General features: G+C 61.8%; 108 protein-coding genes, 2 tRNA genes and 2 rRNA genes (2 of these 112 running past the window's edge). 53 read left to right on the forward strand and 59 right to left on the reverse strand.

What is annotated here, in order from left to right; genetic code table 11:
* The 3 genes from O5O48_RS08285 to O5O48_RS08295 form a co-directional block, all read left to right on the forward strand.
* Nucleotides 1-598: ribosomal RNA gene (locus O5O48_RS08285) — 23S ribosomal RNA — on the forward strand; it begins 2291 nt to the left of the window's first position.
* A 138-nt stretch (nt 599-736) separates the two neighbouring features.
* Nucleotides 737-852 (forward strand): 5S ribosomal RNA (gene rrf / locus O5O48_RS08290).
* A 241-nt stretch (nt 853-1093) separates the two neighbouring features.
* Nucleotides 1094-1711: a class I SAM-dependent methyltransferase gene (locus O5O48_RS08295; RefSeq protein ID WP_228246608.1), complete on the forward strand. Its 618-nt coding sequence runs from the start codon at nt 1094-1096 to the stop codon at nt 1709-1711.
* 70 nt (nt 1712-1781) lie between these two features.
* On the opposite strand, the gene O5O48_RS08300 is transcribed toward O5O48_RS08295, so the two are convergent.
* Nucleotides 1782-3443, reverse strand: coding sequence for a long-chain-fatty-acid--CoA ligase (locus O5O48_RS08300; protein WP_228246609.1), 1662 nt, complete (start codon nt 3441-3443; stop codon nt 1782-1784).
* Between the two features lie 231 nt (nt 3444-3674).
* Here O5O48_RS08300 and O5O48_RS08305 point away from each other — a divergent pair, with 231 nt between their 5' ends.
* From O5O48_RS08305 to O5O48_RS08325, 5 genes are read left to right on the forward strand one after another with little or no spacing between them, the layout of a single operon-like run.
* The gene (locus tag O5O48_RS08305) at nt 3675-5216 is read left to right on the forward strand and encodes a 2-isopropylmalate synthase (protein WP_228246610.1); all 1542 of its coding nucleotides are present in this window, start codon (nt 3675-3677) and stop codon (nt 5214-5216) included.
* A complete protein-coding gene (locus O5O48_RS08310; protein ID WP_269688600.1) occupies nt 5216-5977 on the forward strand; it encodes a hypothetical protein in 762 nt (253 codons plus the stop codon). Before O5O48_RS08305 ends, O5O48_RS08310 begins: the two co-directional genes overlap by 1 nt.
* Nucleotides 5974-6426: a ribosomal protein S18-alanine N-acetyltransferase gene (gene rimI / locus O5O48_RS08315; RefSeq protein WP_088273139.1), complete on the forward strand. Its 453-nt coding sequence runs from the start codon at nt 5974-5976 to the stop codon at nt 6424-6426. Before O5O48_RS08310 ends, rimI begins: the two co-directional genes overlap by 4 nt.
* A gap of 4 nt (nt 6427-6430) precedes the next feature.
* Nucleotides 6431-7330 (forward strand): DMT family transporter, encoded by a 900-nt coding sequence (locus tag O5O48_RS08320; protein WP_233048346.1) that lies wholly within the window; start codon nt 6431-6433, stop codon nt 7328-7330.
* Nucleotides 7330-8322 (forward strand): isocitrate/isopropylmalate family dehydrogenase, encoded by a 993-nt coding sequence (locus O5O48_RS08325; RefSeq protein ID WP_233048345.1) that lies wholly within the window; start codon nt 7330-7332, stop codon nt 8320-8322. Before O5O48_RS08320 ends, O5O48_RS08325 begins: the two co-directional genes overlap by 1 nt.
* A 66-nt stretch (nt 8323-8388) precedes the next feature.
* Here O5O48_RS08325 and O5O48_RS08330 read toward each other — a convergent pair.
* From O5O48_RS08330 to O5O48_RS08375, 10 genes are all read right to left on the reverse strand, one after another.
* Nucleotides 8389-8465 (reverse strand) — tRNA-Met (locus O5O48_RS08330).
* Between the two features lie 123 nt (nt 8466-8588).
* A complete protein-coding gene (locus O5O48_RS08335) occupies nt 8589-11522 on the reverse strand; it encodes a DUF748 domain-containing protein (RefSeq protein WP_269688601.1) in 2934 nt (977 codons plus the stop codon).
* A 184-nt stretch (nt 11523-11706) separates the two neighbouring features.
* Complete coding sequence (gene ychF, locus O5O48_RS08340) at nt 11707-12807, reverse strand: redox-regulated ATPase YchF (RefSeq protein WP_228246615.1); 1101 nt, start codon at nt 12805-12807, stop codon at nt 11707-11709.
* Nucleotides 12808-12844: 37 nt separating this feature from the next.
* Nucleotides 12845-13420 carry an aminoacyl-tRNA hydrolase gene (gene pth / locus O5O48_RS08345; RefSeq protein ID WP_088273889.1) on the reverse strand — a complete coding sequence of 192 codons (576 nt, stop codon included), beginning with the start codon at nt 13418-13420 and terminating at the stop codon, nt 12845-12847.
* 44 nt (nt 13421-13464) lie between these two features.
* The gene (locus tag O5O48_RS08350; RefSeq protein ID WP_088273143.1) at nt 13465-14085 is read right to left on the reverse strand and encodes a 50S ribosomal protein L25/general stress protein Ctc; all 621 of its coding nucleotides are present in this window, start codon (nt 14083-14085) and stop codon (nt 13465-13467) included.
* Nucleotides 14086-14178: 93 nt separating this feature from the next.
* A complete protein-coding gene (locus tag O5O48_RS08355; RefSeq protein ID WP_088273144.1) occupies nt 14179-15120 on the reverse strand; it encodes a ribose-phosphate pyrophosphokinase in 942 nt (313 codons plus the stop codon).
* Between the two features lie 120 nt (nt 15121-15240).
* Nucleotides 15241-15315 (reverse strand) — tRNA-Gln (locus tag O5O48_RS08360).
* Between the two features lie 29 nt (nt 15316-15344).
* On the reverse strand, nt 15345-16196 hold the full coding sequence (gene ispE / locus O5O48_RS08365) for a 4-(cytidine 5'-diphospho)-2-C-methyl-D-erythritol kinase (protein WP_269688602.1): 852 nt from the start codon (nt 16194-16196) through the stop codon (nt 15345-15347).
* On the reverse strand, nt 16193-16810 hold the full coding sequence (lolB, locus tag O5O48_RS08370) for a lipoprotein insertase outer membrane protein LolB (protein WP_233048342.1): 618 nt from the start codon (nt 16808-16810) through the stop codon (nt 16193-16195). The genes ispE and lolB overlap by 4 nt, the downstream gene beginning before the upstream one ends.
* 3 nt (nt 16811-16813) lie before the next feature.
* The gene (locus O5O48_RS08375; protein ID WP_233048341.1) at nt 16814-18541 is read right to left on the reverse strand and encodes a tetratricopeptide repeat protein; all 1728 of its coding nucleotides are present in this window, start codon (nt 18539-18541) and stop codon (nt 16814-16816) included.
* A gap of 237 nt (nt 18542-18778) precedes the next feature.
* On the opposite strand from O5O48_RS08375, the gene hemA reads away from it, so the two are divergent.
* The 6 genes from hemA (at nt 18779) to O5O48_RS08405 (ending at nt 24110) form a co-directional block, all read left to right on the forward strand.
* Nucleotides 18779-20074, forward strand: a complete 1296-nt coding sequence (gene hemA / locus O5O48_RS08380) for a glutamyl-tRNA reductase (protein ID WP_233048340.1) — start codon at nt 18779-18781, stop codon at nt 20072-20074.
* A complete protein-coding gene (prfA, locus tag O5O48_RS08385) occupies nt 20071-21156 on the forward strand; it encodes a peptide chain release factor 1 (RefSeq protein ID WP_228246620.1) in 1086 nt (361 codons plus the stop codon). The genes hemA and prfA overlap by 4 nt, the downstream gene beginning before the upstream one ends.
* Nucleotides 21153-21986 carry a peptide chain release factor N(5)-glutamine methyltransferase gene (gene prmC / locus O5O48_RS08390; protein ID WP_269688603.1) on the forward strand — a complete coding sequence of 278 codons (834 nt, stop codon included), beginning with the start codon at nt 21153-21155 and terminating at the stop codon, nt 21984-21986. The genes prfA and prmC overlap by 4 nt, the downstream gene beginning before the upstream one ends.
* A complete protein-coding gene (locus O5O48_RS08395; RefSeq protein ID WP_233048338.1) occupies nt 21979-22728 on the forward strand; it encodes a molybdopterin-synthase adenylyltransferase MoeB in 750 nt (249 codons plus the stop codon). The genes prmC and O5O48_RS08395 overlap by 8 nt, the downstream gene beginning before the upstream one ends.
* The gene (gene murI, locus O5O48_RS08400; RefSeq protein WP_233048337.1) at nt 22725-23510 is read left to right on the forward strand and encodes a glutamate racemase; all 786 of its coding nucleotides are present in this window, start codon (nt 22725-22727) and stop codon (nt 23508-23510) included. The genes O5O48_RS08395 and murI overlap by 4 nt, the downstream gene beginning before the upstream one ends.
* A gap of 75 nt (nt 23511-23585) precedes the next feature.
* Nucleotides 23586-24110, forward strand: a complete 525-nt coding sequence (locus O5O48_RS08405; RefSeq protein ID WP_228246624.1) for an acyloxyacyl hydrolase — start codon at nt 23586-23588, stop codon at nt 24108-24110.
* A gap of 9 nt (nt 24111-24119) precedes the next feature.
* Here O5O48_RS08405 and O5O48_RS08410 read toward each other — a convergent pair whose 3' ends face one another.
* The 9 genes from O5O48_RS08410 to O5O48_RS08450 form a co-directional block, all read right to left on the reverse strand.
* Nucleotides 24120-24659, reverse strand: a complete 540-nt coding sequence (locus O5O48_RS08410) for a DUF2878 domain-containing protein (protein ID WP_269688604.1) — start codon at nt 24657-24659, stop codon at nt 24120-24122.
* 1 nt (nt 24660) lies between these two features.
* Nucleotides 24661-25941: an SAM-dependent methyltransferase gene (locus O5O48_RS08415; RefSeq protein ID WP_269688605.1), complete on the reverse strand. Its 1281-nt coding sequence runs from the start codon at nt 25939-25941 to the stop codon at nt 24661-24663.
* Nucleotides 25922-26740, reverse strand: coding sequence for a DUF1365 domain-containing protein (locus O5O48_RS08420; RefSeq protein ID WP_269688606.1), 819 nt, complete (start codon nt 26738-26740; stop codon nt 25922-25924). The genes O5O48_RS08415 and O5O48_RS08420 overlap by 20 nt, the downstream gene beginning before the upstream one ends.
* Nucleotides 26740-27987, reverse strand: a complete 1248-nt coding sequence (locus O5O48_RS08425; RefSeq protein ID WP_228246628.1) for an NAD(P)/FAD-dependent oxidoreductase — start codon at nt 27985-27987, stop codon at nt 26740-26742. The genes O5O48_RS08420 and O5O48_RS08425 overlap by 1 nt, the downstream gene beginning before the upstream one ends.
* Complete coding sequence (locus O5O48_RS08430; protein WP_228246629.1) at nt 27987-28763, reverse strand: SDR family NAD(P)-dependent oxidoreductase; 777 nt, start codon at nt 28761-28763, stop codon at nt 27987-27989. The genes O5O48_RS08425 and O5O48_RS08430 overlap by 1 nt, the downstream gene beginning before the upstream one ends.
* Nucleotides 28760-29191 (reverse strand): nuclear transport factor 2 family protein, encoded by a 432-nt coding sequence (locus O5O48_RS08435; protein ID WP_269688607.1) that lies wholly within the window; start codon nt 29189-29191, stop codon nt 28760-28762. Before O5O48_RS08435 ends, O5O48_RS08430 begins: the two co-directional genes overlap by 4 nt.
* The gene (gene phrB / locus O5O48_RS08440) at nt 29188-30609 is read right to left on the reverse strand and encodes a deoxyribodipyrimidine photo-lyase (RefSeq protein ID WP_269688683.1); all 1422 of its coding nucleotides are present in this window, start codon (nt 30607-30609) and stop codon (nt 29188-29190) included. Before phrB ends, O5O48_RS08435 begins: the two co-directional genes overlap by 4 nt.
* A 63-nt stretch (nt 30610-30672) precedes the next feature.
* Complete coding sequence (locus tag O5O48_RS08445; RefSeq protein WP_269688608.1) at nt 30673-31638, reverse strand: YbgA family protein; 966 nt, start codon at nt 31636-31638, stop codon at nt 30673-30675.
* A 119-nt stretch (nt 31639-31757) separates the two neighbouring features.
* Nucleotides 31758-32744, reverse strand: coding sequence for an NAD(P)/FAD-dependent oxidoreductase (locus tag O5O48_RS08450; protein ID WP_228246632.1), 987 nt, complete (start codon nt 32742-32744; stop codon nt 31758-31760).
* Between the two features lie 196 nt (nt 32745-32940).
* Here O5O48_RS08450 and O5O48_RS08455 point away from each other — a divergent pair, with 196 nt between their 5' ends.
* Both O5O48_RS08455 and hemH read left to right on the forward strand, forming a co-directional pair.
* Nucleotides 32941-33834, forward strand: a complete 894-nt coding sequence (locus O5O48_RS08455; RefSeq protein ID WP_088273161.1) for a TIGR01777 family oxidoreductase — start codon at nt 32941-32943, stop codon at nt 33832-33834.
* 42 nt (nt 33835-33876) lie between these two features.
* Nucleotides 33877-34899, forward strand: coding sequence for a ferrochelatase (gene hemH / locus O5O48_RS08460; protein WP_228246634.1), 1023 nt, complete (start codon nt 33877-33879; stop codon nt 34897-34899).
* Nucleotides 34900-34941: 42 nt separating this feature from the next.
* Here hemH and O5O48_RS08465 read toward each other — a convergent pair whose 3' ends face one another.
* A complete protein-coding gene (locus O5O48_RS08465) occupies nt 34942-35574 on the reverse strand; it encodes a LysE family translocator (RefSeq protein WP_269688609.1) in 633 nt (210 codons plus the stop codon).
* Between the two features lie 63 nt (nt 35575-35637).
* Here O5O48_RS08465 and O5O48_RS08470 point away from each other — a divergent pair, with 63 nt between their 5' ends.
* The 6 genes from O5O48_RS08470 to O5O48_RS08495 all read left to right on the forward strand — a co-directional run bounded on the left by O5O48_RS08470 (nt 35638) and on the right by O5O48_RS08495 (nt 41689).
* Nucleotides 35638-36603, forward strand: a complete 966-nt coding sequence (locus O5O48_RS08470; protein ID WP_269688610.1) for a 2-hydroxyacid dehydrogenase — start codon at nt 35638-35640, stop codon at nt 36601-36603.
* Between the two features lie 163 nt (nt 36604-36766).
* Nucleotides 36767-37228 (forward strand): type IV pilus modification protein PilV, encoded by a 462-nt coding sequence (gene pilV, locus O5O48_RS08475; protein ID WP_269688611.1) that lies wholly within the window; start codon nt 36767-36769, stop codon nt 37226-37228.
* The gene (locus O5O48_RS08480; RefSeq protein ID WP_269688612.1) at nt 37225-37998 is read left to right on the forward strand and encodes a PilW family protein; all 774 of its coding nucleotides are present in this window, start codon (nt 37225-37227) and stop codon (nt 37996-37998) included. The genes pilV and O5O48_RS08480 overlap by 4 nt, the downstream gene beginning before the upstream one ends.
* On the forward strand, nt 37991-38443 hold the full coding sequence (locus tag O5O48_RS08485; RefSeq protein ID WP_269688613.1) for a pilus assembly PilX family protein: 453 nt from the start codon (nt 37991-37993) through the stop codon (nt 38441-38443). Before O5O48_RS08480 ends, O5O48_RS08485 begins: the two co-directional genes overlap by 8 nt.
* Entirely contained in the window at nt 38424-41294 is a 2871-nt protein-coding gene (locus O5O48_RS08490) for a pilus assembly protein (protein ID WP_269688614.1), read from the forward strand. The genes O5O48_RS08485 and O5O48_RS08490 overlap by 20 nt, the downstream gene beginning before the upstream one ends.
* A complete protein-coding gene (locus O5O48_RS08495; protein WP_269688615.1) occupies nt 41291-41689 on the forward strand; it encodes a type IV pilin protein in 399 nt (132 codons plus the stop codon). The genes O5O48_RS08490 and O5O48_RS08495 overlap by 4 nt, the downstream gene beginning before the upstream one ends.
* Before the next feature lie 6 nt (nt 41690-41695).
* Here the strand turns inward: O5O48_RS08495 and O5O48_RS08500 are convergent, their stop codons facing one another.
* Nucleotides 41696-42943: a uracil-xanthine permease family protein gene (locus tag O5O48_RS08500; RefSeq protein WP_228246642.1), complete on the reverse strand. Its 1248-nt coding sequence runs from the start codon at nt 42941-42943 to the stop codon at nt 41696-41698.
* Nucleotides 42943-43584 carry a uracil phosphoribosyltransferase gene (gene upp / locus O5O48_RS08505; RefSeq protein ID WP_088273170.1) on the reverse strand — a complete coding sequence of 214 codons (642 nt, stop codon included), beginning with the start codon at nt 43582-43584 and terminating at the stop codon, nt 42943-42945. The genes O5O48_RS08500 and upp overlap by 1 nt, the downstream gene beginning before the upstream one ends.
* A gap of 164 nt (nt 43585-43748) precedes the next feature.
* On the opposite strand from upp, the gene O5O48_RS08510 reads away from it, so the two are divergent.
* From O5O48_RS08510 to O5O48_RS08520, 3 genes are all read left to right on the forward strand, one after another.
* On the forward strand, nt 43749-44306 hold the full coding sequence (locus O5O48_RS08510) for a hypoxanthine-guanine phosphoribosyltransferase (RefSeq protein WP_088273171.1): 558 nt from the start codon (nt 43749-43751) through the stop codon (nt 44304-44306).
* A gap of 3 nt (nt 44307-44309) precedes the next feature.
* Nucleotides 44310-44798 carry a hypothetical protein gene (locus tag O5O48_RS08515; RefSeq protein WP_228246643.1) on the forward strand — a complete coding sequence of 163 codons (489 nt, stop codon included), beginning with the start codon at nt 44310-44312 and terminating at the stop codon, nt 44796-44798.
* A 67-nt stretch (nt 44799-44865) separates the two neighbouring features.
* Complete coding sequence (locus O5O48_RS08520; RefSeq protein WP_088273173.1) at nt 44866-45159, forward strand: PA4642 family protein; 294 nt, start codon at nt 44866-44868, stop codon at nt 45157-45159.
* Here the strand turns inward: O5O48_RS08520 and O5O48_RS08525 are convergent.
* Entirely contained in the window at nt 45156-45371 is a 216-nt protein-coding gene (locus tag O5O48_RS08525) for a hypothetical protein (RefSeq protein ID WP_269688616.1), read from the reverse strand. The genes O5O48_RS08520 and O5O48_RS08525 overlap by 4 nt on opposite strands.
* A 175-nt stretch (nt 45372-45546) precedes the next feature.
* On the opposite strand from O5O48_RS08525, the gene O5O48_RS08530 reads away from it, so the two are divergent.
* Nucleotides 45547-46131, forward strand: coding sequence for a YajG family lipoprotein (locus O5O48_RS08530; RefSeq protein WP_088273175.1), 585 nt, complete (start codon nt 45547-45549; stop codon nt 46129-46131).
* A gap of 60 nt (nt 46132-46191) precedes the next feature.
* On the opposite strand, the gene O5O48_RS08535 is transcribed toward O5O48_RS08530, so the two are convergent.
* The 5 genes from O5O48_RS08535 to gatC all read right to left on the reverse strand — a co-directional run bounded on the left by O5O48_RS08535 (nt 46192) and on the right by gatC (nt 52078).
* Complete coding sequence (locus tag O5O48_RS08535; RefSeq protein WP_269688617.1) at nt 46192-48240, reverse strand: BCCT family transporter; 2049 nt, start codon at nt 48238-48240, stop codon at nt 46192-46194.
* Nucleotides 48241-48396: 156 nt separating this feature from the next.
* The gene (locus O5O48_RS08540) at nt 48397-48789 is read right to left on the reverse strand and encodes a septal ring lytic transglycosylase RlpA family protein (RefSeq protein ID WP_269688618.1); all 393 of its coding nucleotides are present in this window, start codon (nt 48787-48789) and stop codon (nt 48397-48399) included.
* 56 nt (nt 48790-48845) lie between these two features.
* On the reverse strand, nt 48846-50294 hold the full coding sequence (gene gatB, locus O5O48_RS08545; RefSeq protein WP_228246647.1) for an Asp-tRNA(Asn)/Glu-tRNA(Gln) amidotransferase subunit GatB: 1449 nt from the start codon (nt 50292-50294) through the stop codon (nt 48846-48848).
* 14 nt (nt 50295-50308) lie between these two features.
* Complete coding sequence (gene gatA / locus O5O48_RS08550) at nt 50309-51760, reverse strand: Asp-tRNA(Asn)/Glu-tRNA(Gln) amidotransferase subunit GatA (RefSeq protein WP_269688619.1); 1452 nt, start codon at nt 51758-51760, stop codon at nt 50309-50311.
* 30 nt (nt 51761-51790) lie between these two features.
* The gene (gene gatC / locus O5O48_RS08555) at nt 51791-52078 is read right to left on the reverse strand and encodes an Asp-tRNA(Asn)/Glu-tRNA(Gln) amidotransferase subunit GatC (protein WP_088273180.1); all 288 of its coding nucleotides are present in this window, start codon (nt 52076-52078) and stop codon (nt 51791-51793) included.
* A gap of 306 nt (nt 52079-52384) precedes the next feature.
* On the opposite strand from gatC, the gene O5O48_RS08560 reads away from it, so the two are divergent.
* The 8 genes from O5O48_RS08560 (at nt 52385) to tldD (ending at nt 63211) form a co-directional block, all read left to right on the forward strand.
* Complete coding sequence (locus O5O48_RS08560; RefSeq protein ID WP_088273181.1) at nt 52385-53425, forward strand: rod shape-determining protein; 1041 nt, start codon at nt 52385-52387, stop codon at nt 53423-53425.
* A gap of 140 nt (nt 53426-53565) precedes the next feature.
* A complete protein-coding gene (mreC, locus tag O5O48_RS08565; RefSeq protein WP_269688620.1) occupies nt 53566-54456 on the forward strand; it encodes a rod shape-determining protein MreC in 891 nt (296 codons plus the stop codon).
* Nucleotides 54446-54919 (forward strand): rod shape-determining protein MreD, encoded by a 474-nt coding sequence (gene mreD / locus O5O48_RS08570; protein ID WP_228246649.1) that lies wholly within the window; start codon nt 54446-54448, stop codon nt 54917-54919. The genes mreC and mreD overlap by 11 nt, the downstream gene beginning before the upstream one ends.
* On the forward strand, nt 54909-55490 hold the full coding sequence (locus tag O5O48_RS08575; RefSeq protein WP_228246650.1) for a Maf family protein: 582 nt from the start codon (nt 54909-54911) through the stop codon (nt 55488-55490). Before mreD ends, O5O48_RS08575 begins: the two co-directional genes overlap by 11 nt.
* Nucleotides 55491-55552: 62 nt before the next feature.
* Complete coding sequence (gene rng / locus O5O48_RS08580; RefSeq protein ID WP_088273185.1) at nt 55553-57010, forward strand: ribonuclease G; 1458 nt, start codon at nt 55553-55555, stop codon at nt 57008-57010.
* A gap of 15 nt (nt 57011-57025) precedes the next feature.
* Nucleotides 57026-60919, forward strand: a complete 3894-nt coding sequence (locus O5O48_RS08585; protein ID WP_269688621.1) for a YhdP family protein — start codon at nt 57026-57028, stop codon at nt 60917-60919.
* Nucleotides 60919-61776 carry a carbon-nitrogen hydrolase family protein gene (locus tag O5O48_RS08590; protein ID WP_228246653.1) on the forward strand — a complete coding sequence of 286 codons (858 nt, stop codon included), beginning with the start codon at nt 60919-60921 and terminating at the stop codon, nt 61774-61776. The genes O5O48_RS08585 and O5O48_RS08590 overlap by 1 nt, the downstream gene beginning before the upstream one ends.
* On the forward strand, nt 61769-63211 hold the full coding sequence (gene tldD / locus O5O48_RS08595; protein ID WP_228246654.1) for a metalloprotease TldD: 1443 nt from the start codon (nt 61769-61771) through the stop codon (nt 63209-63211). Before O5O48_RS08590 ends, tldD begins: the two co-directional genes overlap by 8 nt.
* A 216-nt stretch (nt 63212-63427) precedes the next feature.
* On the opposite strand, the gene O5O48_RS08600 is transcribed toward tldD, so the two are convergent.
* The gene (locus O5O48_RS08600; RefSeq protein WP_228246655.1) at nt 63428-63910 is read right to left on the reverse strand and encodes an asparaginase domain-containing protein; all 483 of its coding nucleotides are present in this window, start codon (nt 63908-63910) and stop codon (nt 63428-63430) included.
* A 31-nt stretch (nt 63911-63941) separates the two neighbouring features.
* Between O5O48_RS08600 and O5O48_RS08605 the strand changes: the two genes are divergently transcribed.
* Nucleotides 63942-64253 carry a GIY-YIG nuclease family protein gene (locus O5O48_RS08605; protein WP_269688622.1) on the forward strand — a complete coding sequence of 104 codons (312 nt, stop codon included), beginning with the start codon at nt 63942-63944 and terminating at the stop codon, nt 64251-64253.
* A gap of 54 nt (nt 64254-64307) precedes the next feature.
* Nucleotides 64308-65243, forward strand: a complete 936-nt coding sequence (locus O5O48_RS08610) for a glutathione S-transferase family protein (RefSeq protein WP_228246657.1) — start codon at nt 64308-64310, stop codon at nt 65241-65243.
* Between the two features lie 33 nt (nt 65244-65276).
* On the opposite strand, the gene O5O48_RS08615 is transcribed toward O5O48_RS08610, so the two are convergent.
* On the reverse strand, nt 65277-66017 hold the full coding sequence (locus tag O5O48_RS08615) for a hypothetical protein (RefSeq protein ID WP_228246658.1): 741 nt from the start codon (nt 66015-66017) through the stop codon (nt 65277-65279).
* Nucleotides 66018-66218: 201 nt separating this feature from the next.
* Between O5O48_RS08615 and O5O48_RS08620 the strand changes: the two genes are divergently transcribed.
* Complete coding sequence (locus tag O5O48_RS08620; protein ID WP_269688623.1) at nt 66219-67178, forward strand: ABC transporter ATP-binding protein; 960 nt, start codon at nt 66219-66221, stop codon at nt 67176-67178.
* Nucleotides 67175-67936 (forward strand): ABC transporter permease, encoded by a 762-nt coding sequence (locus tag O5O48_RS08625; protein ID WP_269688624.1) that lies wholly within the window; start codon nt 67175-67177, stop codon nt 67934-67936. Before O5O48_RS08620 ends, O5O48_RS08625 begins: the two co-directional genes overlap by 4 nt.
* A gap of 17 nt (nt 67937-67953) precedes the next feature.
* Here the strand turns inward: O5O48_RS08625 and yejK are convergent, their stop codons facing one another.
* The 5 genes from yejK to O5O48_RS08650 all read right to left on the reverse strand — a co-directional run bounded on the left by yejK (nt 67954) and on the right by O5O48_RS08650 (nt 74646).
* Nucleotides 67954-68961 (reverse strand): nucleoid-associated protein YejK, encoded by a 1008-nt coding sequence (yejK, locus tag O5O48_RS08630; RefSeq protein ID WP_088273195.1) that lies wholly within the window; start codon nt 68959-68961, stop codon nt 67954-67956.
* A gap of 62 nt (nt 68962-69023) precedes the next feature.
* A complete protein-coding gene (locus tag O5O48_RS08635) occupies nt 69024-71942 on the reverse strand; it encodes a valine--tRNA ligase (RefSeq protein ID WP_269688625.1) in 2919 nt (972 codons plus the stop codon).
* Nucleotides 71943-72130: 188 nt separating this feature from the next.
* Entirely contained in the window at nt 72131-72622 is a 492-nt protein-coding gene (locus O5O48_RS08640) for a hypothetical protein (protein ID WP_088273197.1), read from the reverse strand.
* 3 nt (nt 72623-72625) lie between these two features.
* Entirely contained in the window at nt 72626-73057 is a 432-nt protein-coding gene (locus tag O5O48_RS08645; RefSeq protein ID WP_088273198.1) for a DNA polymerase III subunit chi, read from the reverse strand.
* A 95-nt stretch (nt 73058-73152) separates the two neighbouring features.
* Nucleotides 73153-74646, reverse strand: coding sequence for a leucyl aminopeptidase (locus O5O48_RS08650; protein WP_228246662.1), 1494 nt, complete (start codon nt 74644-74646; stop codon nt 73153-73155).
* 151 nt (nt 74647-74797) lie between these two features.
* On the opposite strand from O5O48_RS08650, the gene lptF reads away from it, so the two are divergent.
* Complete coding sequence (gene lptF, locus O5O48_RS08655; RefSeq protein ID WP_228246663.1) at nt 74798-75901, forward strand: LPS export ABC transporter permease LptF; 1104 nt, start codon at nt 74798-74800, stop codon at nt 75899-75901.
* Nucleotides 75888-76949: an LPS export ABC transporter permease LptG gene (lptG, locus tag O5O48_RS08660; RefSeq protein WP_269688626.1), complete on the forward strand. Its 1062-nt coding sequence runs from the start codon at nt 75888-75890 to the stop codon at nt 76947-76949. The genes lptF and lptG overlap by 14 nt, the downstream gene beginning before the upstream one ends.
* A 97-nt stretch (nt 76950-77046) precedes the next feature.
* Here the strand turns inward: lptG and O5O48_RS08665 are convergent, their stop codons facing one another.
* From O5O48_RS08665 to folM, 6 genes are all read right to left on the reverse strand, one after another.
* Complete coding sequence (locus O5O48_RS08665; protein WP_269688627.1) at nt 77047-77541, reverse strand: RDD family protein; 495 nt, start codon at nt 77539-77541, stop codon at nt 77047-77049.
* Between the two features lie 3 nt (nt 77542-77544).
* Nucleotides 77545-77886: a HopJ type III effector protein gene (locus tag O5O48_RS08670; protein ID WP_228246666.1), complete on the reverse strand. Its 342-nt coding sequence runs from the start codon at nt 77884-77886 to the stop codon at nt 77545-77547.
* Nucleotides 77883-78185 (reverse strand): DUF1244 domain-containing protein, encoded by a 303-nt coding sequence (locus O5O48_RS08675; protein WP_104739040.1) that lies wholly within the window; start codon nt 78183-78185, stop codon nt 77883-77885. Before O5O48_RS08675 ends, O5O48_RS08670 begins: the two co-directional genes overlap by 4 nt.
* A gap of 103 nt (nt 78186-78288) precedes the next feature.
* Entirely contained in the window at nt 78289-78663 is a 375-nt protein-coding gene (folX, locus tag O5O48_RS08680; protein ID WP_088273205.1) for a dihydroneopterin triphosphate 2'-epimerase, read from the reverse strand.
* Nucleotides 78664-78665: 2 nt separating this feature from the next.
* The gene (gene folE / locus O5O48_RS08685) at nt 78666-79229 is read right to left on the reverse strand and encodes a GTP cyclohydrolase I FolE (protein WP_088273206.1); all 564 of its coding nucleotides are present in this window, start codon (nt 79227-79229) and stop codon (nt 78666-78668) included.
* Between the two features lie 17 nt (nt 79230-79246).
* The gene (gene folM, locus O5O48_RS08690) at nt 79247-79960 is read right to left on the reverse strand and encodes a dihydromonapterin reductase (RefSeq protein ID WP_269688628.1); all 714 of its coding nucleotides are present in this window, start codon (nt 79958-79960) and stop codon (nt 79247-79249) included.
* 198 nt (nt 79961-80158) lie between these two features.
* Here folM and O5O48_RS08695 point away from each other — a divergent pair, with 198 nt between their 5' ends.
* Nucleotides 80159-81076, forward strand: coding sequence for a MerR family transcriptional regulator (locus O5O48_RS08695; RefSeq protein ID WP_269688629.1), 918 nt, complete (start codon nt 80159-80161; stop codon nt 81074-81076).
* Between the two features lie 5 nt (nt 81077-81081).
* On the opposite strand, the gene O5O48_RS08700 is transcribed toward O5O48_RS08695, so the two are convergent.
* Nucleotides 81082-81513: a PAS domain-containing protein gene (locus O5O48_RS08700; protein WP_228246669.1), complete on the reverse strand. Its 432-nt coding sequence runs from the start codon at nt 81511-81513 to the stop codon at nt 81082-81084.
* Nucleotides 81514-81655: 142 nt separating this feature from the next.
* On the opposite strand from O5O48_RS08700, the gene O5O48_RS08705 reads away from it, so the two are divergent.
* A complete protein-coding gene (locus tag O5O48_RS08705) occupies nt 81656-82108 on the forward strand; it encodes a flavodoxin domain-containing protein (protein WP_269688630.1) in 453 nt (150 codons plus the stop codon).
* A 3-nt stretch (nt 82109-82111) separates the two neighbouring features.
* Here the strand turns inward: O5O48_RS08705 and O5O48_RS08710 are convergent, their stop codons facing one another.
* On the reverse strand, nt 82112-82828 hold the full coding sequence (locus O5O48_RS08710) for a Crp/Fnr family transcriptional regulator (RefSeq protein ID WP_088273211.1): 717 nt from the start codon (nt 82826-82828) through the stop codon (nt 82112-82114).
* 165 nt (nt 82829-82993) lie between these two features.
* Here O5O48_RS08710 and O5O48_RS08715 point away from each other — a divergent pair, with 165 nt between their 5' ends.
* Together O5O48_RS08715 and O5O48_RS08720 are read left to right on the forward strand one after the other, a co-directional pair.
* Nucleotides 82994-83767, forward strand: a complete 774-nt coding sequence (locus tag O5O48_RS08715; RefSeq protein ID WP_228246671.1) for a class II aldolase/adducin family protein — start codon at nt 82994-82996, stop codon at nt 83765-83767.
* 3 nt (nt 83768-83770) lie between these two features.
* Nucleotides 83771-84673: an alpha/beta fold hydrolase gene (locus O5O48_RS08720; RefSeq protein WP_269688631.1), complete on the forward strand. Its 903-nt coding sequence runs from the start codon at nt 83771-83773 to the stop codon at nt 84671-84673.
* Nucleotides 84674-84689: 16 nt separating this feature from the next.
* On the opposite strand, the gene yaaA is transcribed toward O5O48_RS08720, so the two are convergent.
* The 9 genes from yaaA to O5O48_RS08765 form a co-directional block, all read right to left on the reverse strand.
* Complete coding sequence (yaaA, locus tag O5O48_RS08725) at nt 84690-85466, reverse strand: peroxide stress protein YaaA (protein ID WP_269688632.1); 777 nt, start codon at nt 85464-85466, stop codon at nt 84690-84692.
* A 268-nt stretch (nt 85467-85734) separates the two neighbouring features.
* Entirely contained in the window at nt 85735-87117 is a 1383-nt protein-coding gene (locus O5O48_RS08730; protein ID WP_269688633.1) for a PhoH family protein, read from the reverse strand.
* A 394-nt stretch (nt 87118-87511) separates the two neighbouring features.
* On the reverse strand, nt 87512-89044 hold the full coding sequence (gene rhlB, locus O5O48_RS08735) for an ATP-dependent RNA helicase RhlB (RefSeq protein ID WP_269688634.1): 1533 nt from the start codon (nt 89042-89044) through the stop codon (nt 87512-87514).
* 120 nt (nt 89045-89164) lie between these two features.
* Nucleotides 89165-89821: an alpha/beta hydrolase gene (locus O5O48_RS08740; RefSeq protein ID WP_228246675.1), complete on the reverse strand. Its 657-nt coding sequence runs from the start codon at nt 89819-89821 to the stop codon at nt 89165-89167.
* Nucleotides 89822-89932: 111 nt separating this feature from the next.
* Entirely contained in the window at nt 89933-90499 is a 567-nt protein-coding gene (gene efpL, locus O5O48_RS08745) for an elongation factor P-like protein EfpL (protein WP_269688635.1), read from the reverse strand.
* 82 nt (nt 90500-90581) lie between these two features.
* Nucleotides 90582-93995, reverse strand: coding sequence for a mechanosensitive channel MscK (gene mscK / locus O5O48_RS08750; protein WP_269688636.1), 3414 nt, complete (start codon nt 93993-93995; stop codon nt 90582-90584).
* 164 nt (nt 93996-94159) lie between these two features.
* A complete protein-coding gene (locus O5O48_RS08755) occupies nt 94160-95962 on the reverse strand; it encodes an acyl-CoA dehydrogenase (RefSeq protein ID WP_269688637.1) in 1803 nt (600 codons plus the stop codon).
* 87 nt (nt 95963-96049) lie between these two features.
* Nucleotides 96050-97027, reverse strand: coding sequence for a serine/threonine protein kinase (locus O5O48_RS08760; RefSeq protein WP_088273221.1), 978 nt, complete (start codon nt 97025-97027; stop codon nt 96050-96052).
* A gap of 84 nt (nt 97028-97111) precedes the next feature.
* A complete protein-coding gene (locus O5O48_RS08765; protein ID WP_228246679.1) occupies nt 97112-97714 on the reverse strand; it encodes a ComF family protein in 603 nt (200 codons plus the stop codon).
* Between the two features lie 205 nt (nt 97715-97919).
* Between O5O48_RS08765 and bioB the strand changes: the two genes are divergently transcribed.
* The 8 genes from bioB (at nt 97920) to O5O48_RS08805 (ending at nt 105567) form a co-directional block, all read left to right on the forward strand.
* A complete protein-coding gene (gene bioB / locus O5O48_RS08770; RefSeq protein ID WP_269688638.1) occupies nt 97920-98963 on the forward strand; it encodes a biotin synthase BioB in 1044 nt (347 codons plus the stop codon).
* Between the two features lie 87 nt (nt 98964-99050).
* Nucleotides 99051-100217 (forward strand): 8-amino-7-oxononanoate synthase, encoded by a 1167-nt coding sequence (gene bioF, locus O5O48_RS08775; protein WP_269688639.1) that lies wholly within the window; start codon nt 99051-99053, stop codon nt 100215-100217.
* Nucleotides 100210-100923, forward strand: coding sequence for an alpha/beta fold hydrolase (locus O5O48_RS08780; protein WP_269688640.1), 714 nt, complete (start codon nt 100210-100212; stop codon nt 100921-100923). Before bioF ends, O5O48_RS08780 begins: the two co-directional genes overlap by 8 nt.
* Nucleotides 100920-101714, forward strand: a complete 795-nt coding sequence (bioC, locus tag O5O48_RS08785) for a malonyl-ACP O-methyltransferase BioC (RefSeq protein WP_269688641.1) — start codon at nt 100920-100922, stop codon at nt 101712-101714. Before O5O48_RS08780 ends, bioC begins: the two co-directional genes overlap by 4 nt.
* Before the next feature lie 10 nt (nt 101715-101724).
* Entirely contained in the window at nt 101725-102405 is a 681-nt protein-coding gene (bioD, locus tag O5O48_RS08790) for a dethiobiotin synthase (RefSeq protein ID WP_228246684.1), read from the forward strand.
* Between the two features lie 74 nt (nt 102406-102479).
* On the forward strand, nt 102480-102788 hold the full coding sequence (locus O5O48_RS08795) for a pyrroloquinoline quinone biosynthesis protein PqqE (RefSeq protein WP_088273228.1): 309 nt from the start codon (nt 102480-102482) through the stop codon (nt 102786-102788).
* Nucleotides 102789-102821: 33 nt separating this feature from the next.
* Nucleotides 102822-103565: a putative metalloprotease CJM1_0395 family protein gene (locus O5O48_RS08800; protein ID WP_269688642.1), complete on the forward strand. Its 744-nt coding sequence runs from the start codon at nt 102822-102824 to the stop codon at nt 103563-103565.
* Nucleotides 103566-103761: 196 nt separating this feature from the next.
* The gene (locus tag O5O48_RS08805; RefSeq protein ID WP_269688643.1) at nt 103762-105567 is read left to right on the forward strand and encodes a phenylacyl-CoA dehydrogenase; all 1806 of its coding nucleotides are present in this window, start codon (nt 103762-103764) and stop codon (nt 105565-105567) included.
* Between the two features lie 70 nt (nt 105568-105637).
* On the opposite strand, the gene egtB is transcribed toward O5O48_RS08805, so the two are convergent.
* The 3 genes from egtB to yjgA all read right to left on the reverse strand — a co-directional run bounded on the left by egtB (nt 105638) and on the right by yjgA (nt 108466).
* Entirely contained in the window at nt 105638-106849 is a 1212-nt protein-coding gene (egtB, locus tag O5O48_RS08810) for an ergothioneine biosynthesis protein EgtB (protein WP_269688644.1), read from the reverse strand.
* The gene (egtD, locus tag O5O48_RS08815; RefSeq protein ID WP_269688645.1) at nt 106846-107826 is read right to left on the reverse strand and encodes an L-histidine N(alpha)-methyltransferase; all 981 of its coding nucleotides are present in this window, start codon (nt 107824-107826) and stop codon (nt 106846-106848) included. The genes egtB and egtD overlap by 4 nt, the downstream gene beginning before the upstream one ends.
* Before the next feature lie 109 nt (nt 107827-107935).
* Complete coding sequence (gene yjgA, locus O5O48_RS08820) at nt 107936-108466, reverse strand: ribosome biogenesis factor YjgA (RefSeq protein WP_228246690.1); 531 nt, start codon at nt 108464-108466, stop codon at nt 107936-107938.
* A gap of 136 nt (nt 108467-108602) precedes the next feature.
* Between yjgA and pmbA the strand changes: the two genes are divergently transcribed.
* Nucleotides 108603-109958, forward strand: coding sequence for a metalloprotease PmbA (pmbA, locus tag O5O48_RS08825; protein WP_228246691.1), 1356 nt, complete (start codon nt 108603-108605; stop codon nt 109956-109958).
* A 250-nt stretch (nt 109959-110208) separates the two neighbouring features.
* On the opposite strand, the gene O5O48_RS08830 is transcribed toward pmbA, so the two are convergent.
* The 3 genes in view from O5O48_RS08830 to ptsN are tightly spaced (at most 1 nt apart) and all read right to left on the reverse strand, a layout consistent with a single transcriptional unit that may run on beyond the window.
* Nucleotides 110209-110481 (reverse strand): HPr family phosphocarrier protein, encoded by a 273-nt coding sequence (locus O5O48_RS08830; RefSeq protein ID WP_269688646.1) that lies wholly within the window; start codon nt 110479-110481, stop codon nt 110209-110211.
* The gene (gene rapZ / locus O5O48_RS08835) at nt 110481-111335 is read right to left on the reverse strand and encodes an RNase adapter RapZ (RefSeq protein ID WP_088273236.1); all 855 of its coding nucleotides are present in this window, start codon (nt 111333-111335) and stop codon (nt 110481-110483) included. Before rapZ ends, O5O48_RS08830 begins: the two co-directional genes overlap by 1 nt.
* Nucleotide 111336: 1 nt before the next feature.
* A protein-coding gene (gene ptsN, locus O5O48_RS08840) for a PTS IIA-like nitrogen regulatory protein PtsN (RefSeq protein WP_088273237.1) crosses the window boundary here: on the reverse strand, nt 111337-111477 show its 3' portion. 318 nt of this gene lie beyond the right edge of the window; 141 of the gene's 459 nt are visible here — the last part of the coding sequence; the start codon falls outside the window, past its right edge; it ends in the stop codon at nt 111337-111339.

Below are 111477 nucleotides of genomic sequence, written 5' to 3' on the forward strand. Positions count from 1 at the left end.
GGAAATCGTGCGTAGAGTATAAAGGCAAAAGCGCGCTTGACTGCGAGACCAACACGTCGAGCAGGTACGAAAGTAGGTCTTAGTGATCCGGTGGTTCTGTATGGAAGGGCCATCGCTCAACGGATAAAAGGTACTCCGGGGATAACAGGCTGATACCGCCCAAGAGTTCATATCGACGGCGGTGTTTGGCACCTCGATGTCGGCTCATCACATCCTGGGGCTGAAGCCGGTCCCAAGGGTATGGCTGTTCGCCATTTAAAGTGGTACGCGAGCTGGGTTTAGAACGTCGTGAGACAGTTCGGTCCCTATCTGCCGTGGACGTTTGAGATTTGAGAGGGGCTGACCTTAGTACGAGAGGACCGGGTTGGACGAACCCCTGGTGTTCCGGTTGTGTCGCCAGACGCATTGCCGGGTAGCTACGTTCGGAAAAGATAACCGCTGAAAGCATCTAAGCGGGAAACTTGCCTCAAGATGAGATCTCACCGGGAGCTTGACTCCCCTAAAGGGCCGTCGAAGACTACGACGTTGATAGGTTGGGTGTGTAAGCGCTGTGAGGCGTTGAGCTAACCAATACTAATTGCCCGTGTGGCTTGACCATATAACACCCAAGCAATCTGGTGTTATCGAGCCAAACAGAAACAAACAACTTCGCGAACTTGCGAGATTGCAAATACCTTAGCTTCTGTCACACATCCAAGCTTTTTAAGCTGCACGCCTAGCGGGCAGCAACAAATTGCTTGACGACTATAGAGCATTGGAACCACCTGATCCCATCCCGAACTCAGAAGTGAAACGATGCATCGCCGATGGTAGTGTGGGGCTTCCCCATGTGAGAGTAGGTCATCGTCAAGCGCCTATACCGAACACCCCGATCAGTCATGGTCGGGGTGTTCTTCTTTGCGCGCACGGAAAATTAACCCCTACGCTGCGGCGCGTTTCATACTTGCACTACCGGCGTCGTGCTCTGCTGAAAACTGGCGAGATGTTGATGGCGCCTCAAATACCAGCTTTTCCTCTCGCTGTCGTGACACCGTTCATCCTCTGATTTCGTCTGCCTGGTGCTAAACTGCAGCAGTGACACTTGGGAGGGGATATGGGCTTATACGATCGTTATGTTCTACCAAGATTGATCGATACCGCCTGCGGCATGGGAGATGTTATGGCACGGCGCGCGCGACTGGTGCCCCGAGCGCACGGCGAGGTGCTGGAGATCGGCATCGGTACCGGGCTAAATCTGCGCTACTACGACCCGGCCAGGGTTACGCGACTTATTGGTGTGGACCCGGCCGCACAGATGCAGGCGTTGGCGCAGCGACGCAGCGCTGACGTGGATTTCCCTGTCGACATGGTCGCTGTCGATGTACGGGGAATACACGCCGATGACCGTTGCTTCGACACTATCGTCATGACCTTCACGCTCTGCAGTATTGCCGATCCCTTGCCCGCGTTGCGGGAAATGCACCGCGTACTACGTGATGGTGGAAAACTGTTGTTTTGTGAACACGGTTTGGCTCCTGAGCCCGGTGTTCAGCGGTGGCAGCATCGTCTTACACCATGGTGGAAACCCTGGGCAGGCGGTTGTCATCTTGATAGGAATATCCCGGCATTGATACGTGACGCCGGGTTTTCAATCGAGGAAATGGGTGCCGGTTACATCAAGGGACCGCGGCCGATGACGTTCATATATGAAGGGGTCGCAAATAAGGATTGATAGACAGTTCAGTGACAACAAAAAAGCGCCCATGGGCGCTTTTTTGTTGTGGCATTTTCAAGGGCAATGCTCAGGCGCGTCCCCATTCCAGGTCCTGCAGGTGACGCCACATCAGCTTGCCTGTTGGTGACTTGGGGATGCTGTCGGCAAAAGAGACCATTTGTGGGCATTTGTACGCTGCCATATTCTCATGGCACCAACTGATGATGTCCTGCTCGCTGGTGTTTTCCTTGCCAGCCGCGAGTACCACGATGGCCTTGACTGTCTCCCCGCGGCGCTCGTGCGGCGCAGAGATGACACAGACTTCCTGGATTGCCGGATGGGCGTACATCAAGGATTCGACTTCCGCAGGCCATACCTTGAAGCCGGATGCGTTAATCATGCGTTTGACGCGGTCAACTAGGAAGAAGTAACCCTCTTCGTCGTAGTAACCCAGATCACCGGAGCGGAAGAAGCGATGACCGTCGAGTTCAATAAACGCCTCTTCGGTAGCGTCGGGGCGGTTCCAGTAGCCTTGGAATATCTGCTCTCCGCGCATGATGATCTCCCCGGTGACACCAGGCTCCACTTCCTTTAGCGTTTCCACGTCAATGACGCGTGAGTCGACACCGATGAAGGGAATGCCCAGGCACTGTGGCTTGCACGCCAACGGCGGGTTGACGTGCGTAGCAGCGATTGTTTCGGACAGGCCGTAACCTTCCATGTAGGTAAGGCCGGTTTTCTCTTTGAGTTTGGCCGCCACGGCTGCCGGCATGGCTGCACCACCACCACCAATGCCGGTGAGCGAGCTAATGTCGTACTTGTCGATATCAGGGTCAGACAGCATGTCGACGACCATGGTCGAGATGTTGCGCCAGGTATTGATCTTCAGTCGCTCGATCAGGGTGGCAGCGACCTTGCGGTCCCAGCGCGTCATGACAACCAGTGTGCCGCCGGCATACAGCGTCGAATTCATGCATGATTGCATGCCGGTCACATGGAACATCGGTACCGATACCAGGTGAATGCAGCTGTGCTGGGTGTTGACCCAGGCCGCACCATAAACGGTGGTGGCCATGACACTGTGATGGGTGTGCACGCAGCCCTTGGGGTTGCCGGTTGTGCCGGAACTGTAGGGAATGACGCACAGGTCCTGTGGCCCTGCTGTCAGTGGGCCGGGCTGCAGGCTTGCATTGAGCGCATCCTGCCATCGGGTTACACCTTCTTCGCCTGTAGCGGCCGCCGCCGGTTCTGCAACAGCTTCGGGCAGCGGCAGGTCAGTTGGCTTCCTGACGTACTCGCTGTAGGCGCTGACAATCACCTCGCGCAGACTGCTGTTGCCAATATGTGGCGCAACGAACTCGCTGAGTTCCTGGCCACACAGTGCGACCGGCGCCTGCGTGTCTTCGATCAGATAGGCCAGTTCGGCAGTACGGTTCATCGGATTGACGGGTACGACCACCGCGTTTGCCCGCAGGATGGCGAAAAACCCAATGATGTACTGTGGGCTGTTCTGCATATAGAGCAGCACCCGATCGCCAGCCTGCACGCCGGCCTTTTGCAGGTAACCGGCCAGGCGTTCGGTCTCGTCCTGAAGTTCGCGGTAGCTGATGTCGGTGCCGTAGTAATGAATGGCAGGGTGTTGCGGATAGCGCAGTGCCGAGACGGTGATGTTGTGATACAGGTTGGTTGCGGGTAGCTCCAGCTTGCGGGGTACCTGCTCCGGCCATACTGCAAAATGACGATCAAACATGCATCCAGTCTCCTGTTATTGTCGGTGCGTTATCCCGGGGAGCGCACCGACTGTTGTATTTGGGCATGTTCGCAGCATAGGTGGCGGCGGGTCCAAGGGGAATCAAACTGCACTCTCGTGTTAGCAGGCAATAAACAGCGCTTAGTCGGCGTCCCGCCGATGGGTGTGGATCGGGTATAGTTAGCGACTAAGGGTAACGCGATGACGTGACCACGGGAGAGGGCTGCAGGTATGACACAGAATCAGGTAATCATCTTCGATACCACACTGCGTGACGGGGAGCAGAGCCCCGGCGCGTCCATGACCAAGGACGAGAAGCTGCGCATTGCTCGTGCGCTGGAGAAGCTGCGCGTCGATGTCATCGAGGCCGGTTTTGCAATCGCGAGTCCCGGTGACTTTGAGGCGGTCAAACTGATCGCCGATACCATTCAGGACAGTGTCGTGTGCAGTCTGTCCCGAGCCATGGATGCCGATATCGACCGTGCGGCCGAGGCGCTGGCCGGCGCCAATGCAGGTCGTATCCATACCTTTATCGCTACCAGTCCGATTCACATGCAGCACAAGCTGCGTCTGCCGCCGGATCAGGTGGTTGAGCAGGCGGTGCGTGCGGTCAAGCGTGCGCGCAATCTCTGCCCGGATGTCGAGTTTTCCTGCGAGGATGCGGGTCGCTCGGAGATCGACTTCCTCTGCCGCATCATCGAGGCCGCCATCGACGCCGGCGCGCGCACCATCAATATCCCCGATACGGTTGGCTACGCCATCCCGCATCAGTTTGCCGACACTATCCGTCAGATCATTACCCGGGTGCCGAACGCCGACAAGGCGATCTTCTCTGTTCATTGTCACAATGATCTTGGCCTTGCGGTGGCCAACTCGCTGGCGGCGGTAACCGCGGGCGCGCGCCAGGTCGAATGCACCATCAACGGTCTTGGCGAGCGGGCCGGCAACGCTGCGCTGGAAGAGATCGTCATGGCGATCAAGACCCGTAAGGACCTGCTTAACGTTGAGACCCGCATCCAAACCGAGAACATCCTTGCGGCGTCGCGTCTGGTTTCGGGTATTACCGGCTTTCCGGTGCAGCCGAACAAGGCAATCGTAGGTGCCAACGCCTTTGCCCATGAGTCCGGCATCCATCAGGACGGGGTACTCAAGCATCGGGAAACCTACGAAATCATGAGTGCCCAGTCGGTTGGCTGGCATACCAACAAATTGTCACTTGGCAAATTGTCAGGCCGTAACGCGTTCCGTTCACGGCTTGAGGAGCTGGGTATTGAACTCAGTGGCGAGGCGCTGAACGCGGCTTTCGCCCGGTTCAAGCAACTGGCCGATCGCAAGCACGAAATCTTCGACGAAGATCTGCAGGCCCTGGTAACCGATACCCTGACCGAAGTGGAAGAGCACATTCGCCTGGTCCACCTGGAGGTTACCTCATGCATGGGCGAGATTCCGGTTGCGACGGTGCAGCTGACCGTGGATGGCGTAGAGAAGACCTCAAGTGCAGAAGGCTCCGGGCCGGTGGATGCGACGTTCAAGGCGATTGAGCAGATTGTCGGGTCGCAAGCCAGCCTGCAGCTGTATTCGGTTAATGCGATTACCCAGGGTACCGACTCTCAGGGCGAGGTAACGGTGCGGCTTGAAAAGGCCGGGCGAATCGTCAACGGTAACGGTGCTGACACTGATATCGTGGTCGCGTCGGCCAAGGCGTATATCAATGCGCTGAATCTCATGCGCGAAGGCGCTTACCGGGCTCATCCGCAAGCGGCAGACGTTTGATGTACGAAGCGACTCGCCTCGCTTACCTGGAGGCTCTGGGCGTTACCAACTGGATGCCGCGCAAACCGCTTGCGGCGGTGCCCGCGCGTGCGCCTGCACTGCTGCTGCCGGAGCCAGAGGTGTCCGCGGCGGAGGCTGAGGCTGCGCCTGCCGGGCGAAGCATCGCAGCGCCGCGCGTTGAGGTGCCAAGGCCAGTCAAACCGACAGTCGCGCCAGCTCCTGTTCCTGCTCCGCCGGCGCCGGTCCCCGAGCCGGTGAAAAAAGGCCCCGCGGCGGAGCCGGTCGCAGCGTTCTACCTGCAGCTCTGGCAATCCGGTCCGTGCATGTTGCTGATTGAAACACCCGAGCCAGGGCTGGAAAGCGCGATGCCCGGCTTTATCCTGATGCAGGACATTTTGCGTGCGGTGCAACTCCCGGACCGTCCGACACTGGTCGCTGATTTTCGCTGGCCGCTCAACCGTAACCCGCAGCTGGACCGCAGTGCTGCTGCGGCTAATCGCGGGTTGCTGGCCTTCTTGCAGGCTCGGCTGGAGTCACAGCAGATCGTTTCGGTCGGCTGCTTTGGTGTTATGAATACCCTGCTTGTTGAAACCGATCTGACCCAGGCTGATGCGTTGCTCGGCTGCGAAGAATCTGTCGACGGCTTGCCGCCCGTGTGGTTTGCGCCCAGCCTCGACAGCCTGCTCAAGCGCCCGCAGGAAAAAGCGGCGTTGTGGACGTTGTTACGCCGTGTGCGATCGCGCTGGCAGGAGAAGTCATGAGTACGTTGTCCTTTCGCCGCATGCAGGAGTCGGATCTGGATGCGGTGCTGGCGGTCGAGTTTGCCGCATTCAGTCATCCCTGGACACGCGGCATTTTTTTGGATTGCATCCGTTCGGGGCATGAGTGCTGGCTCGCCTTCAGCGGACAGCAGCAGGTCGGGCACGGCGTACTCTCGGCTGCTGCCGGCGAGTCGCATTTGCTCAACATTACCATCAAGCCCGAGAGTCAGGGCAACGGCTATGGTCTGGCGTTGCTTGATCACTTGATGCAGCAGGCCAAGGCGCGTGATGCCGAGGTTACGTTCCTCGAAGTGCGCGAATCCAACCAGAGTGCAGCGCGACTATACGAGCGTTACGGCTTTAACGAAATTGGTCGGCGCAAGAACTACTACCCGGCAGTGGGTGGGCGCGAAGACGCGCTGGTCATGGCCTGCTCGCTGATCGACTGAGCCCATGTCCAACGCACGTCGTAACGGCGCCATTGTCGGCCTGGTGATCTGCACGCTGGCTTGGGCGGGCAATGCATTGGTTGCAAGGGCCACTGCCGGTATGTTGCCGCCGATCGGCTTGTCCTTCTGGCGCTGGTTGACCGCGCTGCTGTTGTTGCTGCCATTCACCTTGCCGAGCCTGTATCGGCACCGCGATCTGCTCTCAGTGCATTGGAAACAGATCGCGATACTTGCGGCGCTGAGTATCTCCTCCTACAACACTCTCCTGTACCTGGCCGCGCAAAGCACCACCGCGATCAACATTACGCTGGTCAACACCGGCTTGCCGGTCGCTGCCTTTATCTGGTCTGTCGTATTACTGCGGCAGTGGCCGACACGGCTGACGCTGCTTGGCACATTACTGTCATTTCTCGGCTTGTTGCTGATTCTCAGCGCTGGCAAGCCATGGCAATTGCTGCAGATTGGCTTTAATCGGGGCGACCTGATAATGGTGCTGGCGGTGCTTGCCTGGGGCCTGTACTCGGTTCTGCTGCGGCGCTGGCCGGTTCCGGTGCCAGGGTTTACCTTGCTGGCGGCCATGCTGCTGTGCGGTGTACCACTGCTGTTGCCGTTCTATCTATGGGAGTTGAACGCGCACGGTAGCATGCCCTGGTCGCCTCAGGCATTCGGCGCGATTGGCTACACCGCCGTAATGGCGTCGCTGGTTGCCTACTCCGCCTGGAACCATGGCGTGCGCGTACTGGGGCCGGCAACAGCCTCACTGTTTAGTTATCTGATGCCGATATTCGCCTCGCTGCTCGGTATCTTGCTGCTGGGCGAGCAATTGCACGCCTATCACCTGGCTGGCGGTGCGCTGACGTTTGTCGGCCTGTTGCTTGCGACCTGGCAGGGACGGAAAGCCTGATGCAGCTGTGTGTTATTCCCGGTGACGGGATTGGTCACGAGGTCATACCGGTTGCCGTTTCTGCGCTCAGGCGACTGGTGCCCGGTCTGCAGACGCACGCGGCTGATGCTGGATGGGAGTGCTTTCAGCGTAGCGGCTCGTCTGTTCCGGAAGCCACGCTGGAGAGTCTGCGAGCGACCGGTGCCGGGCTGTTTGGCGCTGTCTCATCACCGGCGCGCAAGGTTGCCGGGTATCGCAGCGCCATTCTCACCCTGCGCCAACAGCTCGGCCTGAACTGCAACCTGCGCCCGGTGCGGAGCTGGCCAGTCATCTCGCCCCGCAGCGGTGTCGACATGCTTATTCTGCGGGAGAACAGCGAAGGGCTGTACGTTGGTCGCGAGCACATGGAGAGCGAAGGCATTGCGATTGCCGAGCGACAGATCAGCCGGGCGGCCTGCGAACAGTTCGCTGCGCGAATCGTCGAGGTGGCCGAACAGCGAAGCGCCCACAGGGTGACACTGGCCCACAAGGCCAATGTGCTGCCGCTAACCTGTGGGCTGTTTCGCGACACCTGTCGTCAGGTGCTCGCCGTGCACGGCTGGGAGGCTCAGGTAGACGAGCGACTGGTAGACGTTGCGGCACTGCAGCTGGTCGAGTCGCCGGAAAGCTTTGATGTGCTGGCCACCACCAATCTGTTTGGCGACATCCTGTCCGATCTGGCCTGTCACTGGTCAGGTGGGCTTGGCATGGCGCCGTCGCTCAACTGGGGACAGGGCATTGCCCTTGCCGAACCGGTACACGGCAGCGCACCGGATATCGTCGGAACCGGCCGGGCCAACCCTATTGCGGCCCTGCTGAGCGCGGCCTTACTGTTGAGATATCACTGGCAGCAACCAGAACTGGCCGCGCGACTGGATGCGGCGGTTGAGGGCTTTCTGGTCGAGGCGGGTGCAGTTGATTTTGCTGATCGCACCACAGAGATTATTGCCGACGGCGTGATTAGCAGGCTGTAGGACGACGACTGGCTATACGTGGGAACATAAAAAAAGGCCTAGCCGAAGCTAAGCCTTTGAAAAGGTTGGTGGCTACACCGGGACTTGAACCTGGGACACCAGCATTATGAATGCTGTGCTCTAACCAACTGAGCTATGTAGCCATCCGAGGCGCGCATTATTCATTTCTGCGCAAATGTTGTCAACCCTCTTTCCAAAACTTTTTTATCTGCCTTTTCAATTATTTAACCGACGCCAGTGCGCAGAGCGGATTGTGCTGTTCCGACTCAGTTGCTGTCGAGCTGCATGGGGACGCTGACGTTTTCTTCGCCGCTGTCTTCGGTAATGCTGACGTCGATCTGGAATACCCGTTCTGCCTGCATTCCCGCGCGCTCGGTCAGGTAGCCCTTGATATTGCTGGCTCGGAGCTGGGCCAGTCGACGCAGCATCAGTTGACTGGCTCGCCAGTGCGCGAGCACGGCCTGGCGCAGTCGGGTGGTGCGCTCTTCGGGTTCAAGTTCGGCCCAGTCGGTCGGCGGCTGTTGTTTCAGTTGGGTGCGGTAAATGGCTTCCAGCAGAATTGGCTTGTCCTCGTCTTCGACAACAAGCTCACTGGGGTCGGCGGGCAGTTTCTTGCCGCTGTTCTGCAGAATCTGGTACTGCAGCCGCTGATACTCGGTCTCCAGTCGCTCGGCTGCCAGAGGAGGGCCGTCCTGCTCGATGGCGCTGCGTCCCTGGACTTCGAGAATCAGGGCAGGGCGTTCCTGCAGGGCCTGAGCGAGGGTATCCAGAGCGCTTTGCGCGGTGCCATCGAGCTCGGCGCTGCCGGCCGCGAAGCTGATCTGGCTGATGTCCGCCTGGTCTCCGGATACCAGTCCGGCGATGAATTTGAACGGCGCCTGTGTTGCCCGCAATAGCAGGTTGCGCAGGGTTTGCCAGACCAGCGGCATAACGCTGAATTCGGGGTTGTTGAGATCGCCCGATACCGGGATCGACAGGTCAATGTTGCCGTTGGTGTCCTTCAGCAGGGCCACAGCCAGACGCACGGGCAGGTCGACTGCGTCCGGGCTGTCGACTTTCTCTCCCAGTTGCAGGCCCTCCAGGAGCAGTTTGTTCTGGGCATTCAGCTGTCCTTGCTGGATGCGGTATTCCAGGTCCAGGTTCATGCGCCCCTTGCGGATGCGGTAGCCGGCGAACTTGCCGGAGTAGGGGGTCAGGGTCGTCAGCTCGACGTTGCGGAAGCGGGTAGCGATATCGAGGCTGTTGAGCGGATCAAAGGGTGTGAGCCCGCCCTTGATGGTGACGGGCGCATAGCGGTCTACGCGGCCGCTGATATCGACATTGGCAACCAGCGGACGCTGATTGTCGATGGTGCTGATCCGGCCGTTCAGCTGGCCCATTGCGGTGGCAAAGTTGGGGGTAAGGCTGAAGTCGGCAAAGTTGGCGGAGCCGTCATGGATATCTATACCGCCAATGCGCAGCGCCATTGGCGGCTTGTCGCTGGCCGGCGTGCTGGGTTCCGGCTGGCCGGGTTGCTTGACGATCAGATCGCTGAAGTTGGTGGTCAGGTTCTCGTTGACGATGAAACGCACGTAGGGGCGGTGCAGGCTGATGCGTTCGATGCTCAGGCTGTCGCTCCGGTAGTTGATGCCGGTGACCTGCAGCTGTTGCCATTTCAGCAGATCCCGCTCGCGGTCAGAGTCCACCACATGCAGTTGGCTGACGCTGGCCTCGCCGGTGATGGCCAGGTCAAGGGGAGCGGTGCCCCGCAGCTGGAGCTTCAGGTCGCCATCCATCAGGCCGCTGCGCAACTGTATATCCACCAGCGGTTCCACGTAGGCGCGGGCGAGCTGGAGGTTGATATCTCGGCTGGCAATGTCGAGTCTGGCTGACAGCGGACGCAGATTTACCTCGCCGGCGGCACTCAGGTTGCCGTCACCGTTCACGCCAGTCTGCAATTGGAGCCTGAAAGGTGTTGAGGCTGCGCTGTCAAAGTCGCTGATGCTGATGTTGAGCGGCGCGAGCTCCAGATTGACGTCGGTATCGGGCAGGCGGTCCTGCAGGTGCAGCTGGTAGCCGCTGAGGTCTGCCTGGGCAACCTGTAACTGCCATGCCGGTTGTGGTGCCTGTTGCGGCCTGGTTGCTTCGGTCTCAGCGTCTTCAGTGCTGGCGGAGGCGGCTGGCGCTGCGTCCTGGTCAGTTGACGGCGCGTCTTCGGTTGCCGGCTTGGGAAGCAGTGCAAGCAGATCAATCTGACCATTTTCCAGACGGGCAGCCCAGGCCTCCAGCCCCTGACTCTGGATGCTGCCAAGGCGGGCCTGGCGGGACGCGAGGTCGAGCGAGCCGTCGTTGATGCTCAATGACGGGACGCGCAGCAGGGGCTTGTCGTTGTGGTCGATGATCAGGCTGTCGAGATCAAGGCGTGCGTTGTTCAGGCGAACATCGGTGCGCTCGGACAGGTCGATGTGATAGTCGGTGCTGGCGCTGATTGCGCCGCTTTGCAGCAATAGCGGCAAGCGCTCATGCACGTAAGGCCAGACGGTCTGCAGTTCTGCAGCGTGCAAGCTGATGCGGCCGCTGGCGCGCAGAGGTGACAGGCTGAGCCGGCCATCCCAATCAAGGGTCGCGCCATAGGGGCCGGAGGCCGTCAGCCTGAGGTTGCCCTGGTTGTCGGGCAGCGTGCTGAGGTTGTGCAGCTCGAGCGAGATGGCGTCATAGGCAAACTCCACGGCCTCGGAGGGGCGCAGATCCTGGAAGTTTGCGCTGTTACTGATCAGTGCAATGCGGTCGACCAGGACCGGGAACGGTTGGGCGTTCGGGTCCTGTTCCCGGGGCTCCGATGCTGGCAGATCAAATAGCTGCAGAAGGTTCAGCCCACCCTCGGCATCAAGGCGGGCATCGACGTATGCGCGCTCCAGTTCAACGTCGGAAAGATGCAGGGCGCCATGCCAGAGGCTGTCGAGCTGCAGGTTGGCGTAGGCACGGCGGAAAGCGATCTGCGGCGCACCAGGCGCACCGATATGCAAATTCCAGAGGGTTGCTTCGAAGCTGAATGGGTTGAACTCGACGCGCTCCAGTTTGGCTGGCACCGTAGCGAACCGATTCAGCTGCTGGTTGGCGACGTGCAGGATGATCGTGGGCAGCAGCAGGGCGCCAATCAGGGTGTAGGCAAACAGGGCCGTCAGCAGTGAAACAAACAGCGTTTTCTTGCGTAAGCGCATGGGATTCTCGCAACAACATGGAGCACTGGGAGTATGGCACGGGAATCGTATGGGTGGGGCGTGAACGGGCTGCGGCTGACTGCATTGGTCTCGGTGTCAGTCCTTTGCACCGAACGAGGGGAGGTTGATCAAACAAAAAAGCCCCGGACGCGGTTGCGTGCGGGGCCTTCGACTGCCGGAGAGGTCAGACGTTGAAACGGAAGTGCATTACGTCGCCATCCTTGACGATGTATTCCTTGCCTTCCAGGCGCCATTTGCCGGCTTCCTTGGCACCGCTTTCGCCGTTGTACTGAATGAAGTCGTTATAGGCGACGACTTCGGCACGGATAAAGCCCTTCTCGAAGTCGGTGTGGATGACGGCGGCGGCCTGCGGTGCGGTGGCGCCGATCTTGACGGTCCAGGCGCGTACTTCCTTCACCCCGGCGGTGAAGTAGGTCTGCAGACCTAGCAGCTCGTAGCCGGCACGGATTACGCGGTTCAGGCCCGGTTCTTCCATGCCCATGGTTTCGAGGAACATCTGCTTTTCCTCGTCGTCATCCAGCTCGGCGATTTCCGCTTCGATCTTGTTGCAGACCGGAACCACGACCGCGCCTTCTTCCGCGGCTATCTCGCGCACCACGTCAAGATGCGGGTTGTTCTCGAAGCCTTCTTCGGAGACGTTGGCGATATACATCACCGGCTTGTTGGTCAGCAGGTGGAAACCCTTGGCCAGCTGGCGCTCTTCCGGGCTGAGGTTTTTCAGCAGCGAGCGGGCGGGCTTGCCTTCTTCAAAGTGCGGAATCAGCTGTTCCAGCAGCGCCTTCTGTGCGACTGCTTCCTTGTCGCCACCCTTGGCGTTGCGGGCAACGCGCTGCAACTGTTTCTCGCAGCTTTCCAGGTCGGCGAAGATCAGTTCCAGATCAATGGTTTCGATGTCGCGGCGCGGGTTGACGCTGTTGGAAACGTGGATGACGTTGTCGTCTTCAAAGCAGCGCACCACGTGGGCGATGGCGTCGGTCTCACGGATGTTGGCCAGGAACTTGTTGCCCAGGCCTTCACCTTTGGAGGCGCCTTCTACCAGGCCGGCGATATCGACGAACTCCATGCTGGTCGGGATGACGCGCTCGGGCTTGACGATGGCGGCCAGGGCGTCCAGGCGGGCATCGGGCATGGGGACCACGCCACTGTTCGGCTCGATGGTGCAGAAGGGGAAGTTCTCGGCACCGATACCGGCTTTGGTCAGTGCATTGAACAGGGTGGATTTGCCGACGTTGGGCAGTCCGACGATGCCGCAGTTAAAACCCATGGTGTTGTCCTCTGCCGTTGGTTCGGCGTAATGAGATTCAGGCCTTGAAGCTGTGCAGGCGTTGCATGACGGCGGTCCAGTTGCCTTCGACCATGCCCGGCAGTTCGCCGATGGCCTCGTCGATGCAGGCATCCAGCGCATCCTGCTCGGCGCGGGGCGCGCGGCCCAGTACAAAGCCGGTCACCTGTGAACTGTGGCCGGGGTGGCCGATACCCAGTCTCAGGCGGTGAAAGCCGTTGTTGTTGCCCAGTTTGGCGATGATGTCGCGCAGACCGTTGTGTCCGCCGTGTCCGCCACCTTTCTTGCACTTGACCACGCCCGGGGGTAAATCCAGCTCGTCGTGGGCAATGAGAATTTCTTCGGGTGCAATGCGATAGAAGCTCGCCAGCGCGGCGACGGCCTGACCGCTGCGGTTCATAAAGGTAGTGGGTATCAACAGGCGAACGTCCTGACCGTTCACGCTGATGCGTGCCGTCAGGCCAAAAAACTTGCTCTCCGGACGCAGGCTGGTGTTGTGCCGTGCGGCCAGACGCTCAATAAAAAGGGCGCCAGCGTTGTGGCGGGTCAGTTCGTATTCCGGGCCAGGATTTCCCAGTCCAGCGATCAACTTGATTCCCTGCGTCACAACGGGCGCCCTCTTCAGAGTCGTGCGGGAGATTACTCCGCGGACTCCTCGCCTTCAGCCGGCGCGTCAGCAGCAACGCGAGCAGCGTGGACGTTGGCAACCGGCAGGTTGTGATCAGCGCCCTGAGCCAGAGCAGTGATAGCAACGCCTTTCGGCAGCTTCAGGTCAGACAGGTGGACGATCTGATCCAGTTCAACGGCAGCCATGTCGACTTCGATGAACTCAGGCAGATCTTTCGGCAGGCAGTGAACTTCCACTTCAGTCATGGTGTGGGAGATAACGCCGCCTTTCTTGACGCCTGCACAGCTGTCTTCGTTAACGAAGTGCAGCGGAACGTTGACGGTCACTTCGTGGCCGGCAACAACGCGCAGGAAGTCAGCGTGCATGATTACCGGCTTGGCCGGGTGACGCTGCAGTGCTTTCAGCAGCACGTCTTCTTTCTTGCCGTCGATGGACAGGCTGATGACGTGGGAGTAGAAAGCTTCGTTTTCCAGGGCTTTTTTCAGTTCGCGTGCTTCCAGAGCAACGTTCTGAGGAGCCTTGTCACCACCGTAAACGATGGCGGGAACCAGATCAGCGTTACGACGCAGGCGGCGGCTCGCACCTTTCCCCAGGTCAGTACGCGCTTTCGCATTAAGAGTGAAGTCGACCATTGTAGTCTCCTTGCTAACTCACCCGGGCATTTGCGACCAACGCATCGGGTGATGGGTGATGCCCTTGCGGGCTGTTAAATCAGCGCTCGTACCTTAACGGAACATCGCGCTGATGGATTCTTCGTTGCTGATACGGCGCATGGCCTCGGCCACAATCGGGGCCATGTCCAGCTGGCGAATGCGCTCGCAGGCAGCAGCGGCCGGGGTCAGCGGGATGGTGTTGGTCACCACCAGCTCGTCCAGCACGGAATTGGTAATGTTCTCGATTGCCTTGCCGGACAGGATCGGGTGCGTGCAATAGGCAAATACCTGCGCGGCGCCGTGATCCTTCAGTGCCTTGGCGGCATGGCAGAGAGTCCCGGCGGTGTCGACCATGTCGTCGACCAGTACGCAGGTGCGGCCTTCTACATCGCCGATGATATGCATCACTTCGGACTGGTTGGCCTTGGGGCGACGCTTGTCGATGATGGCAAGATCGACACCGAGGCTCTTGGCCACGGCGCGTGCGCGCACGACGCCACCGATGTCCGGGGAGACGATCATCAGGTTCTCGAAGCGCTGATCCTGGATATCGTCAATCAGCACCGGCGAACCGTAAATGTTGTCGACGGGGATGTCGAAGAAGCCCTGGATCTGGTCTGCGTGCAGGTCAACGGTCAGCAGGCGGTCAACGCCTACGGTGTCGAGCATGTCCGCGACCACCTTGGCGCTGATGGCAACGCGTGCCGAGCGCGGGCGGCGATCCTGGCGGGCATAACCGAAGTAGGGGACCACTGCGGTGATTCGCGAGGCTGAGGAACGACGCAGGGCATCAGCCATGACGATCAGTTCCATCAGATTGTCGTTGGTCGGGGCGCAGGTGGGCTGCAGGATGAAGACGTCCTTGCCGCGTACGTTTTCGTTCAGCTCGACGTTGACTTCACCGTCGCTGAATCGGCCGACGGTAGCGTCGCCCAACGGGATGTGCAGTTGACGCACGACGCGCCGTGCCAGATCGGGGTTGGCGTTCCCCGTGAAAACCATCATCTTGGACACGCAGCAATACCTTTTGTGGGTAGTGGCTAGGTGGAGAATTCAGGTCTGCGGGAATGCCGAAACGGCCTCAACCAGCCAGACTTGAACAATTCTGTAGTTGATTGCTGCCGGAGAGAAAAATGGCAGGGGCGGCTGGATTCGAACCAACGCATGGCAGGATCAAAACCTGCTGCCTTACCGCTTGGCGACGCCCCTGTATCTGTCCGGATGCACGGCTGCATCCGTCATGCTTGCTCTTGCAGTTCGCGGTGTAACGGAGAAACGTTACAACCTCTTGCTACAAAACTTCGCAGTGTGGCTGGCAACCGGGCGCGAACTTTATCAGCTTCGCGTTCGTTTGGGAAGGCCCCAAACAAGCAACTGCCAGTCCCGGTCATCTTAGCCTCACAATATTTGTTTAGCAAGATCAACGTGTTACGAATTTCAGGGTAACGCGTTGTAACGACCGGCAGACAGTCATTCCGACCACCGCCTGCGACGAAGGCCGCTAATGTAATGGGCGATGAGTTTCGCGTCAACCTCTCATCTGAAAAAATTTCAGCGGTGCTGACAGGGCAGTCCGGCGCCACTACCAGGAACCAGGGCTCTTCCAGTTCTACCGGGGTCAATTGCTCGCCCACTCCTTCGGCCCAGGCGGCATGCCCTCGGACAAAGACGGGGACGTCAGCGCCCAAACGGATGCCCAGCTCGGCCAGTTGGTCGATGCTCAAGCCGGTTTGCCACAGGTGGTTGAGGCCAAGCAGGGTGGTAGCCGCGTCTGAACTGCCGCCACCGATACCGCCACCCATGGGCAGAATCTTGTCCAGTTTGATGTCGGCACCCAGTGGTGTACCGCTAGCCTCTTTCAGCAGGCGCGCGGCTCGGACGATCAGGTTGTCCTCCGCATCCACGCCCGGCAGGTCACTTAGCAGGACAATTTTGCCGTCGTTGCGGCTGCTGAAATGCAGGGTGTCTCCGTAGTCGAGAAACTGAAACAGGGTTTGCAGTGTGTGGTAGCCGTCGTCGCGCTGGCCGGTAACATGCAGGAACAGATTCAGTTTGGCCGGTGCGGGCAGGCTGAGTGTCGCGGTGTTCATTCGGTGATGCCGGGTTTCCAGTCGGTGATGACCAGCGTCAGCAGCAGATCGTGACCTGATATCTGCAGACGTTGGGGAAGTTCCAGTCCGTCAACTTGCTGGTAACGGCTGTATTCGACTGTCCAGCCGCTCTGGCTGAGACGGCCCAGCCGGCTTTGGCTATCCAGCTGCAGGCGGCTGGCTGAATCCGGTGCGGGCAGGCCGCGCACCCACCAGAGCAACTGGTCGACCGGCAAGTGCCAGCCTATCTGTTCGGCGACCAGGTCTTCAGCCGAGCTGGCGGAGACGGTCGGCCGGCCGGCTACCTCCAGCGTGGTGCTGTTGCGGTCGCCCTGAATGCGGGTAGCTCCGCGCCCCAGAGGGCCTGACAGGCGGATATCGTAGTAGGCTCGGCGCTGCAGCCAGAACAGCGTGCCGCTGCCCGACTCTTGCGGGCTGCGGATGCCGATCTTGCCTTGCAGGATCCAGCGGTCCAACGGCTCCAGTTGTGCTCGGTGGGTTTTCCAGGCGTTCTGGTCGCCGCCAAACTCGATGGTTTCGCGTTGATGCAGGCTGCCGCAGGCGGCCAGGGTTAACAGCAGGCAGAACAAAAGAGGCAGGCGCAGCATGGACATGTCTTATTCGGCTTCCAGGCGTTTGCGGGTTTCAGGAATGAGTGGGCTTTGCGGGTCCAGCTTGAGGGCATCTCGCCAGATCCTGCGTGCTTGGCGTTCTTTGCCTTGGCGCCAGAGCACTTCGCCCAGGTGGGCCGCTACTTCCTGGTCAGGGAAGGCGTCGTAGGCTTCACGCAGCAGCGTCTCGGCCAGCTCCAGATTGCCCAGGCGGTAGTGAACCCAGCCCAGACTATCCTTGATTGCAGGGTCGTCCGGTGCCAGTTCGGCGGCGCGGGTGATCAGCGACAGGGCACGATCCAGCTCGATATTGTGGTCGGCGAGCGTGTAGCCCAGGGCGTTGAGCGCCATCGCGTTGTTCGGTTCCTGTTCGATGATGCTGCCAAGGTCCTCTTGCAGGCCGCGCAGGTTGCCCAGCTGCTCGTGCAGCATGGCGCGACTGTAGAGCAGGCCGCTGTCCTGCGGGTAGGCCTGCAGGGCTGCGTTAACCTGTGCCATTGCCAGTTCGGGATGGTCCGGCATCAAGGCTTCTATTTCTATCTGGAACAGTGTCAGACCGTGTTGCGGATGCTGGTCCCTGTCCTGCTGAAATTGCGCCTGCAGTGCCTTCATGCGGTTTTGCTCAAGCAGCAGGCGGGCGATTTGCACGCGGGATGTCAGCAGTTCATTGCCACTGTCGATGCTTTGCCAGGTGAGCAGTGCATCATCCGTGCGGCCGGCCGCCAGATAGGCATTACCCAGGTGATAGCGCGCAGTATTGTTGCCGGGTGCAAGCTGAAGCGTGTGCTGCAGGTGAATGACGGCGTCTTGCGCCTGCTCTAGTTCCAGTTCGATCAGGCCGAGTGATAACTGCAGGTCGGCGTCGTCCGGGTTGTCGGCAGCAAGCTTCATATACTGCACGCGGGCATCCCTGAAATTACCCTTGCTGACGAGCAGTCGAGCCAGCATCAGACGCAATCGAACCTCGTCGGGAAAGCGCTCAAGGCTGTCGTACAGCAACGCCTCTGCCCGATCCGGGTCCTGCTCGGCGAGTAGTCGGCTGTGCAGCAGGATGATTGGTGGTACCTCATTACCTCGCGGTTGTTCCTCCAGCAGTTGCAGGGCGTCTTCGGGGCGGTCTGCCTGCTGCAGAAGCAGGGCACGGGCAAATACCAGTTGCGCGTTGTCCGGGTGGCGTTCCTGCATTTGGCGGAGGCTGGTCAGCAGGGCGTTGCGGGTCTGGGGGTCGGTTTGGGCGGCCGCCAGCGCGAGAAAATCAAAATGGGTTTCGCCATGCAGGTCCAGCGCGCGCTGCATCATGTCCATGGCCTGCTCATGTCGGCCGGCACGGGCCAGGTGAATGGCGGCCGAGCGCAGGGCTTCCGGATCCTGCGGAGCGATCTCGACCCAGAGTTGGGTCAGTTCGTTGGCGGCCTGCTCATTGCCCAGAAACTCTGCAACGCGGACGGCACGCTCGGTCACCCCGGGATCACGGGTGCTGCGTGCCTGTTTCAGATAGTTGTCGAGTGCGATATCGAAGCGGTTGCGCTGGCCCGCGATTTCGGCGGTCAGCAGATCAAACAGAGTGTCCTGGCGGAACTGGCCGTAGACCGTTGGCTCCGGCTGGCTTGCCGTCTCCGGCTTCTGGGGCGTGCTGTCGGCAGGCGCGCCGGCCTGATCCAGTGTGCTGCAGCCACCGAGCAGCAGGCCTGCGAACAGCAGTGCTGGCAAGGACGGAATGAGTGTAGCCTTCATATCGGATCTCGTGCGAAACGGTGGGCCGATCCGGGCGGAGGACGGCGTCCGGCGCGGCATTGGGGAATCATGACACAGGCGTGGGGACAAACCCAGTGGGCGCCATGAAAGGTGCCTGTGCGGCATCCTGCCACTGAGCGTCGAGTAACCGTTCGCCATGCCGTGATTGATTGGCTTGACTTAACATAGGACAATCGCACGTTTGGCAGCAGCTCCGTTCTCGCAATACGAGGCATCATGGGTTTTATCGCACTGGGCATCAATCATCGGACCGCAGGGGTTGAAGTACGCGAGCGCGTGTCCTTCTCACCCGAGCAATTGCCCGATGCACTGCAGCGTCTGCGTGCCGAGGCCGGTGCTGACGAGGTTGCCATTCTTTCTACCTGCAATCGCACCGAGCTTTACTGTGCTCAGGAGGAGCTCGACGCGGATCGTCTGGTCGAGTGGGTCGCCCGCTTTCATGGTATGACCGTAGAAGAGCTGCGCCGTTCCAGCTACCTGCATCAGGATGCCGGTGCGGTTAACCATATGATGCGGGTAGCCGCCGGGCTTGACTCGATGGTACTGGGCGAGCCGCAGATTCTCGGCCAGATGAAGGATGCCTGGCAGGCCGCGCGTACTGCCGGCACGCTTGGCCCGTATCTGGATCGCTTGTTCCAGAGCACCTTCAACATGGCCAAACAGGTGCGAACGGACACCGCAATTGGCGAGAATCCGGTGTCGGTGGCCTTTGCCGCAGTCAGTCTTGCCCGTCAGATCTTTGCCGACCTGCGCCGCAGTACCGCGCTGCTGATCGGTGCTGGCGAGACCATCGCGCTGGTTGCCCGTCACCTGTTTGAACAGGGCGTTGGCCGGATTATCGTTGCGAACCGAACGCTGCAGCGGGCTGAACTGCTGAGTGAGCCGCTGGGTGGCCAGGCCATCGTGCTGACCCAGATTCCGGATATTCTCGCCGAATGTGACGTGGTGATCAGCTCAACCGCCAGCCCGCTGCCGATCCTCGGTAAAGGCGCGGTCGAGCGTGCGCTCAAGCAGCGTCGGCACAAACCCATGTTCATGGTCGATATTGCCGTGCCGCGCGACATCGAACCGGAAGTTGGCAGTTTGGCCGACGTGTACCTCTATACCGTCGACGACCTGCATGAAGTGATCGAAGAGAACATGCGCTCGCGTCAGGGCGCAGCCGAGGCGGCCGAACGGCTGATCGAGCTGGGCACTGGCGAGTTCATGCAGCGTCTGCGGGCGCTGGCGGCGGTGGATGTGGTGCGCAGCTACCGGCAGAAGGCCGAGCAGGCGCGCGATCAGGAACTGCAGAAAGCGCTGGCCAAGTTGCAGCGCGGTGCCGATCCCGAGCAGGTGATGACCGAAATGGCTCGTCTGCTGACCAACAAGCTGCTGCACGAACCCAGTGTGCAGCTCAAGCAGATGACAGCGCAGGGGCGGATCGAAGCGCTGGCGCTGGCGCAGGAACTCTTTGCCCTGGGTGACAGCGCCCCGGGCAACCGCAATACCACGGTACAAGGCGACTCATGAAAGCATCCCTGTTGAATCGGCTGGACTCCCTTGGCGAACGCTTCGAGGAGCTGTCTGCGCTGCTCAGCGACGCCGAGGTCATCAGCGATCAGACCCGCTTCCGGGCTTACTCCAAGGAGTACGCCGAACTTGAGGGTACGGTCAAATGCTACGAGCAGTGGCGTCGGGTGCAGGGTGACATCGAAGAGGCGCGTGGCCTGCTCAAGGACAGCGACCCGGACCTGCGGGCCATGGCCGAAGAGGACCTGGAGAGCAGCAGCGCGCAACTGGCCGAGCTGGAAGAAGAGCTCAATCGCCTGCTGCTGCCGAAGGACCCTAACGACGATCGCAACGTATTCCTCGAAATTCGCGCCGGAACCGGTGGCGACGAGGCGGCGATCTTCTCCGGTGACCTGTTTCGCATGTACAGCCGATACGCCGAGCGTCAGGGCTGGCGGGTAGAGGTGCTGTCGGAGAACCCCGGTGAGCATGGTGGCTACAAGGAAGTGATCGCCCGTGTCGAAGGCCAGTCGGTCTACGCCAAACTCAAGTTCGAGTCCGGCGCGCATCGCGTGCAACGTGTACCGGAAACCGAATCCCAGGGCCGGATTCATACCTCTGCCTGTACCGTTGCCATCCTGCCGGAGATGGACGAGCAAGCCGCAATCGAGATCAACCCCGCGGATCTGCGGGTCGATACCTACCGCGCCTCCGGTGCTGGCGGTCAGCACGTCAACAAGACCGATTCGGCCATCCGCCTGACCCACCTGCCGACCGGCATCGTGGTCGAGTGTCAGGATGAGCGTTCACAGCACAAGAACCGCGCCCGCGCCATGAGCCTGCTGCAGGCCAAACTGGTCAACCAGCAGCGCGAAGCGCAGGAAAAGGAGCTGTCCGACACCCGCCGTTCGCTGGTCGGCTCCGGGGACCGCTCCGAGCGCATTCGCACCTATAATTTTCCGCAGGGCCGGGTGACCGATCACCGTATCAACCTGACGCTCTACAGTCTGGATGAGATCATCGCCGGTAACCTCGACAACGTCATCGAGCCGCTGCTGCGCGAATATCAGGCCGACCAACTGGCGGCGCTGGAGACGGCATGACGCCGACCCTGGCCGAGGTGCTGGCCAGCGCCGAACTGCCAGACTCGGACACCGCTCGGCTGGATGCCGAGCTGCTGCTCTGTCATGCCATCGGCAAGCCCCGTACCTATCTGCGCACCTGGCCTGAACGCCGACCCGATGCCGAGCAACTGCGCCGCTTCGAACAGCTGCTGAGCCAGCGGCGCAGCGGTGTGCCGATTGCCTATCTGCTCGGTGAACAGGGCTTCTGGAGTCTGCAGCTGGAGGTCAGCGAAAGCACCCTGATTCCGCGCCCGGATACCGAGCGGCTGGTTGAGGTTGCGCTGGAACTGGGGCCGCAGGGGGCTGCCGAGGTTCTGGATCTCGGCACCGGCACCGGTGCGATCGCGCTGGCGCTGGCGGCCGAGCGCCCTGACTGGCAACTGACCGGGGTGGACCGGGTCGCCGAGGCCGTCGCGCTGGCCCGGCGCAACGCCGAGCGTCTGCGGATCGGTAATGCCTGTTTTGAACAGAGTGACTGGTTCACTGCACTGGCGGGCCGGCGCTTTGATCTGATTGTCTCCAACCCGCCGTACATTGCTGCCGATGACCCTCATCTGCAGCAGGGCGATGTGCGTTTTGAGCCGGGTAGTGCGCTGGTCAGCGGTGCCGACGGGCTGGATGATATTCGCACGTTGGTGCAGCTCGCGCCGGCGCATCTGCAGGCCACTGGCTGGTTGCTGTTTGAGCACGGCTGGCAGCAGGCCGACGCGGTCGCGCAACTGCTGCGCGAGCAGGGTTTTGCGCAGGTACAGAGCTGGCGCGACCTGGGTGGACAGCTGAGGGTAACCGGAGGGCAATGGCGTGGATGACCAGCAACTGCTGCGTTACAGCCGGCAGATACTGCTGCCACAGATCGATATCGACGGTCAGCAACGGCTGCTGGACAGTCGGGTTCTGATCGTTGGGGTCGGCGGCTTGGGCTCGCCGGTCGCGTTGTACCTTGCCGCCGCGGGCGTTGGCCAAGTGGTGCTGGCCGACCCGGATCAGGTTGATTTGACCAATCTGCAGCGGCAGATCATTCATCACGCCGTCGATATCGGCCGTGACAAGGTCGCCTCTGCGGCCGAGCGCGTCGCCGCGATCAACCCTCAGGTCAGGTGCCGCACGCTGCCCGTCGCGCTGGCGGATGATGCGTTGCTGGCTGCGGTGGCTGAGGTCGACCTGGTGCTGGATTGTTCCGACAATTTCGCCACCCGTCACGCGGTCAATGCTGCCTGTGTCAGGCTCGGCAAGCCGCTGGTGTCGGGCGCGGCGATTCGGCTGGAAGGCCAGCTCAGTGTATTTGATCCGCGCCGTGACGACAGCCCCTGCTATCAGTGCCTCTACGGTGATGGCGACGAGCAGGCGCTCAGTTGCAGCGAAGCCGGTGTAGTCGGTCCGCTGGTTGGCCTGGTCGGTAGCCTGCAGGCGCTGGAGGCGCTCAAGCTGCTGGCCGGGTTTGGCGAGCCGCTGGTTGGACGCCTGTTGCTGATTGATGCCCTCGACAGTCGCTTCCGAGAGCTGCGTGTGCGCCGGGACCCGGGTTGCAGTTGCTGCGGAGCGGCGGCATGAGTGCGCCCATTGGTGTGTTCGACTCCGGTGTGGGAGGGCTGTCGGTATTGCGCGAAATTCGCCGTCTGATGCCCCGCGAGAATCTGCTGTATGTCGCCGACAGTGGCTACGTGCCCTATGGTGAAAAGCCGCCGGAGATGATTCGTGAGCGGAGCCTGCGGATTGCCGAGTTTCTGATCGAACAGGGTGCCCGTGCTCTGGTGCTGGCTTGCAATACGGCCACCGCCGCTGCGGTCAACGAATTGCGCAGCACCTTCGACATGCCGATTATCGGCATGGAGCCTGCGGTCAAACCGGCAGCAGCGGCTACCCGCAACGGCAAGGTCGGCGTGCTGGCGACCACCGGTACATTGCAGAGCGCCAAGTTCGCCGCCTTGCTGGACCGCTTTGCCCGCGATGTACAGGTGTTGACTCAGCCCTGCCCGGGGCTTGTCGAGTGCGTCGAGCGGGGCGAGCTCAAGGGGCCGGAGGTGCGCGCGCTGCTGACGCGCTATGTCGATCCCCTGCTGCGGGCCGGGTGCGACACTCTGATCCTCGGTTGTACCCATTATCCCTTTCTCAAGCCGCTGTTGCGGGAGTGTCTGCCGGCGGGCGTGCAACTGGTCGACACCGGTGAGGCGGTAGCGCGTCAGCTGCAGGCCAGACTCAACGAAAGCGGCCGCCAGGCCTCTGATGGTACAGGCGATGTAGGCTTCTGGAGCAGTGGTGATCCACAGCTGATGGCAGCAGTGCTGCCGGTGTTGTGGGGCAGCGCCGGTGCCGTGTCCAGGCTGCCGGTTTGAGGCGTGGTGGCGAACTATCAGCTATAAATCTGTCTATCAGACGGTACGTGTTGAAGACATAAGGAAGAAAACGCCATGAGACGTTCAGGTTTGATCATCGGTACCGTATTTACGGCCATGACCCTCAGCCCTTCAGTGTTTGCGCTGGATGGCATCACCGTAGAAGGCGGTGACAGCAGTGAGTCGACCAATGTGTGGCGCGTGGGAGTGCAGTTCGATTTCGGGCGCACCCTGTGGCAGAGCGATGGTGGCGGCGCGGTGCTGACCGGTTTCTGGGATGCCGGCTACACCCACTGGAGTGGTCTGGACGCCGAAACCATCAGTCTGGCTCCGGTATTCACGCTGAATTTCCCCGGTAACGGCGCGGTGACGCCGTTTATTGAAGGCGGGATCGGGCCTGCGGTCTTTACGGAGACCAATCTGGCTGATCGCCGAGATCTGGGTTCCAAGTTCCAGTTCGAAGACCGTATCGGCGCCGGCCTGCGCTTTGCCTCCGGTGCCGAGCTGGGCGTGCGCTGGTATCACTACTCCAACGCGGGTATCAAACAGCCCAATTCGGGCATCAATAAATCTGCGGTGTATTTCCGCTACCCGCTGTAGGTCTGCGGCTCAGGCGCCGGAGCGGCGTCTGGCCAACTGCTGCACGCGATATTGTTCCCGGTACAGATGGGCAAAGCCGTGCAGCAGTGGCATGACCAGCGCCCAGATGGCGGCCAGCAGCAGTGCGCTGTTGCGCTCGCCCAATGGCAGGCCGACGCCCGCCAGCTCGGCACCGGCCACGTAGCTCAGCGGACCGCCGATTGCGCCCAGCAGGGCAGCTCGCCAGATCGGGCGGGCGGTCCAGCCCAGGCTGTGATTGAGCGTTGTGGCCAGCATCGCCCAGAGCATGACCAGCCAGAGCGGCGCCAGCAGCTCCTGGCCGACAAAGGTGAATACCCCCAGCTGCAGCAGGAAGGAGTCGAGCGCAGCCCCTGCCAGCATCACTGATACCACCAGCTTGCCTTCGGCTGCCCAGCTGCTGACCCAGAAAAAGTGGATCAGCAAGGCGACCGCCGGCACTGCCAGCCAGTAGCTGTTGCCGCCCAGTACGCAGGCAAGCCAGCTGAGCTGGAACAGCACGGCGTTGGCGATCAGGCGGCGGTCAGGCATGTCAGGCTCCTATGACGCAGGTGCTCTCGGCGGGGCGGGCGTCGGGCTTGGCGAGCAGAATCTGCGCTGTGCCGATACCGCGCTCGCGGAAGCCACCCTCGCAGTAGCAGAGGTAGAACTCCCAGAGCCGGAAAAAGACGTCATCATACCCGAGTTGCGCCAGCTCTCCACGGTAGCGCTGCAGGTTATGGTGCCAGTGGCGCAGGGTACGGGCATAGTGCAGGCCGATGTCCTCCAGATGCAGCATCGCCAGGTCGGTGTGGCGGCGGGTCAGTTCCCCGATCAGGCTCACCGACGGCAGCGAACCGCCCGGGAAGATATAACGCTGGATAAAGTCGACGCTGCGACGTGCCTGCTCGTAGCGCTGGTCGCGCATGGTGATGGCTTGCAGCAGCATCAGCCCGTCGGGTTTGAGCAACGCTGCGCAGGCCTTGAAGTAGGTGGCAAAGTATTCGTGACCGACCGCCTCGATCATTTCGATCGAAACGAGTTTGTCGTACTGACCCTCCAGCTCGCGATAGTCCTTGAGCAGCAGGGTAATGCGGTCCTGCAGGCCGGCATCGCGGATACGCTGCTCGGTATGGTTGAACTGCTCCTGCGACAGCGTGGTGGTCGTTACCCGGCAGCCATAGTGCTGGGCGGCGTAGATTGCCATGCTGCCCCAGCCAGTGCCGATTTCCAGCAGGTGATCGTCTGGGCTCAGCTCCAGCTTGCGGCAGATCCGATCCAGCTTGTTGAGTTGGGCGTGGTGCAGATCGTCGCTGTCCGGCGGGAAGATTGCCGCCGAGTACATCATGCTGTCGTCCAGCAGGCGCGAGAACAGCTCGTTGCCCAGATCGTAGTGGGCGCTGATGTTGCGGCGTGATCCTTTGAGGCTGTTGCGGTTAAGACGGTGCAGCCACTTCAGGGCAGGTTGTCCAAGCCGGGCCAGCCCGGTCTCCATGGCATCCAGGACGTCCAGGTTGCGGACAAACAGACGGGTCACGGCGGTCAGATCCGGGCTGCTCCAGTAGCCGTTGAAGTAGGCTTCACCGGCACCTACGCTGCCGTTGCAGGCGATTTGGGTCCAGGCGGCCGGGTCATGCAGGCGAATTTCTGCGTGCAGCCCGTCACGGTCAGGTTGGCCAAAGCTGAGCTCCTCATCATCGGTCTGCAGACGCAATGTGCCGCGCTTGATGGCCTGTAGCTGGCGCAGCACTGCCTGACGGCAGAGGCGTTGCAGCCAGCCGCTGCGCTCGCGGTAGTCGCTGTTGCAGGTAAGTTCAGATCTGCTCGGTTTCATGTCGGGACTCCTTGACGGGGCGCAATGGGTGCGCTGCGACCGATTGGCTGGTGGGCGAATGGTCAAACAGCGGAATACGTTTGATCAGCAGGCGCAGGGCCTGCCAGTAGATGCCGGTCAGGGTACGCAGCACCATAAACGGAAACGAAAGGGCCTCGCGGCGCAGCAGGGCAGTGCTCAGCGGCTTGCGCTGCAGGCTGAGGGTGGCATCGAACAGGCGCTGATCGCCCTGCTGGTGGGCAATCTGCACCTGCACCCGCTCTCCGGGCCGGTTGAAGCGCATGTGATAGTCGGCCTGCAGGGGCAGAAACGGCGATACGTGGAAGCGTTTGTGCAGGGTAAATTGCTGCTGCTGTTGGCTCGGATCGGCTTCCATGACGTAGCAGAAGTGTTCGCCCCAGGGCGTGTTGGTCACTTCGCAGATGATGGCGCGCAGTGCGCCCTGTTGGTCGTAGCAATAGAAGAACGAGGCGGGATTGAACAGCATGCCGAAGCTGCGAACCTGGGTCAGCAGTTGCACGGCACCGTTGAGCTCCAGTTGCAGGTGATCCCTGATCAGACGCTGGGCACAGGCTTTCAGGGATTCTCCCGGCTGGCGTTCGGCGCGCAGGTAGTCGCCTTCACGAAAACGCATGGGTGACCACCAGCGGCCCGACCAGAGCTGGCTGAGGCCGAATACCTGCTGCTGCTCGTCGAGATCAAGCAACAGCAGGCTGCTGCGATAACGGAATTGATGCGCGCGCGGCTGATGCCGTCGATGCTGGAGCAACCCGCTGTACAGAGCACTTTGCAGTGCCATCAGAGTACCTCGCCAAAGTGCGACGCCACGCGCAGTGCGCTGACGACGCCATCCTCGTGAAAACCGTTGGCCCACCAGGCGCCACAGAAGAATGTGTGCTGCTTGCCCAGCAGCGTCTGCCACTGCTGTTGCGCCGCGCTGGCGGCCACGCTGAACTGCGGGTGCGCGTAGGTAAAGCGGCCGAGTATCTGTGCAGGGTCAATCTGATCGGTCTGGTTAAGGCTGACGCAGAAGGTGCGCGAGGCATCAAGACCCTGCAGGATATTCATATTGTAGGTCAGCGCTGCAGGTTGCTCCGGGTCGCCGCCAAGTCGATAGTTCCAGCTGGCCCAGGCCAGCCTGCGGCTGGGCAGCAGGCGGGTGTCGGTGTGCAGCACGACGTCGTTGTCGGCATAGCGAATGTCGCCGAGAATCGCCTGTTCCTCGGGGCTGGGTTGCTCCAGCAACTTCAGGGCCTGATCGCTGTGGCAGGCCAGTACAATCCGGTCGAAGCGCTCCTCTCCCTGGCGGCTGAGCACGGTAACGCCGGTCTCGTCACGGCGAATGCGCTGCACCGGGCAATCAAGCCGAATGTTGTCGGCAAAGGGCTTGCTCAGAGCCGGGATGTAGCTGCGTGAGCCGCCCTTGATAACCCGCCATTGCGGGCGATCATTCACCGACAGCAGGCCGTGGTTGTGAAAGAAACGGATGAAGAAGGCGAGTGGGAAATTCAGCATCTCCTTCAGCGACATCGACCAGATCGCCGAGCCCATGGGCACGATGTAATGGTCAATGAAGCGTTGGCTGTAGCGCTGCTGCTGCAGGTAGTCGCCGAGCGTCATCTGGCCATGCAGGCCGCCTGCCTCGAGGTCCGCGATGGCTTCACGGTTGAAGCGCAGGATATCCATCAGCATGCGCAGAAAACCGGGTGACAGCAGGTTGCTGCGCTGGGCGAACAGGGTGTTGAGATTGTTGCCGTTGTATTCCAGGCCGCTGCGCGGATCGCAGACGGAGAAGCTCATTTCCGTCGGCTGGGACTCAACACCAAGCTGCTCAAGCAGGCGGATGAAGTTGGGATAGGTCCAGTCGTTGAAGACGATGAACCCGGTATCGATGGCGTGACGCTGCTGGTCGATTTCGACATCGACGGTGTGGGTATGGCCGCCGATCCAGTCGCCGGCCTCAAACACCGTGACTTCGTGACGCCGGGACAGCAAATAGGCCGATACCAGGCCGGCAATACCGCTGCCGACAATTGCAATGCGCATTAGTTGGTCTCCTGACGTTGTGAGGCTGCTCCGGTCTTGCGTTTGGTCAGCGCAACGCGCAGCCAGCCTGGCAGCGCTGCCACTAGGCGAAGAATGGCAATAAAAGGACCGGGGAAGCGGATTTCGCGTTTGCCCCGTTCCAGCCCGATCAGGATGCGCTGGGCGGCCTGGGCGCTGGTCAGTTGCATGGGCATCGGGAAATCGTTGTTGGCTGTCATGGGCGTCTCGACGAATCCGGGGCTGACCAGGGTGGTGGCGATCCCTTCGTCGACCAGATCGAGCTCCAGCGATTGCATCAGGTAGCGCAGAGCGGCCTTGGACGCACCATAGGCTTCGGCGCGGGGCAGCGGCAGATAGGTGACGCTGCTGCCAACCGCAACCAGACGTGGCTGGGTTCCACGGCGCAGCAGGGGCAGGGCGGCTTCGATGCAGTTGGCGGTCGCCAGCACGTTAACCTGCATGACCCGCTCGACCAGGCTGGCGGAAAACGCGGGCAGCTCCATGTATTCACAGGCCCCCGCATTGAGAATGGCCCAGTCCAGAGCGCCCCAGGCCGCGTCGATCTGTTCTGCGATCTCTCCAATCGCATCGCGGTCGGTCAGGTCGGCCGTGATGACCAGTATTTGTCCCGGGTAACGGGCTGCCAGTTCGAGCAAGGGTTCACGTCGGCGTGCGGTCAAGGCCAGACGGTGGCCCTCGGCGGCCAGCAGTTCCGCCAGTGCCAGGCCGATACCGCTGGACGCGCCGGTGAGCCAGATTCTGCGTTGCAGGTTCATGTCATTCGCCTCTTCATCCAGCGGATCAGTGTGCCAAGCACCGGCACATGCTCGTACAGCAGGGTGCCGGCATCGTAGTGGTCGATATGTCGGTAGGCCTTGCCCTCGCGAAACCAGACCTGACTGACGCCGGGCACCTGGATGGGACGGCCGCCGGCCAGCCTGGGGTGGCGATAGGTCATGGTCCAGCACAGCAGCGCCTGCTCGTCGTCGATCGGGCTCAGCTGGGTGAAATCGAAGTGCAGGGCGCTGACGTTTTCATAGAGATTGGCGCAGTAGCCTTGCAAGGCGGCGAGCCCGAAGACGTCGTGGATCGGGTCGCTGAAGTGGACGTCCGAGTGATAAATCTGCTCCAGAATATGCAGGTTGTCGCGGTCGATGGCGGCAAACCGTTGGGCAAAACTGGCGATCAGGCTGCGGTCAATCATGCCATCTCTCCTGCATTGCGGAAGGCGTCGATTGCGCGCTGGCGGCTGCTGCGCAGGTCCACAATCGGACGCGGATAGGCAGTGGCGGAAAACAGGTCAGCGGCGGGTGGCAGGTGGATCTGGCTGGCTGGCAGGTGCGCCAGCTCCGGGACCCATTCACGGATGAAGCTGCCATCGGGATCGAACTTCTCGGACTGGCTGACCGGATTGAACACCCTGAAGTAGGGGGCCGCGTCGGTGCCGGTCGATGCGCTCCACTGCCAGCCGCCGTTGTTGGCGGCGAGGTCGCCGTCGATCAGGTGCTGCATGAACCAGCGCTCGCCTTCGCGCCAGTCGATCAGCAGATTCTTGGTCAGGAACATGGCGCTGACCATGCGCAGTCGGTTGTGCATCCAGCCGGTGGCAAGCAACTGGCGCATGGCCGCATCGACCAGCGGAATACCGGTTCGGCCTTCTTTCCAAGCGGCCAGGCCGTGCGGATCGTCGCGCCAGGCGACGTTTTCGGTCTCCGGCTTGAACGCGCGGTGGCGCGAAACGTGCGGATAGCACACCAGAATGTGTTTGTAGAACTCACGCCAGAGCAGTTCGTTGATCCAGCTCACGGCACCACTGCTGCCTGTGTCGAACTCGCCTCCGTTGGCCTGCAGCGCAGCGTGCAGGCACTGACGGGGCGACAGTACGCCAGCGACCAGATAGGGCGACAACCGGCTGGTGGCGTCCAGATCGGGACGGTTGCGATCTTCTGCGTAGTCGTCGATGAGCTGATTGCAGAACAGCTGCAGGCGCTCTGCTGCAGCCCGCTCGCCAGCCGGCCAGCGTTGCTGCAGTGCGGGTTCGGCAGGGGCAAAGTCGCCGAATTGTTCGGGAACAGACGAAGCCTGCAACGCCAGCTGCGCTTGCTTGGCGGGTGCCGGCAGCAGGCTGGGCAGTTGCTGGTGCAGTCGGGTGTAGGCCTGACGACGGAACTGGCTGTAGACCTTGTACATGCCGCCACTTTGAGTGGTCAGACTGCCCGGCGCGAACAGCAGTTGGTCGGTATAGCGCTGACAGGTCAGGCCGGCAGCGGCAAAGGCCTCGCTGACGGCGTCGTCACGCCGCTGTTCGTGAATACCGTACTCATCATTGAAGTGTAGGGCGCCGGCACCGGTCTTGCGGGCCAGCTCCAGCAGCAGTGTCGGGCAGTCGCTCCAGGCGTCGGCATGCAGAATCTGCAGTGGTATGTGCCGTTGTGACAGCTCATCGGTCAGCGCCTGCAGGTTGCGGCGCCAGAAGTCGATCTTGACGGGTGCATCATCGTGGGCTCGCCAGTCGTTGGCGGTGACGATAAAAACCGCCACTGCCGGTCCGCTCTGACTGGCATGCCAGAGCGCCTGGTTGTCGGTAATGCGCAAGTCGGCGCGGAGCCAGCACAGTTGCAGGTTGTTGCTCAAATCACTCTCCCGTCGGGCGGGCGGGACCTCCGCCCCGCTTTACTGGTTTTACTAAATGGCGTTACGCAGGCTCAGCTCAGGTGGGTGCGGCTGCAGATAGGCCTGTTGCAGCAGATAGGGGTCCGGGTGACGCAGCAAATGGTGTTGCAGCAGGGTCATGGGCACTACCAGCGGCACCACGCCGTTGCGATAACGCACAATCAGTTGCTGCAGCTCGGCTTTTTCCGGCGGGTTGAGCACCCGCTTGAAGTGGCCGGCAACGTGCTGCAGCACGTTGCTGTGGCCGCGACGACTGGCCGGGCGACGCAGCGCCGTCATCAATTCGCTGAAGTACGCTGTTGCAGTCTGTTCCAATTGCTCGCCCTTCCCCGGATTGGCCAGCAGTTGACCCATGCGCTTGTAGCCGGGTGCCTGGTGGGCCATCAGCAGGTATTTGTGTTTGGCGTGAAAAGCCAGCAGGTTGCTGGCGCTAAGGCCGTCGCGAAGCAACTGTTGCCAGTCAGCGTAGACGATTACGCGGTTGACGAAGTTCTCGCGCAGTACCGGGTCGTGGAGGCGGCCTTCCTCTTCCACCGGGAGCAGCGGGTTGTGCTGCATGAGGCGAGCGGTGAAAACGCCCTGGCCGGTCGCTGATGCGGGGTGGCCGTTTTCTTCATAGACCTTGACCCGCTCCATGCCGCAGCTGGGGGATTTCTGCATGACGATAAAGCCGCACAGGTCATTGCTGCCCGCGTGAACTTCGTCGGCGTAGTGTTGCAGTGCCTCGGTCACATCCATGTCACGGTTCACCGTGCCAACAGCACGGGGAGCGGTCGGGTCGCCGACCAGCCTGATAGGCTTGCGCGGTGTGCCCAGACCGATGGCCACTTCCGGGCAAACCGGTCGCAGATCGAAGAGGGCGCCCAGTTGATCAGTGCACAGGCGTGAATGCTTGTGGCCGGCGTTGAAGCGGACGGGATCGCCAATCAGGCACTGGCTGATACCGACTGGAATGCGTGCACTGGATCTGGGTTGCATGGCTGCTCTCCTGTACAACAATTTTCTGTTTGTACAAGGATAAGCCCGATTTAAGTATTTTTGTACAAGTTTATTGACCGTCCGTCAGTGGATTCTGCTGACGAACGGTCTGCCACTGATCAGTGGTGGCCCAATACCGCTTGAGCCGCATGGCGACCGCTGAGCCACGCACCCTCCAACCGTCCTGCCAGACACCAGTCGCCGCAGGCGTAAAGCCCGAGATCGGGCGCCGCCAGCGCGCCCCAGTCGCAATCCTCGGCGGGTCGCGCGTATAGCCAGCGGTGGGCCTGCAGCAGTTGCGCTGGGGGCAACGGCGTCTGCAAAGCTTCGCCCAGTGCGTGCAGCAACAGGCCGGCAACTTCGGCCGGAGGCGTATCGAGATGCTGCTGCGCCCATTGCGGCGTGGACTGCAATACCCAGTTACAGTTTTCGGCGCGTCCGGGCTTACTGTGGTTGGCACAAATCCAGTCGAGCGGGCCGGTGCGCACAAAGGCGGCATCCACATCGGTGTCCAGCGGTTGGGCGAAGCCGACTGAGACTGCCCAGCCCGGTTCCATGGCCATCTGTTCGGCGGCGCGGGCCAACTGCGGTGCGGCGGCCAGCAGCGGCGCGGCCTGCGGTGCCGGGGTTGCGACTATGACCCGGTCGAACGGCCCATATTGGCCCTCTTCGCTGTCAACCAGTATCCAGCCCTGATCGTGCTGCTCAAGCCTGGTAATGCGCACCGACCCGCGCAGCGTCAGGTTGCCCAGCAACCCGCGGCTGAGGGCGGTCATCCGCGGGCTGCCAACGTAGCGGTCCTGCTCGTCGTCGGAGGGGTGGATGCCGTGTTCATCGATGCGACACAGGCGGGGCTGCCAGCGTGCTACCCATCCCTGTTCGTACCAGGACTCAACCTCGGCGCGGAATGCATGGTGGCGTGCGGTGAAATACTGGGTGCCGATGTCGAACTCGCCATGATCGGTTCGCTTGCTGGTCATGCGGCCGCCGGTACCGCGGCTTTTGTCGAACAGCTCAACGGCGATGCCGGCTTCGTCGAGTACACGGGCGGCACTGATACCGGCCATGCCGGCGCCGATTATGGCTACGCTGGTAGGTAGGGACATACTGGATCCTGATTTGGGTTTTGTGGTCGATGATAGGCAAACTTGTGCAAAAGGCTATACAAGTTTTTTCATTTGTATAGCATTGTGGGCCGTTCGAGGATAGCGTGTGTCATGCTGTTTTCGTCGAGAGTAGCCCTGCCGTGCGGATGTCCGTGCCGGGGTACCAACTGAGCCGGGTGCGGCGGGGAGGTCGAAGATGAAGGTATTGCTGACTGGAGCGACAGGGCTGATCGGTCGCCGGTTGTGCCGCCAGTTGCTTGAGGCTGGACACGAACTGGTGGTGTGGAGCCGGCGTCCGGCCCAGGTCCCGGCCCTGTGTGGCGAGGCAGTGCGTGGCATCGCGAGCCTGGATCAGCTGGACCAGGAGGCGCTGGATGCGGTGATCAATCTGGCCGGTGCACCCGTTGCCGACCGGCCCTGGACCCAGGCGCGCAAGGCCTTGCTCTGGGAAAGCCGGGTGTCTCTGACTGAGGAGCTGGTGCGCTGGCTGGGCGCGCGGAGCCAGCGGCCGCAGGTGCTGGTCAGTGCATCGGCCATTGGCTGGTATGGCGATGGCGCAGATCAATTGCTGACGGAAGCCAGTGCGCCGCAGGTAGAATATACCCACACGTTGTGTGATGCCTGGGAGCAGGCTGCCAAGCGCGCGGGCTCATACGGTATTCGTGTGTGTGTGCTGCGCATTGGTCTTGTCGTTGCACCGGATGGCGGGTTTTTGCAGCGCATGCGCTTGCCTTTCAGCCTGGGACTGGGTGGTCGGCTTGGTTCGGGGGAGCAGTACATGTCCTGGATTCACCATCAGGATATCGAGGCGATGCTGCAGTGGCTGATGGAATCGCCGGACTGCCGCGGCGTTTATAACGGCACTGCGCCCAACCCGGTGAGTAACCTGGAGTTCACCAAAACGCTGGGTAAGGTGCTCGGGCGGCCGACGATTCTGCCCGTGCCGGGAGTGGCTCTGAAGCTGGTGCTGGGGGAAATGTCGCGGCTGTTGCTGACTGGTCAGCGCGTGGTGCCGGCGCGGGCGCAGGAAGCCGGGTTCTGTTTCAGGTTCCGTCATCTGGAGACCGCTCTGGCGGATGTCCTGCAGTGAGCGGAGTGTCCCTTTTTTGTTTTTGTCTGCTGGAGTGAATTGATGTCTGATCGTGGGGTACTGCTGGTTAACCTGGGCTCGCCGAGCAGCACGCAGGTCGCCGATGTGAAGCGTTATCTGAACCAGTTTCTGATGGATCCCTATGTCGTTGACCTGCCCTGGCCGCTGCGGCGCCTGTTGGTCAGCCTGATTCTGGCTACCCGGCCCAAGGCATCTGCGCATGCCTATGCCTCCATCTGGTGGGATGAGGGTTCACCGCTGGTGGTCATCAGCCGTCGGGTACAGCAGGCTCTGCAGCAGCGGCTCGACATGCCGGTCGAACTGGCGATGCGCTATGGTGAGCCCTCGATTGAGCAGGGGCTGCTGGCGCTGGCACAGCGGCCAGGCGTGCGCGAGGTGCTGTTCATGCCGCAGTATCCGCAACATGCCGACAGCACCATCACCACCTCGGTTGAAGAGGCCAAGCGGGTGATCGCCAAACACGGTCTGGACCTCAAGCTCAATGTGGTACCGGCGTTCTATAACCGGCCGGAGTATATCGCCGCGCTGGCGCAGTCGGTGCAGCCTTATCTGGCAGAGGGATTTGACCATCTGTTGCTCAGCTATCATGGACTGCCGGAGCGGCACCTGCGCAAGGCTGATCCGACTGGCTCCCATTGTCTGGCCAGCGGCGATTGCTGCGAACGGGCGTCTGCAGCCACGGCAACCTGCTATCGGGCCCACTGCAGCCATGTCAGTCGGGAACTGGCGGCTGCCTTGGGGCTGGAATCGGCGCAGTGGTCACAGGCTTTCCAGTCCAGACTGGGCCGTGACAAGTGGATTGAGCCCTACACTGAAGCGCGTATCGACGAGTTGGCCGCACAGGGCGTCAAGCGCCTGCTGGTGGCCTGCCCGGCCTTTGTTGCCGACTGCATCGAAACTCTGGAGGAGATCGGTGATCGTGCCCGCGAGCAATTTATTGCAGCGGGTGGCGAGGAGCTGGTACTGATTCCCTGTCTGAACGATCAGCCGCAGTGGATCGACGTGCTGGCCGCTTGGGCGCGCGAGACGCCTGCGCTGGCCTGAGCTGGCGGTGGCCCCAGCCCAGTCTGGCAGTGGCGAGGCGCGCTAGTCGCGCTTCAGCCACTGTGACAGGGCCAGATGCAGTCCAAGCCCGATCAGCACACCTCCCATCAGCCGGTCGAACCAGTGGCCCAACCGATTGAAGGTACGGCGTACGACCTCCCGACTGAACAGCATGGCGACCAGACAGAACCAGGCTCCGGTCGCGAACGCCAGATAAACCCCGTAGCCGGCCTGCACCAGCAACGGCGTGTCATGGCTGATGACTGCCGTGAACAGTGACAGGAAGAACAGGGTGGCCTTGGGGTTCAAGCCGTTGGTAATGAAACCCTGTACGAATGCCTGTCGTGCCGATAAACGGCTGGTCTCGGACAATGCGCTATCCGCTGAAGCAGGCTGGGCCTGCAGGGCGCGAAAGCCGATATAGAGCAGGTACGCCGCCGCCAGCAGCTTCATCAGATTGAACAGCCACACCGACTGCGACACAATCAGGCCAATGCCCAGCAGCGAATAGGCTACGTGCACAAAGATGCCCAGACCAATGCCTATTGCCGTATACAGACCAATGCGGTGGCCTGCGCTTACGCTGTTGCGGATGACGACGGCAAAGTCAGGGCCGGGGCTGATCACCGCCAGCAGGTGGACCAGAGCCACCAGCAGAAACTCATTCAGGTACATGGGCGTTCTCCTTGGAGCGGTGAGTTTACCCGTCCAACGCGCCAGCAGACAGGTACAGTCAAGATGCAACACGAACTCTCTACAGTCTTTCTCGACCGCGCTACGCTGGATCTGGGCGATCTTGATCTGACAGCACTGGAGCAAGCCTGCGCCTCCTTCACCAGCTATCCCCGGACCAGCCCGCAGCAGACGGCCGAACGGCTTGCGGGGAGGCAGGTCGTCATCACCAACAAGGTGGTGATTGACCGGGCAATGATGCAGGCCAACCCGCAGCTGAAGCTGATCCTGATCGCCGCAACCGGCACCAATAATGTCGATCTGCAGGCGGCGCGGGAGCTGGGTATCGTGGTCTGCAATTGCCAAGCTTACGGCACGCCGGCGGTAGCTCAGCACACATTGATGCTGATGCTGGTACTGATCACCCGGTTCGAGTCCTACCGTCATGCAGTGCGTGACGGTGAGTGGCAGCGCAGCGAGCAGTTTTGTTTGCTGGATTACCCGATTGGCGAACTGGCAGGGCGAACGCTGGGCATTCTGGGTTACGGCGAACTGGGGCAGGCGGTCGCTCGTTTGGCCGAGGCCTTTGGCATGAAGGTACTGGTTGGCTCCCTGCCCGGACGTGAACGCAGCGGACGTCCTGCAATCACCGATTTGCTGCCGCAGATCGATGTGCTGAGCCTGCATTGTCCGCTGACCGAGCAAACCCGTGATCTGATAGGTGAAGCTGAACTTGCCCTGATGAAGCCCGGCAGCTTGCTGATCAACACCGGACGCGGAGGACTGGTCAACGAGAAGGCGCTTGCCGCCGCCTTGCGCGATGGCCATCTGGCCGGCGCCGCCTGTGATGTCCTGACGGTTGAGCCGCCGGTAAACGGAAATCCGTTGCTGGATAACAGCATACCGAATCTGGTCGTCACCCCGCACAGCGCCTGGGGCAGTCGGGAGGCCCGTCAACGTATCGTCGGGCAGCTGGAAGCCAACCTGCACAGCTTTGTGTCCGGTCGGCCACAACGTCAGGTCAATCCCTGACGGGATGTTATCGCGATCACATCAGGCGGGCCTGGCTCACCCATAGGGGTGAGGTTGCCGCGGGCTGATCACCCTAGTATGGGGCCGTCAACGGATGACGTTCGCCGCGTAGCTGCAGTCCGGCAGATCCGCCAAATGGATTTGGCTCAAGGATTCAGCCGTCATGGCTTACCACTCTCGCGCTGCCGCGGCCGGCGGCCAGCGCGGCTTCTCTCTCATTGAAGTCCTGATTGCCCTGCTGCTGGTTGCTCTGGGCGTGCTTGGGGCTGCGGCGCTTCAGCTCAACGCCCTGCGCTACACCCAGGACAGCGCCTATCGTGCCCAGGCGGCCCTGCTGGTAACCGATCTGCTGGAGCGCATGCGTGCCAATCCCGATCAGCGCGCGCTTTACGCCGGCAGCATCGCTGGCGAGTGCACAGAGGAATTCGACCCGCCGCTGTCGGTGCTGGAACAGGATCGGGTCGACTTCGCCAGTGGCGTGACCTGTCAGTTGCCGCAGGGACGCGCGCGGATAACGGTGGATGGCAAGGCCGTGAGCGTGCGTGTCAGTTGGTCACAGGCGCGCATCGAGGGCAGCACGGACGACGAACTGGTGCTCGCCGTGCAGCTGGGCGGTGGGGCATGACGGGATCTTTGCGCGGGTTCGGTCTGGTTGAACTGATGGTCGCGATGCTGCTCGGTTTGACGCTGGTGCTGGCGCTGGTCCAGTACCTTGCAAGCAGCCGGCAAACCTGGTTGTGGCAGCAGCAGAGTGCACGGATGCAGGAGGACGCACGCTATGTGCTGGGGCGCCTGTCCCGTGACCTGCGGGCCAGTGGCAGTTACGGCTGTCTGGATCTGGAGCAGGCGTTACCGGGAGGACTGCCGGAGGTGCTGGCCCGGCCGGTGCGTTTTGAGCAGGGAGTGTTGACGCTGATTACCGGTTTACCTGTGCAGCCTGTCTTTGAGACACCACAAACGATTCGAGCCGCCGATTATGGCGCACGCTGGCTGCTGGCGGGCGACTGCCGGCAGCGGGTCAGTCTGGGCGAGGAGCATACCCTGATGGTGCTGCCGGGCGACTGGCTGGTGCCGCTGCGTCAGATCGACTACCGGCAACAGGGAGGGCGAATTCAGGTTCGGGTCAATGGTGTCGGCAACTTTGAAACGCTGATCGAGCACGTTGCACGCTTCGAGCCCGGGTTCGCACTGGCGGAGAATATCGGCAACGTTGGGGTATCCGGGGGCTATCAGGCTACCCTGAGCAGCGCTGAGCAGGCACGTCTGCGCAGTGTGCGTATCGAGCTGGCGCTGGAGCCTGGCGCGTCTGGTGTGAGTGTGGGCTCTGGGCGTGGGCAGGTATTTCGCCAGGTCACGCGTCTGCGCAATCGGCCGGATGGGTTCGTCAATGAATAGCCGGCAGTCGGGCAGTGTGCTGCCCATTACTCTGATCTGTCTGCTGGCCCTGACAATCGGTGCGTTGGCGGCGAGCAGCTCGGCCCGTATTCAGCAGCAACAGGCGGCCAATCTGATGTTGGCGACGCGCTGCTTTCAGGCGGCGGAAAGCGCCATGCGTGAGCTTGAGAGCGAGCTGGCTACAGGTGAACTTGAGGTCCCTGCGCAGCCCTGTGACGGAATGCAGTGTTCCGCCGTGCCGAGTTCGGACGAGGATGGCTGGCGCCGGCGGCAGTCTGCCGGTGCGGTAGATGTTCGTTACCGAATTGAGTGGGTGGGTACCAGCCGCATGCCTGCTCAGCTGGAGGTAAGCGGCGAAAGCCGTGTTTACCTGCTTCAGGTCGACGCAAGGCTGGGGCGCAGCCGCCGGCAACTGGAGGCGATCTATGCCTATACCTTACGCTAGCAGCAGCGTTGCCGGAGTTGCTTTCGGCCTGTTGCTGAGTGCCCCTGCTGCCGGCTTTGAGCCTATGAGTCGGGCGTACAGGTCGCAAGCGGCGGTCCCGGCCAACGTGGTTATCCTGCTCGACAGCTCCAGCAGCATGGCGATGACCATGATGGGTGAGCAGAGCCGTTTGCAGGTTGCCCGCGAGGCGGTGTGGCGATTGCTGCATCAGCAGCGCAACACGCGCTTTGGTCTGTTTGCGTTCAATTCGTCCAGCGGTATCGGTACTTCACGGGAAACGGCGGGCGGCCGGTTGCTGGTTGAGGTGGCTGGTATCTCGCCCGGCATTGCCGGTGAGGAGCATCTGCGCCGGCTGGAGCAGGCACTGGACGCTCTGGCGCCTGACACCGGTACCAATCCCGATCTTTATACCTGGACGCCACTGGCGGAAACCCATTACGAAATCAGCCGCTACCTGCGTGGCATGGATTCGTTTTACAACCCCGCACAGGCCACCTACAGCAGCCCCCTGCAGTGGCGCTGCCAGCCAAGCGCTGCGCTGCTGATTACCGATGGCTTGCCCACCTACGACAGCCAGTTCCCTACCTCGGGGGATCAGGATCCGGCCGGCCTGCTGTCTGCTTCGGGTGGCCACTTCGGGTTGCCCGACTGGGACGGCAATGCCGATAACGATGCAAATGGTGAGCCGCTGCATCAGCCTGGCAGCACCTTCTACCTCGATGATGTGGCTGCCTTTGCCCGCGATCTGGATCTGCGCAGCGGCGGCCAGGATGCCGCCGGTGCGAGTTGGGATGACCCGCTTCACCCGCGTCAGTCTCTACGTACCCATGTGCTGGGGTTTGCCATCGACGACGTAAGATTGCGCTCTGCAGCACTGGCTGGCGGTGGGTTGTATCGGACGGTTGAGGACACAGGCGAACTCGGGGTCGCGTTGACCCAGATGATCAGCGAATCGTCGGAGCCGCGTCTGCTGTTGAGTCAGAGACTGGATCTGACGTCTTCCGATAGCGAGGTTGATGAGGCGCTGCTGCTGCAAATTTACCAGTCAGCGGACGGTGTCGGTGGTGAGGTCCAGCTCCGAACCCTTGATGCTGTCGGAGCGCCAGCGCAGCTCCACTGGAGCACTGAGCAGGCCTACGCCCGCGACGCTCCGCGCGGCCGACTTCAGACCTGGCGGCGGGCGGCCGGCTCGGCGGGTGTGCTGGCGCTGGATGGGGCAACCTATGCTGCTCTGGGAAGAGAACAGCGGCAGCTGCTGGAGGAGATGGCGACGGATTTGCTTGGCGAGTCGGCAGACGGAGGCCAGCAAATGCTGAACTGGTTGCGTGGGGAGCCGGTTGCCGGCCTGCGCCAGCGGCAGAACCTGCTTGGCGATCCCGGACGCTACGGGCCGGTCCTGCTGCCGGCCGGGGCGCCCTTGAACACCTCAGCGGATGGCGGCTACGCGGACTATTTAGGTGAGCGGGCACAGCTTGGCGATCTGCTGCTGTTGGGCAGCAACGACGGCTTCCTGCACGTGGTAGGGGTTGGTGGCGAGCGCCTCTACAGCTATTTCGTGGCCGCGTTATTGCCCTCACTGCGAGCCTGGGCTGCAGTGGATTATCCTGCGTCACACTCCCATCGCGCAGGTGTTGACGGACGCATTGCGCTGGCTGATCTGCGCCATGATGGTGACTGGCACACGCTCGCTGCTGCGGGGCTTGGCGCCGGTGGTCGGGGGCTGATCATGTTGCGACTGTTTGCTGAGGCGCCGGGGCAAACGTACCCTGAGGCGCTTTGGGAGCATGATGCCAGCGAGCCGGAGTGGGCCGCGTTGGGGCACGTCTACGCTGCGCCCCTGTTCATGGAGCGGGCAGGCCGCGATCTGTTGTTGACCGGAAACGGGTATGGCAGCGCTGCCGGCCAGGCCGCACTGCTGGTGATCGATGCGCTGAGCGGCGAGCTGGTTCGCCAGCTTGATCTGCCCGCCCGTCCCGGCCTTGGCAGTGACAATGGTCTGTCGGCGCTGATGCTGGAACGTGACAGTCAGGGACGTCCTGTTGCCGCTTATGGTGGCGACCTGCATGGCCAGCTCTGGCAGTTCGATCTCTCGGCGGATGATCCGACTGACTGGCAGATCGGCAATCAGGGCGCCCCCCTGTTTCGTGCGGAGCCCGGCCAGCCGCTCACGGCGGCGCCGGTCCTGTCCTACAGCGCAGCGGCCCGGGCCGATCTGCTGTTGATAGGGAGCGGCCGACTGCTGGATGTAAGTGATCCCGGCAGCACCGAGGAGCAGGCATTTTATGCGGTGCGCCGCCAGCCCGCCGAGCTGGGGCAAACCCTGTCCCCCCGCGATTTGCATGCTCAGCGGCTGCTGGGCGGTTCGCAGTCCGGCATGCGGCAGGCCTCCGGCGAGTCCGTGGACTGGCGTTTCAAGGCAGGCTGGTATCTGCCTCTGTCGGTGGGAGAACGCTCGGCGGAGCGGGTTACATCGCCGGCGATGGTGCAGGGCGGTCGGGTGGTGTTTACCACGGTGACACCGCAAGGGCAGGATCCCGATCCCTGTGTCTCGACGGCGGGCGGCTGGTTGATGATGCTGACCCTGGATGACGGTGCCATGCCGCCCCATGCCACCCTGGACACTAATCGTGACCGGCGAGTGGATGACAGCGACCCGCTTGCCGCCGGCCAGTTTCTGGATATCGGTCTGCCGCTTGGGCTGCAGATGACGCGCGGGCATACCACAGAGCCGCTGCCGCCGGCCGGGTGTGAGGGCGAGCACTATCGGGTGGCGGGCAGTGCCGGTGTGACCGAGCTGCTGGCGCAGGGGCAGTGCCAGTTGACCCGCATCCATTGGCGGCAGCTGCAATGAAGGCTCCGCGCGGCTTCAGCCTGCTTGAGCTTCTGATTGCGCTGGTTGTGGCCGGCCTGTTGGCCAGCCTCGCCTATCCGTCCTATCTCAATCACGTGCGCAAGGCGCAGCGCGTCGAGGTGAGCGCGTTACTGATGGAGAATGCGCAGCGGCTCGAGCGTCTTTACGCCAGCGGCGGGCGCTATGATCAGGGGGAGGTGGCAGGGCTGCATGTGCAGAGTCCGGCTCGCGGGCGCGCCGTGTACCGGTTGGCGGTGCAACGGCAAGCGCAAACATTTGTGCTGACGGCAGTGGCAGAGGCGGAGGGGATCATGGCCGCAGACGTGTGCGCTGCGTACAGCCTCAATCAGGCGGGGCAACGGACGCCAGCAGATGCGCTCTGCTGGCGTCGTTGAGGTCGCTCAGTGAGCAGCAGGGGCTTCTTCGTCGGCCTTGGGCAGGATCAGGTTGAGCAGGATGGCAACCACGCCGCACAGGCTGATGCCTTGCAGGCTGAAGCTGTCATTGCCGATCACCATGCCACCGATACCGAAGACCAGTGTCACCGAGACGATGCACAGGTTGCGGGCCTGGGACAGGTCGACCTGATGGCGCACCAGAGTGTTCAGGCCGACCACCGCGATGGAGCCGAACAGCAGGCAAAGGATCCCGCCCATGACCGGCACCGGCATGCCCAGCAGGACGGCGCCGAACTTGTCGATAAAGGCCAGAACGATGGCAAACACCGCCGCCCAGATCATTACGTTGGGGTTGAAGTTGCGGGTCAGCATGACTGCGCCGGTGACTTCCGAGTAGGTGGTGTTGGGCGGGCCACCGAAGAACGCTGCTGCCGAGGTAGCAATACCGTCGCCGAGCAGCGTGTTCTGCAGGCCGGGCTTTTCCAGATAGTTCTTGCCAGTCACGCCGCCAATCGCAAGCACATCGCCGATGTGTTCGATGGCGGGTGCAATTGCCACAGGGATCATGAACAGGATCGCCGCCAGCTGGAATTCGGGGGTAACAAAATCCGGCACCGCCAGCCAGGGCGCTGCGGCAACCTGGGTGAAGTCGGTGACGCCCAGCAGCCAGGACAGGGCATAGCCGACCAATACGCCGGCCAGAATGGGTACCAGACGGAAAATGCCCTTGGCGAACACGGCCACGATGATGGTGGTGATCAGCGATGCGCCGGCAATCAGAATGGCGGTGTTGTATTCGACCAGCTGGGCGCTGCCGTCTCCGGCCTTGCCCATGGCCATGTTGACGGCGACCGAGGCCAGACCGAGACCAATGACCATGATCACCGGTCCTACCACAACCGGTGGCAGCAGGCGCTGAATGAAGCCTGGGCCCCACAGGCGTACCAGCAGGCTGAGCAGGATATAGACCACGCCGGCGGCGACCAGACCGCCGAGTGTGGCGGGCAGGCCCCAGGTCTGGTTGCTGTACATGATCGGGGCGATGAAGGCGAAGCTGGAGGCCAGGAAGATTGGAATCTGCCGGCGGGTGGTGAACTGGAACAACAGGGTGCCGATACCGGCGGTAAACAGGGCAACGCTCGGGTTCATGCCGGTAATAAGCGGCATCAGTACCAGTGCGCCGAAAGCCACAAACAGCATCTGGGAACCGGCCAGCGCAGTGCGCCAGCCGTGGGTCTGAACGCCTTCCATCAAACGATATCCTTCTGCTTGGTGCCAAAAATCTTGTCGCCGGCATCGCCCAGGCCCGGGATGATGTAGCCGTGCTCGTTCAGACGCTGATCAACTGATGCGGTGTAGATCTGCACGTCGGGATGGGCATCGTTGACGCGCTGGATTCCCTCGGGCGCTGCTACCAGCACCAGGGCACGAATCTCGCGCGCGCCGGCCTTCTTCAGCATGTCGATGGTAGCCACCATGGAGCCGCCGGTGGCCAGCATCGGGTCGATGATCAGCGCCATACGCTGGTTCAGTTCACCCACCAGTTTTTCCAGATAGGTGTCGGCTTCGAGGGTTTCCTCGTTGCGGGCCAGGCCGATGACGCTGACCTTGGCGCTCGGCACCAGGCTGAGTACGCCGTCCAGCATACCGAGACCGGCACGCAGAATCGGCACCACGGTTACTTTCTTGCCGCTCAGTTTTTCCACTTCCACATCGCCACACCAGCCTTGTATGGTGTGGGTCTCGACCGCCATGTCCTGGGTTGCTTCGTAGGTCAGCAGCGCAGCAACTTCCTGCGCAAGCTCACGAAAATTCTTGGTGCTGATGTCACTGCGGCGCATCAGGCCCAGTTTGTGTCGTATCAAAGGATGGCGGATTTCTTTCACGTTCATGCTGGAACTTCTCTCTTGCGTGGAAGGGCGCGGCAATTATGGCACAGCATTGGCGTTGACAGCAGGGGCTCGTCTGTCGGAAAACCGTCTCTATACTTGTGCTTTCGTGGCGACATGGGTATTTTTCGCCCCTTTTTCCATACCGGGACCGGCGGAGGTCATGCATGGCGGTAGAACTGGATCACATCAAGCAGGTTATGGCAGAGGCTGATTGCCTGTTTACCGAGGCCGACGTCGAGGGTGCGCTGGACAACATGGCAGCCGAGATCAGGGCGCGTCTGAGCGACAGCAACCCGATTGTTTACAGTGTCATGAACGGTGGCCTGATCATCAGTGGCAAGCTGCTGCCGAAGCTGCCGTTCCCGATGGAAGTGGGTTATCTGCACGCGACTCGCTATCGCAACAAACTGTCCGGTGGTGAACTGTTCTGGAAGGCGCGTGCCGAGCATTCACTGGTCGGCCGTACCGTGCTGATCATCGATGACATTCTGGATGAAGGTCATACCCTGGCCGCCATCGTCGAGTATTGCCGGGATGCCGGTGCCGAGAATGTTTATACGGCTGTGCTGCTCGACAAACAGCACGACCGCAAGGCCTATCCGGGCATGCGTGCCGACTTTACCGGGCTGGATGTTGAGGATCGCTACATCTTCGGTTACGGTCTGGATTACAAGGGTTACTGGCGCAACGCCGCCGGCATTTTTGCCCTCAAGGGGCACTGAGGCATGATGCGTCGGGCGGTTGCGCTGACCCTGGGGGCGTTGCTGGTGCAGTCGCTTGCCGCTGCCCCGGTGGCGCTGCCGCACGATGAATATCTGCCGGAAGATCTCTACGGTCAGCGTCAGGATAAGCCCGAGCAGGTGTTATTCGAGGTGCAACGCTACAGTCTGACGGTTGCCAGCGAGTTGCGCCCGGGGGCTCGCCCGAATGATGCGCAGGCCAGCGTCTCGCTTCTGCTGGAGGGGCGCAGCGTATTGCCCGGTTCGCCGGTGCAGCGGGCGCGCCTGCAGTTTGTCGATGGCGCCGGTGGGCAGCGCGGCGCACGCCTTGCCGATGACGGTGCTCTGCTCGTCATCAACTATCCGCTGGCCCTGCTGCCCGCTATCCGGCAAATGCTCGATAGCCCCGGCACGGATTACGTGCAGGGGCGGTTCTACGGTAACGGTCTGATCTGGGCCGATCTCCATTCTGCGCCGGTCCCGGCTGCGGACTGAGTTCCGAACTGGTGGGACGCTCGGGGGATGGTTACAATGCCGGCCCTGAACTCTCTGAGGACGTTTCATGCGTAAAGACAAGCAGAAGGTGATCGGTGAGCCGATGACCGACGAACAGGTTGCGGTATTTCTGAACGCACGCCCCTACAACAGCGACGAGTCGGTTGAGTTGCATCTGCTGGTGCGCGCCTATCGCGGCCTGCGTGTGGAAGATTTCGAGCGCTTTCTGGTGATGTTCAAGGCCGCCGGGCACGACCTGAATGCAGTGGGTGCCGATGGCCGTACCTTCCTGGCCATCGTGCGTGAACACGCGCAGGCCGAAGACTACGTCGCGGCCCTGGAAGCAGCAGGCGCCCGTTAAGCCGGCAGCATTCTCCAGCTGGCGCGGGTCTCGCGCCGGCTGATACGGGCAGCTGCCGGTAGCGGCTTGCCGATCCAGCGGGGTTGCAGCTCGTTGATCTCGACCCAGCAGCCCTGCTGCGGCTGTTGCGACAGCGCCCACACGGCAACGCAGACAGCCTGGGCGTCAAGCTGGGCGTAGTAGCGGCAGCGCGCGAACAGATTGGCGAACATGACAATTTTTCCTCTGCGACTTTGCGCGCAGCATCGCCCATCGAGATGTCAGCCTGATGACAGTTCACTTGGCCCTCTGTTGGCGCTTTCGGAACCGGAGTATGCTGCGCCTGTCCAAGGTGGCGCCGACCACTTTTCTTTTTTAATCCCGACAGACGGCAGGAGTAAGGTTCTTATGCTCAAGCGTTCAGGCATGTTGCTGCTGGCTCTTATGGCCGCGGTGCTGGTGGGCTGTGCCCACAGTCCTCAGCAGTTGACAGTGCAGCCCCAGATCAACAAGCCGCTCAGCCCGGTTGCCCGCCAGCAGCCGGTCAGTGTGCAGGTGCAGGACACCCGGCAGAACAAGGTGCTGGGAACCCGCGGCGGTATTTACCCCGACTCCAGCAACATCACTATCAGCGACAGTGCGCTGCCGGTGATTCGTCAGCAGGTTGAGCAGGCGCTGCGGCAACTGGGCTTCAGTGTTGTGCCGGAGGGCACGCCAAATGCGAACCGCTTGACGCTGAATCTGGCAGATTTGCGCTATCAGTCGCCGAAGAGCTCGGTCTATGTGACCCAGGCGGATATCAGCGCGACCTTCGTTGCCGAAGCCAGCAATATGAACCGTAATTATCAGGGACGTTTCAGCTCCTCGTTGCAGCAGCGTTTTGGCTACGCGCCTAACCAGGAAACCAATACCAAGCTGGTTACCGACGTGATGAGTGATGCCCTGACTCGGGTGTTCCAGGACCCGATGATTCTTCAGGTGCTGCAGCAGTAAGGCTTGTGCGACTGAACAAAAAAACCGGCCATGTGCCGGTTTTTTTTGCCTTCGGCCCACTCAGGTGGGTGGTTGTTGCAGCATCTCGTCGTGCTCGGCCATGTTCCAGGGCAGGACGCCCGGCGAGATGTGCAGAAAATGCAGGTATTTTTCGAAGTGGTCGAGGATGTCGCCAATGATTTCCTGCTCATCATAGCCATAAACATCATAGGTTTGCCCGCCGCGGCGCAGGAAGACCTCGGCCCGATAGTAATGCTGCTGAGCATCATCGTCGGTGCGGCGCATTTCCGGGTAGGCGAAGTCCGGTCGCAGGTATTCGCGCAGACGTATTTCGTAGACGAAATCCAGCTGGTCGGGCTTGCTGATCTGCAGATAGGCGCGGCCGTTATCGGCATCCAGGGCCGCTTCTGCCGGCCAGCCCTGGGCAACCAGTGCCTGGCTCAGGCGCTGCATGGCGGGCATGGCTGTGTTGTGGATAAAGCCCTCCACCGCCGCGCGATCGGGAAAGTTGACGATACTGGCCAGACGTTTCTTCCAGTTGGCTGCCAGACTGTTGTCGCTGTAGCGGCTGACCTGCATGTGATGCAGCAGACTGATGTCACGGTGGCCTTCGATGACCAGCGCGCGCCACATGCCGAGCATGGCAATGATCATGATGATGGCGAAGGGCAGGGCGGTGACGATGGTCATGGTCTGCAGGGCACTCAGGCCACCGGCGATCAGCAATACCGCGGCAACTACCCCCTCCAGGATCGCCCAAAAGGCGCGTTGCCATACCGGTGTCTGCAGCACGCCGCCGGAGGCCAGCGAGTCGATCACCAGCGAACCGGAGTCCGATGAGGTGACGAAAAAGGTGACGATCAGTACCACGGTCACGAACGACACGATGCTGGTCAGTGGCAGATGCTCGAACAGCTTGAACAGCGCAATCGCCTTGTCTGCCTGCACTTCGCTGATCAACGTGGTGTAGCCCTCGTTCATGATCAGGTGCAAGGCGGTATCGCCAAACACCGAGAACCAGAGGAAGGTGAAGATGGTTGGCACCAGCATGACGCCGAAGACGAACTGTCGGATGGTGCGGCCGCGGCTGATCTTGGCGATAAATAGTCCGACAAAGGGCGCCCAGGCGATGGTCCAGCCGAAGATGAACAGCGTCCAGTTGCCGATCCAGTCACTGTGGGTGTAGGCCTGCAGGTTGAAGGTGCGCTCGACAATGTTGTTCAGGTAGCTACCGGTGTTCTGCAGGAAGGCTTCGAGGATGAAGATGGAAGGGCCGACCAGAAAGACGAACAGCATCAGCGTCACCGCCAGCACCATGTTCAGGATCGACAGGTTCTTTACCCCCTTGTCCAGCCCGGCCACCACTGAAAACAGGGCGAGACCGGTGACGGCGGCGATGGTCACGACTTGCACGCTGCTGGCTACCGGAATGCTTGGCCACAGGTAATTGAGCCCAGCGTTGATCTGCGCGACGGATAGCCCCAGCGTCGTGGCGATACCGAACAGGGTGCCGAGAATCGCTACCACATCGACCGTGTGGCCTATCGGGCCGTGAATGCGCTCGCCAATCAGCGGGTAGAGGGCCGAACGCATGGACAGGGGCAGGCCGTGGCGGAAGGCAAAGTAGGCCAGCACCAGACCGACCAGGCCGTAGATCGCCCAGATATGAAAACCCCAGTGAAAGAAGGCAATCTGCATGGCCTGTTTGGCCGCATCCAGGGTTTCCGGTGCGCCGGCAGGCGGGCTGGCGAAGTGGGTAACCGGCTCGGCGACGCCGAAGAACAGCAGGGCGATCCCGTAGCCGGCCGAGAACAGCATCGCGAACCAGGCCGGGAAGCTGTATTGCGGCTCGGCGTGGTCCGGTCCGAGGCGAATGTTGCCCCAACTGCTGCAGGCCACCAGCACTACAAACAGCAGAAAACTGGCGACGGCCAGCATATAGAACCAGCCAAAGGTGGTGGTGATGTAGCTCAGCGTGCTGGAGAACAGGCTGCCGGCCAGCGCCGGATTGCTGATGGTGCCGATCACCAGAAGCAGGGTAACGATAACGGCAGGGGCAAAGACCGGAACCAGAACGGTTGATTGCCAGCCACGCTTGACGTCAGTCATGCAGATCTCCTTGTCCTGCGTACGCCGGTCCTATGCACCGGCTGCTCCAATGGGGCGCTGAACAGGCCGCGCTGAGCGCGCCACAGGCCGGACGTTCGGCGAGCGTGTTCAGTCGTTGACTGTCAGTGGAGGGTAGCTCAGGGAGAAAAGTTCCGCTCAGTCGCTAGGCTGATCCGGGTCTGGCAACTCGATGCGCACGCGGGCGCTGCCGGCGCGAATCATGCCCAGCTGCTCTGCGGCGCGCTGGGAGACATCGATGATGCGGTGGCCGACAAAGGGGCCGCGATCATTGACGCGCACGACCACGCTGCGGCCGTTGTAGGTATTGGTGACCTTGATCAGGGTGCCGAATGGCAGTGCCGGATGGGCTGCGGTCAGGTCGGTTTCATCATAGGGTTCGCCGCTGGCGGTGCGCTTGCCGTGCAGGCGGGACGAGTAGTAGGAGGCTTTGCCAGTCTGGCTCCAGCCCGGATCGCCGAGCGATAGCGCATCGGCCCTGGCGTTCAGCGCTATCAGTGCAGTCAGTACGGTCAACAGAAAGCGCAGCATGGGGTGACGTCCGGTTAGGCGGCGGAGCCTGTATGACCGCGCCGCCGCCTTCCGGTTCAGCCTTCCAGCTTCTTGCGCAGCAGTTCGTTGACCTGCTGCGGATTGGCCTTGCCCTTGGAGGCCTTCATCGCCTGACCGACGAAGAAGCCGAACATCTTGCCGCGCTTGGCTTCGTCGCTGGCGCGGTACTGTTCGACCTGTGCTGCGTTGGCGGCCAGTACCTCGTCCAGCATGGCCTCGATGGCGCCGCTGTCGGTGACCTGCTTGAGCCCCTTGGCTTCGATGATCGCATCGGCAGAGTCCCCTTCGCCGGCGGCCAGCGCCTCGAATACCATCTTGGCGATCTTGCCGCTGATGGTGTTGTCCTTGATGCGCAGGATCATGCCGCCGAGTTGCGCAGCGCTGACCGGCGATTGCTCGATCTCCAGGCCTTCCTTGTTGAGCAGGCTGGACAGCTCGCCCATCACCCAGTTGGCCGCCAGCTTGGCGTCACCGCAGGTTTGCTGCACCTGCTCGAAGTAGTCGGCCAGTTCGCGGCTGGCGCTCAAGACGCTGGCGTCGTAGGTTGACAGGCCGAACTGGCTTTCGAAACGCTCGCGTTTTTGCTGCGGCAGTTCCGGCAGCTCGCCACGGACTTCTTCGATAAAGCTCGGTTCCAGCACCACGGGCAGCAGGTCAGGGCAGGGGAAGTAGCGGTAGTCGTTAGCTTCTTCCTTGCTGCGCATGGACCGGGTTTCGTCCTTGTTTGGATCGTACAGGCGGGTCTCCTGGACCACCTTGCCGCCATCCTCGATCAGCTCGATCTGGCGCTGGACTTCGGTGTTGATTGCCTTCTCGATAAAGCGGAACGAGTTGACGTTCTTGATCTCGCAGCGGGTGCCGAACTCGGTCTGGCCCTTGGGGCGCACCGAGACGTTGCAGTCGCAGCGCAAGGATCCTTCGGCCATGTTGCCGTCGCAGATGCCGAGATAACGCACCAGCGAGTGGATGGTCTTGGCGTAGGCGACCGCTTCCTTGGCGCTGCGCATGTCCGGCTCGGAAACGATTTCCAGCAGCGGGGTGCCGGCACGGTTGAGGTCGATGCCGCTCATGCCGTGGAAGTCTTCGTGCAGGCTCTTGCCGGCGTCTTCTTCCAGGTGCGCGCGGGTCACGCCAACACGCTTGACGGTGCCGTCTTCCAGGGTGATGTCCAGATAGCCCTTGCCGACGATGGGGTGATCCATCTGGCTGGTCTGGTAGCCCTTGGGCAGGTCCGGGTAGAAGTAGTTTTTGCGCGCGAACACGTTGGTCATGCCGATCTCGGCGTCGATCGCCAGACCGAACTTGACCGCGTTGCGCACGGCCTGGGCGTTGAGCACCGGCAGGGTGCCCGGCATGCCCAAGTCAACCAGGCTGGCCTGGGTGTTGGGTTCGGCGCCGAAGGTGGTGGCGCTGCCGGAGAAGATCTTCGACGCGGTGGTGAGCTGGGCGTGGATTTCCAGCCCGATGACGATTTCCCATTGCATTGCTGTCAATCCTCTCAGTAGCCGGCCGGAGCGCGCTGGTGCCAGTCGGTAACCTGCTGGTACTGGTGCGCGATGTTGAGCAGACGGGCTTCGCTGAAGTAGGGCCCCAGCAGCTGCATGCCCAGCGGCAGACCGTTGGCAAACCCGGCGGGCAGGGCGATGCCCGGAACCCCGGCCAGGTTGGCGGTAATGGTGTAGATGTCGGTCAGGTACAGGCTGACCGGGTCGTCGATCTTCTCGCCGATCTTGAACGCCGGGGTCGGCGAGGTCGGGCAGAGGATCACATCGACCTGTTCGTAGGCGGCCATGAAGTCGTTCTTGATCAGGCGACGGATCTTCTGCGCTTTCAGGTAATAGGCATCGTAGTAACCGGCCGACAGTGCGTAGGTGCCGACCATGATGCGGCGCTTGACCTCGGCGCCGAAACCTTCGGCACGTGAGCGCTTGTACAGGTCGGTCAGGTCGGCCGGGTGGTCGCAGCGGTAGCCGAAGCGCACGCCGTCAAAGCGGGACAGGTTGGAGGAGGCTTCAGCCGGGGCGATGACGTAGTAGGCCGGAATCGCCAGCTCGGCGTTCGGCAGGCTGATTTCCCTGACTTCGGCGCCGAGCGCCTGAAATTGCTTGACCGCGGCGCTGATGGCTTCGCTGGTCGCAGCGTCCAGGCCGGCGGCGAAGTATTCCTTTGGCAGGCCGATGCGCAGGCCCTTGAGCGAGTCGTTCAGGCTGGCGCTGTAGTCCGGCACCGGCTGGTCGACGCTGGTGGAATCCTTGGCGTCGAAACCGGCCATGACCTGCAGCATCAGCGCGCAGTCTTCGGCGGTGCGGGCCATCGGGCCGCCCTGATCCAGGCTCGAAGCGTAGGCCACCATGCCCCAGCGCGAAACCCGACCATAGGTCGGCTTCAGGCCGGTCAGAGCCGTGAAGCCGGCGGGCTGGCGGATCGAGCCGCCTGTGTCGGTGCCCGTAGCCGCAGCGCACAGGCGGCCGGCTACAGCGGCAGCAGAGCCGCCGGAGGAGCCGCCGGGTACCCGGTCGGTGTCCCAAGGGTTGCGGGTCGGGCCGTAGAAACTGGACTCGGTGGACGAACCCATGGCGAATTCGTCGAGGTTGGTCTTGCCGAGGCTGACCGCGCCGGCGTCGAGGAAGCGCTGGGTGACGGTCGATTCGTACGGCGAAATGAAGTTGTCGAGCATCTTCGAGCCGCAGCTGGTGCGCTGGCCCCGGGTGCAGAACAGGTCCTTGTGCGCCAGCGGAATACCGGTGAGCGCAGTGGCGTTGCCGGCGGCGATGCGGGCATCCGCTGCGGCGGCCTGCTCAAGGGCCGATTCGGCGGTAACGGTGATATAGCTGTTGAGGCTGCCATCAAGCTGTTCGATTCGCTTGAGGTAGTGTTGGGTCAGCTCGACGCTCGAGAGCGTCTTGTTCTGCAAGGCCTGTGACAGTTCGGCCAGAGTTTTCTCGTGCATGGGTGGGTCTCTTGTCTCGGCGCGGCAGGATTATTCGATGACCTTGGGAACCAGATACAGGCCGGCTTCGGTAGCCGGTGCAATGGCCTGGTAGGCCTCGCGCTGGTTGCTTTCGGTGACCTCGTCGGCGCGCAGTCGCTGGGTGGTTTCCAGCGGGTGTGCCAGTGGTGCGACGGCGCTGGTATCCACCGCCTGCATCTTGTCGATCAGCTCAAGAATGCCGGACAGTTTGGCGGTGGTTGCGGGGATGTCGTCTTCGCTGAGGGCAATTCGGGCCAGATGCGCGATCTTTTCCACATCGGTGCGGTCCAGGGACATGTACGTATGCTCCATGTTGCCGGTGATTTCCGGTCGTATGCTGGCGACAGGCGCCGTTTGGTGGTTCGCCACGGAAAATGCGGGCAAAGGCGCGAATTTACCACAGTCGCGCCTTGCCCAAAAACCCCGCCATTGTTAGAGTTGCGACACTTCTGAAAGTACCGATCAGTCACCTGCACGCACTGCGCAGAAGGCCGTCAGTCAAGGCCTTTGGCCACCAGTTCCCGTTTTTGCAGCGTCAGGGTCAGGTGGCTTATCCGTGCTTTTTTCCAATTAACCCACGCGTCTTCGGGGTCTAGTCAACGCATGTTCAAGAAAATTCGTGGCATGTTCTCCAGTGATCTGTCCATCGATCTGGGTACAGCCAACACGCTTATTTACGTCCGGGATCGCGGTATTGTACTGGACGAGCCGTCTGTGGTCGCGATTCGTACCACAGCGGGCAATCAGAAAAGTGTCGTCGCCGTCGGTACCGACGCCAAGCGCATGCTTGGTCGTACACCCGGTAACATTCAGGCCATTCGTCCGATGAAGGACGGCGTCATCGCCGACTTCAGCGTCTGTGAAAAGATGCTGCAGTACTTCATCAACAAGGTGCATGAAAATAGCTTTATTCAGCCCAGCCCCCGCGTGCTGATCTGCGTTCCGTGCAAATCGACCCAGGTCGAGCGTCGTGCCATTCGTGAGTCGGCTCTGGGCGCGGGTGCCCGCGAAGTCTATCTGATCGAGGAGCCGATGGCCGCGGCGATCGGCGCCGGCCTGCCGGTGGAAGAGGCGCGTGGCTCCATGGTGGTCGATATCGGTGGCGGTACGACTGAAATCGCGTTGATTTCCCTCAATGGTGTGGTTTACGCCGAGTCTGTCCGAGTTGGTGGTGACCGCTTCGATGAAGCAATTGTGACCTATGTACGTCGCAACTATGGCAGCCTGATCGGTGAATCCACTGCCGAGCGTATCAAGCAGGAAATTGGTGTGGCTTTCCCCGGCGGTGAAACGCTGGAAGTGGATGTGCGTGGCCGTAACCTGGCCGAGGGTGTGCCGCGCAGCTTTACCCTGAACTCAACCGAAGTGCTTGAGGCGCTGCAGGAGTCGCTGGCGACCATCGTTCAGGCGGTCAAGAGCGCGCTGGAACAGTCGCCGCCGGAATTGGCTTCCGATATCGCCGAGCGTGGCCTGATTCTGACCGGCGGCGGCGCGCTGCTACGTGATCTGGACAAGCTGCTGACTCAGGAAACCGGTCTGCCGGTGATTGTCGCCGAAGATCCGCTGACCTGCGTTGCCCGTGGTGGCGGCAAGGCGCTGGAAATGATGGACCAGCACACCATGGATCTGCTGTCGACCGAGTGATCAGGCTGGTGGCAAGCCGCGCGGGACGGGAGTGCCGGCTCTGTCCGGCTTGCCGCTGACGGCAACTAACCTGTGGCTGCGAGGAGCCTGCCATCAAACCGCTATTCATCAAGGGGCCGTCGCTTGGCGTTCGCCTGGTTGTGCTGACGGTGCTGTCCATCGCCCTGATGGTGGTGGACGCCCGCTTCGACGCCCTCAAACCGCTGCGTGCCCAGCTGGGTCTGCTGGTCGCACCGCTGTATTCCGCTGCTGAGATGCCGGTGCGCGCCTGGCAGATGGCGGCTGAACTGACGACCAGCCGAGCTCAGCTGATTGCCGAGAACGAGCGCCTGCGCGCCGAAGCGCTGCTGACCCAGCGCAAGCTGCAGAAGTTGGCAACGCTGACGGAGCAGAACGTGCGGCTGCGCGAATTGCTCAATTCCTCCTCTCTGGTCGACGAACGGGTGCTGGTCTCCGAGCTGATCGGCGTCGATCCCAACCCCTTTACCCAGCGGATTCTGATTGACAAGGGCGAGGTTGATGGTGTCTTCCTCGGTCAGCCGGTGCTCGATGCAACCGGTCTGATGGGACAGGTTGTCGAGGTGCTGCCGCACAGTGCCCGGGTACTGCTTATTACGGACGCCTCCCACAGCCTGCCGGTGCAAATCAATCGCAATGGTCTGCGCGCCCTGGCTGCCGGGACCGGGCGTAACGAATGGCTTGAGCTGCGCTTTGTGGGTGATACCGCCGATGTGCGCGAGGGCGATATTGTGGTCAGCTCCGGGCTGGGGCAACGCTTTCCGGCGGGCTACCCGGTTGGTCGGGTGCATTCGGTGATTCGTCACCCGGCCCAGTCCTTTGCCGAAGTCCGGGTGACGCCCTCGGCCCAGCTTAACCGCAGCCGTTACCTGTTGCTGGTGTTCAGCCCGGAAAGTGGCTACGGCGACGTGTTGCCGGCGCTGGAGCTGTTGCCTGATGACGCCCCGGACGCTGCCGAGGACGTCGAATCTGCGGCGGATGCTGAAGCGGAGGAGGCAGGCAATGCAGACTAGTCTGGCCATTATCCTGAGTATTCTGGCAGCGCTGTTGCTGAGTGTCATGCCGATGCCTGATCCGGTCAGCCTGGGGCGGCCCATGTGGCTGGCAATGGTGCTGGCCTACTGGGTCATGGCGCTGCCGCACCGGGTTGGTCTGCTGACTGCGTGGCTGGCCGGGCTGGTGTCGGACGTGCTTTTCGGTCAGCTATTCGGCCAGAATGCGCTGGTCATGACGCTGGTGGTCTGGATGGTTTTGCTGCTGTACCAGCGCATCCGGCGCTTCCCGCTATGGCAGCAGAGCCTGGTGATGCTGCCGGTGTTTGGCATCGCCCAGATGGTTCTGCTGTGGCTCAACAGCCTCAGCGGCAATCGCCCGCCGACGCTGCTGTTTTTGCTCCCGGCCGTGGTCAGCGCAGTGCTGTGGCCCTGGGTTTTCTCCCTGTTACGCGGGGTAAGGCGGCGATTCCATGTCAACTGAACTGTTGCTGGCCTCCGGTTCCCCGCGCCGGCGCGAGCTGCTCGAACAGATTGGGGTGCCAACAGCACGCCTGCTCTGCAGCGTTGATGAACAGGTCCGACCGGGCGAGGCTCCGGTGGACTATGTTGAACGCGTGACCCGTGACAAGATCCGCGCCGCGATTCAGGCCGCGCCGGGGCGGGTGGTCCTGGCGGCCGACACGGCGGTGGTGCTGGGCGATCGGATTCTCGGCAAACCGGTTGATCGCGCCGATGCACTGCAGATGCTCAGCGCCCTGTCCGCCGCCGAGCACGTGGTCATGACTGCGGTCGCCGTTGGTTGCGATCAACGCATCGAGCTGGTTCGGGTGGATACCCGGGTCCGCTTCCGGGCGTTGCAGGCTGATGAGATTGCTGCCTACTGGGATACCGGCGAGCCGGCTGATAAGGCAGGCAGTTATGGCATTCAGGGATTGGGCGCGATTTTCGTCGAGCGTATCGAGGGCAGCTACAGCGCCGTGGTGGGTTTGCCGCTGCAGGAAACCGCGACGTTACTCAAATCCTTTGGCATCCCCTGCTGGCAGCGCTTCTGACGCGGCTGTTCCAGGGCTCGGATCACCGGTATTCTGGTGACAGAACAGGAGTGGTAGAGCCCATGAGTGAAGAAATTCTGATCAATATCACGCCGATGGAGACCCGCGTTGCGCTGGTCGAGAACGGCGTGCTGCAGGAAGTCCACATCGAGCGCACCCAGCGCCGCGGTATTGTCGGCAATATCTACAAGGGCAAGGTGGTTCGTGTGCTGCCTGGCATGCAGGCAGCGTTCGTCGATATTGGCCTTGAGCGTGCCGCATTTATCCACGCCTCGGAAATTTCCGACCGTGAGGGCCAGGCGGTCGAGCCGATCAGTGCACTCGTGCATGAGGGTAAGGCGCTGGTGGTGCAGGTTACCAAGGATCCGATCGGTACCAAGGGTGCACGCTTGACCACCCATCTGTCGGTGCCCTCGCGCTATCTGGTCTATATGCCGCGGACACCGCATGTCGGTATCTCCCTGAAAATCGAGGACGAGGCCGAGCGTGAAAGGCTCAAGCAGGTGGTTGCCGACTCGCTTGAGCAGGAGGGGATTCAGGAAGCCGGTGGCTATATTTTGCGCACCGCCGCCGAAGGCGCCCGGCAGGAAGATATCCTGGTCGATATCCGCTACGTGCGCCGCCTGTGGCAGCAGATAAGCCAGCAGATGGGCTCCGCGCCTGCCCCTTCGGTTATCTACGAAGACTTGCCGCTGGCCCTGCGCACCCTGCGCGATCTGGCCAACCCCAGGCTGGAAAAGATTCGCATCGACTCGCGGGAGACCTTTCAGAAGGTCGAGCAGTTCGTCCATGAGCTGATGCCTGGGGTCGAAGAATTGCTGGAGCACTACCCGGGCGAGCGACCGATCTTCGACCTCTACAGTGTCGAGGATGAAATTCAGCGGGCCATGGAGCGCCGGGTGATGCTCAAGTCCGGCGGGCATCTGGTGATCGATCAGACTGAAGCGATGACCACCATCGATGTCAACACCGGTGCCTTCGTGGGTCACCGCAACCTTGAGGAAACCATCTTCAAGACCAATCTGGAGGCGGCGACAGCCATTGCCCGTCAGCTGCGGCTGCGTAACCTCGGCGGCATCATCATCATCGACTTCATCGATATGGAAGACGAGGAGCATCAGCGCCAGGTTCAGCGCACGCTGGAAAAGCAGCTGGAGCGCGATCACGCCAAGACCAATATCATCGGCATCACCGAGCTGGGGCTGGTGCAGATGACCCGCAAGCGCACCCGCGAGAGTCTCGAGCAGGTGCTGTGCGAGCCCTGCCCCAGCTGCCAGGGCCGGGGCATTCAGAAGACCCCGGAAACCGTGTGCTACGAAATCTTCCGGGAAATCCTGCGTGAGGCGCGTGCGTATCAGGCGGGAGCCTATATGGTACTGGCCTCACAGTCGGTGGTGGATCGGCTGCTTGACGAGGAGTCCGGGAACGTCGCTGACCTTGAGTTGTTCATTGAGCGCCCGATCAAGTTCCAGGTGGAAACCATGTACACCCAGGAGCAGTATGACGTGGTGCTGATGTAATGGGACGTTGATCCGGTGCTCTGGCAACGCTGGCTTACCCGTGGTCTGAATGGCCTGATCTGGCTGCTGGTCGCCTGGCTGCTGGCGGCGGCCGCCTATGTCAGCCTTGGCCGCCAACTGGTGCCGGTGGTCGCCGACTATCAGGCTGAGCTGGTGGCCAAGGCCGAGTCGTTGTCTGGCCGGCACATCGAGCTGCGCTCGCTCAGTGGCGAGATGCAGGGCAGCCAGCCGGTGCTGACGTTGCGGGGGCTGCGGGTTCACGAAAATGCCGCCCCCGATAGCCCGGTGTTGTTCGATCTGGACGATGTGACGGCGCGGCTGGATGTCTGGCGCAGCCTCTGGCTGCGCAGGCCGGTGATGGATGCCCTGCAGATTCGTGGTCTGGCGCTGGCGCTGAGCCAGGACGAGCAGGGACGCTGGCACCTGCAGGGGCTGGGCGAGCGCACCCGTCAGGTGGGCGGCCTGGAGCAGGCGCTGGCCGCCCTGCGCGAGCATCACCGGATCACCCTGCTCGATACGAGCGTGCAGGTCAGCCCCTTTGGTGAACCCCAGTGGCGGTTTGACCGTGGCGAGATGACGCTGCTCAATGGCCAGGGCTGGCAGCGACTGGATGGTCGTCTGAGTCTGCCTGATGGCGAGCGGCTGCGCTGGCAGATCAGTGCCCTGGTGCCCGGAGGCAATCTAGACGCGGCGTCATTCGGCTTCTTCCTCGAGCTGCCTGCAAGCGACTGGAGCCGTTGGCTGCCAGCGGCCTGGCTTGAGCGCGCCCATCTGCGCGAGCTGACGCTGGGCGGGCGTTTCTGGGGCAACTGGCAGGATGCCCGTCTCCAGCTGCTTCAGGGCACGCTGGTTGCGCCCGAAATCGGGCTGCAGACGGCGACTGATGAGCCGGTTCTGAATGACCTGTTTGCCCGGTTTCAATATCGCGATGACGGCGATTTGCAGCAGTTGGCAGTGCAGGATCTGAGCATGCACCTTGGCGAAGAGGTCTGGCCGACAACCAACCTGCAAGGTCAGCATCAGCGCAGCTCTGGCAACTGGTCTCTGGCGCTGGACCGGCTGAGGCTGGATCGCGCGGCACTCTGGGTGACTACGCTGGCGCCTGACCAGCCGGTTGCCGAACTGGTGTCGGAGCTGGCGCCGCAAGGCACACTGCGTCAACTGTCGGCCAGCGGTCAGGGGGCGGTTACCGATTTGCAGTCACTGCAGTTCAGCGCGGCGCTGGAGCAGGTCGGTGTGCAGGCGTTTCACAACGCACCGGCGATCAGCGGCGTCACTGGCACCATCAGCGGCAGCCCGGCAGCGGGTGAGCTGCGCGTCGACAGTCAGAGCTGGAGCATGCAGCTGCCCAATCTGTTCCCCCAGCCCTGGGAGTATGCTCGGGCGCAGGGGGCGCTGAATTGGCGCTGGTCGCGTGAGCAGGGCCTGCAGCTGAATGCACCGGGCATGGCAGTCAGCGGACCACAGGGGCAGGCCAGCGCGGCGCTTGATCTGCACCTGCCGCCAAAGGGCCAGACACCGACCATGGATCTGCGGGTGGCCTTGCGCAACTCAAGTGCAGAGCACCACCAACCCTATCTGCCGCTGCGTGCTCCGGCTTTCAGCCCGGCGCTGGCCAAATGGCTGGCCGCAAGTGAGGCCAAGGGTCGGGTACCATTGGCCATCTTTGAATACACCGGCTCGCTGCTCAAGGGCGCGACACCCGAGGAGCGGCAGCTTGGCCTGTATATCCAGCTGCGTGACGGTCAACTGCACTTTCAGCCTGGCTGGCCGGCGTTGACCGAACTGGATGGCGACATGCTGCTGTACGACGGGCTGCTCAGCGTACGCAGCCGCCACGCCCGGTTGCTGGATTCGATTTCGACCGATGCCCGAGCCCAGGCGCAGCTGCTGCATCGCAGCGGTCCGCCTGTGCTGACGGTTGACGCGGGCTTCAGAGGGCCGTTGAGCGATGGGCTGAAATTGATGCAGGACGGTCCGCTGGCGGAGCTGACCGGTAATCCGCTGGCCGGCTGGCGTGCTGACGGCGAGATAGGTGGTGAGCTGAATCTGGCCATCCCGCTGCAGCGCAGCGAGCCCTCTGCGCCGGGGCTGGCGATTGAGCTTAGCGCGGATGTGCAGGCCAGTCGGCTGGATATTCCGGTGCTGCAGGCGCCCATCGAGGATGCCAGTGGGCAGCTGCATTTTTCCCGTGAGCAGGGCATTCGCGCCGACAATTTGAGTGGCCGCTTTCTGGGGGGCGCTGTCAGCGGCAGCATGTCGCCTTTGGGGCCGCGTGGCCAGCGTCTTGAGCTTAGCGGGCGCCATCAGGTTGAGACTCTGCGTCAATGGAGCCTGCTGCCAACCATCCCATCGGGTGTTGCCAAGGGCCGGGTGGACTGGCAGGCCGTCATGGATATCCGCAGCGGGCAGCAGGACCTGACGATCACCAGCGACCTCAAGGGCGTTGAGTTGACGGTGCCGGCGCCCTTTGCCAAGCGGGCTGCCCCGGCGCGAACACTCAGGCTGCAGATGACGCTTGCCAGTGGCGAGCAGCAGTGGCAACTGGCGATGGGCGACAGCCTCAAGGGGCTGTTACGTTACCGCCGGGGCGAGCTGTCCGGTGACCTGCGTTACGCCAGCGGGTCGCCCCAGCCGCCAACCGGGCGGGCGTTGAGCATTCAGGCGCAGCTGCCTGCACTGGACTGGGATAGCTGGCGCGAGTGGGCCGGGCGTCTGGGTGGCAGCCGGGACAGGGGAGGCGGTACAGCCGCAGCCGGTGGCGCATTGGCTAAGCTGGTACGTCAGCTGGAGGTACGCACTGATACCTTCACCGGCTTTGGTCTGACCCTTGAAGATACTCATGCGATCATCGCCCGTGAGGCTGCGCACTGGCGGGTGACGGTCGACCAGGCCGATGTCGAGGGTCGTATTCTGGTGCCTGACGACTCGACCCAGCCGATCGACATTGCCCTGCAGCGGCTGCGTCTCAACGCCGTCGATGAGGATATCAGTCAACTGCCGGTTGTGCTGCCGAGCGACCAGGCGGTGCAGGAAGAACAGCCCGATCCGCTGGCCGACTTCCGACCCTCGACTCTGCCGCCGCTGGATGTGCGAATTGACCAGCTGTCCTGGGGCGGTAAGCCGATTGGTCTGGCGCGCTTCCGGCTGCGTCCCGATGCGACCGGCGCCACCTTGCCGGAGCTGGAGCTTAATTTGCGCGGGCTGCGACTCACGGGCAATATGGATTGGCGCGAGCAGCCGGCGCACAGTGTTTTCGAAGGTAGCCTGGAGGCTGCAGATATCGGCCAGGTACTGCAGGCCTGGGGATACGCGCCGACCATTACCAGCGAGCGCTTTGTGACCAACGCCGCGTTGAATTGGCCAGGCTCCCCTGCTGCATTCAAGCTGCGCCGGGCCTCGGGTACTCTGGGTATCGAAGCCCGTGATGGCATGCTCCAGAGCGGTGAGACCAGCGCAGAGGCATTGCGGGTATTCGGTCTGCTCAACTTCAACGCCCTGACCCGGCGCCTGCGGCTCGACTTCTCCGACCTGTTCAGCAAGGGAACGGCCTATGACACTCTGGATGGGGGGCTGTATGTCGACAACGGTGTGCTGCACAGCGAGCAGCCGGTTGTGCTCGAGGGGCCCGGCGTCAAGATTCAGAGTGACGGCAGTCTGAATCTGCGCACCAACGAGGTTGATATGGGCATGCTGGTGACCCTGCCGGTGACCAACAACCTGCCGTTGGCTGCCCTGATCGCCGGCGCTCCGCAGATTGGCGGTGTGCTATTTCTGGCGGACAAGATTCTCGGTGACAAGGTCGCCCGTTTTGCCTCGGTCAAGTACAAGATCAGTGGCGACTGGCAGCAACCGACAGTCGAGTTTGATCGTGCCTTTGACAACAAGGCAGCACTGGAGGAGGACTGATGTCCAGAGTAGCGGCCATTCAGATGACCAGTGGTCCGGTGGTAGCTGACAACCTGCAGCGCGCCGGCGAACTGATTGCTCAGGCAGCCGAGCAGGGCGCCGAGCTGGTGCTGTTGCCCGAGTGCTTCGCCGCCTTCGGTAATCGTTCGCTGCAAGCCATTGCCGATGCTGAATGGGGCAGTGAACGACCGATCCGCCGGTTTCTTGCGGCGCAGGCCAGAGCGCACGGACTCTGGGTAATAGGCGGCAGCCTGCCGTTGCCGGGCTGTGCCGGCGGCAAGCCGCTGGCCTGTCAGCTGGTGGTCGATGAGCAGGGGCGCGAGGTGGCCCGCTACGACAAGTTGCACCTGTTTGATGTGGATGTCGCAGACAGTCATGGCAGTTACCGCGAATCGAATGACTATGGCTTCGGCGATCAGGTGCTCTGCGTCGATAGTCCGGTCGGGCGGGTTGGCCTGAGTATCTGCTACGATGTGCGCTTTCCCGAGCTCTATCAGGCTTTGCGTGCCGATGGTGCCGAACTGATCGTGGTGCCGGCTGCGTTTACCGCGGTAACGGGTGCTGCCCATTGGGAAGTGCTGCTGCGTGCCAGGGCGGTCGAGACCCAGTGTTGGGTGCTGGCCGCCAACCAGACCGGAGAGCACCCCAGTGGCCGTCAGACCTTCGGTCACAGCTGTCTGATTGATCCCTGGGGCGTGGTGCAAGCCAGCCTGCCAGGCGGTGAAGGTGTCGTTGTCGGCGCACTGGATCAAACGCAGCTTGCATCAGTGCGTGCGCGCATGCCTATCCTCAGCCACCGTCGTTTTGCCCTTGCAGCCCAGCCGCTGCCCGTGGCCAAGGAGTCCGAACATGAGTGACCTTATTTCCCGTGCCGAGCAGGCGCTGCTGCAGCCTGCCGACCTGACTGCCGATGCCGTCGCTGGCGTCCTCGGCACCCTGTTGCAGGCCCCGGGTGTGGATGCCGCTGATCTGTATTTTCAGCATCAGCTGAGCGAGTCCTGGGTGCTGGAAGATGGCATCGTCAAGGACGGCAGCTTCCATGTTGATCAGGGCGTCGGCGTGCGCGCCCTTTCCGGTGAGAAGACCGGCTTTGCCTACAGCAACGATATCCGCCTGCCGGCTTTGACTCAGGCTGCCGGTGCTGCGCGTTCAATCGCGCGGGCCGGACAGACCGGCAGTGTACAGGCCTGGCAGCGCCCGGACTGCACGCCGCTGTATCCGTCAGTCAATCCGCTGGACGTGATACCTCAAGCTGACAAGGTCGGGTTTCTGCAGCGAATCGATGCCTTTACCCGTAGCCTGGACCCACGCATTACCCAGGTCAGCGTCAGTCTCAGCGGTGTGCATGACACCGTTCTTGTTGCTGCCAGTGACGGTACCTGGTCAGGTGATGTCCGACCGCTGGTGCGCATGAATGTCAGCGTGATCATGGAGCAGAACGGTCGTCGCGAGCGCGGCAGCAGCGGTGGCGGCGGGCGTACCGATTACCTCTATTTCGAAGCCGAGGAACGCGCTCTGGGGTACGCCCGCGAGGCGGTCCGCCAAGCCTCGATCAATCTTGAAGCGATCGCGGCCCCTGCTGGCAGCATGCCGGTGGTAATGGGGCCCGGCTGGTCCGGTGTGCTGTTGCACGAGGCGGTCGGCCACGGCCTTGAAGGCGATTTCAACCGCAAGGGCAGCTCAGCCTACAGCGGTCGTGTTGGCGAAAAAGTTGCGTCAAGTCTCTGCACCATCGTTGATGACGGCACCCTGCCCGGTCGTCGCGGCTCTCTGACCGTGGATGATGAAGGAGTTCCGACCAACTGCACTACGCTGATCGAGAACGGCGTGCTCAAGGGCTACATGCAGGACAAGCTCAATGCCCGTCTGATGGGCGTGGCCGCGACGGGCAACGGTCGCCGCGAATCCTACGCACATTTGCCCATGCCGCGCATGACCAACACCTATATGCTGGCAGGCGAGAGTGATCCGGAAGAAATCATTGCGTCGGTCAAGAAGGGTATCTACTGCGCCAATCTGGGCGGTGGTCAGGTGGATATCACCAGCGGCAAGTTTGTGTTCTCCACCAGCGAGGCCTATTTGATCGAGGACGGCAAGATCACCGCGCCGGTGAAGGGTGCAACGCTGATTGGCAATGGTCCGGAGGCGATGAGCCGGGTGTCGATGGTCGGCCACGACCTCAAGCTCGATACCGGCGTCGGTGTGTGCGGCAAGGATGGACAGTCGGTCCCGGTCGGCGTCGGCCAGCCAACGCTTAAGATTGATCAGATTACGGTGGGCGGGACCGGCTGAAGCCGGGTCCGCAGCCACAGCAAAAGCTTCAAGCTGCAAGCCTCAAGCTGCAAGTAAAACCCGCGTGGTACGGAATGGCGCGGCTTTTACTTGGGGCGCCGCACCGAAGCAGATAGCGTATAGAAATACTTGATGGCCCAGTCGTCTGCATCACCCTGATTACGCTTGCAGCTTGCAGCTTGCAGCTTGCAGCTTGCAGCTTGCAGCTTGCAGCTATCAGTGCCCCTCAAACCGCCCGGCCAGCCGGTTCTTGCGCACCTGATCGACCGGGAACACCTTGCCGCTCATGGCGACGTAGACGCCGTGGGGCAGGCAGTTTAGGGCGCCGATGGCGAGGCCGAGGTTGAAGCTGGCGTCGGTATCGCGAAAACGGGCCGGCTGCATTGCGCCGGTCAGGACGATGACCTTGCTGTCGATATCGGCCAGCGCCGCTCCGGTTACGGTCATGGTGTCGGTGCCGTGGGTGATGAGGATGTGCTCGTAGGGGCAGGCGGCGACCTTGGCGTGAATCAGGTCTCGATCGGCGTCGGTCAGCTCAAGGCTGTCCTTGCGGGTGAGGGATTCAATTGCGTACTCGAAACCCACCCGTGCCTGCTGCAGAATATCCTCCGCCATAGGGTCGCCGATCTGAAAGTCGCTCAGGGCGTCGAAGTAGACCTTGTCGATGGTGCCACCGGTAGAGAAAATCTGAATGAACATCCTGTTTCCTTGCTGATGAGTCTGTCTGCACATGTCTGCTGATATTGAACAGTGTACCGCGCCGACGCGCACCTGGTGGGTGTATATGGTGCGCGCCGAGAACGGTCATCTGTATACCGGCATCAGTGTTGATCCGCAGCGCCGTTTTGAGCAGCACCAGCGCGGCAAGGGCGCGCGGTTTTTCAATCGCAGCCCGGCGGCAGCGCTGGTGTGGCGACGTGAGTGCGTCGATCAGGGCGACGCCCTGCGGCAGGAAATCGCAATAAAGGCGCTGACACGCAAGGCCAAGGAGCAGCTCATCAGTCAGCTGGATGAGATCTCATCAGGCACGCCGAGAGACTAGTCAGCGCTGCTTTCAACGGTCTAAAGTGGCTGCTCAATTTGCCGGAGAGCTGTCATGACTGATCTGATTCTGCACCATTACCCGCAATCTCCCTTTGCCGAAAAGGCGCGTCTGATGCTCGGTTTCAAAGGCCTGTCGTGGCATTCGGTCATGATTCCGCCAGTCATGCCAAAGCCTGATCTGACCGCATTGACCGGTGGCTATCGACGCACTCCGGTGCTGCAGATCGGCGCCGACATTTACTGTGATACGGCGTTGATCGCACGTCGACTTGAGCAGGAAAAGGCCGCTCCTGCGCTGTTTCCCGAGGGCCAGGAAGCGGCCGCTGCCGGCCTCGCCCAATTGGCTGATCAGGTATTGTTTCAGCATGCGGTTGCCATCAACTTCCAGCCACAGGGGCTGGCCGAGCGATTCGCCGGTATGCCCGAGCAGGTGGTCAAGGGCTTTGTTGCCGACCGTCAGAAGCTGTTTAGCGGGGGCAGCGCCAGCCGCCTCGAGACCGATGTGGCACTGAGCCAGTGGCCGGCTCTGCTGTCGCGTCTGGAGTTGCAGTTGGAGCGCGATGGCGACTTCCTGCTGGGTGAGCACCCCAGCGTGGCTGATTTTGCCCACTACCATGCGCTCTGGTTTGTCGCCAGCAACCGTGCGGTGGCCGCAGCGCTGGACCCGTATCCGGCGGTGCGTGCCTGGATGCAACGGGTTGCTGACTTCGGTCACGGCTCCCATACCCAGATGAGTGGCGAACAGGCCATTGCCATTGCCCGCGACAGCGCGCCCGCTGCGCTGCCAGCTGATGCCATTGCCAGCCCGGGTGGCTTTGAGACTGGTCAGGCGGTGACCGTCAGTGCAGTTGATTACGGCACCGACGAAGTGGCAGGTACCCTGCTGTTCGAGGGGGCGGAAGAGATCATCATTGCCCGCGAGGACGAACGCGCGGGGCTGGTACACGTTCACTTTCCACGCTTCGGTTTCCGCATTCGCGCGGCCTGAGCTCTGCCGGCGGCGGGCTTCCCCCGCCGCCGGTTACGGGGCTGAGCTCGTCAGCAAGAGTCGGGTGTGACGTTGCTCAAGCAGGTTGAAAACCAGCCTGCCGGGCCAGGCGTTTTTCCAGGTCAGCAGCAGTGCGCCTTTCAACGTCAGTCCGCGTCTTCCCTGGCTGTCTATGTCTGGAGTGCAGTACCCCTGAGCGACCAGTTCGTCGGACTCGCGCGCCAGGAATCGTTCGATTGGAGCAAAGCCCTGATCTTTCGGGTAGGCGATGGCCGCTGCCGAATTCGGCAGGCATGCGCGCAGGTGTTGCAGGGTGCTGAACAGGCGCTTCAGGTTGTTCACGCCGGTCATGCGCACGCCGATGCGGCAGGGCATGGAGGGATAGGAGGAGAGGCTGGGGGCGTTGTGGACATCCAGCAGGCTGCCGTCTGCATACAGCTGGGTAAACTCGGCGTAGGTCACCCGGCGCTTGCCAGTGGTCATGGTTACCAGCATTGCGGCGGCCTGATCGCGTGGATGAACGTACAGCGAAAAGTGGCTTGTGGTGTGGCTTGAAGGCAAAACCGAGGAGCCAACATGGGCGAACTCCAGTGCCTGGAGCTGCTCATCAAGCCGCCGGAAGACCTCCCCGCGATCAGCGAGGAAGCGCGCGTGATCGGTGTTGTTGAAGCGTACTCTGGCCGGAATCCGCTGGGTGCGCAGAACCAGCCAGGGGCCGATCACGTTGATCGCAACTACCGGTAACAGCAAAACAGCCAGCAACAGGTTCAGCATGGCCTGTGCCTCCCATTTATTATTCTTTTGATGATGGGGCGACGGATTACCATCTCTGTGAAAAAGGTTTAGTTCAGGATCGGCGGCAGGTCAACGGCGGGCGGCTGCGTGGACCGCCGGATGGGCGTATGCTGACTGACCGCTGGCTGGGCTGCGAAGGCTGCACAGCGATCCATTCGAGTCATGATTGTTGGGGGGAGTGTGGACAGCATCATCGTTGTAGACAACCTGACCAAAACCTACGAGACCGGGTTCCGGGCGCTCAAGGGCGTCAGCCTGAGCATTCGACGTGGCGAGATCTTCGCCCTGCTGGGCCCCAATGGCGCCGGTAAGACCACCATGATCAGCATCATCTGCGGGTTGGTCAACGCCAGCAGCGGCCGGGTGCTGGTCGACGGCTACGACAACGTGCGCGAGTACCGCAAGGCGCGCAGTCGGATCGGCCTGGTGCCGCAGGAGCTGACCAACAACATGTTCGACAGCGTCTGGGCTACGGTGCGCCTAAGTCGTGGCCTGTTCGGCAAGCCGCGCAACGACGCGCTGCTGGAGCAGATCCTGCGCGAGCTTTCGTTGTGGGACAAGCGCCATGAGCGAATCATGGCGCTGTCCGGTGGCATGAAGCGCCGGGTGCTGATTGCCAAGGCGCTGGCGCACGAGCCCGAGGTACTGTTCCTTGATGAACCCACTGCGGGCGTTGACGTCGAGTTGCGCCGTGACATGTGGAACATGGTGCGACGGCTGCAGCAGCGCGGCGTCACTATCATCCTCACGACTCACTACATCGAAGAGGCCGAGGAAATGGCCGACCGCATTGGTGTGATTCGCCAGGGGGAGCTGATTCTTACCGAAGACAAGAACACCCTGATTCAGCAGTTGGGCACCCGCCAGCTTACCTTGCAGTTGCAGCAGCCGCTGGAGGCGGTGCCCGAGGCGCTCGCCGGCTACCCTTTGGTGCTGGCAGAGCAGGGGCATGCACTGGTGTATACGTTTGATGCCAAGGCGGAGCAGAGTGGCATCGCGGAACTGCTCAAGCGCATCGATCAGCTCGGCATCGAGGTACGTGACCTGCACTCCAGTCAGAGCTCGCTGGAGGACATTTTCGTCGGGTTGGTGCATAGCCGGGCGCAGACAGACGAACAGGCAACGGGGAGCGCCGCATGAATCTTTACGGAGTAAAGGCGATCTATTTGTCGGAAATGGCGCGCATGATGCGCACCCGGCTGCAGAGTATCGCCTCGCCGGTAATCTCGACCTCGCTGTATTTCATCGTGTTCGGTGCTGCAATCGGCACCCGCATGACCGAGGTGGACGGGGTCAGCTACGGTGCCTTTATCATTCCGGGCCTGATCATGCTCATGCTGCTGAACGAGAGTATCTCCAATGCGTCGTTCGGCATCTACATGCCGCGTTTTACCGGCACCATCTACGAAGTGCTGTCGGCGCCGGTATCACCGGTTGAAATAGTCGTCGGTTATGTCGGCGCGGCTGCGACCAAATCGGTACTGCTCGGCTTGCTCGTGCTGCTTACGGCACGGTTGTTTGTCGATTACGAAATCCAGCACCCGGTCTGGATGCTCGGCTTTCTGATCCTGACGGCGGTGACCTTCAGTCTGTTCGGCTTCATCATCGGGGTCTGGGCCGACGGTTTCGAGAAGCTGCAGATCATCCCCTTGATGATCGTTACGCCGCTGGCGTTTCTGGGCGGCAGTTTCTACTCGATCACCATGCTGCCGCCGCTATGGCAGACGGTGACGCTGTTCAATCCGGTGGTCTACCTGATCAGCGGTTTCCGCTGGAGCTTCTACGGCGCGGCTGATGTGCACATTGGGGTAAGCGTGGGGATGACGCTGGTGTTTCTGACTCTGTGCACCACTGCGGTCTGGTGGATCTTCCGCACCGGGTATCGGATCAAGCCCTGAGGTGAGGCAAGCGGCGCTCAGCGCCGCTTGTTGCGCAGTTGCTGTACCAGCCCCTTGGGCGGGTGGCGGATAACCAGGGCGTCTTCGCTCTCGTCGTACTCCACCCGCTCGCCGAGCAGGTGTGATTCGAAACTGATCGACAGACCATCGGCCTTGCCGTAATAGCGCATGAAATTGTTGATTGCGCGCTTGTCGGCGGGCATCTCCGGATTCAGACCGTAGTCCTTGTTGCGGATGTAGTCGTAGAAGGCGCGGGGATGCTCTTCGTCGATCACGCCCGACAGTTCTTCCAGTGCGACCTGCTCACCGGCACGGCTCTGGCTGTTGACGTAGCTGCTCATCGCCTTGGCCTTGTCCTTGACCAGCTCGGGCTCAAGGGAGGCTTCGCCGACGTAGTCGCTGAAGGCCTGCAGCAGGGTGTTGGTGTCTTCTTCCGGGTTGGAGCCTTCCACGCAGCCGATGAAGTCGCGGAAGTAGTCCGACACCCTCTTGCCGCTGCGCCCGCGAATAAACGAGATATAGTTTTTCGCGCTGGCGTTCTGCTTCCACTCGGTCAGGTTGATGCGTGCCGCCATGTTCAGGCTGGAGAGATCCAGATGGCGGGCAGCGGCCACATCCAGCTCGTCGGTTACGGTCACGCCTTCGGTGTGGTGCAGCAAAGCGATGACCAGAAACGCGGTCATGCCCTGACGGTAGCGGATGAACAGCACGTGCCCGCCGAGCGCCAGGTTGGAGCCTTCCATCAGGGTCTTGAGGTGCTCGGTCGCCTGACTGGAAAAGCGTACGAAGTCCTGCTCCTGATCCACCAGTTGCTGCAGCCAGCCGCTGAACGGGTAGGCGCCACTTTCTTCGTGGAAGTAGCCCCAGGCCTTGTTGGGCTTGCTGTTGTAGGCCTCGATCAGGCCGGCCAGCAGTTGCTCCAGTGCTTCGGAGCTGGCCAGCTCGGCGTCACGCAGGGTCAGGCTGGCCGGTTGGCCGTCGGGCTTTTTGTGAATCTGATGAACGATGCTGTTGTCGATGGGCATGGGACGATCCGCAATCACTCAGGGCGACCCTGCCGCCCGGTGAGCGGCAGGGTCAGGTGGGGTTACAGGCTGGCGATACGGGCGCGCTGTTCGCTCAGCTGAGCCAGTGCCTGCTCGGCGTCGGCCAGCTTGGCGCGTTCCTTGTCGATCACCGCAGCGGGCGCCTTGTCGACGAAGCCAGCATTGGACAGCTTGCCGCCGATCCGCTTGACCTCGCCGTCGAGACGGCCGATTTCCTTGTCCAGACGCGCCAGCTCGGCGGTCTTGTCAATCAGACCGGCCATCGGCACCAGCACTTCCAGTTCGCCGACCAGCGCGGTGGCAGCCAGCGGCGCCTCTTCGTTTTCAGCCAGTACCTGCACGCTGGACAGCTTGGCCAGTTTCTTCAGGAAGGCTTCGTTCTCGCTGAGGCGGCGAATGTCTTCGTCGCTGGCCTTGCGCAGCATGACTTCCAGCTCCTTGCCGGGGGCCACGTTCATCTCGCCGCGGATGTTGCGCACACCCAGAATCAGCGATTTCAGCCACTCGGCATCGCCTTCGGCGCCGGCGTCGATGCGGCTGTTGTCCGCTTCCGGCCAGGGCTGCAGCATGATGGTCGGGCCGCTCTTGCCTGCCATCGGCGCGATGCGTTGCCAGATTTCTTCGGTGATGAAGGGCATGAACGGGTGGGCCAGACGCAGGGCCGTTTCCAGTACCCGGACCAGAGTGCGACGGGTGCCACGCTGGCGCTCGGCCGGGGCGTTTTCGTCCCACAGTACCGGCTTGGACAGCTCCAGATACCAGTCGCAGTACTGGTTCCAGATGAACTCGTAGAGCGCGTTGGAGGCCAGGTCGAAGCGGAACTGATCCAGCTGGCGGGTCACTTCGGCTTCGGTGCGTTGCAGCTGGGAGATGATCCAGCGGTCGGCCAGGGTCAGCTCAACGGGTTCACCGTTGACGCCGGTGTCCTTGTCTTCGCACTGCATCATCACGTAACGGGCGGCGTTCCAGATCTTGTTGCAGAAGTTGCGGTAGCCTTCGACGCGGCCCATGTCGAACTTGATGTCGCGGCCGGTGGAGGCCAGCGAGCAGTTGGTGAAGCGCAGCGCGTCGGTACCGTAGGCGGCGATGCCATCGGGGAATTCGGCGCGGGTCTGCTTTTCGATCTTGGCCGCCAGCTTCGGCTGCATCATACCGCTGGTGCGTTTCTTGACCAGCGATTCGAGGTCGATGCCGTCGATGATGTCCAGCGGGTCGAGTACGTTGCCCTTGGACTTGGACATCTTCTGGCCCTGACCGTCGCGCACCAGACCGTGCACGTAGACGGTCTTGAACGGGATCTGCGCCGTGCCGTCGTCATGCTTCATCAGGTGCATGGTCAGCATGATCATGCGCGCGACCCAGAAGAAGATGATGTCGAAGCCGGTGACCAGCACGTCGGTCGGGTGGAAGGTTTTCAGCGCTTCGGTCTGTTCCGGCCAGCCAAGGGTGGAGAAGGTCCACAGGCCCGAGCTGAACCAGGTATCCAGCACGTCTTCATCCTGACGCAGCACGCCCAGGCCGCAGGCGATGGCAGCATTCTTGAGTTCGTCCAGGGTTGGCAGCTCTGCTTCCGCTTCACGGTCGTTGCTTTCCAGCGCCTTGCGATAGGCTTCTTCTTCGTCACGGCCAACGTAGACGTTACCGGCTTCGTCGTACCAGGCCGGGATGCGGTGGCCCCACCACAGCTGACGGGAGATACACCAGTCCTGAATGTCGCGCATCCAGCTGAAGTACATGTTTTCGTACTGCTTGGGCACGAACTGGATACGGCCGTCCTCAACCGCAGCAATCGCCGGCTCGGCCAGCGGCTTGGTGGAGACGTACCACTGGTCGGTCAGCCACGGCTCGATGACCACGCCCGAGCGGTCGCCCTTGGGCACCTTGAGCGCATGGGGTTCGATCTTTTCGAGCAGGCCGAGGGCGTCGAAGTCTTCGACGATTTTCTTGCGCGCGTCGAAGCGGTCGAGGCCAGCGTAGGCTTCGGGCAGGGTGGCGTCGATGTCGTTGTTGACGCTGCCGTCGATGTTGAACACCTGGGCGCGGGCCAGGACGGCGGCGTTCTTGTCCAGCACGTTGATCAGCGGCAGGCTGTGGCGCTTGCCGACTTCGTAGTCGTTGAAGTCGTGGGCCGGGGTCATCTTCACGCAGCCGGTACCGAATTCCGGGTCGCAGTAGTCGTCGGCGATGATCGGGATGCGGCGACCCACCAGTGGCAGCTCGACAAACTTGCCGATCAGCGCCTGATAGCGTTCGTCTTCCGGGTTAACCGCAACTGCGCTGTCACCCAGCATGGTTTCCGGGCGAGTGGTGGCGACGATCAGATAGGTCTTGCCGTCGGCGGTAGTGGCGCCATCAGCCAGCGGGTAGCGCAGGTTCCACAGCGAGCCCTGCTCGTCGTGGTTTTCCACTTCCAGATCGGAAATCGCGGTGTGCAGTTTCGGGTCCCAATTGACCAGGCGCTTGCCGCGGTAGATCAGGCCGTCCTCATGCAGGCGCACGAAGGCTTCCTTGACCGCCTCGGACAGACCATCGTCCATGGTGAAGCGTTCGCGGCTCCAGTCTACCGAACTGCCAAGGCGACGAATCTGGCGAGTGATGTTGCCGCCAGACTCTTCCTTCCATTCCCAGACCTTTTCGAGGAATTTCTCGCGGCCCAGGTCGTGGCGGCTGACGCCCTGTGCAGCGAGCTGGCGCTCAACCACCATCTGGGTGGCGATACCGGCATGGTCGGTGCCCGGTTGCCACAGGGTGTTGCGGCCCTGCATACGGCGGAAGCGGATCAGCGCGTCCATGATCGCATTGTTGAAGCCGTGACCCATGTGCAGGCTACCAGTCACGTTCGGCGGCGGCAGGGCAATGGTGTAGGACTCGCCCGAGCCCTGAGGGGCAAAGTAGTTGTTTTGCTCCCAGGTCTGGTACCAGGAAGTTTCGATGGCGTGGGGCTGGTAAGTCTTGTCCATGGGTGTCGTGGCTATCCGGCTGTTCAGGAGTGGCGAGCGCTGGTGACGCGGCAGGCGTCGAGCGCGCAGGAAAAGCCGTCATTATAGCGGGCGGAGGCGATCAAGGCCCAGCCCGTCGGGCGAGACTGGACGGAATAATTGTATTGCCGGCGGTTTTGGTGCTCGCCCTTTGCAATAACGCTGGCGGGCTACTTGAGCTGCTCGCGAACAATCTGCTGCAGCCGGCTCTGCATGCGCTTGCGCAGCTCTGCTTCTATGGTTGGAATCAGGTCGTCGATCACCCCTTGCAACAGCAGCTGGGCCTCTGACTGCAATCTCGCCTCCAGGCGCATCTCGCGGGCACTGCTGGTGGCGGGCAACGGCTGGCTTTGGGTCTGCTGGGTCAGCAACTGGTCCAGCTGCATGCGCTCTTCAGCCAGTCGTGCCAGGGAGGCGTAGGGCAGAAACGGATTATGCGACTTGCTGATCGGCGCCTGGGGTATCGGCGGTTCTGCAGGGTCGACAGCACTCAGTGGTGGCTCGTTTGGATTGAGGATGACATCCCGCAGCAACGGAATATCCATCTGGCCATCGACCGCTGCGGCGTCCGCTGCTGCCTCGGGATGTTCATCCAGCAGCGTGCGGATCGATTCCAGATCTTCCAGCAGCCGTGACGGCTCCGAGGGATCGCGCTGCTTCATGGTTCATCCTGCTGTCCGAATGGGGTGGGAATTCAGAGGATAGCCCCGTTCACGGTACAAACGGAAGCGGTCGCGCGCGGGCAGGCGCACCGGGTCGTGCTCGATGACAATTTCTGCCAGCCGCTGGAAACGGCTGAAGAAGGGTGGCGGTTGGTCCGAGAGGTTAATCAGCAGGTCGTTATAGCTGCCTGGCTGGTCTGCCCAGCCACAGGCGACCGGCTCTTCCGGACCTTCGCCGAGTACGACATGGGGCACAAAAGCGTCGCGTCGGAACGACCACAGCAAGTCGTCGACCGTGCGCGTGGTCGCTTCGTCCGGACAGTGCAGGTATACCTTGTGGCCCTTGTGCCAGGCCTTGTGGGCCAGGCGGCAGGCGTACGCCAGCCGGGTGTCTGGCTGGTCGCTGGAAAGCAGATAGAAATCGATGCGGGTCATGGGGGTAGCTTCAAGCTTCAAGCCGCAAGCTGCAAGCTAAAACCGCAACACCGGCTCGGTTTGAGGCTTGTCGCTTGCAGCTTGTGGCTGCTGTATCAGGCGCCAGCCTGAGAAAGCAGGTATTGCATCAGCAGCGGAACCGGTCGGCCGGTGGCGCCCTTGTCTTTGCCGCCGCTGATCCAGGCGGTGCCGGCGATATCCAGGTGCGCCCACGGGTAGGCCTTGGTGTAACGCGACAGGAAGCAGCCAGCGGTGATGGTGCCGGCCTTGGGGCCGCCGATGTTGGCCATGTCGGCAAACGGGCTGTCGAGCTGCTCCTGATATTCCTCGAACAGCGGCAGTTGCCAGGCGCGGTCACCGGCGCGGGTGCCGGCATCCAGCAACTGCGCGATCAGCTCGTCGTTGTTGCCCATCAGGCCGGAGGCGTTGCTGCCCAGGGCGACAATGCAGGCACCGGTCAGGGTGGCGATATCGATCACGCTGGCAGGCTTGAAGCGTTCGGCGTAGGTCAGTGCGTCGCACAGCACCAGGCGGCCTTCGGCATCGGTGTTGAGAATTTCAATGGTCTGGCCGGACATGCTGGTGACGATGTCGCCTGGGCGGGTCGCGGTGCCGCTCGGCATGTTCTCGGCCGAGGCAATCAAACCAACCAGATTGATTGGCAGCTGCAGGCTGGCGACTGCCTTGACCACGCCGAGTACGGTTGCGGCGCCGCACATGTCGTATTTCATTTCGTCCATGGTGGCAGCCGGCTTGATGCTGATGCCGCCGGTGTCGAAGGTGATGCCCTTGCCGACCAGAACATGCGGCTTGTCCTTGGCCTTGCCGCCGTTGTAGCTGATGCGGATCAGCTTGGCCGGCTCGGCGCTGCCGGCGCTGACCGCCAGCAGGGCGCCCATGCCGAGGGCCTTCATGGCTTTCTCGTCGAGCACTTCGACTTCGAGTGTCTTGTGGTCCTTGGCGAGCGCCTTGGCCTGGTTGGCCAGGTAAGTGGGAGTGCAGACGTTGCCCGGCAGATTGCCCAGGTCGCGGGTCAGGGCCATGCCTTCGCTGATGGCGGCGCCTTCGGCAATTGCCTGTTTGAGTGCGTCAGCGTCGGCCTTGTCGGCGGTCCACAGGCTGAGCTTTTTCAGCTTCGGTTTGTCGGCCTTCTTGCTCTTGAACTGGTCAAAGCCGTACAGGTTGTCGTAGCAGGCCTCGACCAGCAGGCGGGTTTGCTCGGCGGCGGTGCGGTTCTTCACGCCGCTGGTGTTGAGCGCAAACACGGCGTCGCTCGCCGGACCTGCCTTGACTGCCGTCAGAGCCTGCTGCACCAGCTTGCGCCAGGCGCGGTCGCTCAGCGCCTCATCCTTGCCGCTGCCGAGCAGCAGCACACGCTGGGCAGCGATGCCGGGGAGGGCGAACAGCATCAGGCTGCTGCCGCTCTTGCCACTGAGGTCGCCGTTTTTCAGCGCGGTGCTCAATTGCCCGCCGCAGGCCTTGTCCAGATCCGCCGCCGGCCCACTTAGCGTCTTGCCTTCGTTGACCGCGACAACCAGACAGCCGCATTTGATGGTTTCCAGTGCGCCGTGCTTTACGTTGAACTCCATGGTGCTCCCCAAGACAAATCGAGATGATTGGCTGATAATACGGGCAAATTCCCGTGGGTGTCTGTCGGGCTGCTGCTGGCAGACATGTCAGTCCTGCATTCTGGCCTATTCGTGCAGCCCCTTAAAGACCCCGGAGCCAAGGACCTTATCCGTGATTGTTTTTCGTTATCTGAGTCGCGAGGTGCTGCTGACCCTGACGGCGGTCAGCGGCGTGCTGCTGCTGATCATTGTCAGCGGGCGCTTCATCAAGTACCTGGCGCAGGCGGCTGCCGGTCAGCTTGACGCGGCGGTGCTGTTTTCCATCATGGCCTACCGGATGCCGGGCTTTCTGGTGCTGATCCTGCCGCTGGGGCTGTTTCTCGGCATTCTGCTGGCCTACGGGCGTTTGTACCTCGACAGCGAGATGACCGTGCTGTCGGCCACCGGAATGAGTGACCGCAAACTGCTGGCCTATACCCAGGGGCCGGCGCTGCTGGTTGCGCTGCTGGTCGCGTTGCTGAGTTTTTGGGGTGCACCGGCGGGTGTGCTCAAGACCCAGCAACTGCTCAATCAGCAGGATGCCCTGACCGAATTTGACACGCTCTCTGCCGGCCGGTTTCAGGCGCTGGGCAGCGGCCAGCGGGTAACCTACGCCGGCGGCTTGTCGGATGACCGTACCGAATTGCAGGACGTTTTCATTACCGAGCGCCGCGGCCAGGGCGAAGACGCGGTGCTGGGGGTGCTGGTGGCCGAGTCCGGTACCCAGGAGCTTAATCCGGATGGCAGTCGCTATCTGGTGCTGAAAAACGGTTTCCGTTACGAAGGTCAGCCCGGTGCGGCCAATTTCCGCAGTATTTCCTATGACACCTACGGTGTGTTGCTGCCCAAGCCGGAAGTGCAGACCGAGATCAGTGATCGTGAAGCGATGAGTACTGCCCAGCTACTTAGCGAGGACGGGCTGGATGAGCGTGCCGAGCTGCAGTGGCGCATCGCTATTCCGTTGCTGGTGCCGATCGTCGCCTTCTTTGCCGTACCGTTGGCGCGGGTCAATCCGCGGCAGGGACGGTTCCTCAAGCTGCTGCCGGCAATTCTGCTGTATATGGCCTATCTGGCACTGCTGATCAGTGCCCGCGGCTGGATCGAGTCCGGCAAGTTGCCACCGGCGCTTGGCCTGTGGTGGGTACATGGGTTGTTCCTGCTGATAGGGCTTGGGTTCAACTGGCGTACGTTAACGGCGCCCAATCGTGCCCAGGGAGGTGCGCATGCGGCGGCTTGATCGGCATATTGGCAGTGCTGTACTGCTCAGCATTCTGGTAGTACTGGCCGTGATTCTCGGGCTGGATCTGCTGTTTGCCTATATTAACGAGCTGGACGAGCTCAAGGGCGGCTACGGGGCAGCGCAGGCGCTGAACTTCACGCTGCTGTCGTTGCCACGCAGACTGCACGATCTGCTGCCGCTGGCAGCGCTGGTTGGCTGTCTGGTCGGGCTGGGGACGCTGGCGAGCAACTCCGAGTTGACTATCATGCGGGCGGCCGGGGTCTCTATCGCCCGTATTACCCTTGCGGTGATGAAGCCCTTGCTGGTGCTGATGCTGCTGGGTGTGCTGGTCGGCGAGTACGTGGCGCCCTACAGCGAAAACATGGCAGCCAGCCGCAAGGCAATCGCCGTCGGCAGTAACGAGGCGCTGCGGTCCAAGGGACTCTGGCACCGCGAGGGCAACGATTTTCTGCATATCAACGCGGTGCAACCCAACGGGGTGCTGTATGGCGTGACCCGTTACCGCTTTGATGATCAGCGTCATCTGCTCGAAGCCAGTTTCGCCAGTCGTGCAACCGTGCAGGAACATGACTGGCTGATGGAGGATGTGCGTGCCACCCGTTTTGCCGAGTCCGGTGAAAGCACGGTGACCGCCAATCTTGAGGAGCGCTGGAATATCCATCTGTCCCCCGAATTGCTGCGCGTTGTGGTGCTGGATGCGGATGCGTTGCCGTTGACCGGGATCTGGCAATATCAGAAGTATCTGGCAGACCAGGGGCTGGACAATCAGCCGTACTGGCTGGCGTTCTGGAAAAAACTGTTCCAGCCGCTGGCGACGGCAGCACTGGTGTTTGTGGCGGTGTCCTTCGTATTCGGTCCGCTGCGATCGGTGACCATGGGGCAGCGTCTGTTCACCGGGGTGCTGGTCGGCTTCGTCTTTCAGATTGGTCAGGACCTGTTGGGGCCGTCCAGTCTGGTGTTTGGTTTTTCGCCGTTGATCGCCGTGTTGCTGCCGATTGGCCTGCTGGTGGTGCTCGGGAGTTACCTGCTGCGGCGGGCCGGTTGATACCGGCTTGCCGAGCTGCCGGGTTACCGCGCCAACCAGCGCGCGGCTGAGTTAGCGGCGGGATCGGCTTGGTGTAGCTGCTGCAAGGACTGACGAATCAGTCCTTGAAGGTGCCCTTGGGCAGGGTAACCAGTCGGGTTCCTGAGGCGATGTCATGCCAGCTGCGCGACTCGCCGTCCCACAATTGCCAGAGAAATCCGAGCCCGCCGCAGAGCCATGACAGCTGGGCTACGGCGAGACGAATCAGGGCCTGACGCCCGGTGATGGACCTGCCGTCGGGCTGCTGCAGGCGAATACGCCAGGCCTGCATGCCGAGCGACTGGCCCTTCTTGGTCCAGAACCAGCTGTAAAAGCCGATGGTGATGATAATCACGATCAAGGTAAGAACAGGATCGCCGACGTAGGCGCCCTGTTCGGCTTCGGCGTGGGCGGCTGCTTCGCCGCTGATCCAGATGTGGGCACTGAGATAGACCAGTGTGGCGACCATCAAGGCTGCCAGCAGCAGCAACAGGTCGTAGCCAGCGGCGAACAGTCGGCGGAAAATGCCGGTCGGCGGGAAGTCGCCGACCGGCTGCAGCTGTTTGACGGCCATAGCTCAGCTCTGCCGGCGGGTCAGTGGCGTACCGTCGAAGCGCACGGCGGCGAGGCCGCCTCGCTGCAGGGCGCGGATGTTGGCGTGATCACTGCCGTCCGGTGTCTGCAGTACCGAACGGTAATGCTCGGCAAAGCAATGCAGTGCCTGCTCATCACTCAACCCACGGTCAAGCGCCATTGCCAGCACTTTGCAGGAGCCCTGATTCTGCTCTGCGCTGTTGTGCACCGGGCCGTTATCGAACGCGGTCGGTTGATGCTCGTAGTGGGCATCGATAAAGGCCAGAGTCTCGGCGAACTGGTGTTCAGGCGTGCCCAGGCGGGCGATAAACTGCTCGGGGGTCATGCTTTGTCCTGTTTCTGCGCCTTGTCAAAGGCGGCTTTCTGTTCCGGGGAGGCTTCGGTCTGATACTTGGCCTTCCACTCGGCATAGGGCATGCCATAGACGGCTTCGCGCGCCTCATCCATGCTAAGTTCGATATCCATGTCGTCGGCGGCCGCCTTGTACCATTTGGACAGGCAGTTGCGGCAGAAACCGGCGAGGGTCATCAGGTCGATATTCTGCACGTCCTTGCGGTTGCGCAGATGGCTGACGAGGTTGCGGAAGGCAGCGGCTTCCAGTTCGAGACGCTCCTGCTTGGTCATGGTCGGGGTTCCTTCATGCAGCGATGGCGGAAGATGGCGCGCCTTGATGGCACGCCGACTCTGAGCGCAAGGATAATTGCCAGCCGGGTATTGTCAATCAGCCTCAGTCGCGCGCGGCGCTGAGGGTGATGGAAACCGACTCGGCAAAACGCAGCGCATGTGGCTTGTCTACTTCAACCTCGGCGTAACGCACCTGCTCGTGCTGCATGACGATGTCGAGCAGTTCCTGGGTCAGGCGTTCAAGCAGCGCAAAGCGATTGTCTTCGACATGCCGAATCATCGCCTTGGTGATGGTGCGATAATTCAGCGCCTGCTCGATCTGATTGACGCTGACCGCATTGGCGGCCGGATAGAGGATGGTGGCGTTGATGAGGATATCCTGCTGATTGAGGATTTCCTCTTCCTTGATGCCGATATAGGTGCGCAGGCGCAGATCCTTGATGCGGATACGGGCCATGCCCGGCGCGAGCTGGCTCATGGTCAGTTGCTCCGGCTGATCAGTTGCAGAAATTCCTGGCGGGTATTGACCGACTCCCGGAAGGCGCCCAGCATCACCGAGCTGTGCATCGAGGAGTTCTGCTTCTCGACGCCGCGCATCATCATGCACATGTGCTTGGCCTCGATCACCACCGCAACGCCCTTGGCATTGGTGACCTGTTGAACAGCCTCGGCGATCTGGCGAGTCAGGTTTTCCTGAATCTGCAGACGACGGGCGAACATGTCGACGATGCGCGCGACCTTGGACAGACCGATTACCTTGCCGGTCGGGATGTAGGCAACATGGGCCTTGCCGATGAACGGCAGCATATGGTGCTCGCACAGCGAGTACAGCTCGATGTCCTTGACGATCACCATCTCGTCGTTGTCGGAGTCGAACAGTGCGCCGTTGACGATCTCGTCCAGCGACTGGTTATAGCCGTGGCAGAGAAACTGCATGGCCTTGGCGGCGCGCTCCGGTGTGCCCTTGAGGCCATCACGCTCCGGCTGCTCTCCCAGGTTGGTGAGGACGTCGAGGTAGTTTTTCGTCAGTTTTTCCAGGCTCATGTCGTGGTCTCTTCGGCTTACTTGAGATGCCGGCCGCCGTTCAGTGGCAGGCAGCTTCCGGTGATATAGGGGTTATCCATCAGACAGCGGATGGACTGGTAGACGACATCCGGTCCGGGCTCGATGCCCAATGCCGATTTGTTCAGCGCGCGCGCGCGGTAGTCGGCATCGTCCTCGGGGTTGAACATGATCAGCGCCGGGGTAATGGCGTTGACCTTGACTGCAGGGGCCAGGCTGGCGGCAAAGGAGCGGGTCAGCCCCTCCAGGCCGGTCTTTGTGGCGCAATACCCGATATGGCGTGCGCTGCCCTTGCGGGTAACATCATCACCAAGATGGATGATGTCGGCGGCTGCGCCGGGTACAAACAGATTGCGGCATTGCTGGTTGATCAGGTAGGGCGCCTGCATGTGCACCATGAACATCTGCTGCAGGGCGCTGGCACCCTCGCTGTCGTCCATCCACAACGACGCGTTGTGGATGATGGCGCGCAGTCGCGGAGCGCGATCCTGCAGCTCGTCGATGAAGCGCTGTATGCCGTCGGCCGTCGAAAAGTCTGCCAGCATCACCTCAAGGGCTTCGGGTAAAGCCGAGCGCGGCTGGCGACAGGTAATGATGACCCGGTAGCCGTCGGCGACAAAGCGTTCGGCACAATGCAGACCAATTCGCCGGGCGCCACCGGTGATCAGGATGGTATCGGGCGCCTGCGGTGTGTTCGGCAAACGGCTCTGCATGGGTTAGGATCCTCGGTGCGCAGTGAGTAAGGCGCATCTGGTTCGATTCGAGGAGAGGATCTTAGCACGCTCTTGTGCGTTGGTCGTACAACTTGATGTAACAATTCGGTACCTGGTGGCTGTTCGTGTACAATACTGGTACAAGTTGTCCTACCAGACCCTCGGATCGCGATGGCGATCTCCCATGGACATGACGCGATGAATGAAGCAGCTGACGGCGAACAGCCAATGGCCCTCGAAACCCTCTACCCGATCCGTGAAGTTGCGCGGCTGACGGGTGTCAATCCTATCACGCTGCGAGCCTGGGAGCGCCGCTACGGGCTGCTGGTGCCGCACCGTACCGACAGCGGCCATCGGCTTTACTCGCAAAGAGACATTGAGCGTGTCCGCGCTATCACCAATTGGATAGCCAAGGGCGTTGCGGTCAGCAAGGTCGGCTCGATCATTGACCGCGGGGAAGCGGATGCGCCAGGCCCGGAGGTGACGCCGTCGGTATCGACAGCGCTGGAGCAGTGGCAGGAACGCCTTGAGGAGACGCTGCAGGCTTTCGATCTGACCCTGCTCGAACGCCGCTATGAGCAGCTGCTGGCCGCCATGCCGATGGCGTCAGCGCTCAACGGTGTGCTGTTGCCGCTGCAGCAGCGACAGCGCCGGGGCAGTGCCGAGGCAGTGCTGCTTGACGGGTTGTTGCGTGGGCGGCTGTTGCAGAGGTGCTCCCATCGGGAGCCGGGGCGGTCGCTGGTGCTGCTGGTCAACCTGCAGGGTGCCGAGGTCGAAATGGAGGCCCTGGCGATGGCCGCTCTGCTTGTCGAGGCACAGGTAAATCTGGGTTTTCTCCCGACGCTGCCGGACACCGCCAGTCTGTTGCAGGCAACAGAGCGTGCGGGTTGCAGGCTCCTGGTGCTGTTCAGCGAGGCTCCGCTGGACTCTGCATTGCTGCAGCGTCAGCTGTTATTGCTGAATCAGCATCTGGAGTGCGAGATGGCGCTGGCGGGTGGGTGTTGCGCGCTGCAGGCCGAGGCGTTCGCCGCAGCCGGTATGCACAGTCTGGGAGGGATGGATCGGGAGTTGGTTAGCCGTCTGCAGCTGCTGCTGTCGGGACACTTTGACAGCTGACCGGCTCAGGTTGCCGCGCGCAGGGCGTCAAGTTCCTGTTCCAGCTCCTTGACCCGGCGCTCCGCTTCTACCCTTGCCGTCACGTCCTTCTGGATGCCGATGAAGTAGGTCAGCTGATCGGCGTCATTGAGCACGGGGGTCACGGACAGTTCATTCCAGAACAGGCTTCCGTCCTTACGGTAGTTGCGCAATGTCACCCGGCACGGACGCCCCGCGCTGATGGCGTCGCGCATCTGCTGCAGAGCCTCCTGATCGCGATCATCACCCTGCAGAAACCGGCAGTCCTGGTAGAGGATCTCGTCGGCACTGTAGCCGGTGAGCGCCTCAAAGGCCGGATTCACGTAGATAAGGATGTTGTCGTCTCCTTCCTTCTCGGCAACGACGATGCCGTCGTTGGAGGCGTTGACGACGAGCTGCAGTAGCTTCGCGTTGATCATGCGGTATCCGTCCGGGTTGCGTGTTGGCCCATTCTATAGCAAGGTCCGGGGCTGTCCAGCGGCAGCATAAGGCTGCCACGACGCTGGTTGCCTGTTTCGGGCATAATGCGGCATCGAAATAATGGTTGGGGGATTGGGATTCATGCATCTGGTGATCATCAGCGGTTCGGTATTCGGGACCGCGAACCTGGTAGCGGACGAAGCGCAGACTCTGCTGGGCAATGCCGGTGTGCAAGTGACTCGCCTGCAGCCGCTGACATTGGACGCCCTGCTGGCGCTGGCCCCGGATGCACTGCTGGTATGCACCTCAACCACGGGAATGGGTGAGCTGCCTGACGCCCTGGTGCCGCTGTTTCATGAAATGCGTGACCGCTTCCCGCTGCTGACCGGCAAGCCGTTTGGCGTGATTGCGCTCGGTGATTCGGCTTATGGCGATACCTTCTGTATGGCTGGTGAGCAGTTCCGCCAGCTGCTGCTGGAGCTGCAGGCCAGCGAGGCGCTGGCGATGTTGCAGCTGGATGCCAGCGAAACCGTGACCCCGGAAACCGACGCCGAGCCCTGGCTGCAGGAGTTTGCCGCGTTGTTGCGTGGCTGAGCGTCAGTCCTCACTGGGCAGCGGAGCGCCGCTGGCCAGCTGCGTCAGTGCGTCCTCGTCCAGCAGAATGATCTGACCGTACTGAATCTTCAGCCAGCCAAGGCTTTCCAGTCGCTTGAGCAGCTTATTGATGCTCTGGCGTGAGCTGTTGAGCATCTGGCCGAGCGACTCCTGTGACAGCTGCACACAGGGGCGCCGCCCTTCGTCGTCAGTCTGTCCATAGTTGTGCGCGTGCATCAGCAGGCGCTTGGCCAGCCGTGAGGACAGGGGCAGCAGGGCGCTATCCTCAAGCATGGCAAAGGAAATGCGGATGCGCCGGCAGAGAATGCGCATGAACATCGGATACAGTTCCGGCCGCCGCTCCAGCATTTGATGAAAAGCCGGGCGGGGAATCATCAGCAGCTCGGTCGGGCCGATGGCGACGGTATCATGTGAGCGCGGCAGGCCATCGAACAGCGAGATTTCTCCGAACCAGCTGCCGGGGCTGAGAATGGCCAGAATTGCCTCACGGCCGTCCTGACCGATATTGCTGATTCGGGTGCTGCCGCTGATCACGCCGTAAAGCCCATCGGGCTGGTCGTCCTTGGCGTAGACAAACTCGCCATCCTGCAGGGTGCGTATGCGTGCCAGCGCCAACAGCTCGTCCAGAACGTCCTGGGGCAATTCTCCAAACCAGCGATTCTGCTGCAACAGCTTGGCCAGCTGCGGGTTGTTGCCCATCTCGGACACTGTAATGTGTTTGACAGTCCGCTTTGCCGTCACCGTCTAGACTCCACTGATACTGAACGTCCCACAGTATGCCGCACGAGCGCTGGGGATGTCCTGTAGCGTCAGCCGCCTGTACGGGCCCGATTACATTATTCCAACAATAGAGGATTACTCCCCATGAATGCAGTGCATGCTCTGTCCGATATCAGCCTGAAGAACAAGGTCAGCGCCGAAGAGTGGCAGGTCCGTGTCGAGTTGGCCGCGGCGTATCGCCTGATTGCCATGTTCGGCTGGGATGATCTGGTCTTCACCCATATCTCTGCCAAGATTCCGGGCACTGAGCATTTCCTGATCAACCCCTACGGCCTGATGTTTGAAGAGGTTACCGCGTCGAATCTGGTCAAGATCGACCTGCAGGGCAACAAGATCGAAGAGTCGCCCTACAACGTCAACCCGGCCGGCTTTACCATCCACAGCGCCATTCACGAGGTCCGTCACGATGCCAACTGCGTGATGCATACGCATACCGCTGCCGGTATTGCCGTATCCGCCCAGAAGGACGGTATTCTGCCGATCTCCCAGCAGTCGATCTTTGTGCTGAGCAGCCTGGCCTACCACGACTACGAAGGGGTGGCCCTGAACGATGAAGAAAAGCCGCGCCTGCAGGCTCACCTGGGTCGCGCCAACAATCTGGTGCTGCGCAATCATGGTCTGCTGACCTGCGGCAAGTCGGTCGCCGATGCCTTCCTGACCATGTATACCCTGCAGCGCTGCTGTGAAATCCAGGTGCGCGCCCAGGCGCAGAATGCCGAGCTGATTCCGATTCCACAGTCGATTCTGGACGGTGCCGTGGCCTCCATGAAGAAGGTCACCAACGGCGCGGGTGCGGGCATCGCATGGCCGGCGCTGCTGCGCAAGCTGGACCGTGTCAACCCGGGCTACGATGCCTGAGCCGTGTCTGTCACCGGCATTGCCCTGGACGACTGGGTCGCGCAGGGGAAGGTGTTCCGTTATCGCGGGCACCAGATTCGCTGGTGGGAAGCAGGGGCGGGTGAGCCGCTCCTGCTGATCCATGGATTCCCCTCCGGCTCCTGGGACTGGCATTACCTCTGGCAGGCGCTTGCCGAACGCTATCGGGTGATCGCGCTGGACATGATCGGCTTTGCCTTTTCCGACAAGCCGCAACATTACCCCTACAGTTTGCTGGACCAGGCCGATCTGCAGCAGGCGCTGATGGGGTCGCTCGACATCGCCGAGTACCACGTGCTGGCGCACGATTATGGTGACAGTGTCGCCCAGGAGTTGCTGGCGCGGCACGAGCAGGGGGCGGGTTTTTTACGTTCGCTGTGTTTTCTCAACGGTGGGTTATTTCCCGAGACCCATCACCCTGTATTGTTGCAGAAGCTGTTGATGAGTCCGATCGGTTCCTTGATCGGGCGTCTCTACAGCCGGGAGCGGATGGCACGCACCTTCGGCAAGGTGTTTGGGCCGCAAACCCAGCCGGATGACCGCGAGCTGGATGCCTTCTGGCGCATGATCGAGTTCAATCACGGCCCTCGCGTCATGCATCTGCTGATCCGCTATATCGCCGAGCGGCGGGTCAATCGCGACCGCTGGCTTGCTGCCATGCAGCGGACCGGGGTGCCATTGCGGGTGATTGACGGTGCGGTTGATCCGGTATCGGGTGCGCACATGGTGGAACGCTATCGGCAGCTGATACCCGCCCCGGACACCGTGTTGCTGCCGCATATCGGCCACTACCCGCAGGTCGAGGCGCCGGAGCAGGTTTTGCAGCACTATCTGGCGTTTCGCGATCAGCGTGTGGATGTGACTGCCCAGGCAGCGACCCCGGCCTGAGCCGGGGTCGCTGTATTCAGGCCTGCTCGTCGCGCAGGAACACCAGCTGGTTTTCGCTGCTGGAAGCTGGGTCGAAACGGTAACCGTCCAGATTGAAATCCTTCAGGCCTTCGGGATCCTGCAGCCGTTCCTTGATGACATAGCGGGCCATCAGGCCGCGGGCCTTCTTGGCGTAGAAGCTGATGATCTTGTACTGGCCGTTCTTCTGGTCCTTGAACACCGTATCGATGATGCGCGCGTTCAGGGCTTTGGGTTTGACCGCGCCGAAGTACTCCTGCGAGGCCAGGTTGAGCAGTACCTCATCGCCCTGTGCGGCCAGATCCTCGTTAAGCCACTGGCTGATGCGCTCACCCCAGAAGGCGTACAGATCCTTGCCCCGCGCGTTGGCCAGCTTGGTGCCCATTTCCAGGCGGTAGGGCTGCATCAGGTCGAGCGGGCGCAACAGGCCATAGAGGCCGGACAGCATACGCAGGTGCTGCTGGGCGAAGGCAAAGTCGTCGGCCGAGAAATCTTCCGCGTTGAGTCCTGTGTAGACATCGCCCTTGAACGCCAGCAACGCCTGCTTGGCGTTGTTTGGCGTGCTCTCGCGCTCCCAGCTGCCGTAGCGGGCAACGTTGAGGCTGGCCAGCTTGTCCGACAGGGACATCAGCTTGGCGATATCCTGCGGCGACTTTTCACGCAGCACGTCTATCAGCTCGACGCTGTGCTCGACAAAGCGCGGCTGGGTGCTCTGTTCGATCACCGGGGGCGTGTCGTAATCAAGGGTCTTGGCGGGGGAAATCACCATCAGCATGGGCGTACTCCTGTCAGCTTTAGCCGTGGATTATGCCGCAAAGCTGCGCCGCGATGGGTAATGGGTTGGATAGATAGGGGCTATTGGGCTTCGCCGCTTTGCGGCTTCGCAGCTGCAAGCTACAAGCGAGAAGCGAGAAGCGAAACCGGGTTGAGCCATCGGATACGTTGAGGATTCTCGACTTATGAAAAACCCGCGTGATCTGACACCACGCGGGTTTTTCTTGCAGCTTGAAGCTTATGGCTTGCAGCTACCGGCCAAAGGCCGGTCAGAGGTGCGTTTCTGCGTACTCGGCCAGTGCCGAGCGCGGTACGCCCTGCAGGTGGATGTGTACACCGTGGGGAAAGTCTTTGAAGCATTCGGTCAGATAGGTGAGGCCTGAGCTGGTGGCGTTGAGGTAAGGGGTATCGATCTGCGCCAGGTTGCCAAGGCAGATCACCTTTGAGCCGTTGCCGGCGCGGGTGATGATGGTCTTGATCTGGTGCGGGGTCAGGTTCTGGCTTTCATCGATGAGGATGAAGCTTTGCTGGAAACTGCGGCCGCGGATGTAGTTCAGGGATTTGAACTGCAGTGGCACGCGGTCGAGGATGTATTCCACGCTGCCGTGGGTGCTCTCGTCATCCATGTGCAGGGCTTCAAGGTTGTCGGTGATGGCGCCGAGCCAGGGTTCCATCTTCTCTTTTTCGGTGCCGGGCAGAAAACCGATATCTTCGTCCAGACCCTGGGTGCTGCGGGTGGCGATGATGCGGCGGTAGGTCTTGGTGACCATGGTCTGCTCGATGGCGGCGGCCAGCGCGAGAATGGTCTTGCCGGAGCCGGCGGCACCGGTCAGGTTGACCAGGTGAATGTCCGGGTCCATCAGTGCATACATGGCCAGCGCCTGGAAGATGTCCCGCGGGCGCAGCCCCCAGCACTCCTGATGCAGCATGGGCTCCTGGTGCAGGTCGCGGATGGTCAGATTGCTGCCGTCGATGCCCTTGATCCAGCCGATAAAGCCCTGATCGTCGATGATGAAGTCGTTGATGTGCAGCGCCGGCAGGTTGTCGGTCAGTTGAACCTGATGCACGGTCTGCCCGGTCAGCTGCCGGGTTTCAACCTTGGCCACCCGCTCCCAGAACGAGCCTTCGATTTCATGGTAACCGCGGGCCAGCAGGGCGATGTCATCGAGCAACTGGTCGGTGTGGTAGTCCTCCGCGTCAATGCCGCAGGCGCGCGCCTTCAGACGCATGTTGATGTCCTTGGACACCAGCACGATGCGGTCATCGGGATGCTGACTTTGCAGCTGACAGAGCTGGTTGATGATCTTGTTGTCGTTAAGGTCGTTGGGCAGGCAGTGGGCGGGAATCGGGGCCTTGTCCATGAGGATGGCAAGGGTGCCGTTAGGGCCGAGTTTGCCACGCTCGATGGCGACGCCCTGTTCTACCTGATCGGGTGGTGCGTCTCCCAGGGTTTTGTCGATCAGCCTGATGGCCTGGCGACAGTCTGCTGCGGTGCTGGATTTGCCGGATTTGAGTTTGTCGAGTTCTTCCAGAACGGTCATCGGGATGATGACGTGGTGTTCTTCGAAGTTGAGCAGTGCGTTGGGATCGTGAATGAGTACGTTGGTATCAAGAACGTAGAAGGTGTGCTCGGTCGGTCCGCACGCTTCCATATGCTGTACCTCGCAGTGCCGGTGACGCGACTGTATCAGGCAGCATTGGCTGCGCCTGGCAGTCCACTGGGCCGGCTCGCACGGCACTCGGGTATCAAGGGATCACCACGACGGCGTGGACCGGTTGATCGAGGTATAGCGTAAACAGAATGACCTTCACAAGCGCGGAAAATGCTTAAGGCAAAAAAACTCGAAAATTGATCAAAGGGGCTGGGCAGAGGGCAAAAAGGCGGGATATAGTCATTGGCCCGGCCACTGAAAAGTGGCCGTTTTTTTTGCCTGAATGGTCAGGTTTTATGGCTGCGGGTAGTACCGATGCTATGCCTAGGGACGCGACATGTCGCGTCCGCAAAGGGGGCACGCGGACACGGCATGCTGTGTCCCTACGGCTGGGTCAGTGGCGACCCTGTGGACGACCGCCACCGCGGCGGCTGTTGCTGCCAGCCGAGCGACGGCGGGCTGCCGCAGCGGCTTCAGCCTGCTCGGCTTCATTGGCGTCCGTGGCGGCTTTTTCTTCAGCGCTCTGCTCGCGCTTGGGCACTGGCTTGAGCAGGTGCTCTTCCGGCGGCACACACTCCAGCTTGTTACCCAGCAGCTCTTCGATCGGCGGCACCTGGAAGGCGTCGTCTTCACCTGCCAGACTGATGGAAGTGCCCTTGGCGCCAGCGCGGCCGGTGCGGCCGATGCGGTGGACGTAGTCTTCCGGGTCTTCCGGCAGGGTGTAGTTCACCACGTGGCTGATGCCATCGATGTGAATGCCGCGGCCAGCCACATCGGTAGCGACCAGCACCCGCAACTTGCCGGTCTTGAAGTTCTCCAGGGTGCGCACACGCTTTTGCTGCGGCACATCGCCGGACAGCTGGGCGGCGTTGATGCCGTCGCGCATCAGGCGCTCCTGCACCCGGCGCACTTCATCCTTGCGGTTGGCAAACACCATGACCCGGTCCAGATCCAGCTGGGTGATCAGGTTGTAGAGTACCTTGTACTTGTCGCGGCCGCTGACAGCATAGACTTTTTGGGTCACGTTCTCTGAGGCCGGACGCTCGGGCTCGATCTCGACGACGGCCGGTTCGTGCGTCCACTGACGGGCGAGGTTCATCACGTCGTCGCTGAAGGTGGCCGAGAACAGCAGGGTCTGGCGGTCGCCCTTGCGCGGTGTCTGGCGGATGATCTGGCGTACCTGCGGGATAAAGCCCATGTCGAGCATGCGATCGGCTTCGTCGAGGATCAGCACTTCGATCAGATCCAGGTGCACCTCGCCGCGATTGCAGAAGTCGAGCAGCCGGCCAGGTGTGGCGACCAGGATGTCGCAATAGCGCTGTTCCAGCTGCTTGAGCTGCTTGTCGAAGTCCATGCCACCGACGAAAGTCATCACGTTCAGCGGGCAGTGCTTGGTCAGGCCCTCGGCGTCGCTGGCAATCTGCATGACCAGTTCGCGGGTCGGTGCGATGATCAGCGCCCGTGGCTCGCCCATAAAGCGCTCGTCCGGCGGCGGTGTTTCCAGTAGTTGGGTGATGGTGGAGACCAGGAAGGCAGCGGTTTTGCCTGTGCCGGTCTGGGCCCGGCCGATCGCGTCGTGGCCGCGCAGGGTGCTGCCCAGTACGGCGGCCTGAATCGGGGTGCAGTAGCTGAACCCCTGGTCCTGAATGGCGTGCATCAGGCTGTCAGGCAGCGGGAAGTCGTGGAAGCGGGTTTTACCTTCGGCCGGTGGAACCTGAAAGTCATTGATGCTCCAGGGCTTGACCGGGGCCGCAGGTGGTTTGGCCGGGCGCTTGCGATCACGGTTACGCGGCTTGCGTTCGCGGTTTGCGCTATCGTTCTGCAGGGGCGCGGGAGTGGGCGCTGCTGCCTGACGGGGTGTGGTGTCGGCCGCTTTCGGCGCCGGCTCTTCTGGCTTGCTAATCAGCTTTTTCAGTGCTTTGAGCAAAGGTTTTTCTCGACTGCGTGGAAATTGAACGTCAGGCAGTGTAAAGCAAGGCCGCGCGTTCGCGAAGCCTTGCGGTTGTTTTTTGAACAGGTGCGGTGGCCTGCATGGCCCCTGACCGGCTCAAAGCCCGAAGCGTTCTGCCAGCCAGCGACGGATGTCGGCGATTTCGTCCATGCAGACCTCGTGCGCCATCGGGTATTCGTACCAGCGGGTGTGGTGGCCGGCGGCCTGCATCAGATCATGGGCTTCGCGGCCCATCGCCAATGGCAGCACGTCATCAAAACGGCCGTGTGCGCAGAACAGCTCCAGCGGTTGGCGGGCCGGGTGTTGCTCGAGCAGCAGGTCCAGTCCCGGCCCGTAGGTGGACAGCGCCATCACACCGCCAAGCGGCAGCTCGCTGCTGACAGCGGTGCAGAGCACAACCGCGCCGCCCTGGGAGAACCCGGCGAGAATGATGTTTTCCAGCGCAATGCCCTGTGCGCATTGTTCGTCGATCAGCTGACGTACCAGGGCAACGGCTTCATCCAGATGACTCTGGTTGATTGCCCGGGCTGGTGACATGCCGAGGATGTCGTACCAGCAGGGCATCGGGAAGCCGCCGTTGATGGTGACCGGCCGGGTAGGTGCCTGTGGAAAAATGAAGCGGATGGCATGATCGGCGGGCAGTTGCAGGGCCTCGACTACCGGCACGAAATCGTAGCAGTCGGCGCCCAGACCGTGCAGCCAGATGACGCTGCGGGTGGCGGGCGTGGCGGGTTCGATGATGTGCGGTGACATGCGGGCTCCTTGCAGGAATGGAAATTCGGACGCCCTTTATACTGTGCTGCAGAGCCAATACCAAGTGTGATTGCAGCCCACCGGCTGGCAGGCTGCAGGCGGGCAGGCTGCTCAGGCGCGGGACATGAACTTGCCGGATTCGGTGTTGATACGCAGCACTTCGCCGGTTTCCAGATACTCGGGGATCTGGATTTCCAGACCGGTGGCAAAGCGCGCGGTCTTGGTGCGTGCGCTGGCTGATGAGCCCTTGATGGCCGGCGGCGTTTCCTCGATGGCCATCTCCACTACCGCGGGCAGCTCGATACCCACCAGGTTGCCCTCAACCAGCAGGCCATACAGGCCTTCGATGCCCTCATGCAGGTAAGGCAGCTGATCTTCCAGCTGGTCGGCGGTCAGGGTGAACTGGGCGAAGTCTTCGTTATCCATGAAGGTGTAGCCGTCCGCGTCCAGGTAGAGGAACTGAACCGGGCGCTTCTGGAAGTCGATAAAGGTCAGGACGTCGTCGCCGGTAAAACTCTGATCGAGCTTCTGCTTGGTCTGGACGTGGTTGAAGCGCACCTTGTAGAGCGTCGTGCCGCTGCGCGAAGACGGGCTTTTTACCTCGATCTGGCTGACGATGTACGGCTGGTTGTTGATCTGGACGATATGGCCTTTTTTCAGTTCGGCAGCTTTGGGCATGGCGGCGCACTCAGGGGATGAAAACGAGGCGCTATTCTGCCCGCAGCCGCTGCACCTCGGCAAGCGGCTGCGGGGGCCGTGATCAGCGGTCTGTCGGTGCGTCGGGGGTATTGCCTGTCCCGCTCTGATCGGCCGGTGTGATCGGGTCTTTGCTGGTGCCGGCTGCCGGCGACGGCCTGGAACCGGAGGCCGAATCGCCTTCGATACGATAGCTGTGCACCAGCTTCTCAAGGCCCGCGCTGCTGCGCAGATTGACGTCGAGCTGGCGGAAGGCGATTTCGATACCGTGCTCCTTGAAACGACGGTCGATTTCGCGGTTGATCTCGTCAATCGCCATATTGCGATCGGCCAGCTCCTTCACATGTACTCGCAGTTCGTGGTCCAGCGTGCTTTCGCCAAAGTTGAGGAACAGCACCAGCGGTTCGGGATCCTTCAACACGCGGCTGTTGGACTGGGCGATCTGCATCAGCAGCTCGCGTACCAGTTGGACGTCTGAACCGTAGGCCACACCGACCTTGATGATCACCCGGGTAATAGTGTCCTGCAGCGACCAGTTGATAATCTGCTCGGTGACGAAGTTCTTGTTTGGAACAATGATTTCCTTGCGGTCGAAATCGGTAATGGTGGTTGCGCGAATGCGGATTCGGTTGATGGTGCCTGACAGCGGGCCGATGGTGACCACGTCACCAATGCGCACCGGACGCTCGAACAGGATGATCAGGCCGGAGATGAAGTTGGCGAAGATTTCCTGCAGACCAAAGCCCAGACCCACACCGAGGGCGGCAACCAGCCATTGCAGCTTGTCCCAGCTGACTCCGAGCGTTGATAACGAGGACACCAGACCGAAACCGACGATGATGTAGCTGAGCAGGGTGGTAATGGCATAACTGCTGCCCTGGCGCAGCTCCAGTCGCGAGAGCACAAGGATTTCCAGCAGGCCGGGCAGGTTGCGCGCCAGGGTAATGGTCAGAATGATGGTGACCAGTGCGCCGAGGATATCGCCAACGCTGATCGGCACCGCTTCGCCGGCATTCAGGCCGGTGCCCTCGTAGTGCCACAGGGTCACGGACTCCAGATACGAGGTGGCGCTGATCAGGTCAGCCCAGGTGAAGTACAGCGCGAGGGCAAACGTCAGCAACAGGGTCAGTTTGGCCAGTCGTAACGACTGCTGATTGATCTGCTGCAGATTCATTTCCGGGATGTCGACCGCGGTCTCGGTGTCGCTTTGCCCTTCGCGTGCCTGGGCCGCCTGCCGTTTGCTGATGGCGCGCTGATAGGCCAGTCTGCGCCCGGCAACGTTAAGGTTGCGCACCACGGTACCCTCGACCAGCATCCAGAGCACGATCAGATACAGGCTGTCGATGAAACGCTCGGCCAGCTTGACCGCCGTGTAGTGGTAACCCATGGCGGTCATGCCTGCCAGCGCCAGCGGTGCGAGGATCAGCAGGCTGGCGGCGACAAAATGGACCACCCGGGAGCTGTAGAGGGGCTGGCTGCGGAGCATGAAGCGGCCGAGCAGCAATGACAGCGCGATCATGCCGATCAGCATGCCGGTGCGCCCGATCGGATCGGTGCCGGTGTAGTCGGGCATGGACCCATGCAGGCCAAGCATCAGCACCAGCGGTACCAGAATCCAGGCGACGTTGCGCACCAGTTTGCGCAGACGATGAACCAGATCGTCGTCCCAGTGGAAATGACGGGTGGCAATGCCGTGGGGGTCGAACACCCGGTACAGCATGTGCAGGACAAACCAGGCCAGCGCCAGCTTGAGCATGCCGGTGCCCAGCACCGGCGCACTTTGCTCGCTGTCCAGACGCAGCAGCAGACCTGCGCCGGCCAGCAGCGCTGGCATCGGACTGACCAGCAGTGCTGTCAGCAGTAGCGCACGGGGCGTATGCCACTGGCTGTCGCGGCGGAAATGCCCGACCTCGTCATGCAGGGTGTCGAGGCTGCTGCGCAGTCGTGGCTTGCGCCAGATGTACAGGGCCAGTAAAAGCAGGGTACCCAGGCACCAGAGCAGATGGCGTTTGGCAGCGTCCAGCAGGTTTTCCCACTGGCGGGGCAGATTCATGCTGTCGATCTGGTGGGCTACTTCGCCTGGCAGGCTGGTCAGCCAACTGCGTTCAATGGGGCGGCTGCTGGCCACCCAGAACAGCTGGTCGTCGATGGTGCGCTTGAGATCGCTGCTGAGCTGCTGCAGCTGCCGCTGGTTGATCTGCAGGGTGATAGCCAGATTGATCAGGCTGTTGATATTGCCGTTTAGCTGCTCGACCAGCGTGACCCGGGCGTTGACCATCTTTTCCAGCTCCGGGCGCAGTGTGTCGCGTTGACGAGCTGGGATCTTGAGCAGCAGGTCGTTGAGGTAGGTGTCCGGGCTGGCGAGGCTTTGTGCCTGCTGGTTGAGCTCGAACTGGCGCAGACGCAGGTCGGCGATCTGATCCGGCAGATCGGTATCAATTTCTACCCGGGGCAGCTCGTTCTTCTGCTTGTGCAGAATGCGCGACAGCAGCAGGCTGCCCTCAAGCACTTCGATCTGTTGCTCCAGGGCCTTATCGATCTGACTCAGGTGCTCGGTCTGCTGCTTGGTTTCAATGTTCTGGCGGGTCAGTACACCGAGCTGCCTGGTTGCGTTCAGCAACTCCTCGCTCAACTGCCGGTTGATGCTACTCTGGCCCTGCAGCACCTCGTTCTGGCTGGCCTCCTCCGGCAGGGTGGCATCGCTGACGGCCTTTTCCGACACCGACTGGCGCTTGTCATTGATGACGGTCTGCAGCAGCGAGATGTCGTCTTCAATTTCGCGTATCTGCAGGGTCAGCAGGTTTTTTTGCTGGGTGGCCAGATCCTGCAGCACGTTGTTGCCAGCCAGTCGCTGACGCAGCAGCTCACTGTCTGCATTCAGGTACTCCAGTTCTGCCTGCAACAAGGCGATGCGCGCGCGCGTGAGCGTGGTCGGTGCCAGACGTTGCTGGGTGCGCAGCTGTTCATTCAGTTGCTGGCTGCGGCGCTGGTTGTCGGACACGCTGGCCTGGGTACGTTCCGGCCGGGTCTGGGCGGCAATCAGCTGGCCATTGACGCCGGTCAGCTCGTTCTGCCAGGTGAACATCTGATTGACCTTGTCGCTGAGCAGGGTTTCCAACTGATCCAGCGCCTGACGCTCCAGTACCGCACGTTGCAGGCTGTCGTCGTTCCTGGCCAGACGATTGTGCTCGGCACGGACACTCTGGGTCTGGCGCGGGGCGTCGGCGATCTGCTCCTGCAGGGCCTTTTGTTCCTCCAGGGTCTGGCGCGTCTGCCTCAGAAACCCCTGGGTGCTCTGCTGCAGATCTGTCAGCTCACGCTTCTCTGCTTCCGGCAGATTACTGTTGCTGGTGCTTTCGATCTCCGCCGTGAGGCTTTCAATCCGTTGATCCAGATCGGCGGTCAGCTGAGTGTCCTGAGCCCATCCCAGCGGGCTGAGCAGCAGGCAGCCCAGCAGCACTATCGCGCGTAGCGGCATGGTGTTGTTCCTGAATGAGTCTGTGCGCAAGGTTAGCCCTCCTGCTGCCGATTGGGAAGCTGACCACCTGGGTAGTTGCGGGTTCCCCAAAGGGTTAAAACGCAGCAGGCCACCCGAAGGTGGCCTGCTGGGATGCCGCAAGCGGCAGGGAGGTCACAGGTCGATCAGAACCAGGCGTCCTGCATGTCGTAGCAGGTCAGGTCGCGGTTTTCCAACACGTTCAGGTCGTGGTGGCAGGACGGCACTTCCCAGCGCAGGAAGTAGCGGGCGGCCTGCAGCTTGCCCTGATAGAACGCGGTATCTGCCGCGTTACCGGCAGCCAGTCCCTGTTGAGCCTTGACTGCTTGCTCCAGCCAGCGCCAGCCGATCACCATGTGACCGAACGCCTTGAGGTACAGTGCCGAGTTGGCCAGCGCCTCGTTGACCTTGCCCTGACCCATGTCACCGAGCAGTGCCATGGTGACGCTGCCGATGTGGGCGTGCAGTTTTTCCAGCGGCTCGCGCAGCTCGTTCAGTTCGCTGTATTCGGCAGCGCGCTTGCAGCAGCTCTGAATCAGGCCGGACAGCTGCTTGAGCGCGGCGCCGCCGTTCATGGTCACCTTGCGAGCCAGCAGGTCGAGCGACTGGATACCGTTGGTGCCCTCGTGGATCGGGTTCAGGCGGTTATCGCGATAGTACTGCTCGACCGGGTACTCGCGGGTATAGCCGTGACCACCAAGAATCTGGATCGCCAGTTCGTTGGCCTTGAGGCAGTAGTCGGAGGGCCAGGCCTTGACGATCGGCGTCAGCAGGTCCAGCAGTTCCAGCGCGTTCTTGCGCTGCTCCTCGGTTTCCAGGGTTTCGGTATCGTCGAATACGCGGGCAGCGTACAGACCCAGGTCAAAGGCACCTTCAACATAGGCTTTCTGGGCCAGCAGCATGCGCTTGACGTCGGCGTGCTCGATGATCGAGACCTGCGGTGCATTCGGGTTCTTGCCGTCGGGCAGGCGGCCCTGCGGGCGCTCGCGAGCATAGTTGAGCGAGTACAGGTAGCCAGCGTAGCCGAGCATCACCGCGCCCATGCCAACGCCGATGCGCGCCTCGTTCATCATCTGGAACATGTAGGACAGGCCGTGATGCGGCTTGCCGACCAGATAGCCGACGCAATTATCCTTGTCACCGAAGTTCAGTGCGGTTGAGGTCGTGCCGCGCCAGCCCATCTTGTGGAACAGGCCAGCCAGGGTCACGTCGTTGCGCTCGCCGAGGGTGCCGTCTTCGTTGACCAGGAACTTGGGTACGATGAACAGCGAGATGCCTTTTACGCCGGGCGGTGCGTCGGGCAGCTTGGCCAGAACCATGTGGACGATGTTCTCGGACAGCGGGTGATCGCCACCGGAAATAAAGATCTTGTTGCCCTTGAGTCGATAGCTGCCGTCAGCGGCCGGCTCGGCCTTGGTGCGGATGTCGGACAGCGAGGAGCCGGCGTGTGGCTCGGTCAGCGCCATGGTGCCGAAGAAGCGGCCTTCGATCATTGGCTGCAGGTAGCGCTGTTTCTGTTCCTCGGTGCCGAAGCTCTCGATCAGGTTGGCCGCGCCCATGGTCAGCATCGCGTAGGACGAGGTCCCTGCGTTGGCCGACTGGAAATGGGCAAAGCAGGCCTGCGACAGCAGGTTCGGCATCTGCATGCCGCCCTGTTCAAAGGAGCGGGTGGCGTTCAGAAAGCCCGCCTCGAGGAAGGCGTCGACCGCCGGTTTGACTTCCGGGATCAGCTCGGCCGCACCGTTGACGTACTTGGGCTCGTTCTCGTCGCTCTTGCGGTTGTGTGGTGCGAACAGCTTTTCCGCGATGGTGCGGGCAGTACCGATGGCCGCGTCGAAGGTCTCGCGGTTGTGATCGGCAAAGCGCGGGCGCTTGGTCAGCGCTTCGGCGTCCAGCACTTCATAGAGTTCAAACGCCAGGTTGCGTTGGTCAATCAGCAGTTCGGACATGGTTCTCACCTCTATAGGAATCGCGGGGCAGTGTATTGAGTCACTTCCGGCCAGGGAATGGCCATTGATGGCTTTTATATCCGCAAATCAGAACAGACGAAGCGCAGGCTCGTCCAACGCGGCGCGCTGCTCGCGCAGGGTCAGGATCTGGTCGGCCCAGTAACGTTCCTGGGCGAACCAGGGGAAGTGCATGGGAAAGGCCGGGTCCTCCCAGCGGCGTGCCAGCCAGGCACTGTAGTGCACCAGCCGCAGGCTGCGCAGTGGCTCAATCAGGGCCAGTTCGGACGGATTGAAATCGTGGAATTCGTTGTAGCCGTCAATCAGCTCGGATAGTTGCGCCTGACGCTGATCGCGCTCACCCGACAGCACCATCCACAGATCCTGCATCGCCGGACCCATGCGGCAGTCATCCAGATCGACCATATACAGGCTGTCGTCGCGCCACAGCAGGTTGCCGACGTGCAGATCGCCATGCAGGCGAATCTGCTTGGCCGGATGCGCCTGGAGTTGCTGTTTTACCACCTGCAGCAGGTCTTCGGCGACCGAGAAGTAGGCGGGTTGCAGGCTTGCAGGCACCACATTGGCGCTGCGCAGGTAATCCAGACTGTCCCCGCCGAAGCTTTGCCAGTCGAGGGTCGGCCGGTGCTCGAAGGGGCGCATCGAACCGACCGCATGCAGGCGGCCGATCAGGCGACCGAGCATCAGCAGATGGTCGGGATCGTCGAACTCGGGGGCGTGGCCACCAAACCGGCGGAACAGGCTGAAGCGAAATCCTGCATGCTCGAACAGCGTGCGGCCGTCGATCTGCTCCGGGGCAATCACCGGGATCTCGCGTTCAGCCAGTTCAAGGCTGAAGGTATGCTCCTCGAGAATCGCCTCATCGCTCCAGCGGTCCGGTCGATAGAACTTGGCGATCAGCGGTGCGGCGCCTTCTATGCCGACCTGAAATACCCTGTTTTCGTAACTGTTCAGGGTCAGGATGCGCGCATCAGAGAGATAGCCAAGCGATTCGACCGCGTCCAGCACGGTGTCAGGGGTGAGGGTAGAAAAGGGATGGCTGGACATGGTGGTCGACTCGGAGCAAACACGTGATTGTGACCGCACAGGGTAACAGGTGTTGACCGTGTAATCGCTCGTTACAGACGGGTTTCAGGGGGTACGGGCGACGCACCAGACCTGAACCGATGCGGCGCCGGCCTTGAGCAGGGTTTGGCTGGCCTCACTCAGCGTCACGCCGGTGGTCATGACGTCGTCGATCAGTGCCAGGTGCTTGCCTTGCAGGTGTTCAGGCCTTGGGCAGCTGAACGCACCGCGCAGGTTCTGGCGTCGTGCTTTGGCATCCAGGCCCTGCTGCGGCAGGGTTGAGCGGGTGCGTTCCAGCAGTTCGGGTCGACAGCGGAGTTGGGTGCGTCTGGCAATATCGCGCGCCAGCTCGCAGGCCTGATTGTAGCCACGCTGAGCCTGCCGCTTGCGGTGCATGGGCACTGGCAGCAGCAGGTCGGGGCAGGGGGCAATGTCTTGCTGCAGCCAATCCGCCGCAGCTTCGGCAAGTAGCTGCCCGAGCAGGCGGCCAATGCTGGTCTGGCCATGGTACTTGAACGCGGGAATCAGGCTGTCAACCGGGAAGCGGTAGATCAGTGGTGCCAGCGCGTGACTGAATGGCGGGGGTGCATTCAGGCAGCGCCCGCATTGCTGCGCCGGGTGCGGCAAGGGCAGGGCACAGCGTTGGCAGCAGGCCTGTTGCCAGGGCAAGTCAGCCTCGCAGCCTCCGCACAGTTGCGTGTCCGGATGCGGGTTGCTGCCAAGGCAGAGTATGCATTGTGCGAATAGATTGTTTTTTATCCATATGTAAACCTGTTGTTTTTTCAAAGGTTGACAGCCTCCGTGCCGTCGTTATGATGCTCGGCAGACTTGGAACCCGCCCGGTTCCCCTGCCAATTCGAAGGGACAAGACCCCATGACTGCATCCGTGACCCGCCACGACTGGACTCTGGCAGAAGTGCTGGAGCTGTTCAATCAGCCGTTCAATGATCTGCTGTTTCAAGCACAGACGGTGCATCGCATGCACTTCGACCCGAACCGGGTGCAGGTCTCCACGCTGCTGTCGATCAAGACCGGTGCGTGCCCGGAAGACTGCAAGTACTGTCCGCAGTCCGGTCATTACAACACCGGTCTGGACAAGGAAAAGCTCATGGAGGTCGAGAAGGTGCTCAAGGCGGCGGCCGATGCCAAGGCCATTGGCTCCACCCGCTTCTGCATGGGCGCGGCCTGGAAACATCCTTCTGCCAAGGACATGCCCTATGTGCTGAAGATGGTCGAGGGCGTCAAGGCGCTGGGCATGGAAACCTGCATGACCCTGGGCAAGCTGAGCAAGGAGCAAACCCAGGCGTTGGCCGAAGCCGGGCTGGATTACTACAACCACAACCTCGACACCTCGCCCGAGTTCTACGGCAACATCATCACCACCCGGACCTACGCCGATCGGCTGGAAACCCTGTCGCATGTGCGTGACGCGGGTATGAAAATCTGCTCTGGCGGGATTCTCGGCATGGGTGAGTCGCTTCAGGATCGCGCCGGTCTGCTGATTCAGCTGGCCAACCTGCCGGAGCACCCGGAGAGCGTGCCGATCAATATGCTGGTCAAGGTGCAGGGTACCCCGCTGGCGGACGAGAAGGATGTTGACCCCTTCGACTTCATCCGCATGCTGGCCGTTGCCCGCATCATGATGCCCAAATCTCACGTGCGCTTGTCTGCCGGCCGCGAGCAGATGAACGAGCAGATGCAGTCGCTGGCCTTCTTCGCCGGCGCCAATTCCATCTTTTATGGAGAGAAGCTCCTGACCACCGGCAACCCGCAGGCGGATAGGGACATGCAGCTGTTCGCCCGCCTCGGCATCAAGCCGGAAGAGCGCCAGGAGCACGCGGACGAGGTGCATCAGGCGGCGATTGAGCAGGCGCTGATCGAACAGCGGGACAGCAAGCTGTTTTATTCGGCCGTCTGACGACGGCAGCCTCAAGCCATAAGCTGCAAGCCTCAAGCGAGCGCTGATGTGGCTTGAAGCTTGCTGCTTGCCGCTTGGAGCTTTTTTATGTCTTTCGATCTTTCTGCACGCCTCACCGAGCGCCGCGCTGCGCATCTGTACCGTCAGCGCCCCCTGCTGCAAACGCCACAAGGGGTGGATGTGCTGGTCGATGGTGAGCAGTTGCTCAGTTTCTGCAGCAACGACTACCTGGGTCTTGCCAATGATCCGCGAATAAACGAGGCGTTCGTCGATGGTGTGCGGCGTTGGGGCACGGGTGGTGGTGCGTCGCACCTGGTGACCGGTCACTCGGGCGCCCATCATGCGCTGGAAGAGGCGTTGGCCGAGTTTACCGGCCGGCCACGGGCCTTGCTGTTGTCCAGCGGCTATATGGCCAATATGGGTACGGTTACGGCGCTGGTGGGGCAGGGCGATACGGTGCTGGAAGATCGGCTCAATCACGCCTCTTTGCTGGATGCCGGGCTGCTCAGTGGTGCGCGTTTCTCGCGTTATCTGCATAACGATGCAGACAGCCTGCGTGGCCGGTTGAGCAAGGCTCAGGGCAATACGCTGGTGGTGACCGATGGCGTGTTCAGCATGGACGGTGACCTGGCCGACTTGCCCGCGCTGTGTGCTGCCGCAGCGGACGTCGATGCCTGGATGATGGTGGATGATGCTCACGGCTTTGGCTGTCTCGGCGCCCAGGGTGGCGGCATTGTTGAACATTTCGGCTTGTCGATCGACCAGGTGCCGGTGCTGGTCGGCACCCTCGGCAAGGCGTTTGGCACTGCCGGCGCCTTTGTTGCCGGCAGCGAAGAACTGGTCGAAACCCTGATCCAGTTTGCCCGTCCCTACATCTATACCACCAGCCAGCCACCCGCCGTTGCCCATGCCACATTGACCAGCCTGCAACTGGTGCGCGAAGAGCACTGGCGCCGTGACCAACTGGCGGCGCTGATCAGCCGTTTTCGGGCTGGAGTCACCTCGCTCGGGCTTGAGCTGATGGATAGCCCGACGCCGATTCAGCCGATAGTGGTGGGCACCAGCGAGCGGGCGCTGGCGCTGTCGGCTGCACTGCGCGCGCGCGGCCTGCTTGTGACTGCCATTCGCCCGCCGACCGTACCGCAGGGTACCGCCAGACTGCGTGTTACCCTCAGTGCCGCGCATACCGAACAACAGGTTGACCGCTTGCTCGATGCGCTCGGGCAGGCGCACAAGGAACTCAACGATGAATAACCTTACCTTACTGCCCGGCTGGGCGCTGGCCGCCAGCAACCTGCTGCCGTTGCAGCAGGCGTTGCACGAGCGGCTGCCCGACCTGGCTGTGCAGCTGGTGGAGTTGCCGCCGCGGCTGCAGATGTCGACCCTCGAGCCGGACCTGACGGCGCTGGCCGAGGCCTTGCCTGCTGGCTGGCTGGCCGGCTGGTCGCTGGGCGGCATGCTGGCAGTGCAGCTGCAGCGCCGCTTCCCGGAGCGCTTCTGTGGCGTCATCACCATTGCCAGCAATGCCTGCTTTGCGGCGCGCGACGGCTGGCCTCATGCGATGCCGGTCGATACCTTCAAGGCTTTTCTGGCTGATGCCCGCGAGCAACCCGAGCGTATTCTCAAGCGCTTTTCCCTGCTGGTAACGCAAGGTGGTGAGAACGCCCGGGAACTGAGTAAGCAGTTGCAGTGGAGCGATGCCGATCCGCTGCAACGTCTCAACCAGCTGGCGCTGCTCGGCGTGATCGATAACCGCATTCCTCTGCAGCGTTGTGCGCAACCGGTACTGCACTGCCTCGGTGGTAACGACGCGCTGGTGCCTGCGGCCGTGGAATCGGACCTGCTGGCGCTCAATGGCAATGCCCGGGTGAGGATGCTGCCGCAGGGCAGTCATGCCCTGCCGCTGGAAGCGCCACTCTGGCTGGCGGGTGAAATCGCCGAGTGGCTGGAAGCGCAATGACCACCGAGGTGATCGACAAGCAGGCCGTTGCCGCCTCGTTCAGCCGGGCGGCGACAACCTACGATCAGGTCGCCGAGCTGCAGCGCAGCGTCGGCAGCAATCTGCTGGCGCGCTTGCCCGAGAGCCTGGAGGTCGAGCGTCTGGCCGATCTGGGCTGCGGAACCGGATACTTTACCCGTGCACTGAACGCCCGCTTCGGGCAGCCGGTGCTGGGGCTGGACATCGCCGAGGGCATGCTCCGCTATGCCCGCGCCCAGGGGCCGGCATGCTCGAGCTGGATCGTTGCCGATGCGGAGGCGTTGCCGTTACGTGCAGACTCCCGGCAGTTGCTGTTTTCCAGCCTGGCGTTGCAATGGTGCCCGGATCTCTCGCAGGCGCTGAAGGAGGCCCTGCGGGTGCTGGAGCCGGGTGGTCTTATCGCTTTCAACACGTTGGTTGAAGGCACGCTGCAGGAGCTGCGCGACGCCTGGCAAGCAGTCGATGGCTACGTGCACGTCAATCGCTTCATGCCGCTGGCGCAGTTGCAGCAGATACTGGCTGATGTGGGCTTTGCCAGTTGGCGCTGCGAGGTCGAAACCCATGTCCTGCACTACCCGCAGCTCAGCGGGCTTACCCATGAACTCAAGGCGCTCGGCGCCCACAATCTGAATGCCGGCCGTCCCGGAGGTCTGACCGGCAGAGCCAGATTGCGGGCACTGACCGCCGCCTATGAAACCTTCCGCCAGCCGGCGGGTTTGCCCGCGACCTATCAGGTCGCCCAGATCATTCTGCATAAAGGCCAGCAGGCCTGAGGGAACCCCCATGAGCAAACGTTACTTCGTTACCGGTACCGATACTGAAATTGGCAAGACCACGGTCGCCGCCGGTCTGCTGTGTGCAGCGCGTCAGCGAGGCCTGACCACCGCCGGAGTCAAGCCGGTGGCTGCAGGCTGCGAGCGCACGCCTGACGGGCTGCGTAACGAAGACGCGCTCGCGCTGCAGGCCCAGTGCAACCCGCCGCTGGCCTACGAATTGATCAATCCTGTGACGTTGGAAGCGGCTATCGCACCGCATATTGCCGCGCAGGAGGAGCAGGTGACACTGACCGCGAAAGGGTTGGCACAGGCTTGTGACGCGGTATTCGAGCGAGGTGCCGCGCTGACCCTGGTGGAAGGGGCCGGCGGCTGGTGTGTTCCTCTCAATGAGAGCGAACTGCTGTCGGATGTCGCCATTGCGCACAAACTGCCGGTGGTGCTGGTGGTAGGTATGCGCCTGGGCTGCATCAACCATGCGCTGCTGAGCTGTCGTGCCATTGCTGCAGACGGGCTGGAGCTGGCTGGCTGGGTTGCCAACCATGTTGATCCGCAGATGAGCCGTCCCGAGGAAAACCTGGCGACGCTCAAGCAGTTGATCAAGGCACCATGCCTGGGCGTCGTGCCGCGCCTGGATTCGGCCGACGCGACCGCCGTGTCTGTGTATCTGGATGTGTCTCCGCTGGTCTGATACGACCAGCGGTGCTGGGCGCGGGGGGGCGTCTATGCTTGAATGTAGGTGTCAATTTACCCAGAGACCATGCCATGGCTACCCTTGACTTGATTTCCGCTGGCCTGACCAGTGTGCGTCAGGGCCAGAACCGCATCAGCGGTGCGGCGTCCGATATTGCCCGTGCGGCCCTTCCGGTTGATCCGGTGGCTGCGACTGCGCAGCCCGCGCAGCCGGCTACGGGCCAGGCTGCGGCATCTACGCCGGTAGAAACTGCGCGTCCGGTCAATCTCGTCGACAGTCTGGTGGAGCTGCAGCAGGGCCGCCAGCAGGCTGAGGCCGGGGCGTCGGTGATCGACACCGCCGACGAAGTGCTCGGCACCTTGCTGGATGTCACTGCCTGAGCCTGACCAGGCTCAACAGCGTGGTGCGCCCCCATGACCCCTGTCGGCAGCAGTCAAAGCACCTATATTCCCTCCGCGTTCACCACGCTGACCGCACGTTCCATCGCGGTCAGCGACAAGGTCCCTGCTGACGATCCCAACACCCGTTTTGCGCCGGTAGAGCCAACCAGCGAGGCGGCAGTGGGCACCGCTTCCCCTGACGCATCCGGCGATACCGAACTGGCCGAGGCCGAGCGTAGCAAGCGGTCCCAGCTCGCCAAGGCCGAAGCGCAGCTGCTGCAAGCCGAACAGAACGAAATCAGAGAGCTGGCCGCCCGTGATCGCGAGGTGCGCGCCCATGAGCAGGCGCACATGGCGGTTGGCGGTCAGTACGCCGGCTCCATGTCGCTGAGCTATGAACGGGGCCCGGACGGCCGCCTGTATGCGGTCGGTGGGGAGGTGTCCATTGATACCGCTCCGGTACCGGGCGACCCGCAGGCCACCATCGACAAGATGGAACAGGTGCGCAGAGCCGCGCTGGCGCCGGCCGAGCCTTCATCTCAGGATCGTGCCGTGGCGGCCCAGGCTGCACAGCTGATAGCGCAGGCTCGTGCCGAGATGGCAGCATCCGATCCGGCGGCCGGTAGCAGTGCCGGAGCAGCGGAGTCCGCCGACTCGGCGAGTACGCAGGCCAGCGGTGACTCAACGGTGGAAGACGACCGCGCAGGCGCGGGGCTGTCTGTCTATCGGGCTGTTGCTGCCGATCCGGCCAATGCAGGTCTGCTCGCCCTCGCCTGATTCGGCCCTGTCAGTCAGGCCACCCTTTTTCTGTTCATACTCACGCAGACTGATACCGGTGCATTCATGCGGGGGTTGACATTGGTTTGGCGTAAACGTATGTTTCAAACGTCTGTTTGAATTCGAGCTGCCAGGCAGCTCAAAACTGCAGCCTCGGCTGCCCGTGCATACTGATCAATACTTGAGGTCCAGTACCATGCCCGATTACAAGGCTCCCCTGCGTGACATTCGTTTCGTCCGCGATGAACTCCTGGGTTATGAAGAGCACTATCAGAGCCTGCCCGGCTGCGAAGATGCTACGCCGGATATGGTCAACGCCATTCTGGAAGAGGGCGCCAAATTCTGTGAGCAGGTTATTGCGCCGCTGAACCGTGTTGGTGACATCGAAGGCTGTACCTGGAGCCCCGAGGGTGTGACCACGCCCACCGGCTTCAAGGAAGCCTACCAGCAGTACGTTGAGGGTGGCTGGCCGAGTCTGGCGCACAGCGTTGAGCACGGCGGTCAGGGTCTGCCCGAGTCGCTGGGTCTGACCATCAGCGAAATGGTTGGCCAGGCCAACTGGTCCTGGGGCATGTACCCCGGCCTGTCGCACGGCTGCATGAACACCCTGGAAACTCACGGTACCGACGAGCAGAAGCACACCTATCTGCCCAAGCTGGTTTCCGGCGAGTGGACCGGCACCATGTGCCTGACCGAGCCGCATTGCGGTACCGACCTGGGTATGCTGCGTACCAAGGCCGAGCCGCAGGCTGACGGCACCTACAAGGTGTCCGGCACCAAGATCTTTATCTCTTCCGGCGAGCATGACATGTCGGAGAACATCATCCACATCGTGCTGGCCCGCCTGCCTGACGCACCGGCCGGCACCAAGGGTATCTCCCTGTTCATCGTGCCGAAGTTCCTGGTGAACGCCGATGGCGAGAAGGGTGAGCGCAACACCGTCAGCTGTGGCTCGCTTGAGCACAAGATGGGCATCCACGGCAACGCTACCTGTGTGATGAACTTCGACGGCGCCACCGGCTACCTGATCGGCGAGCCGAACAAGGGCCTCAACGCCATGTTCACCTTTATGAACACCGCGCGTCTGGGCACTGCCCTGCAGGGTCTGGCACACAGCGAAATCGCCTTCCAGGGCGGCATCCAGTACGCCCGTGAGCGTCTGCAGATGCGTTCGCTGACCGGCAACAAGGCGCCGGAGAAGCCGGCTGATCCGATTATCGTTCACCCGGACGTGCGTCGCATGCTGCTGACCATGAAGGCGTTTACCGAAGGTAACCGCGCGATGGTTTACTTCACTGCGAAGCAGGTCGATATCCTGAAGAACAGCCAGGATGCCGAGCAGAAGAAGCAGGCCGATGCCATGCTGGCGTTCCTGACGCCGATTGCCAAGGCGTTCATGACCGAGGTCGGTTTTGAAGCGGCCAACCACGGTGTGCAGATCTACGGTGGCCACGGCTTTATCGCCGAGTGGGGCATGGAACAGAACGTGCGTGATGCCCGTATTTCCATGCTGTACGAAGGCACCACCGGTATTCAGGCCCTCGACCTGCTGGGTCGCAAGGTTCTGATGACCCAGGGCGAGGCGCTGAAAGGCTTCACCAAGATCGTCCACAAGTTCTGCCAGAACAACGAGGGCAACGAAGCCATCGCCGAGTTTGTCGCGCCGCTGGCTGCGCTGAACAAGGAGTGGGGCGAGCTGACCATGAAGATCGGCATGGCCGCGATGAAAGACCGCGAAATGGTCGGTGCCGCGTCCGTGGACTATCTGATGTACAGCGGCTACGCCTGCCTGGCCTACTTCTGGGCCGACATGGCACGTGTTGCTGCCGAGAAACTGGCCGCCGGTACCGCAGAAGAGGGCTTCTACAAGGCCAAGCTGCAGACCGCCCGTTTCTACTATCAGCGCATCCTGCCGCGCGTTCGCACCCACGTTGAGGCGATCCTGTCCGGTGCGGATAACCTGATGGAAATGGATGCCGACAACTTCGCACTGGGCTACTGATCTAGCCTGACGTTGTTGCCAGTATCAAGGCCGCCCCGGTAACGGGGCGGCCTTTTTTAATGTCCGATGATCAGGGATTGCGCGCCAGGCGCAGTCCGCTGAATTGCCACTGCGCCGCGGGCGGGAAGAAGTTGCGGTAGGAGGGTCTGCTGTGGCCCGCCGGGCTGGCACAGGAACTGCCGCGCAGGACCATCTGGTTGATCATGAATTTGCCGTTGTACTCACCAACGGCACCTGCCGCCGGCTGGTAACCGGGGTAGGGCAGGTAGGCACTGTTGGTCCATTGCCAGACCTGGCCAAACAAGCCCGCAAGATCTGGTGCGGTACGCGCCGCGTGCTCCCATTCAGCCTCTGTCGGCAGCCGTGCGCCCGCCCAGCGTGCGTAGGCATCGGCTTCATACAGGTTGATATGGCAGACCGGCGCCTCAAGGTTGAGCACTTGCCGGCCGGCCAGGGTGAAGGCTTGCCACGGCTCGTCCGCTGTCTGCAACCAGTACAAGGGGGCCCGTGCCTGTCGCTGGTTGACCCAGTCCCAGCCATCGGACAGCCATAGCTCCGGACGCTGGTACCCGCCGTCTGCGATAAAGGCCATGTAATCGGCGTTGCTGACATTACGCTCGCCCAGCAGGAAGGGTTCCAGCCAGACGCGGTGGTACGGGCCTTCGTTGTCATAGCTGAAGCTGGCGTCGGACGCGCCGATCTCGCACAGGCCGCCGGTGAACTCCCGATAGGGGTAAGGCTCAGTGGCGATAGCGGAGCACTGCTCGGGCGCGTTTGTCCGCCAGGCAGGCATAAGCGGGTTGCAGGAAAAATGGTGTTTCAGATCAGTGAGCATCAGCTCCTGATGCTGCTGTTCGTGTTGCAGGCCCAGGGTTACCAGTGCGGCAAGTTTGGTACGCTGGCTGGGGCTGCTCAGCAGATGCTGCATCTGCTCATCAATCTGCTGGCGGTAATGGAGCACCTCTTCCAGAGTCGGCCGCGACAACAGGCCGCGTTCGGCGCGCAGATGACGCTCGCCAATGCCCACGTAATAGGAGTTGAACAGTACCTTGTAGGCCTGATCAATGACCGGGGGCGGTTCGGGCAAGGCGGCGAGAATGAAGGTTTCAAAGAACCAGGTGGTATGGGCCAGATGCCATTTCAGCGGGCTTGCATCGGTCATGGACTGCAGCTGACAGTCTTCAGGACTCAGCCCCTGGATCAGCTCCAGAGAATGCGCCCGGATCCGGGCGTAATCGAGCGCCAATTCGCTGACTGCCGTCAGGCTCGCTGGCCGGTTCATGCCGGCTCCGCCAGGAACACGCCGAACCAGCCTTTGGGGTCGGTCCAGTAATGGCTGCAATGCAGGCCGCTGGCAGCGAGCAGGGCGCGAAACTCATCCACACTGTATTTGTGGGAATACTCCGTCACGATGTGCTCGCCGGCTTCAAAGTTGCGGCGGGTATGGCGTGCAAGACGCACGCTGTGCGGCTCCCGGGCGACCAGTCGCATTTCGATGCGGCGATGCTGGTCGTCAAAGCAGGCGTGGTGTTCAAACAGTTCAGGCTGAAAGTCGGCATCCAGTTCCCGGTTGACGACATTCAGGATATTCAGGTTGAACGCCGCTGTAACGCCGCTGGCATCATCGTAAGCCGCTTCCAGAACGGCGCGGGGCTTGAGCAGGTCGGCGCCAATCAGCAGGCGTCCATGGCTGGTGCAATGGGCGCGTATGCGGCTGAGAAAACGCATGGCGGCGCGGGGTTCGAAATTGCCGATGGATGAGCCGGGGTAGAAAAACACGGGAGGATTGTCCGGGCGCTCAGCCAGCAAATCGTGCAATTCGAGGTGCTGGGTGAAGTCGCTGACCACGCCAACGCATTCGAGCTGAGGGTGCTGCCGGGCAACGTCGGCTATCGAGCTGTGCAGAAACTCTCCTGCGATGTCGACACCGACCACGCGCGCCGGGTCGACGGCGTTCAGCCATTGCTGCGTCTTGCTGCAGTCACCGCAGCCGAGATCGACCCATTGCGGGTCGTCTGGCAGGTGGCCGGCGATCGTCTCACGGTTTTCCGAGAAAATCAGCGCCTCGGTGCGCGTGGGGTAATACTCATCGAGGCGGCAGATGTCGGTGAACAGCTCGCAGCCGCGTTCATCGTAGAAGTACTTTGAGTCGATGCGTGCGGTTGGCTGCAGCAGTCCCTGCAGAAGTTGTTGGCGCTCATCCTGAATCGGAAGGCGCAGGGTGGACTCGAGTCTGGGCAGGTCAAGAGCAAGGCTCACGTGGCGTCATCCTCTGCAGGTTAAAGTTAAAACCTAGCAGTGGGTTGCGCTCAGCGCCAAAATGACCGGCCAGTCAGGCCCCGGGCTGTGATCCAGTGCCGCGCCTTTATCAGAGCCCCTTGGCGTCGTCGGCCAGCACACGGATAGCCTTGAACAGCTTGCGCGCCGCCGCCGGCGGCTTGTTCTGCTCGGCTTCCTTGGCCGCCTGGCGAGCCAGTTGGCGCAGGTGCTGACGATCTGCGGCGGGGTAGGCCAGCATAAACAGCTCCAGCTCGTCCGCACGGCCGGTCAACAGCCGGTCGCGCCAGCGTTCGATCTGGTGGAAGTGCTGGTTGTGGGCTGCGCTGCTGCTGTCAAACAGATCCAGATAGGTCTGAATTTGCTCAATATCCTGATCGCGCATCAGCTTGCCAACATAGCTCATATGGCGTTTCAGCGCGCCGCGTGCGGTGTGCCGACTGGCCTCGGCGAGCGCCAGGCGCAACTTGTCGGTCAGCTCCAGCTTGGCCAACTGGTCGGGTTTAAGTGCCAGCAGGCGCTTGCCCATTTCCTGCAGGGCGTCCATCTCCCGTTTGATCTGGGTCTTGCTCTTGCCCTCATCAACGGGCTCGAGGGATTCGTCGTCGTGAAACTCGGTCATGGTGATCCTGTCTGGAGATGGTCGCGTCAGCTTTTGCCGGGGGGCAATGATACCCGTTTCCCGCTGGCCGCGGCCAATCCGTGGTGGTTTCCGGTTGCGCAACCTCGCTACAATGGCTGCTCGAACCGGAGGTGACATGAGCGCGAATACCATCAGCGTAGCCGAGAATCCCGCAAGCCTGCAGCAGACGCTGGAGCAGCGGGTGGCCTTTATTGTCGACGAGGCGCGACGTCAGGGAGCAACCGCAAGCGAGGTCGCGGTCAGCCAGAGTACCGGGCTGTCGGTGAGCGTGCGCAGCGGTGAAGTCGAAACGGTCGAATTCAATCGTGACCAGGGCTTCGGCATTACCCTGTACGCAGGTCAGCGCAAGGGCTCGGTCAGTACCTCCGATACGTCCGACGACGCCATCCGGCGGGCGGTTGAGACAGCACTGGCGATTGCGCGTCATGCATCCGAGGACCCCTGTTCCGGTCTGGCCGATGCCGAGTTGATGGCTACCCAATTGCCGGATCTCGATCTGTTTCACCCGTGGGAGCTGTCTGCCGAGCAGGCGATTGATCGGGCTCTGGAGCTGGAGCGCTCGGCCCTTGCGGTTGATTCGCGGCTGACAACCGACAGTGCGCAGATCAGCAGTCAGCAAGGCTGCCGGGTGTATGGCAACAGCCATGGCTTCATTGGCAGCGCCCTGAGCAGCCGCCACAGCAGCGCGGCGGTCATGATCGTCTCTTCCGAACAGGGCATGCAGCGTGATTACTGGTACGCCGTCGATCGCGTACCGGGGCGATTGCCAAGCGAGCAGGCGGTAGGGCGCAAAGCCGGTGAGCGGACGCTGGCGCGCATCAACCCCCGCACGGTCAAGACCGCCAAGGTGCCGGTGCTGTTTGCTGCCGATCAGGCGGTGGGCCTGGTTGGCCATTTGTTCGGTGCCATTTCCGGCGGAGCTGTCTATCGTCAATCCACATTTTTGCTCGATGCGTTGGGACAACCGATTTTCCCTGCCTGGATGACCATGCGCGAAACCCCCTACCTCAAGCAGGGCATGGGTAGTGCGGCGTTTGATGGCGATGGTCTGCAAACGCGTGAACAGGCCTTCATCGAGGACGGCCAACTGGTCAGCTGGTTGCTCAGCACCTACTCTGGCCGCAAGCTCGGGTTGCCCAGTACCGCCAACGCGGGCGGTGTGCACAACCTGCAGGTCACCAGTAACGCGGGCGATCTCGATGCACTGCTCAAGGAAATGGGCACCGGCCTGCTGGTGACCGAACTGATGGGGCAGGGCGTGAATGGTGTCACCGGCGACTATTCCCGCGGTGCCGGCGGCTTCTGGGTCGAAAATGGTGAAATTCAGTACCCGGTCAGCGAGATCACCATCGCCGGCAATCTGAAGGATATGTATGCCAACCTGCGTTGCGTCGGCAGCGATGTTGAACGTCGTGGTAACTACCTGACCGGCAGCTGGCTGGTGGATGGGATGACGGTAGGGGGCGCGTAGCGCTCCCTACCGTCAGCTGCAAGCCGTAAGCTTCAAGCTGCAAGTGAAACCCGCGCGGTTTTGACTTGCGTGGGTTTAGATTGAAGCGTCGAACGGTCGGAAAGCTTGCAGAAAACACTTGACCACCCTGACGCCGCATTCACCCTGTTGCAGCTTGCAGCTTGCAGCTTGCAGCTTGCAGCTTGCAGCTTGCAGCTTGCAGCTTGCAGCTTGCAGCTTGCAGCTTGCAGCTTGCAGCTTGCAGCTGGGCTTACTCCCCTTCCCCAAAATAGTCGTTGACCAGCTCCAGCAATGCCTGCAGGGCTTCTTCTGCCTGCTCGCCTTCGCAGCTGACGCAAACCTCTGTGCCCTTGCCGGCGGCCAGCATCATGACCTGCATGATGCTCTTGCCGTCAACCTGGTCGGTTTCGTCATGGCCTATGGTGACCTTGCAGCCGTACTGGTTGGCAATGCCCACAAACTTGGCGGCGGCACGGGCGTGCAGACCGAGTTTGTTGATGATCAGAACACGGGAGCTTGGCATCAGGGCAGGTCGCGGTGGCGTATCAGCAGGTTGGGTGTGTCGGCGCTCAGTTCGCGCACCAGTCGCTCGGCAATGTAGACCGAGCGGTGATGGCCGCCGGTACAGCCGATGGCGATGGTCATGTAACTGCGTTCGCTGGCGGCGTAGCGGGGCAGCCATTTCTGCAGGTAGTGACAGATGTCCTGGTACATATCTTCCACTTCCGGCTGTTTGCCCAGGTAATCACTGACCGGGGCATCACGGCCGGAAAAGGCGCGCAGGTCGGGCAGCCAGTAAGGGTTGGGCAGGCAACGCACGTCGAATACCAGGTCGGCATCCACCGGCAGGCCGCGTTTGAACCCGAATGACTGGATCAGGACCGAGGGCTGGCTGCCCTTGGTGCCGAGCAGTCGCTGTTTCAGGTGGTCGCGCAACTGGTAGAGATTCAGGTGGCTGGTGTCGACCTTGAGCGTGGCTAGGTCGATGATCGGTTGCAGCAGCAGTGCTTCACGGTCCAGGGCCTCGCCAAGTGACAGGTTGCCGTCGGTCAGCGGGTGTTTGCGGCGGGTTTCCGAAAAGCGCTTGATCAGTACGTCGTTACGCGAGGCCAGGAACAGCACGTCACACTGGACTCCTGCATTGCGTACGTCCTGCAGCAGCTCGGGGAAGCGTGCCAGGTCGTTGGGCAGGTTGCGGGCGTCGATGCTGATGGCGACTTCCGGCAGGCTGAAATCATTCTGTCTTGCCTGGCGGGCCAGTTCGGGCAGCAGGCCTGCGGGGAGATTGTCGATGCAGTAGAAGCCGTTGTCTTCAAGCAGATGCAGCGCGGTGCTTTTACCCGAACCGGAACGGCCGCTGACGACAATCAAACGCATGTCAGCCTCCGTCGCCGTCGCCAACCATGACGCGATAAAGCGCATCCGCGTCCGGTGCTGCGCGCAGTGCATCACGCAGCTCGGCGTTGTCGAGCTTGCCAGCCAGCATTTTGAGAATCTGCAGGTGTTGCTCGGTGGCTTC

The organism is Halopseudomonas sp. MFKK-1, from assembly GCF_027474385.1.
In the GTDB taxonomy this organism is placed as follows: Bacteria; Pseudomonadota; Gammaproteobacteria; order Pseudomonadales; family Pseudomonadaceae; genus Halopseudomonas; species Halopseudomonas aestusnigri.

What these genes read in the sequence shown, in the direction of transcription:
- O5O48_RS08295 (WP_228246608.1), top strand. Translation starts at nt 1,094, where the DNA reads ATGGGCTTATACGATCGTTATGTTCTACCAAGATTGATCGATACCGCC.
- O5O48_RS08300 (WP_228246609.1), bottom strand. Translation starts at nt 3,443, where the DNA reads ATGTTTGATCGTCATTTTGCAGTATGGCCGGAGCAGGTACCCCGCAAG.
- O5O48_RS08305 (WP_228246610.1), top strand. Translation starts at nt 3,675, where the DNA reads ATGACACAGAATCAGGTAATCATCTTCGATACCACACTGCGTGACGGG.
- O5O48_RS08310 (WP_269688600.1), top strand. Translation starts at nt 5,216, where the DNA reads ATGTACGAAGCGACTCGCCTCGCTTACCTGGAGGCTCTGGGCGTTACC.
- rimI (WP_088273139.1), top strand. Translation starts at nt 5,974, where the DNA reads ATGAGTACGTTGTCCTTTCGCCGCATGCAGGAGTCGGATCTGGATGCG.
- O5O48_RS08320 (WP_233048346.1), top strand. Translation starts at nt 6,431, where the DNA reads ATGTCCAACGCACGTCGTAACGGCGCCATTGTCGGCCTGGTGATCTGC.
- O5O48_RS08325 (WP_233048345.1), top strand. Translation starts at nt 7,330, where the DNA reads ATGCAGCTGTGTGTTATTCCCGGTGACGGGATTGGTCACGAGGTCATA.
- O5O48_RS08335 (WP_269688601.1), bottom strand. Translation starts at nt 11,522, where the DNA reads ATGCGCTTACGCAAGAAAACGCTGTTTGTTTCACTGCTGACGGCCCTG.
- ychF (WP_228246615.1), bottom strand. Translation starts at nt 12,807, where the DNA reads ATGGGTTTTAACTGCGGCATCGTCGGACTGCCCAACGTCGGCAAATCC.
- O5O48_RS08350 (WP_088273143.1), bottom strand. Translation starts at nt 14,085, where the DNA reads ATGGTCGACTTCACTCTTAATGCGAAAGCGCGTACTGACCTGGGGAAA.
- ispE (WP_269688602.1), bottom strand. Translation starts at nt 16,196, where the DNA reads ATGAACACCGCGACACTCAGCCTGCCCGCACCGGCCAAACTGAATCTG.
- lolB (WP_233048342.1), bottom strand. Translation starts at nt 16,810, where the DNA reads ATGTCCATGCTGCGCCTGCCTCTTTTGTTCTGCCTGCTGTTAACCCTG.
- O5O48_RS08375 (WP_233048341.1), bottom strand. Translation starts at nt 18,541, where the DNA reads ATGAAGGCTACACTCATTCCGTCCTTGCCAGCACTGCTGTTCGCAGGC.
- hemA (WP_233048340.1), top strand. Translation starts at nt 18,779, where the DNA reads ATGGGTTTTATCGCACTGGGCATCAATCATCGGACCGCAGGGGTTGAA.
- prfA (WP_228246620.1), top strand. Translation starts at nt 20,071, where the DNA reads ATGAAAGCATCCCTGTTGAATCGGCTGGACTCCCTTGGCGAACGCTTC.
- prmC (WP_269688603.1), top strand. Translation starts at nt 21,153, where the DNA reads ATGACGCCGACCCTGGCCGAGGTGCTGGCCAGCGCCGAACTGCCAGAC.
- murI (WP_233048337.1), top strand. Translation starts at nt 22,725, where the DNA reads ATGAGTGCGCCCATTGGTGTGTTCGACTCCGGTGTGGGAGGGCTGTCG.
- O5O48_RS08405 (WP_228246624.1), top strand. Translation starts at nt 23,586, where the DNA reads ATGAGACGTTCAGGTTTGATCATCGGTACCGTATTTACGGCCATGACC.
- O5O48_RS08410 (WP_269688604.1), bottom strand. Translation starts at nt 24,659, where the DNA reads ATGCCTGACCGCCGCCTGATCGCCAACGCCGTGCTGTTCCAGCTCAGC.
- O5O48_RS08415 (WP_269688605.1), bottom strand. Translation starts at nt 25,941, where the DNA reads ATGAAACCGAGCAGATCTGAACTTACCTGCAACAGCGACTACCGCGAG.
- O5O48_RS08420 (WP_269688606.1), bottom strand. Translation starts at nt 26,740, where the DNA reads ATGGCACTGCAAAGTGCTCTGTACAGCGGGTTGCTCCAGCATCGACGG.
- O5O48_RS08425 (WP_228246628.1), bottom strand. Translation starts at nt 27,987, where the DNA reads ATGCGCATTGCAATTGTCGGCAGCGGTATTGCCGGCCTGGTATCGGCC.
- O5O48_RS08430 (WP_228246629.1), bottom strand. Translation starts at nt 28,763, where the DNA reads ATGAACCTGCAACGCAGAATCTGGCTCACCGGCGCGTCCAGCGGTATC.
- O5O48_RS08435 (WP_269688607.1), bottom strand. Translation starts at nt 29,191, where the DNA reads ATGATTGACCGCAGCCTGATCGCCAGTTTTGCCCAACGGTTTGCCGCC.
- O5O48_RS08445 (WP_269688608.1), bottom strand. Translation starts at nt 31,638, where the DNA reads ATGCAACCCAGATCCAGTGCACGCATTCCAGTCGGTATCAGCCAGTGC.
- O5O48_RS08450 (WP_228246632.1), bottom strand. Translation starts at nt 32,744, where the DNA reads ATGTCCCTACCTACCAGCGTAGCCATAATCGGCGCCGGCATGGCCGGT.
- O5O48_RS08455 (WP_088273161.1), top strand. Translation starts at nt 32,941, where the DNA reads ATGAAGGTATTGCTGACTGGAGCGACAGGGCTGATCGGTCGCCGGTTG.
- hemH (WP_228246634.1), top strand. Translation starts at nt 33,877, where the DNA reads ATGTCTGATCGTGGGGTACTGCTGGTTAACCTGGGCTCGCCGAGCAGC.
- O5O48_RS08465 (WP_269688609.1), bottom strand. Translation starts at nt 35,574, where the DNA reads ATGTACCTGAATGAGTTTCTGCTGGTGGCTCTGGTCCACCTGCTGGCG.
- O5O48_RS08470 (WP_269688610.1), top strand. Translation starts at nt 35,638, where the DNA reads ATGCAACACGAACTCTCTACAGTCTTTCTCGACCGCGCTACGCTGGAT.
- pilV (WP_269688611.1), top strand. Translation starts at nt 36,767, where the DNA reads ATGGCTTACCACTCTCGCGCTGCCGCGGCCGGCGGCCAGCGCGGCTTC.
- O5O48_RS08480 (WP_269688612.1), top strand. Translation starts at nt 37,225, where the DNA reads ATGACGGGATCTTTGCGCGGGTTCGGTCTGGTTGAACTGATGGTCGCG.
- O5O48_RS08485 (WP_269688613.1), top strand. Translation starts at nt 37,991, where the DNA reads ATGAATAGCCGGCAGTCGGGCAGTGTGCTGCCCATTACTCTGATCTGT.
- O5O48_RS08490 (WP_269688614.1), top strand. Translation starts at nt 38,424, where the DNA reads ATGCCTATACCTTACGCTAGCAGCAGCGTTGCCGGAGTTGCTTTCGGC.
- O5O48_RS08495 (WP_269688615.1), top strand. Translation starts at nt 41,291, where the DNA reads ATGAAGGCTCCGCGCGGCTTCAGCCTGCTTGAGCTTCTGATTGCGCTG.
- O5O48_RS08500 (WP_228246642.1), bottom strand. Translation starts at nt 42,943, where the DNA reads ATGGAAGGCGTTCAGACCCACGGCTGGCGCACTGCGCTGGCCGGTTCC.
- upp (WP_088273170.1), bottom strand. Translation starts at nt 43,584, where the DNA reads ATGAACGTGAAAGAAATCCGCCATCCTTTGATACGACACAAACTGGGC.
- O5O48_RS08510 (WP_088273171.1), top strand. Translation starts at nt 43,749, where the DNA reads ATGGCGGTAGAACTGGATCACATCAAGCAGGTTATGGCAGAGGCTGAT.
- O5O48_RS08515 (WP_228246643.1), top strand. Translation starts at nt 44,310, where the DNA reads ATGATGCGTCGGGCGGTTGCGCTGACCCTGGGGGCGTTGCTGGTGCAG.
- O5O48_RS08520 (WP_088273173.1), top strand. Translation starts at nt 44,866, where the DNA reads ATGCGTAAAGACAAGCAGAAGGTGATCGGTGAGCCGATGACCGACGAA.
- O5O48_RS08525 (WP_269688616.1), bottom strand. Translation starts at nt 45,371, where the DNA reads ATGTTCGCCAATCTGTTCGCGCGCTGCCGCTACTACGCCCAGCTTGAC.
- O5O48_RS08530 (WP_088273175.1), top strand. Translation starts at nt 45,547, where the DNA reads ATGCTCAAGCGTTCAGGCATGTTGCTGCTGGCTCTTATGGCCGCGGTG.
- O5O48_RS08535 (WP_269688617.1), bottom strand. Translation starts at nt 48,240, where the DNA reads ATGACTGACGTCAAGCGTGGCTGGCAATCAACCGTTCTGGTTCCGGTC.
- O5O48_RS08540 (WP_269688618.1), bottom strand. Translation starts at nt 48,789, where the DNA reads ATGCTGCGCTTTCTGTTGACCGTACTGACTGCACTGATAGCGCTGAAC.
- gatB (WP_228246647.1), bottom strand. Translation starts at nt 50,294, where the DNA reads ATGCAATGGGAAATCGTCATCGGGCTGGAAATCCACGCCCAGCTCACC.
- gatA (WP_269688619.1), bottom strand. Translation starts at nt 51,760, where the DNA reads ATGCACGAGAAAACTCTGGCCGAACTGTCACAGGCCTTGCAGAACAAG.
- gatC (WP_088273180.1), bottom strand. Translation starts at nt 52,078, where the DNA reads ATGTCCCTGGACCGCACCGATGTGGAAAAGATCGCGCATCTGGCCCGA.
- O5O48_RS08560 (WP_088273181.1), top strand. Translation starts at nt 52,385, where the DNA reads ATGTTCAAGAAAATTCGTGGCATGTTCTCCAGTGATCTGTCCATCGAT.
- mreD (WP_228246649.1), top strand. Translation starts at nt 54,446, where the DNA reads ATGCAGACTAGTCTGGCCATTATCCTGAGTATTCTGGCAGCGCTGTTG.
- O5O48_RS08575 (WP_228246650.1), top strand. Translation starts at nt 54,909, where the DNA reads ATGTCAACTGAACTGTTGCTGGCCTCCGGTTCCCCGCGCCGGCGCGAG.
- rng (WP_088273185.1), top strand. Translation starts at nt 55,553, where the DNA reads ATGAGTGAAGAAATTCTGATCAATATCACGCCGATGGAGACCCGCGTT.
- O5O48_RS08590 (WP_228246653.1), top strand. Translation starts at nt 60,919, where the DNA reads ATGTCCAGAGTAGCGGCCATTCAGATGACCAGTGGTCCGGTGGTAGCT.
- tldD (WP_228246654.1), top strand. Translation starts at nt 61,769, where the DNA reads ATGAGTGACCTTATTTCCCGTGCCGAGCAGGCGCTGCTGCAGCCTGCC.
- O5O48_RS08600 (WP_228246655.1), bottom strand. Translation starts at nt 63,910, where the DNA reads ATGTTCATTCAGATTTTCTCTACCGGTGGCACCATCGACAAGGTCTAC.
- O5O48_RS08605 (WP_269688622.1), top strand. Translation starts at nt 63,942, where the DNA reads ATGTCTGCTGATATTGAACAGTGTACCGCGCCGACGCGCACCTGGTGG.
- O5O48_RS08610 (WP_228246657.1), top strand. Translation starts at nt 64,308, where the DNA reads ATGACTGATCTGATTCTGCACCATTACCCGCAATCTCCCTTTGCCGAA.
- O5O48_RS08615 (WP_228246658.1), bottom strand. Translation starts at nt 66,017, where the DNA reads ATGCTGAACCTGTTGCTGGCTGTTTTGCTGTTACCGGTAGTTGCGATC.
- O5O48_RS08625 (WP_269688624.1), top strand. Translation starts at nt 67,175, where the DNA reads ATGAATCTTTACGGAGTAAAGGCGATCTATTTGTCGGAAATGGCGCGC.
- yejK (WP_088273195.1), bottom strand. Translation starts at nt 68,961, where the DNA reads ATGCCCATCGACAACAGCATCGTTCATCAGATTCACAAAAAGCCCGAC.
- O5O48_RS08635 (WP_269688625.1), bottom strand. Translation starts at nt 71,942, where the DNA reads ATGGACAAGACTTACCAGCCCCACGCCATCGAAACTTCCTGGTACCAG.
- O5O48_RS08640 (WP_088273197.1), bottom strand. Translation starts at nt 72,622, where the DNA reads ATGAAGCAGCGCGATCCCTCGGAGCCGTCACGGCTGCTGGAAGATCTG.
- O5O48_RS08645 (WP_088273198.1), bottom strand. Translation starts at nt 73,057, where the DNA reads ATGACCCGCATCGATTTCTATCTGCTTTCCAGCGACCAGCCAGACACC.
- O5O48_RS08650 (WP_228246662.1), bottom strand. Translation starts at nt 74,646, where the DNA reads ATGGAGTTCAACGTAAAGCACGGCGCACTGGAAACCATCAAATGCGGC.
- lptG (WP_269688626.1), top strand. Translation starts at nt 75,888, where the DNA reads ATGCGGCGGCTTGATCGGCATATTGGCAGTGCTGTACTGCTCAGCATT.
- O5O48_RS08665 (WP_269688627.1), bottom strand. Translation starts at nt 77,541, where the DNA reads ATGGCCGTCAAACAGCTGCAGCCGGTCGGCGACTTCCCGCCGACCGGC.
- O5O48_RS08670 (WP_228246666.1), bottom strand. Translation starts at nt 77,886, where the DNA reads ATGACCCCCGAGCAGTTTATCGCCCGCCTGGGCACGCCTGAACACCAG.
- O5O48_RS08675 (WP_104739040.1), bottom strand. Translation starts at nt 78,185, where the DNA reads ATGACCAAGCAGGAGCGTCTCGAACTGGAAGCCGCTGCCTTCCGCAAC.
- folX (WP_088273205.1), bottom strand. Translation starts at nt 78,663, where the DNA reads ATGAGCCAGCTCGCGCCGGGCATGGCCCGTATCCGCATCAAGGATCTG.
- folE (WP_088273206.1), bottom strand. Translation starts at nt 79,229, where the DNA reads ATGAGCCTGGAAAAACTGACGAAAAACTACCTCGACGTCCTCACCAAC.
- folM (WP_269688628.1), bottom strand. Translation starts at nt 79,960, where the DNA reads ATGCAGAGCCGTTTGCCGAACACACCGCAGGCGCCCGATACCATCCTG.
- O5O48_RS08695 (WP_269688629.1), top strand. Translation starts at nt 80,159, where the DNA reads ATGAATGAAGCAGCTGACGGCGAACAGCCAATGGCCCTCGAAACCCTC.
- O5O48_RS08700 (WP_228246669.1), bottom strand. Translation starts at nt 81,513, where the DNA reads ATGATCAACGCGAAGCTACTGCAGCTCGTCGTCAACGCCTCCAACGAC.
- O5O48_RS08705 (WP_269688630.1), top strand. Translation starts at nt 81,656, where the DNA reads ATGCATCTGGTGATCATCAGCGGTTCGGTATTCGGGACCGCGAACCTG.
- O5O48_RS08710 (WP_088273211.1), bottom strand. Translation starts at nt 82,828, where the DNA reads ATGGGCAACAACCCGCAGCTGGCCAAGCTGTTGCAGCAGAATCGCTGG.
- O5O48_RS08715 (WP_228246671.1), top strand. Translation starts at nt 82,994, where the DNA reads ATGAATGCAGTGCATGCTCTGTCCGATATCAGCCTGAAGAACAAGGTC.
- yaaA (WP_269688632.1), bottom strand. Translation starts at nt 85,466, where the DNA reads ATGCTGATGGTGATTTCCCCCGCCAAGACCCTTGATTACGACACGCCC.
- O5O48_RS08730 (WP_269688633.1), bottom strand. Translation starts at nt 87,117, where the DNA reads ATGGAAGCGTGCGGACCGACCGAGCACACCTTCTACGTTCTTGATACC.
- O5O48_RS08740 (WP_228246675.1), bottom strand. Translation starts at nt 89,821, where the DNA reads ATGTCACCGCACATCATCGAACCCGCCACGCCCGCCACCCGCAGCGTC.
- efpL (WP_269688635.1), bottom strand. Translation starts at nt 90,499, where the DNA reads ATGCCCAAAGCTGCCGAACTGAAAAAAGGCCATATCGTCCAGATCAAC.
- mscK (WP_269688636.1), bottom strand. Translation starts at nt 93,995, where the DNA reads ATGCCGCTACGCGCGATAGTGCTGCTGGGCTGCCTGCTGCTCAGCCCG.
- O5O48_RS08755 (WP_269688637.1), bottom strand. Translation starts at nt 95,962, where the DNA reads ATGTCCGAACTGCTGATTGACCAACGCAACCTGGCGTTTGAACTCTAT.
- O5O48_RS08760 (WP_088273221.1), bottom strand. Translation starts at nt 97,027, where the DNA reads ATGTCCAGCCATCCCTTTTCTACCCTCACCCCTGACACCGTGCTGGAC.
- bioB (WP_269688638.1), top strand. Translation starts at nt 97,920, where the DNA reads ATGACTGCATCCGTGACCCGCCACGACTGGACTCTGGCAGAAGTGCTG.
- bioF (WP_269688639.1), top strand. Translation starts at nt 99,051, where the DNA reads ATGTCTTTCGATCTTTCTGCACGCCTCACCGAGCGCCGCGCTGCGCAT.
- O5O48_RS08780 (WP_269688640.1), top strand. Translation starts at nt 100,210, where the DNA reads ATGAATAACCTTACCTTACTGCCCGGCTGGGCGCTGGCCGCCAGCAAC.
- bioC (WP_269688641.1), top strand. Translation starts at nt 100,920, where the DNA reads ATGACCACCGAGGTGATCGACAAGCAGGCCGTTGCCGCCTCGTTCAGC.
- bioD (WP_228246684.1), top strand. Translation starts at nt 101,725, where the DNA reads ATGAGCAAACGTTACTTCGTTACCGGTACCGATACTGAAATTGGCAAG.
- O5O48_RS08795 (WP_088273228.1), top strand. Translation starts at nt 102,480, where the DNA reads ATGGCTACCCTTGACTTGATTTCCGCTGGCCTGACCAGTGTGCGTCAG.
- O5O48_RS08800 (WP_269688642.1), top strand. Translation starts at nt 102,822, where the DNA reads ATGACCCCTGTCGGCAGCAGTCAAAGCACCTATATTCCCTCCGCGTTC.
- O5O48_RS08805 (WP_269688643.1), top strand. Translation starts at nt 103,762, where the DNA reads ATGCCCGATTACAAGGCTCCCCTGCGTGACATTCGTTTCGTCCGCGAT.
- egtB (WP_269688644.1), bottom strand. Translation starts at nt 106,849, where the DNA reads ATGAACCGGCCAGCGAGCCTGACGGCAGTCAGCGAATTGGCGCTCGAT.
- yjgA (WP_228246690.1), bottom strand. Translation starts at nt 108,466, where the DNA reads ATGACCGAGTTTCACGACGACGAATCCCTCGAGCCCGTTGATGAGGGC.
- pmbA (WP_228246691.1), top strand. Translation starts at nt 108,603, where the DNA reads ATGAGCGCGAATACCATCAGCGTAGCCGAGAATCCCGCAAGCCTGCAG.
- O5O48_RS08830 (WP_269688646.1), bottom strand. Translation starts at nt 110,481, where the DNA reads ATGCCAAGCTCCCGTGTTCTGATCATCAACAAACTCGGTCTGCACGCC.
- rapZ (WP_088273236.1), bottom strand. Translation starts at nt 111,335, where the DNA reads ATGCGTTTGATTGTCGTCAGCGGCCGTTCCGGTTCGGGTAAAAGCACC.